This is a genomic window from Eisenbergiella tayi, assembly GCF_001881565.1.
In the GTDB taxonomy this organism is placed as follows: Bacteria; Bacillota; Clostridia; order Lachnospirales; family Lachnospiraceae; genus Eisenbergiella; species Eisenbergiella tayi.
The window spans coordinates 535,941-626,516 of sequence record NZ_MPDJ01000002.1; the positions used below are offsets into that span (position 1 = coordinate 535,941).

General features: G+C 42.2%; 86 protein-coding genes, 4 pseudogenes and 1 CRISPR repeat array (1 of these 91 cut by a window edge). Of the genes and pseudogenes, 11 read left to right on the forward strand and 79 right to left on the reverse strand.

Annotation, left to right across the window (positions count from 1 at the left end; all coding sequences use genetic code 11):
• The 23 genes from BLA28_RS10830 to BLA28_RS10940 form a co-directional block, all read right to left on the reverse strand.
• Positions 1–461, reverse strand: the 5' portion of a protein-coding gene (locus BLA28_RS10830) for a sugar phosphate isomerase/epimerase family protein (protein WP_071699129.1). It extends 316 nt beyond the left edge of the window; the window shows 461 of its 777 coding nt (coding positions 1–461); its start codon is at positions 459–461; the stop codon falls past the left edge of the window.
• A gap of 39 nt (positions 462–500) precedes the next feature.
• A complete protein-coding gene (locus BLA28_RS10835) occupies positions 501–1,577 on the reverse strand; it encodes a Gfo/Idh/MocA family protein (RefSeq protein ID WP_009253662.1) in 1,077 nt (358 codons plus the stop codon).
• A 42-nt stretch (positions 1,578–1,619) separates the two neighbouring features.
• A complete protein-coding gene (locus BLA28_RS10840; protein WP_071699130.1) occupies positions 1,620–2,381 on the reverse strand; it encodes a sugar phosphate isomerase/epimerase family protein in 762 nt (253 codons plus the stop codon).
• 27 nt (positions 2,382–2,408) lie between these two features.
• A complete protein-coding gene (locus tag BLA28_RS10845) occupies positions 2,409–3,458 on the reverse strand; it encodes a Gfo/Idh/MocA family protein (protein WP_071699131.1) in 1,050 nt (349 codons plus the stop codon).
• Positions 3,459–3,487: 29 nt separating this feature from the next.
• Entirely contained in the window at positions 3,488–4,459 is a 972-nt protein-coding gene (locus BLA28_RS10850; RefSeq protein ID WP_071699132.1) for a sugar phosphate isomerase/epimerase family protein, read from the reverse strand.
• Between the two features lie 158 nt (positions 4,460–4,617).
• Positions 4,618–5,448 carry an AraC family transcriptional regulator gene (locus BLA28_RS10855; protein ID WP_069154037.1) on the reverse strand — a complete coding sequence of 277 codons (831 nt, stop codon included), beginning with the start codon at positions 5,446–5,448 and terminating at the stop codon, positions 4,618–4,620.
• Between the two features lie 174 nt (positions 5,449–5,622).
• Positions 5,623–6,393, reverse strand: coding sequence for a CPBP family intramembrane glutamic endopeptidase (locus tag BLA28_RS10860; RefSeq protein ID WP_207650791.1), 771 nt, complete (start codon positions 6,391–6,393; stop codon positions 5,623–5,625).
• A 171-nt stretch (positions 6,394–6,564) separates the two neighbouring features.
• Positions 6,565–7,086, reverse strand: coding sequence for a hypothetical protein (locus tag BLA28_RS10865; protein ID WP_071699133.1), 522 nt, complete (start codon positions 7,084–7,086; stop codon positions 6,565–6,567).
• 88 nt (positions 7,087–7,174) lie between these two features.
• A complete protein-coding gene (locus BLA28_RS10870) occupies positions 7,175–7,723 on the reverse strand; it encodes an SMI1/KNR4 family protein (protein WP_044966739.1) in 549 nt (182 codons plus the stop codon).
• Positions 7,724–7,835: 112 nt separating this feature from the next.
• A complete protein-coding gene (locus BLA28_RS10875; protein ID WP_009253671.1) occupies positions 7,836–8,057 on the reverse strand; it encodes a DUF3791 domain-containing protein in 222 nt (73 codons plus the stop codon).
• Positions 8,054–8,527, reverse strand: coding sequence for a DUF3990 domain-containing protein (locus tag BLA28_RS10880; RefSeq protein WP_071699134.1), 474 nt, complete (start codon positions 8,525–8,527; stop codon positions 8,054–8,056). Before BLA28_RS10880 ends, BLA28_RS10875 begins: the two co-directional genes overlap by 4 nt.
• A complete protein-coding gene (locus tag BLA28_RS10885) occupies positions 8,524–8,763 on the reverse strand; it encodes a DUF3791 domain-containing protein (protein WP_044966736.1) in 240 nt (79 codons plus the stop codon). Before BLA28_RS10885 ends, BLA28_RS10880 begins: the two co-directional genes overlap by 4 nt.
• 500 nt (positions 8,764–9,263) lie before the next feature.
• Positions 9,264–10,026: direct repeats of the CRISPR family, unit length 32 nt; unit sequence ATTTCAATCCACGAAGCCGTAAGGGCTTCGAC.
• Between the two features lie 678 nt (positions 10,027–10,704).
• Positions 10,705–11,145 (reverse strand): GNAT family N-acetyltransferase, encoded by a 441-nt coding sequence (locus BLA28_RS10890; RefSeq protein ID WP_081365609.1) that lies wholly within the window; start codon positions 11,143–11,145, stop codon positions 10,705–10,707.
• 78 nt (positions 11,146–11,223) lie between these two features.
• Positions 11,224–12,090, reverse strand: a complete 867-nt coding sequence (locus BLA28_RS10895) for an alpha/beta fold hydrolase (protein WP_071699136.1) — start codon at positions 12,088–12,090, stop codon at positions 11,224–11,226.
• A gap of 109 nt (positions 12,091–12,199) precedes the next feature.
• On the reverse strand, positions 12,200–12,928 hold the full coding sequence (locus tag BLA28_RS10900; RefSeq protein WP_242955438.1) for a phosphorylase family protein: 729 nt from the start codon (positions 12,926–12,928) through the stop codon (positions 12,200–12,202).
• Between the two features lie 81 nt (positions 12,929–13,009).
• Entirely contained in the window at positions 13,010–13,381 is a 372-nt protein-coding gene (locus tag BLA28_RS10905; protein WP_071699137.1) for a hypothetical protein, read from the reverse strand.
• Positions 13,382–13,428: 47 nt separating this feature from the next.
• Positions 13,429–13,920 (reverse strand): hypothetical protein, encoded by a 492-nt coding sequence (locus BLA28_RS10910; RefSeq protein ID WP_071699138.1) that lies wholly within the window; start codon positions 13,918–13,920, stop codon positions 13,429–13,431.
• Between the two features lie 27 nt (positions 13,921–13,947).
• The gene (locus BLA28_RS10915) at positions 13,948–14,334 is read right to left on the reverse strand and encodes a VOC family protein (RefSeq protein WP_071699203.1); all 387 of its coding nucleotides are present in this window, start codon (positions 14,332–14,334) and stop codon (positions 13,948–13,950) included.
• 39 nt (positions 14,335–14,373) lie between these two features.
• On the reverse strand, positions 14,374–14,961 hold the full coding sequence (locus tag BLA28_RS10920; protein ID WP_242955440.1) for a GNAT family N-acetyltransferase: 588 nt from the start codon (positions 14,959–14,961) through the stop codon (positions 14,374–14,376).
• Positions 14,962–15,070: 109 nt separating this feature from the next.
• Complete coding sequence (locus BLA28_RS10925; protein ID WP_044966727.1) at positions 15,071–15,643, reverse strand: hypothetical protein; 573 nt, start codon at positions 15,641–15,643, stop codon at positions 15,071–15,073.
• Positions 15,644–15,735: 92 nt separating this feature from the next.
• Positions 15,736–16,317: a flavodoxin family protein gene (locus BLA28_RS10930; RefSeq protein WP_071699139.1), complete on the reverse strand. Its 582-nt coding sequence runs from the start codon at positions 16,315–16,317 to the stop codon at positions 15,736–15,738.
• A 75-nt stretch (positions 16,318–16,392) separates the two neighbouring features.
• Positions 16,393–17,001: a sugar O-acetyltransferase gene (locus BLA28_RS10935; RefSeq protein ID WP_081365610.1), complete on the reverse strand. Its 609-nt coding sequence runs from the start codon at positions 16,999–17,001 to the stop codon at positions 16,393–16,395.
• 45 nt (positions 17,002–17,046) lie between these two features.
• Positions 17,047–17,391, reverse strand: coding sequence for a transporter (locus BLA28_RS10940; RefSeq protein WP_071699141.1), 345 nt, complete (start codon positions 17,389–17,391; stop codon positions 17,047–17,049).
• A 920-nt stretch (positions 17,392–18,311) separates the two neighbouring features.
• Here BLA28_RS10940 and BLA28_RS10945 point away from each other — a divergent pair.
• Complete coding sequence (locus tag BLA28_RS10945) at positions 18,312–18,527, forward strand: helix-turn-helix domain-containing protein (RefSeq protein WP_071699142.1); 216 nt, start codon at positions 18,312–18,314, stop codon at positions 18,525–18,527.
• Between the two features lie 82 nt (positions 18,528–18,609).
• Here the strand turns inward: BLA28_RS10945 and BLA28_RS10950 are convergent.
• The 5 genes and pseudogenes from BLA28_RS10950 to BLA28_RS10970 form a co-directional block, all read right to left on the reverse strand.
• Positions 18,610–19,182: pseudogene (locus tag BLA28_RS10950) on the reverse strand (RQC domain-containing protein); the annotation flags it as partial.
• 458 nt (positions 19,183–19,640) lie between these two features.
• A complete protein-coding gene (locus tag BLA28_RS33720; RefSeq protein ID WP_169897233.1) occupies positions 19,641–19,817 on the reverse strand; it encodes a hypothetical protein in 177 nt (58 codons plus the stop codon).
• Positions 19,818–20,534: 717 nt separating this feature from the next.
• A complete protein-coding gene (locus BLA28_RS10960; protein WP_071699145.1) occupies positions 20,535–21,170 on the reverse strand; it encodes an ABC-2 transporter permease in 636 nt (211 codons plus the stop codon).
• Positions 21,164–22,024, reverse strand: a complete 861-nt coding sequence (locus BLA28_RS10965; protein WP_071699146.1) for an ABC transporter ATP-binding protein — start codon at positions 22,022–22,024, stop codon at positions 21,164–21,166. Before BLA28_RS10965 ends, BLA28_RS10960 begins: the two co-directional genes overlap by 7 nt.
• A gap of 33 nt (positions 22,025–22,057) precedes the next feature.
• Positions 22,058–23,449, reverse strand: coding sequence for a radical SAM protein (locus BLA28_RS10970; protein WP_081365612.1), 1,392 nt, complete (start codon positions 23,447–23,449; stop codon positions 22,058–22,060).
• A gap of 775 nt (positions 23,450–24,224) precedes the next feature.
• Here BLA28_RS10970 and BLA28_RS10975 point away from each other — a divergent pair.
• Complete coding sequence (locus tag BLA28_RS10975) at positions 24,225–24,929, forward strand: LytR/AlgR family response regulator transcription factor (protein WP_071699147.1); 705 nt, start codon at positions 24,225–24,227, stop codon at positions 24,927–24,929.
• 57 nt (positions 24,930–24,986) lie between these two features.
• Here the strand turns inward: BLA28_RS10975 and BLA28_RS34410 are convergent, their stop codons facing one another.
• Together BLA28_RS34410 and BLA28_RS33725 are read right to left on the reverse strand one after the other, a co-directional pair.
• On the reverse strand, positions 24,987–25,121 hold the full coding sequence (locus tag BLA28_RS34410) for a hypothetical protein (RefSeq protein ID WP_278336437.1): 135 nt from the start codon (positions 25,119–25,121) through the stop codon (positions 24,987–24,989).
• A 17-nt stretch (positions 25,122–25,138) separates the two neighbouring features.
• A complete protein-coding gene (locus tag BLA28_RS33725) occupies positions 25,139–25,285 on the reverse strand; it encodes a hypothetical protein (protein ID WP_169897234.1) in 147 nt (48 codons plus the stop codon).
• 240 nt (positions 25,286–25,525) lie between these two features.
• Between BLA28_RS33725 and BLA28_RS10980 the strand changes: the two genes are divergently transcribed.
• Both BLA28_RS10980 and BLA28_RS10985 read left to right on the forward strand, forming a co-directional pair.
• Positions 25,526–26,218, forward strand: coding sequence for an ABC transporter ATP-binding protein (locus BLA28_RS10980; RefSeq protein WP_071699148.1), 693 nt, complete (start codon positions 25,526–25,528; stop codon positions 26,216–26,218).
• Positions 26,205–28,595, forward strand: a complete 2,391-nt coding sequence (locus BLA28_RS10985; RefSeq protein WP_071699149.1) for an FtsX-like permease family protein — start codon at positions 26,205–26,207, stop codon at positions 28,593–28,595. Before BLA28_RS10980 ends, BLA28_RS10985 begins: the two co-directional genes overlap by 14 nt.
• Before the next feature lie 17 nt (positions 28,596–28,612).
• Here BLA28_RS10985 and BLA28_RS10990 read toward each other — a convergent pair whose 3' ends face one another.
• The 7 genes from BLA28_RS10990 to BLA28_RS11020 form a co-directional block, all read right to left on the reverse strand.
• Positions 28,613–29,875 (reverse strand): radical SAM/SPASM domain-containing protein, encoded by a 1,263-nt coding sequence (locus BLA28_RS10990; RefSeq protein ID WP_071699150.1) that lies wholly within the window; start codon positions 29,873–29,875, stop codon positions 28,613–28,615.
• Entirely contained in the window at positions 29,876–30,967 is a 1,092-nt protein-coding gene (locus tag BLA28_RS10995; RefSeq protein ID WP_071699151.1) for a radical SAM/SPASM domain-containing protein, read from the reverse strand.
• Positions 30,968–30,981: 14 nt separating this feature from the next.
• Positions 30,982–31,974: a S8 family serine peptidase gene (locus BLA28_RS11000; RefSeq protein ID WP_071699152.1), complete on the reverse strand. Its 993-nt coding sequence runs from the start codon at positions 31,972–31,974 to the stop codon at positions 30,982–30,984.
• A 30-nt stretch (positions 31,975–32,004) separates the two neighbouring features.
• A complete protein-coding gene (locus BLA28_RS11005; protein ID WP_071699153.1) occupies positions 32,005–33,153 on the reverse strand; it encodes a radical SAM/SPASM domain-containing protein in 1,149 nt (382 codons plus the stop codon).
• Between the two features lie 302 nt (positions 33,154–33,455).
• Positions 33,456–33,629 (reverse strand): hypothetical protein, encoded by a 174-nt coding sequence (locus BLA28_RS33730; protein ID WP_169897235.1) that lies wholly within the window; start codon positions 33,627–33,629, stop codon positions 33,456–33,458.
• A 50-nt stretch (positions 33,630–33,679) separates the two neighbouring features.
• A complete protein-coding gene (locus BLA28_RS11015; RefSeq protein WP_071699155.1) occupies positions 33,680–34,969 on the reverse strand; it encodes a sensor histidine kinase in 1,290 nt (429 codons plus the stop codon).
• Positions 34,966–35,709 carry a LytR/AlgR family response regulator transcription factor gene (locus BLA28_RS11020; protein WP_071699156.1) on the reverse strand — a complete coding sequence of 248 codons (744 nt, stop codon included), beginning with the start codon at positions 35,707–35,709 and terminating at the stop codon, positions 34,966–34,968. Before BLA28_RS11020 ends, BLA28_RS11015 begins: the two co-directional genes overlap by 4 nt.
• 545 nt (positions 35,710–36,254) lie before the next feature.
• On the opposite strand from BLA28_RS11020, the gene BLA28_RS34150 reads away from it, so the two are divergent.
• A complete protein-coding gene (locus tag BLA28_RS34150; RefSeq protein ID WP_242955443.1) occupies positions 36,255–36,437 on the forward strand; it encodes a hypothetical protein in 183 nt (60 codons plus the stop codon).
• A 17-nt stretch (positions 36,438–36,454) separates the two neighbouring features.
• Here the strand turns inward: BLA28_RS34150 and BLA28_RS11030 are convergent, their stop codons facing one another.
• The 27 genes and pseudogenes from BLA28_RS11030 to BLA28_RS34415 all read right to left on the reverse strand — a co-directional run bounded on the left by BLA28_RS11030 (position 36,455) and on the right by BLA28_RS34415 (position 69,624).
• On the reverse strand, positions 36,455–38,890 hold the full coding sequence (locus tag BLA28_RS11030; RefSeq protein ID WP_143131494.1) for a glycoside hydrolase family 2 protein: 2,436 nt from the start codon (positions 38,888–38,890) through the stop codon (positions 36,455–36,457).
• A gap of 147 nt (positions 38,891–39,037) precedes the next feature.
• The gene (locus BLA28_RS11035; RefSeq protein WP_071699158.1) at positions 39,038–41,335 is read right to left on the reverse strand and encodes a glycoside hydrolase family 95 protein; all 2,298 of its coding nucleotides are present in this window, start codon (positions 41,333–41,335) and stop codon (positions 39,038–39,040) included.
• 84 nt (positions 41,336–41,419) lie between these two features.
• Positions 41,420–43,210: a type 2 periplasmic-binding domain-containing protein gene (locus tag BLA28_RS11040; RefSeq protein ID WP_071699159.1), complete on the reverse strand. Its 1,791-nt coding sequence runs from the start codon at positions 43,208–43,210 to the stop codon at positions 41,420–41,422.
• Between the two features lie 69 nt (positions 43,211–43,279).
• A complete protein-coding gene (locus BLA28_RS11045) occupies positions 43,280–44,170 on the reverse strand; it encodes a carbohydrate ABC transporter permease (RefSeq protein WP_071699160.1) in 891 nt (296 codons plus the stop codon).
• 13 nt (positions 44,171–44,183) lie between these two features.
• Positions 44,184–45,134, reverse strand: a complete 951-nt coding sequence (locus BLA28_RS11050) for an ABC transporter permease (RefSeq protein WP_081365613.1) — start codon at positions 45,132–45,134, stop codon at positions 44,184–44,186.
• Positions 45,135–45,255: 121 nt separating this feature from the next.
• Positions 45,256–47,586 (reverse strand): helix-turn-helix transcriptional regulator, encoded by a 2,331-nt coding sequence (locus BLA28_RS11055; protein ID WP_071699162.1) that lies wholly within the window; start codon positions 47,584–47,586, stop codon positions 45,256–45,258.
• On the reverse strand, positions 47,574–49,805 hold the full coding sequence (locus tag BLA28_RS11060) for a glycoside hydrolase family 95 protein (RefSeq protein WP_071699163.1): 2,232 nt from the start codon (positions 49,803–49,805) through the stop codon (positions 47,574–47,576). The genes BLA28_RS11055 and BLA28_RS11060 overlap by 13 nt, the downstream gene beginning before the upstream one ends.
• Positions 49,806–50,048: 243 nt before the next feature.
• Positions 50,049–50,303, reverse strand: a pseudogene (locus tag BLA28_RS34660) (RecQ family zinc-binding domain-containing protein); the annotation flags it as partial.
• 194 nt (positions 50,304–50,497) lie between these two features.
• Positions 50,498–52,288 (reverse strand): ABC transporter ATP-binding protein, encoded by a 1,791-nt coding sequence (locus tag BLA28_RS11065; protein ID WP_069156694.1) that lies wholly within the window; start codon positions 52,286–52,288, stop codon positions 50,498–50,500.
• The gene (locus tag BLA28_RS33735) at positions 52,260–54,128 is read right to left on the reverse strand and encodes an ATP-binding cassette domain-containing protein (RefSeq protein WP_069156695.1); all 1,869 of its coding nucleotides are present in this window, start codon (positions 54,126–54,128) and stop codon (positions 52,260–52,262) included. Before BLA28_RS33735 ends, BLA28_RS11065 begins: the two co-directional genes overlap by 29 nt.
• 2 nt (positions 54,129–54,130) lie before the next feature.
• Positions 54,131–54,401 (reverse strand): annotated as a pseudogene (gene tnpA, locus BLA28_RS34665) (IS200/IS605 family transposase); the annotation flags it as partial.
• Between the two features lie 202 nt (positions 54,402–54,603).
• Positions 54,604–54,972: a nuclear transport factor 2 family protein gene (locus BLA28_RS11080; RefSeq protein ID WP_071699164.1), complete on the reverse strand. Its 369-nt coding sequence runs from the start codon at positions 54,970–54,972 to the stop codon at positions 54,604–54,606.
• A 44-nt stretch (positions 54,973–55,016) separates the two neighbouring features.
• Positions 55,017–55,577: a putative immunity protein gene (locus tag BLA28_RS11085; RefSeq protein ID WP_081329912.1), complete on the reverse strand. Its 561-nt coding sequence runs from the start codon at positions 55,575–55,577 to the stop codon at positions 55,017–55,019.
• Positions 55,578–55,743: 166 nt separating this feature from the next.
• Complete coding sequence (gene recQ / locus BLA28_RS11090; protein WP_081365614.1) at positions 55,744–58,083, reverse strand: DNA helicase RecQ; 2,340 nt, start codon at positions 58,081–58,083, stop codon at positions 55,744–55,746.
• A gap of 233 nt (positions 58,084–58,316) precedes the next feature.
• Positions 58,317–59,405, reverse strand: a complete 1,089-nt coding sequence (locus BLA28_RS11095) for a hypothetical protein (RefSeq protein WP_141702897.1) — start codon at positions 59,403–59,405, stop codon at positions 58,317–58,319.
• Complete coding sequence (locus BLA28_RS11100; protein WP_069157341.1) at positions 59,350–59,853, reverse strand: YbaK/EbsC family protein; 504 nt, start codon at positions 59,851–59,853, stop codon at positions 59,350–59,352. Before BLA28_RS11100 ends, BLA28_RS11095 begins: the two co-directional genes overlap by 56 nt.
• 29 nt (positions 59,854–59,882) lie before the next feature.
• Positions 59,883–60,548 carry a pentapeptide repeat-containing protein gene (locus tag BLA28_RS11105; RefSeq protein ID WP_069156700.1) on the reverse strand — a complete coding sequence of 222 codons (666 nt, stop codon included), beginning with the start codon at positions 60,546–60,548 and terminating at the stop codon, positions 59,883–59,885.
• A gap of 211 nt (positions 60,549–60,759) precedes the next feature.
• Positions 60,760–61,233, reverse strand: a complete 474-nt coding sequence (locus BLA28_RS11110; protein ID WP_071699165.1) for an Hsp20/alpha crystallin family protein — start codon at positions 61,231–61,233, stop codon at positions 60,760–60,762.
• Between the two features lie 49 nt (positions 61,234–61,282).
• Positions 61,283–61,702 (reverse strand): Hsp20/alpha crystallin family protein, encoded by a 420-nt coding sequence (locus BLA28_RS11115; protein WP_071699166.1) that lies wholly within the window; start codon positions 61,700–61,702, stop codon positions 61,283–61,285.
• A 254-nt stretch (positions 61,703–61,956) separates the two neighbouring features.
• Positions 61,957–62,838: a DUF368 domain-containing protein gene (locus BLA28_RS11120; RefSeq protein WP_069156702.1), complete on the reverse strand. Its 882-nt coding sequence runs from the start codon at positions 62,836–62,838 to the stop codon at positions 61,957–61,959.
• A 189-nt stretch (positions 62,839–63,027) separates the two neighbouring features.
• Positions 63,028–63,888 (reverse strand): EamA family transporter, encoded by an 861-nt coding sequence (locus tag BLA28_RS11125; RefSeq protein ID WP_071699167.1) that lies wholly within the window; start codon positions 63,886–63,888, stop codon positions 63,028–63,030.
• A gap of 66 nt (positions 63,889–63,954) precedes the next feature.
• On the reverse strand, positions 63,955–64,728 hold the full coding sequence (locus BLA28_RS11130) for an HD domain-containing protein (protein WP_071699168.1): 774 nt from the start codon (positions 64,726–64,728) through the stop codon (positions 63,955–63,957).
• Positions 64,725–65,126 carry an SdpI family protein gene (locus BLA28_RS11135; RefSeq protein ID WP_069153997.1) on the reverse strand — a complete coding sequence of 134 codons (402 nt, stop codon included), beginning with the start codon at positions 65,124–65,126 and terminating at the stop codon, positions 64,725–64,727. Before BLA28_RS11135 ends, BLA28_RS11130 begins: the two co-directional genes overlap by 4 nt.
• A 113-nt stretch (positions 65,127–65,239) precedes the next feature.
• On the reverse strand, positions 65,240–65,638 hold the full coding sequence (locus BLA28_RS11140; RefSeq protein ID WP_207650795.1) for an ASCH domain-containing protein: 399 nt from the start codon (positions 65,636–65,638) through the stop codon (positions 65,240–65,242).
• Between the two features lie 275 nt (positions 65,639–65,913).
• On the reverse strand, positions 65,914–67,677 hold the full coding sequence (locus BLA28_RS11145; RefSeq protein ID WP_071699170.1) for an ABC transporter ATP-binding protein: 1,764 nt from the start codon (positions 67,675–67,677) through the stop codon (positions 65,914–65,916).
• A 1-nt stretch (position 67,678) separates the two neighbouring features.
• Positions 67,679–69,496 (reverse strand): ABC transporter ATP-binding protein, encoded by a 1,818-nt coding sequence (locus BLA28_RS11150; RefSeq protein WP_071699171.1) that lies wholly within the window; start codon positions 69,494–69,496, stop codon positions 67,679–67,681.
• Complete coding sequence (locus BLA28_RS34415) at positions 69,493–69,624, reverse strand: hypothetical protein (RefSeq protein ID WP_278336438.1); 132 nt, start codon at positions 69,622–69,624, stop codon at positions 69,493–69,495. Before BLA28_RS34415 ends, BLA28_RS11150 begins: the two co-directional genes overlap by 4 nt.
• Before the next feature lie 396 nt (positions 69,625–70,020).
• On the opposite strand from BLA28_RS34415, the gene BLA28_RS11155 reads away from it, so the two are divergent.
• Entirely contained in the window at positions 70,021–70,965 is a 945-nt protein-coding gene (locus BLA28_RS11155; RefSeq protein ID WP_071699172.1) for a LysR family transcriptional regulator, read from the forward strand.
• 253 nt (positions 70,966–71,218) lie between these two features.
• On the opposite strand, the gene BLA28_RS11160 is transcribed toward BLA28_RS11155, so the two are convergent.
• The 6 genes from BLA28_RS11160 to BLA28_RS11185 all read right to left on the reverse strand — a co-directional run bounded on the left by BLA28_RS11160 (position 71,219) and on the right by BLA28_RS11185 (position 77,076).
• Positions 71,219–71,899 carry a YjjG family noncanonical pyrimidine nucleotidase gene (locus tag BLA28_RS11160; RefSeq protein WP_071699173.1) on the reverse strand — a complete coding sequence of 227 codons (681 nt, stop codon included), beginning with the start codon at positions 71,897–71,899 and terminating at the stop codon, positions 71,219–71,221.
• A gap of 148 nt (positions 71,900–72,047) precedes the next feature.
• Positions 72,048–72,770: a DUF5131 family protein gene (locus tag BLA28_RS11165; protein ID WP_044970707.1), complete on the reverse strand. Its 723-nt coding sequence runs from the start codon at positions 72,768–72,770 to the stop codon at positions 72,048–72,050.
• A gap of 215 nt (positions 72,771–72,985) precedes the next feature.
• A complete protein-coding gene (locus BLA28_RS11170) occupies positions 72,986–74,452 on the reverse strand; it encodes an alpha-L-fucosidase (protein ID WP_071699206.1) in 1,467 nt (488 codons plus the stop codon).
• 41 nt (positions 74,453–74,493) lie between these two features.
• Positions 74,494–74,934, reverse strand: a complete 441-nt coding sequence (locus tag BLA28_RS11175) for an RbsD/FucU family protein (RefSeq protein WP_009253761.1) — start codon at positions 74,932–74,934, stop codon at positions 74,494–74,496.
• A 1-nt stretch (position 74,935) separates the two neighbouring features.
• Entirely contained in the window at positions 74,936–75,958 is a 1,023-nt protein-coding gene (locus tag BLA28_RS11180) for an aldo/keto reductase (protein WP_071699174.1), read from the reverse strand.
• Between the two features lie 65 nt (positions 75,959–76,023).
• Positions 76,024–77,076, reverse strand: coding sequence for a zinc-dependent alcohol dehydrogenase family protein (locus BLA28_RS11185; RefSeq protein ID WP_009253763.1), 1,053 nt, complete (start codon positions 77,074–77,076; stop codon positions 76,024–76,026).
• A gap of 289 nt (positions 77,077–77,365) precedes the next feature.
• Between BLA28_RS11185 and BLA28_RS11190 the strand changes: the two genes are divergently transcribed.
• Positions 77,366–78,265, forward strand: coding sequence for an AraC family transcriptional regulator (locus BLA28_RS11190; RefSeq protein WP_071699175.1), 900 nt, complete (start codon positions 77,366–77,368; stop codon positions 78,263–78,265).
• 9 nt (positions 78,266–78,274) lie between these two features.
• Here BLA28_RS11190 and BLA28_RS11195 read toward each other — a convergent pair whose 3' ends face one another.
• Complete coding sequence (locus tag BLA28_RS11195) at positions 78,275–79,546, reverse strand: MFS transporter (protein ID WP_242955445.1); 1,272 nt, start codon at positions 79,544–79,546, stop codon at positions 78,275–78,277.
• A gap of 14 nt (positions 79,547–79,560) precedes the next feature.
• Positions 79,561–80,331: an SDR family NAD(P)-dependent oxidoreductase gene (locus tag BLA28_RS11200; protein ID WP_069411078.1), complete on the reverse strand. Its 771-nt coding sequence runs from the start codon at positions 80,329–80,331 to the stop codon at positions 79,561–79,563.
• 180 nt (positions 80,332–80,511) lie between these two features.
• Between BLA28_RS11200 and BLA28_RS11205 the strand changes: the two genes are divergently transcribed.
• The 3 genes from BLA28_RS11205 (at position 80,512) to BLA28_RS11210 (ending at position 82,137) form a co-directional block, all read left to right on the forward strand.
• Complete coding sequence (locus BLA28_RS11205) at positions 80,512–81,369, forward strand: LysR family transcriptional regulator (protein WP_069156714.1); 858 nt, start codon at positions 80,512–80,514, stop codon at positions 81,367–81,369.
• 85 nt (positions 81,370–81,454) lie between these two features.
• Positions 81,455–81,691 carry a hypothetical protein gene (locus BLA28_RS33120; protein ID WP_081365615.1) on the forward strand — a complete coding sequence of 79 codons (237 nt, stop codon included), beginning with the start codon at positions 81,455–81,457 and terminating at the stop codon, positions 81,689–81,691.
• 23 nt (positions 81,692–81,714) lie between these two features.
• The gene (locus BLA28_RS11210) at positions 81,715–82,137 is read left to right on the forward strand and encodes an HAD family hydrolase (RefSeq protein WP_242955448.1); all 423 of its coding nucleotides are present in this window, start codon (positions 81,715–81,717) and stop codon (positions 82,135–82,137) included.
• Positions 82,138–82,260: 123 nt separating this feature from the next.
• On the opposite strand, the gene BLA28_RS11215 is transcribed toward BLA28_RS11210, so the two are convergent.
• From BLA28_RS11215 to BLA28_RS11250, 7 genes are all read right to left on the reverse strand, one after another.
• Positions 82,261–83,271, reverse strand: a complete 1,011-nt coding sequence (locus BLA28_RS11215; protein ID WP_071699177.1) for a phosphotransferase enzyme family protein — start codon at positions 83,269–83,271, stop codon at positions 82,261–82,263.
• Between the two features lie 101 nt (positions 83,272–83,372).
• A complete protein-coding gene (locus tag BLA28_RS11220) occupies positions 83,373–83,624 on the reverse strand; it encodes a hypothetical protein (RefSeq protein WP_242880575.1) in 252 nt (83 codons plus the stop codon).
• Positions 83,625–83,644: 20 nt separating this feature from the next.
• Positions 83,645–85,966 (reverse strand): family 20 glycosylhydrolase, encoded by a 2,322-nt coding sequence (locus tag BLA28_RS11225; protein ID WP_069156716.1) that lies wholly within the window; start codon positions 85,964–85,966, stop codon positions 83,645–83,647.
• A 346-nt stretch (positions 85,967–86,312) separates the two neighbouring features.
• Positions 86,313–86,840, reverse strand: a complete 528-nt coding sequence (locus BLA28_RS11235) for a cob(I)yrinic acid a,c-diamide adenosyltransferase (RefSeq protein ID WP_071699178.1) — start codon at positions 86,838–86,840, stop codon at positions 86,313–86,315.
• Entirely contained in the window at positions 86,833–87,585 is a 753-nt protein-coding gene (locus BLA28_RS11240) for a hypothetical protein (protein ID WP_069156719.1), read from the reverse strand. Before BLA28_RS11240 ends, BLA28_RS11235 begins: the two co-directional genes overlap by 8 nt.
• 19 nt (positions 87,586–87,604) lie before the next feature.
• On the reverse strand, positions 87,605–89,488 hold the full coding sequence (locus BLA28_RS11245; RefSeq protein ID WP_207650793.1) for a heavy metal translocating P-type ATPase: 1,884 nt from the start codon (positions 89,486–89,488) through the stop codon (positions 87,605–87,607).
• Positions 89,485–89,862, reverse strand: a complete 378-nt coding sequence (locus BLA28_RS11250; RefSeq protein WP_009253778.1) for an ArsR/SmtB family transcription factor — start codon at positions 89,860–89,862, stop codon at positions 89,485–89,487. Before BLA28_RS11250 ends, BLA28_RS11245 begins: the two co-directional genes overlap by 4 nt.
• A gap of 401 nt (positions 89,863–90,263) precedes the next feature.
• Here BLA28_RS11250 and BLA28_RS34160 point away from each other — a divergent pair.
• Positions 90,264–90,576, forward strand: a pseudogene (locus BLA28_RS34160) (hypothetical protein); the annotation flags it as partial.

Below are 90,576 nucleotides of genomic sequence, written 5' to 3' on the forward strand. Positions count from 1 at the left end.
AGATAGCCGTGAATCACGGTATATGCCATGGGATTATTTACAAAATTGTTCCAACGGCAGTTATAAACCGCGATTTTTACTCCCTTTTCCTTGCCGCAGGCGATCAGCTTTTCAAAATACGCAATGGCGAAGCTGCAGTTCTCATAATAGGAAAGTTCTTCCACATAATTACAGCCCGTAATATACACACCGCATTCCAGGCGGGATGCCGCGTCTATCAACCTGTATTCCAGCTCCAACTCTTCCTGCCGGATGCCGTCCTTGCTGATCCGGTCGCTTCCCCAGCGGCCCATGGCTCCCACAGGCATTTCATACGCCTTACTGAAGCTGATAACCTGATCCAGATGCGATAAAAACTCCTCAGCCCTGTCGTTCACATCCAGCTCCACAAAGGAAAGGCCAAGCTCCTTCGCTTTCCGGAAGTTTTCCTCTTCTATCCATGATATAATTCCTAATTCCATTATTCTGCCTCCCGTCCGCAGTCCCTTTATCCTGGTTATTTACTCAAAATATACTGTTTTCCCGCTCTTAGCCGCTTCATATATCGCTTCCAGAATCTGTGTTACGACAAGCGCCTGCTCGGGCTTGACTGTAAGGGGTTCTCCGTTCACAACAGCGTTGTAAAAGATCCTCTGTTCCACATCATCAGCCTTCTCCGCAGCCCCGTCAAAAAAGGCTACGCCGCCTGCGCTGAAATCAGGTGTTTCCACACACTGCCTGCCATACTCCACCTTGTTGATACGCAGGCCGTCCGCCATATCGGCACCGGCTTTGGTACCGCAGAGGCTGGTCTGTGCCTCTCCAACATCCAGGCTGTTGATGGCCCATGAGGATTCCAGCACGATAGTGGCTCCGTTTTTCATTTTGATGAATCCAAAAGCGGAATCTTCCACCGTAAACTTCTCCGGATCCCAGTCTCCCCAGGCATTTCCTGTCTCCGTCTGATCCGCCAGCTTGCGGAACACGGATCCTGATACGGACTCAGGCTCATAATTGTCCATCATCCACAATGTCAGATCCAGCGCATGGGTTCCGATATCGATCAGCGGCCCGCCGCCCTGTTTTTCCTCGTCGATAAAAACACCCCAGGTGGGAACGGCCCTTCTGCGGATAGCATGGGCTTTCGCATAATAAATATCACCCAGATCGCCGTTTGCGCAGGCACGTTTCAGGTACTGGGAATCCGGCCTGTAACGGTTCTGGTAGCCAATGGTGAGGATTTTTCCTGTCTCTTTGGCTGTTTCCACCATTTCTTTGGCTTCCGCATAAGTTTTTGCCATGGGCTTTTCACACATTACATGCTTGCCGGCCTTCAGCGCGGCAATCGTGACAGGCGCATGGGCATTATTGGGAGTGAGGACATAAACCGCATCCAGATCCTCTTTTATCAGCTCCTGATAATCCGTATAAACTCTCGCATCAGGCGTGCCATACTCTTCCTTTGCCTTGACCGCACGTTCCTCTATCAGATCGCAGAACGCCACAGCCTCAAAATTTCCGTTTCTTTTTATTGCAGGAAGGTGCTTTCCGTTCGCGATTCCCCCACATCCCACAATTCCGATTTTCATTGTTTTCATGCTCTGTAAATCCTTTCTTCCTTTTTCCGGCCTGCTGCTTTCTTATTCCATCATACTTCTGAGACAGCAGATACTTTTTTTCATATTTTCCATCGGGCTGCCGAAAATATGGCTGTCCTGCTCCACTACAAGCCACTGAGCGCCGCACTCCTGCGCCTTTTCCGCAATCGCCTTAATATCCTGCACACCGTCTCCCACGGCAACCAGCTTCACTTCTCCATCCTGGATGAAGTCCTTAATATGTACGAGAGGACACCGCATCCGGTATTTCTCCAGATACGCCAAAGGATCTTCTCCCGCCACTTTTATCCAGCAGGTATCCAGCTCGGTTTCCAGATCCTCCGGGCTCTGGGATGCGTAAAGCTCATCCAGGGGAGTTTTCCCATCTGCTGTTTTCTCAAATTCGAACCCATGATTGTGATACAGAAGCTTCATTCCGTATTTTCTGCATTCCGCCGCAATCACCGGAATCGCTGCCAGAAATTCTTCATATCTGTTGCCGCCGTACCTGCGATCCTCTGAAATGCTGGGAATGGCCACGTAACTGCAGCCGATGCTGTGATACGCCCTGACCGTATTCTCCAGATCCTTATCAAATTCATCAAAAGGCACATGAGCCCCGATAGGAGTCAGACCCGCCTCATCAAGCCATCCTTTGATCTCATCAGGCGTTCTTCCGTAGAGTCCGGCAAGCTCCACCCCGTCATACCCCAGCGTTTTCAGCTGCTTCATTGTTCCGGCAAAATCAGCGCCGGCTTCTTCCCGCACGGAGTATACCTGTGCGGCAATTGGCATTTTTTCCATAAGATTTCCCTCTTCTTCTATAGATTATTATTCTTCAAAGCTTATTACCTGGTTCTTATCTGCCGATTCGAAAATGGCTTCCATGAGACGCATTACCCGCATGACCTCATCCAGCTTGATCCGGCTTTCCTGTTTCTCCTCCAGCACGGCCATCACGTTCTGATAGAATTCCCGGATATCGCCGGATACTTTTGGCAATTCTTCCGTGTAGATGCTGTCCTCTCTTCTGGGCGCCATGGTTTTGGTCAGGCCCGCAGCGGTAATAACGGGCACCACATCCTTCTCATCCGTACCGTTTGCACGGACAATACGTCCATTCATGCTCCAGTCCTCGATCAGCGCGCTGCCGTCCGCCCCAAGCACGTACCATCTGGGAAGCTGGATAAAATTGCTGGTTCCCACTTCCACAAAGATATGAACGCCGTTGGCAAATCCCAGATCCGCACTAAACCCGTCATCCACAAGCTGATTGGTCACATGTGTAACTGTGGCATATACGGTGTTCAGTTTTACGCCGGGATAAATAAGCATCGCCTGATCCAGCAGATGAACGCCCCAGTCCAGAACCATTCCTCCGCCATGTTCCTTTTCCTGCCGCCAGTCCCCGGGAATTCCCCTGGAACCGTGTACCCTGGATTCAATCCGAAAAACCTCCCCCAGTTTTCCTTCCTCCAGAATTTTCTTTACGGTCAAAAAGTCCTCGTCCCACCGGCGGTTCTGATGAACGGTCAGGAAATTTCCCGTTCTTTCCGCTGCATCCATCATTTCCTGCAGATCCTTGGAGCTGAGTGTCACCGGCTTTTCCGAAACCACGTTTTTCCCTGCTTCCAAAGCTGCTATGGCCACACTTTTATGTACGTCATTAGGAGCGGCGATCAGTACCAGATCCACCTGCGGATCTGCGAGCAGCTCCTCCAGTCCTGAATAAACTTTAACGGAAAGGGTTCCGGCATACTCACGCCTTTCCTCTTTAATGTCCCAAATACCGGCCACTTCCAGATCTTCCAGATCCTTAATCAGATTGTAATGCCAGCCGGCCATACCGCCGAATCCAACCATTGCTATTTTATGCTTCATAATATTTCCCCTCCGGCCTGTTCTATTATTTAAGCCCAGAACATATTTCCCTTATCTTCGTAAATCAGCACATTCTTCAGGAACTGAATGGCCTTCAGCAGCCCTTCCCTGCCGGACATCAGGCTGTCTTCATGCTCGATACTGATAGCATAGTCGTATCCCGCCAGACGCAGCTCTGAAATAATTGCTCTCCAGTACTCTTCCCCATGTCCGTATCCCACAGCGCGGAAGATCCAGGAACGGTTCAGCTCATTCCCATAATGTTCCGTATCCAGTACCCCGTTCAGCGCGGTATTGATGGAATCCACCTTCGTATCCTTAGCGTGGAAATGGTACAAAGCCCCGGCCTTTCCAAGCTCACGGATACATGCACAAGGGTCCATTCCCTGCCAAATCAGATGACTGGGATCAAAATTGGCCCCGATTTCCGGTCCGACAGCTTCCCTGAGACGCAGCAAAGTTTTCGTGTTATAAACACAGAAGCCCGGATGCAGCTCCAATGCGATTTTGTGAACCCCATGCTCTCTGGCAAATGCTGCTTTTTCCTTCCAGTACGGGATCAGAACCTCATTCCACTGATATTCCAGAATCTGTGAAAAGTCATCCGGCCATGGGCAGGTCACCCAGTTGGGCACTGCATCCTGAGGGCTTCCTCCGGGACATCCTGAAAAAGTATTTACCACCGGTACCCCCAGCTTTTCAGCCAGCAGGATAGCGTTTGTCAGATCGTCGTCAAAAGATTTGGCAATGGCCTTGTCAGGATGCACCATATTGCCGTGGCTGCTGAGTGCACTGATTTCCAGGCCGTATTTGTTCAGGGTATCCATAAACGCTTTCCGCTTTTCCTCATCTGCCAGCAGCTCTGCCGCATCACAATGAGCCTTACCCGGGAAGCCCCCGCATCCGATTTCCACCATCTGTACCCCATTTTCGGAAAGGAATTTACATGCGTCATCAAATGACAGGTCTCCCAATGCTACTGTTAAAGTCCCCAATTTCATTTTTTTATTCTCCTTGTAATCCACTTTTATTTATAGGAAAGACTGTCTTTCCTGTCTGTCAGTCTCACGGGAACCGCGATCTGACAAAGACATTATAAAAAAAACAGCAGGGGAATGATAGGATTCCTCTGCTGAAAGCACATATGATTCTGCTGATTTTAATTTTTAATTACTTCTAAAGGCGTGCATCCATAGAACCTCCGGAACATCCTTCCGAAGTTGTTATAGTCTGAAAATCCCACCGCGTCGGCTACCTCCGCTGCGGTATAAAAATCCCCCTTTTTTAACAGATGCATGGCCTTTTTCAGACGTATTTCATTAATATACTGAAGCGGGGGCATCCCCATGCTTTCCTTAAATAAATGGTTGAATCTGTCTTCACTCAGATGGAGCAGATCCGCCAGCTCCCTGTTGCTGATGGCTTCCGTATAATGCTGCTCAATATACTGATTTACCGTATTGAGCCGCTCCAGCTTCTTTCTGCGCTTTAAGCTGTCGCTGTTCGAAAGCATTTCCTGTACATAATTGCGCGACAGATAGGTTATTATCTGCAGCAGGCCGCCTTTGCAGGCCAGCTTATAGCCGATGTCCTTTTTCTCATTTTCTTCATAGATCCGGTGCATGATCCGCCCAATTTCCGCATCTTTCTTGATCCAGGGCTGAAAAAGGATATTCTTGTCCGCCAGTTCCTCCGACAATGCTTCCATTTCAAAGATCATTACAAGAACCTCCACCGGACTTCCGTAACAGTAGCCGGCATGGATCACATTGCTGTTGGCTATTACCAGATCTCCTTTTTCCCCCGGAATTTCCTGCTGATCCAAAAGGAATTTTGTCCTGCCTGAAACCACATAATGCAGCTCGATGTGCTCATGCCAGTGAGGTGAAAAATACCATCTCTTTTCATGAACCCGGTTGATATGCAGCTGAATGGGAAACTCCTTGTCATTCAGGATCTTTTTCTCATAAAACTTTAATTCCTTTTCCATCTCTGTGCCCCCTGGTACCATCCTCCCATAGTATAAGAAGCTGTCCCCGATAAAAGTATGTTTTTACCATTATAGCATATAATTCTGCTGTTTTTAAGAGGGGATGTTAATTTCCGGATATGCAGATATTCAGCCGCTGCTGACCGTAATACAGTCCGTCCGAAGCGGAAATATTTATTTTATTTCCCTATTTTTTTTCAAGATCACAATACCATATATCCCCAGCATAAGATATACGATAAGACTGGCAATAAATGCGAGCGGCGGATATTCGCTTTCCAAAGTAAAGCAAAAGGGAATGCCGCAGAAATCTATAAAGGTGTGAAGAATAATTGGTACCCACAGGTTTCTGGTTTTACAATATACCGCCCCGAAATAAACACCTAATGCCGCCGCCCACAATATTTTACACATAATTATTCTGACAGGAAGATGCATTGCACCAAAAGCATGGCCTGCGCCAAATAATACAGATGTACACAGAACAGCATACAGTGCCGCATTTCTATTTGATTTTAATAACTTTTCAATGATATTCTGTAACAGGCCCCTTAAATAGAGCTCTTCTATTATGCCAACCCCTATGTAATAAACAATCCCTTCTATAATTACACGCAGAGCAGAAGGAGTATTATTCAACGGCCAGAGTTCTGTAATGAGCGTTACCGTTACTGCTGCTGTGGCTGCGGCAGCTGGCAGTCCATACTTCTTTAATCCGCCACAAATCCCGTTAAGTTCAAGCCCAAAGTGCCAGGATGAATTAACAAAATTTCTCCAAAGCCAGCAGAGAAAAAATGCAAACAGGAAATTTGTCATTAATGTAAAGTATATGGGATTTATATCCGCTATGTTTATATCGGGCAATAATGCTGCCGGTAACCCTGTCAGCTCCATAAAAGCCATTATAACTGTCAGGACGAGTGCTGTAGTCAGGGATTTTTTCAAAGTATCGTCTCCTTTAAATGAATGCGGTAAAATACAAAGCTGCCTTACTCCTGATACCCGAAGTGCCATCCTTCTATTATATTAAAATCAGTCCAACAAAAACTCAAACTCCCGAAATATCAAATTATCCTTAAAATCAAAGATGTCCAGGGAACGCTCTCCTTTTCTCTTTTACTGATTGGCAGTTGAAGAGCTATTAATTATTGCCTTAAGCGTATCATCAGAGCATAAACATATTTCCTGCCTAATCTCGATAGGTTTCTTCTGATTGATTTCATATAGTTCCTGAATCATATCCGGAATACCATCGCGGAACTGTATCAGACAGCTTGCATGATATCCATGCCATGCATATGCGATTGGCTGGGGTCTGAATTCTGAGAAGAAACATAATACTGCTGCCTTACACCTCATTATAGAATCTTCTTCGATTTTCCCTTTATTGATACGCATCATCAGGTCGTATTCCTGTCCGGCAGGAATATCTGCATAAGCGTACCCATGGAGGAAATACAGACAATTTTCAGCATTCCGGCATTTGCGGAAATTATCCACCAATTGAGGATCCACATGATATTGTATACAGTTTGCTTCTATTTCAGGAATCAATACGTTACGAGAAAATTCCGGATGGAATCGTGCCCAAAGAATCAGTTTGCGGTCCTGGATTCTTGAATCTTCATGAGCTAACATTTGTTCACCTCTTACAGTCAATGTGACTTTTCATCAAATGCACATCCGTTCTGATTTTCACTTCATTCCGTTTCCTGATAAGCTGGAATTAATTACTTTTATCTTCTCCCCGAATTTTCATGTTTTTCCGTTCTTCCAGTTCTTCAATCTGCTTCATTAAACAATCTGAAAATGTTCCCTCAACAGGTACTGCTTCACCTGTTGTATAATAATCAAGAAGGACAATGTTATTATCTTTGTCAAAACAAAATATCTCATCGCCATTTCCGACTATGGATAAAAATGGTATATAGTCTGTAAAGCCGTCATCATGTAACTCTTTCGTTTTTTTACGTATGTCCAGAAAATCCGGTATTTCATCTGCGATTCCATAAACAATGATTCCACGGCAGAAGGACCAGAAGGGTCCTATGTCATACTGTTTAGCCCGCGGCCATATTTCTTCCCGAACCTCCATGTAAAGACCGCCTAACGGAGACATGGTAAATTCCCTGAATTCTGCGGGAAGCTTTATTTTATATTGGCTTTCAAAATCTTTCACATCTTTTTCAGACGGCTCATTTCCCATGCAGGCTACGACTTGATAGGTCTGTTTGTCGTAGCTGTGAAAATAATCATAAACTTCTTTTAATGCCATGGCTGTACCTCCCTTGATAAATTGCAATTTTAATTAGACTATATATTGGGGATAGGATGTCTTCTTATTTGTTTGTTTTGATATTCTATTTTAAGAAAATATATACTTAAATTTATTCATTTAATTTATTTGTATTATATTCCACTTTTAATTCCTCCGCCAAATATTCATCACTCATACAATGCATATCGGAAACACCCTCACTGATAAGCCGATAGACCTCTGAGTGATAAAAGAAAGCTAAAGCATCATCTAAGGAAATACTCATATTCGAGGCAAAACATTCTATCACACGGGCATATTTTTTCTGAAGCAAAATAGGATTCGCAGTCATATCTGTTCACTCCCTTCAAAATGCAGGTAATTCTCTATGGCATTTTCTGTACGAAGGCAAATCTGCATATTAGGTTTTTCATAACGGAGGCGGTTAATAGCTTCCGATTTATCAATCAGTCCATCAAAATATAGTTCAACCGTATTAAACACCTTATCATTCGCCACGCCGCCCATCACAATATCATAATCAGATACATCTTTCCCGCTGCGGCAGGTCAAGATAAAATCCAACCATTCTTCGGAATAAGAATTAAATTTTAATACTTTTAGATCATCATATGCTGTCTCATTAAATTCATAACGTGACACAATGCCATTTTTACCGCGGCGTATGAACTTTCCACACCATTTTACAGCCTGATCATAAATCGGAGTTGTATAAAAACCAAGTCCAAAGTCCACATTAGGCCTGGAGTGTTTTAAATCCGGGCGGACAATCTCCATATAAGAACCATGATAAATAATCAAACTTCCACCCCCTTTTCTTTCATCAATTCTATAATATCATTTACGATATATTCTTTGCTTTGCGTATGCAGTATTTCATATTCAGGCACTATATACCCTTTAAGAATATCACTCTTTTCTGTCAAAGCCTTGTAGACTTGTTCAGCGTCTGCACCAAGTTCAGAAGCGATACTTTCGATGCAAAATATAACGAATTCTAACTCTTTAGCATCTTTTATAATTCCTTTTAAGTACATTTACTGCACCTCCATAACTCATATGCTTTTACAATCTCCATCACTTAGTCCCTTGTAAGCAGCCTGATTACTAATTCTGTCCTTTTGATATTACGAATTAGCATATGTTTCAACCACTACAAAAAAGGGCAAAACACAGACAATCTCCCATTTCATAATATTTAACCTGTGTTTCAAATCCTTTCTATCATTCAGTTGGCTTACTCTTATGATATTTTATTGTTTCATCTGCATTAAACAAATATAAATACATTCATTTGTTTCAATATATCAGAGAATCAATAATTCTTCTATTATTGATTCTCTGATAGTTTTGTTAATTTTGAACTTTCACTCTTTTACATTCTTAAAATATTCTTTTATAATATAGCTCATTATCCTTTGATAATCATTCTTCCACAAAACAATGACTTTTTCACAATATTTTGAATTTTGTTTTTCACTCACAATACCGCAGGGCTTATACAAAAAAATCCCTGGATTTCTCCAGGGGCGAACTTATTTCAATCCACAAAGTCGCTAAAGCTTCGACCTAGAAAATCTACATTGCCGCCCAAGTCCATGTTGATTTCAATCCACGAAGCCACATGGGCTTCGACCTTTTAACCGAGGGGAACACCGCCGCCAGCCTGGATATTTCAATCCACGAAGCCGCGAGGGCTTCGACATATAACTCTCCTGAAGAATGCAAATCGATTGGATTTCAATCCACGAAGCCGTAAGGGCTTCGACTGAAATGCATGAAGAGATTAAAACTCTGTTGAACATTTCAATCCACGAAGCCGTAAGGGCTTCGACGCTGCTGGCAGGAAAGACTCCGCAGACCGGGAATATTTCAATCCACGAAGCCGTAAGGGCTTCGACTTACAATGGCTAAATTTCCTTCGGTTAGTACAATTATTTCAATCCACGAAGCCGTAAGGGCTTCGACCCATACGTCCTTTCTTGCCTATGCCTGTTTATCCATTTCAATCCACGAAGCCGTAAGGGCTTCGACATACCCGAAAGGAATTTACTGCGGTCTGTATATTATTTCAATCCACGAAGCCGTAAGGGCTTCGACAATTTACAGGTAGCATTATTTATATCAATACACTGTATTTCAATCCACGAAGCCGTAAGGGCTTCGACAAGTTCAGCATCATAATCTTTGCGGGATACTTCCATTTCAATCCACGAAGCCGTAAGGGCTTCGACCAAGTACCGTGCAGAGTTTGACCGCAAGAAGGCAATTTCAATCCACGAAGCCGTAAGGGCTTCGACAGCAAATATAACTAAAAATAATCTCATTACACAAACTTAATTTATATAATTATTTTATTTTCTATCTCATATAATCTTTATTTAAATCATTTTCAATCTGTTCACCACTATAACATCTCTTTTTCTGGTGCGAATCTCCCAGGACTTTCATGTACGCTTCCTATTCGCACCAACATAAATCGCTCCCTTTTTCCCAATTGATTCAGTGCCCTTAACCCTTGAAAACTCTATTCATACCAACATCAAATTAACATATTACTTTGAATTTTGTTATACTTATACAATAACAATCTTTTCTATAAATTAAAGTATAGCATAAAAAATTCAAAGTGATAAGCAACTTTCTTCATTAATTCGTAAATTGTACATAGTTTCCTATACTTCAACTAAGACTTTTATAATATTCCATGCAGTATCTATATCTAAGAAAAATTTCATATTGATTCAAATCTTTCGCAATATTCTTTTTTCAAATCAATGTTTTACTTATGAGTGAAATTCCCCCACATTCCGCATAAAATAGTGTAATTGGAATGAATTTCATGCCCCCGCCTATCTCCGTCACATTCACTTTTTCAAACCAGTCCAAGCAATTTACGCATTTCCCACAGCATTTGGAGCCATATTACCCCGAAAACAGTAACGGCTCAACAAATTGAAATTATTTCTTACAGCAAACTAAAGATTCATACTATAATACAAATAAGCTCCTGTATATGCACTTTCTGTATTATTCTCTTTTCTGTTATATAATTTAAATCCAACGCTTTCATAGTTCTTAGGAGCAACTAAATTGCTATTCGTACACACTATTATTCTTTGAAGACCATCGTATTCTTTAATTCTCCGAACAGCCTCTGTTAACTGCATGTGTCCATAGCCTTTTCCTTTAAACTTTTCTCTAATCCCATTATGACCTATCTCAACATATTCTGGCCTGTGTCGAGGATCCCATGTAACAAAACCAATGGGAAAATCTTCTATACAAGTTACTAATCCGTATTTATCTGCTATATCTGGATTGTCATAGAAAAAATTATCTGACTCCTGCCAGTTCTCATCCCATATTATCTTATTTCTCGGATCATAAGAATACGCATCGCGTAAAATATCATACATAGTTCCTCTTGGAAATTCGGTGAATTTCCTAAAACAAACCATATTACTCACTTTATTTTCCTCTAGAAATTCCTGTTTTCAGTCCGACAGACTGTGCTTTGAAACCGTAATTTCTTGGTTTTCAGAGAACCAGTTATATGCGGCTTCGCAAAATTCATCACAGCGTAAATAATAGCTATTGTGTACATCGTTTATTTCTATCAACTTTTTTTTACAGTTTAAAGATGAAAAATAACTGTCAAAATACTCTTTGGAAAAATACCGATCATGCAGCGTCTTAAATACCAGTGTTGGAATAGTGATGCTATTTTGAATGGGACTATCAGGAGAAATAAGGCATTCAAAGACAGCATTCATTACTTTCGTACTGCTCTTAAATATGTACGGATTTCGTTTTATCAGCATCTCATAAAATCCATTGTCCTGCTCACAGTTATATCCACTATATTTGGGCGGCTTTATGGTTAGATGAAAATTAGGCAGTCGGCTAAAGAGCCAACTCATCATTTTCACAGCAAAATATGGGTATCCCATACCAGCAGTATTTTTATAATCCACGCAGGCAAATTGGGCGAAACTTTTTATTCTGTCAGTGGAACAGATGTAACATTGTGCGAACATACCGCCGATACCCGTATCCCCAAATAAATGGATGTTCGAAGAATAATGTTCTTCTATATAATCAACGAGCTTATCTAAATCATTCACAATTGAATGAACGGAAAACTTCTTTTCGTCTCCGCCGCTTTTTCCCGTTCCTGAAAAGTCAAACGCGAATATATTGACCCCATACTTCGTCAACGGAGCATATGCGGACTGTACATCCAATGTCGTACAGATAGGAGTATGTGTTACAATAATATTCATCGCTGATTTTCCGGTAACATAGCAATTACAAAACAGGTTGGTATCACCGTTAGGAATTTGAATATGATTCCACTCCATGTATTTCCTCCATTTCCATAATTCTTAAAGTATCAATAACTTCCCATTTCCCGTTCAGCTATATTCTTGACAAACCATGATTTGTCTACTTCTTTTTGTTCTTTTTACTTTAAGCGATAACCCCTAAGACAGCCCTAACGGCATTAGGAATTGCCTCCCCACTGCATCCTAAAAGCCATTCTTCATCTCCAAATACATCCGATATAATATAAATCGCTGATGCGGCACATTCACGATACTTTGCTATTGTAAATAGCCCTACACCTTCCATTTCTACACATAACGCTGCTTTATTTCTATATGATAGCACCTGTCCTACGGTTTCATGATATCCAGCATCAGTAGTCCACGTTTTTCCACAAGACACCATTATCTGATGCACTTTCATTGTTTTTACTAACTCAGCCGAAAGTTCAGAAGAAGATTCGATAAAATTATAATCAAATCCATATAATCGAGCCACAGCAGTATCATTATATGCCCCTTCTGTTATTACAATATCTCCGGGATTCATATTTTTTTGTAATCCGCCCGCATACCCTACATGAATCAACTCTTTTACTCCATAAGCAATCAAGTCCTCTGCTTGAGTCGCAATAGCAGGTGAACACATCATTGATTTTATAAATCCAACCATTGGATTATCCTTTAACACCCATAGCATTCCTCCAATTGGAAACCTATACTCTCCACAATCAAGGCTAACCATATAATCAAATATATCATCAGCCAAAAGGTATACTCTGTTAGGTACGCATATTTCATCAATATTAATGCCTTTATTTTTCAAATCAATTGCTAAAAGCTTACGTGGATCTGTTAAAACTTTATCCATCATATCTCATTTCTCCTATAAAGGCCGATTTCCAGCACAATCCAACTTCAAATTTTGTGATTCAACAGATGTCCCAAAGACAACTCAATCTGCCTTGTAAACCTTAATTTTGTATTCTCCGATAAAATCCTTACACTCTGCCACTAAAGTGTATTTCCCCGAACTATCCAGGGTATAAAAAGTTTCCAGTGCCTTTGCCTCATCCAGCGTATATACTGCATTTCCAGCCGAATCATACAAGACCATATTTAATTCTCCATTTACAATATTGGATCTAAATGAAAACTTTATTCTTTCTCCTGCTTCTCCTGAAAATGAAATATCAGAAGCTGTAGTAATTTGTTCTGTATAGCTGTTCTTCATATTACCTAAAACAGTTGGACGGGTTAGCAGGTAAATACCTATTACTGCAGCTGCTATAACGATAATCCATATTATTATAGTTTTCTTTTTCATCTCAATACCCTTTCAGCTTCTAATTTTTCTTTCCGATAAACTGTAAGCTAATTATCTGCCTTTTCTGTAACTTCCGTCACGGTTAACTGCAGCTGATACTCATTTTCCTCGCCATTCAAATCAGTAGTTTTTAACTCAAAGAAAAGATTATTCTGCAATTCATCGGTTCCTATCTTTGTCATAATATCCCCGGATATCTTTCCTGTATCACCGGAAATATTTACAGTTCCACCTGTCATATCCTCTACAACAAAAGACATCAAAATCTTTTTTTCATTGCCGGACATGACATAGAAGGTTTTGGTATACGCAGCAATATCTGATAATTTATCCTGCTTTTCTTTCAAATCGCCGCCATAAAATGTTTCCTCCGTGGAATTCAAAACAATGACTCCATTCGAGATTGCGAACTGTTCATCTTCTCCGCTGAAAGAATAGACAGATAAGTGATGCTCCTGATTAGCTGATGAGTTACTGCAGCCTATAAACATAGTGCAGCAGGCCAGAGCTGACAAAAGGATAACTACTATTTTTTTCAAATTAACACCTTTCCGTATGACTTCTTTTCAATTCTTAATATCATTGAAATCTTGTACAATTTCCATTATTACTATCTCGTTTCCATCCAAATCGTTTAATCGAACTTCATAAGTTCCCCAATCATATCTAACGGCTTCAGACAGAGCCACCCCTTTTTTCTTCAGAGATTCCATCGTTAATTCGAGATTATCTGTTTGAAAAACAAAGGATTGATATCCCGTCGGCTGCGCATCAAATACTTTACAATCCCATATACAAAGAGTGGGGGCATTTTCTATAAAGCCAAAATAAACCCCGTTTGAATCGTCTGCATCTGTCTTAATAACGGGTATTTCTAATACCTCTCTATAAAAATCTATAAGCTCTTTCGCGTGTTCCGAAAAAACATTTGTACAATAAAATCCTGTTATCATCCTCTCCCCCATCCAATTAAGTGTTGTCATTGTCTTTCACTATATCTGAGTCTCATTTGTCCGCTCTGCAGAATACAGGAAAAAATCCATATCTATATACCTGAAATTCTTAGTATCCTTATCAATAATCTTCATACCGTTTCGAACAGCAACCTTTTGAGAAGCTGTATTTGTATCCCTGACAATAGAATAAACGGTATTAGCATTAAGAACTTTGAAAGCGTATTCTTTACAGGCAATTGCCGCTTCTGCTGCATAGCCTTTGTGCCAATACGCTTTTTGAAACAAATATCCTATTTCCAATATTTCTTTATCTCTCCAGCCTTGTAATGTCAGCCCACATTGACCAATCATTTCATGTGTTTCTTTTAAGACAACTGCCCAAAGTCCAAAACCGTACTCTGCATATCTTTTAAAATGTCTGTTAAGCCAATTCTGTGCTTCTTCTAAGTTGAATGCACTTCCATAAGCGGTGCGCATGACTTCCTCATCACATAATATTTTGCACAAAGCATCAAAATCGGACTGCACCATTTCTCTAATGATAAGGCGTTCCGTTTCTATAAGCTTATTCCTGTTTTCTGAAAATTTCACTGTCATTGTATTTTCTTTCCTCAAATTATTCATATATCCAGCTGATCTCCCGGCAAAACTCCACCGCTCTGACAGGTCGAAACATCCCGCCTTTATTGCTTAAACATCACCGGATATTAAAGTTATCAAACACCAATTTCCATCATCTATGTATTACTTTATTAACTTTTAAAAGACAAAAAGAAAACAGCATCATTATAATATATACTGCAATCCCTATAAGAACTGCATAAGGAAATGTCAATACATCAGGCTCTGCAAATCCATACACAAATTTACCCGTAAACTGGCAGCGAATATAATCAAACAGCAGATAAACAAGCATAAGTACCGGCGTTATAAAATTAGCCGCTGATACGATACGCCTCTCAGCATCATTGCAAAACAGCAGATAGCACCCAACGAAAGCAATGGGATTAATGACATGCAAAAAGAAAAATGCTCCCTTAAAATTAAAATGAAAGAATCCGGTCAGGCTTCCAAGACATATAAAAAACACGGTTAAAATGCACACGCAGACTGCCCGATACAAATTGGAAGATAAATTCTTTTTCCTGCATATACTTAAGATTCCGTCTATCGTCAAAAGTACTCCGCCGAGCATATTGGATACACAAGTGAGTTCTACCAAATACTCCGGTATTGGCAGATACCCAACAAGGAGTGTTACAATCATCATTAAACCGATTACCAGCTGAACAATACCTTTATACATTTTGCTTATCTCCCTTACAAATGCTCTGCGTGCTCTATTTTATCCAATTCATCTTCGCCGCCATAATACAAGGGAACAGCCACTTATTTACATTATCTGTAAATATTTTTCCCGAAATCATAGGCTTCTCTAAGGTGGTCTGTTTTGGCGATCTGCGGTTTCCCATTCGTATCTCCGCAGCCTCCGGCAAGCAGCATCCCTTTATCACGGAAACCAATATAATTGATTATTGTAAATTTGTAATATGATACTGCCTGTTCATATGTCCAGAAAAAATCATCTGCTGATGTCATAAGCAAAGCGGCATCTTTTACCGGATACCTTTCATATCGCCCAAACGGCGGACTCGGATCTTCCTCAGCAATACAATAAAATCTCTCGATGAATGCCTTGATTTTGGAGGATAACGTCCAAAATAATAACGGCGATGCAAAAACAATCAAATCTGCTGCCTTAATCTTAGGAACCAGCTCATTGAAATTATCCTTTTGCACACAGGGTTTCCCATAACGGCAAGCGTTGCACCCAATGCAGCCTTTCACCTCATTTTTATTTAAAGATATCTTTTCAACTGTATGGCCGGCCTCCTTAGCGCCCTGAATAAACGAATCCGCTAACTGGCTGGTATTGCCGTTAATGCGGCCGCCGCCTTGTACCACCAATATGTTTTTCATTACAGCCTCCTAGTGTTCCTTTTTATCTGCCGTCAAACAGGGATTCATTCATTTTTCAAAATCATCCCTTTTTATTTATTCAGGAATCGGCTCAAATTCTTTCAAATCATCATCGGTAATTTCCCGAATTACTTTGCAGGGGCTGCCTGCGGCAAAGCACATTGAGGGAATGTCTCTTGTTACAACACTTCCGGCGCCAATTACTGAGCCTTTACCGACAGTCACACCGGCACAGATAACAACATTGCTTCCAATCCATACATCATCCTCAATTACCACCTTTTTGCAGTACATTTCCCCGCGGCTGCGTGCCTTATAGTGCATTGGATGATTTGTGGTGCTCATTGTAACATTAGGCGCAATAAGGACTCTTTCTCCTATGACAATCTCGTAATCATCAACTAAAGTAAGATTGGAGTTAATATAAGTCCCGTTCCCAATCGAAACCGTTTTACCCATCGCAAGTGTAAGCGGAGGCTCAATCCACACATTTTCCCCCAAAAAAGCAAACAAATCCTTTAAAATTCTTTCTCTTTTTTCTGTTTCGTCCGCTCTCGTCCGGTTAAAATCCTGACAAAGCCCCCGGGCATATATCTGTTGATTCATATTTTCACCAGTATCAACCCATAATAAGCCTTCTGCCCTTCGTTCAGCCATTGACAGTGTAACAGCATCTTTCTTCATCTTTTCTTCCTCCATTTTAATTTATCCGGGCTTATGAACCGGAATTTACTTTTCATCTTTTCGTCTTACAAACTCAACAAAGGCAAATATAATAGATATTACGGTTAAAACGGAAACTATTAGTTCTGACATATTTGCTGCATATTCTGTTTGCGCAGGAACTATTATTCCTAAAAGAAGAAAGTAAATGCACCAAAATAATCCTATCACAAGCAGGCTGATAGTACTGTATTTTAATACGGCCGCAAATTTATTTACTAATTTCCGTACAAACTTTATCTGCTTTTGAGATGGCGCTTTCCTGCGAAATATAGATTTCAGACCACCGAATATGACACCAATTATTATCCCTATTGATATGGCAATAAAAATAGAACGTAAGCCATACATACCTATTCTCCTTTTCAAATTATATTTTTTCGCTCTGTTTTTTTAATAGTATAGCATATAGAAATGAACAAAACCATTATTTTAAAACTACTGATATAGGATCACGTCGATGCAGGCAAACACAAGAACCACAGTGATTCCATGCAGATCACTTTTGTCGCTGATAAAACATTCGTCTTTATAAGTATATTACATATCCATTCCCCTTCTTGCCGCTTGCCTGTTCACTCATACTCCATGGGGGACTGTGGCTCTGAGCATATTAACAGAAACTGCCTGAAGAACCGTAACATCACACTGAGAAAACAGATGCATTGCGGTGTCTCGCGCTAGCTTTTCAAATTATATCTTATTTATATGTATAGAAAATACTACTGTGCCTTCAACCGTTTTGATCCAGTCCTAAAAATACAGTCAGGAACCCAGACTCTCTTATCATTCTACGGGGCTGCAGGGAAACAGGCAGCCTCAATCAGGAGCACTATGGGGCGAAAACAGAGCAGAAAACAGCAGGCTTTACTGAACAGGAACAAGGAGATTTTGGCCTTGAAATAAGTAAGAAAAAACTATCCTGTGATAATCGAAAGCTTAAAAGCCTGAATTTCACGGGATAAGCTCATTATTTTGGGTAATGTAAAGAATTATGTGTCTTAGAAAAGAAATGGTTCCTTTTCGGTAAGATTCATATCGAAAAGGAGTATTTTTATGCTAGTAGCAACGGAACTAATTTGATAGAATATAATAGAAAACAAGATAGATAATATTAATGATGTTTATCCCCTCCTACGGAATAGCTATAAGGATATCTTGGCGGGACTTATGAAAGCTGTAATGGATGTGACTCATGATTATAAAAAATCCGAAAAAGGACCTGGAAACCTTTAATAAAAGAAATAGTTATTAAATCAAGGGGGATTATAATGATTTCTTACAAGCCATTATGGGAACTGATGGATGCGAAGGATATGACTACTTATACTCTTAGAAACATGGGAAAAGAATATTGCTTGAGCGGATCAACTATTGCTCGGCTGCAGGCAGCGGAATCAGTTTCTACCAACACTCTTGATGCTCTTTGTCATATTCTGGACTGTCAGTTGACAGATATTGTTATCTTTATACCGGATAATATATAACATGTCTTATTATCAATTTTATTTAATTATCTTACCTTTTTTATCATGATATATAGTTTTGAAGGCCACGCAGGATCTTAAACAGCTTCTCATCCTCTTCCAGAATGGGCTTCGATTTCCCGGTGAGCTTCACCACCGCATACTCATCGTTCGTCACCGCCAGGTATTCATTCAGCATCAGGTAATTCATCACCTGCCGCAGCTTATACGTCGGCACCTTTATCAGTTCCGTATAATGAGGATTCTCATTTATCCGGTACTGTCTGATTTTCGCCGTATTCGCCCCGTGCACGGTATCTATTATCACGTTCGTCCCATACCTCTGCCTGCAGGCCAGCACACATCTGATCAAAGCCCGTGCAATCTCCGTCACATCAACTTTCTCAAACTGACTCAGGCAGTTCGCGCAGTTTTTATAGTAATTCGATCTATACTCCCCAAAATACCGGAGGATATAATCCCACAGGCATTTATTGGTAAAGCAGTAGAAGGTCATCTTCCGCAGTCTGTCCCGGTCCCTCTCCGTCACCAGATCCCTGATAAGCGGATCCATTTCCTGATTATCCTGGTTATTGTCAATAAAGAACTGGTTCGTAACCACATTCTGTCCGACGTACAGCTAAATACACTCCGCAGGTTCCCCACCTCTCCTGGCCGTGCGGAGTTGTATCAAGTCAGTGACAAATATATTAAAGATATTCATCACAAATATGTGTTATATACATCTATATCTGAATCTCCCTATTTTCTTGAGTTGGGCTGGCGCACTGAAGGATTAGTGCGTCATTCCTTTGCAAGATAAGTAGGTTAATCATCCGTGAAACTGTTTATATTCAAAATCGGACGTAAGCGCCCAATATCGCATCTCCTATTAATCCCTATCCTTCTTTCACAATTCGCATATGCATTAACAAGCAGAATTAAGTTATTTTCCGTTTGTTGGATTATCGGTTTCTATAATTCCGGAATAGAGTTTTTTTTGTAATAAGAATATCTACATGCATCTGTAGATATCAATATAAAAAACTGTGTTATTATGTAATTGACTTCCAGTTTTCCTTCCTTGTAATAAAGTGTTTATATTGCCCCATCTAAAAGGGATATCGATATCAACTATGAAATCAATTCAACTATTCTCTTAAGTTTATTTATAAATCCTTTGGGTATTGTTTTTATAATGTCTTTTGGATCATTATCTGAAATTTCATTTATTAATTTTTCACCCATTACAGTAAAATAAAAGAAAACCACCAATATAGCCAAGGCAACAATACGGAAACCCTTTTTCATCTATAATTCCTTTCATAATATTAATATTTTGATATATTTTAAATAATAAGAACTTTATCCCATTCGATATTTCCATCGCTTAATTTACCTAATAGTACAGAAAGATTGCCTAACTCACCCGAGAGAAAATCTGGTTTGTCTCCATCAATACTGTTAAAAAAATAATTTTGTTCATAGTTAATATATCCAATTACATCTTTTTCTATTTTATTTACTGATACTTTTATATATTCATGTAATAATTCCTCAACCTAATCTTTTCCCATATCTTTTAATTATAAACCTTCAGGGAGTATATTTTCTTGGACATTGAAAAGTCCTAAAAATGCTCAATGATGCTAAAAAACTCATCATACAGGCATTTATACATCCTAATGGGGGTGTCCCCAATTCCAGGGAAAACGGGATGAACAACACCAAACAATACAAAAATGAATAAACCATCTGGTACTTCTTGATAAAAAGTAAGCGTCAAATCGGCTCTTACGGTAATTCATCACCTACCGCAGCTTATACGTGGGCGCCTTTGCCAGTTTCGCATAATAAGGATTCTCATCATCCGGTACCATCTGATTTTCGCCGTATTCGCCCCGTGTTTTGATCTTATTAATAAAAGGTAAGTATATACAGTTACCGCCTTTCAGGTTCAGATAAAGTATACTAATGGTTATCCAGCCATTTCCCCTAACCGACAACACGAACTACCTTCATTGTAAGTTATTTTTTTCTAGAATCAGCATAAATTTTAATCGAAATATAAAATGATAAAACTAACAAAACAATTTGACCAAATAGAAACATCAAAAAACCGATACCTTGCTGAAAATAAAGCAGATTAAAATTCAATTTAAAGACATGAATTATACCCATAAATATATAAGGAATTAATAACATTACAAACAAAGAATATTTTCCAAACTCAACACCAAATTTATATATTAATGGTATTTGTATTGCATTATAGGTAATAGCAAAAAGCAAAGATGCAAGCAAAGCAAGCTTAAAGTCATACAAACTGGATAAACCAGCCAGAAAGCAAAATAAAAAGGTAATCCCCATAATTACAAAAGCAATTACCATCAAAATAAGAACTAAAATATACTTTGCTTTAACGATTTGTTTTGGTGAAAATGGTAATGCAATAGTATATTCATCCCACTTTGACGCAGCATCATAAGTGAAAGAAGTAGATACTAATATTGAAGCCAAATAAGATATAACCAGGCTAATTGATATTAATGTATATTGTGGAAATTGTGAAATTGGAATGACTACTACTAACAATATAATTAATTGTATAGGATTCATTCTTTTTACCATGATAATTAAATCCTTTTTTATTAATCCTAACATTCATTTTCTCCTGTCGATTTTCCTTTTACAAAATATAACAATAGTTTTTCTACACTTACATCTTTAATATCAGAAATATGGCTATATAATTTTTTATTAATAAGTACTTTCCTAAGTTCTCCTTCTTCAATATATGAAATAAATCCCACTTGTTTATAATTAAAATCTTTGGAAGAAAGAATAACTTCCCCATAATTATCCGGAATTTCATCTTTGTTCAATGTAGCAATTATTTCCCCTTTATGAATAAAAGTAATAATATCTGCTATTTTCTCTATATCGCTTGTAATATGTGATGAAAATAAAATAGAACTATTTGTATCTTGAACATATTTTTTATATGTTAATAAAATATCATCTCTTACAATAGGATCTAAACCTGATGTTGGTTCATCAAGAATCAACAATTTGGGATGTACTGATAATGCAATAGCAATATTCAGCTTTGCCTTCATTCCTTTTGAATACGAGTTGATAGGTTTATTTTGAGGAATTTTTAAATCCTGAATTAAAGTTAAAAAACTTTTTGAATCCCAACTTTTAAAAATAGACTTCATAATAAAAGTTATATTTTTTATATTTAAACAATCATCGAAATAGCACTGGTCTAAACAAACTCCTATCTGTTTTTTAATCTCTGCTTCAAACTGTACATTATCTTTACCAAAAATATTTATAACACCTTGCTCTCTTTTAAGTCCATTTAGCAATAATTTTACTATGGTAGTTTTACCGGCTCCATTTTCACCAACAATTCCCATAATTTTTCCATACGGCAAATTTATATTTATATTTCTCAACATGAAATCCGGATACTTTTTTGATAAATTTTTAACCTCTAAAATATCTTTCATTGTTCCTCCCATATATTAAGTAGTAGGCCATATTTATTCATTTTTCACATTGATAAATCTACCAACTATACTTTTGGATATATTATTTTCATACCATTTACAAACTTCTTTTCTGCGAGAATTTTCATAAAAAGTTCTAATAAAGCAACGGGAACAAAAAAATTTTTTATCACATTCAGTACATTCAATACTAGATTCAGTAGGAAATTTTAGATAATATAAATTTCTTATAAATTCTTTATTACAATCATACACATCCCTGATATTTTCTTTAAATACATTACCTAGATTTTTCAGGAAATGATTATCCATTGCACATAATTTTATATCTCCATTAGGTGAAATAACAACATTTGTTGTGATACAACCACAATTATTTCTTAAACTTTCTGGTTGCATTGCTTTGAACAAAGATGGATATTTTTCATTCATTTCATTTATAATTTCTACATATCTTTTAATATCTGATTCATTGTCTAAAAGTAGATCTTCATTATCTTCTGCTCTTCCAATATTTGTTACAATTGATGGGATAAAACTGCTGATACCTAGTTCATTTATTTTGGCAACAATCTGAGGAATTTCTTCAACATTTCTTTTAGTTATCATAGTCGCTATTCTCATTTTAACCCCATTATTATTTAAAAACTGAATATTGCTTAATACTTTGTCTATATAACCATTTTGATTAGTAAACCATTCTAAATACTCCTCATTCAGACTGTGTAAATCAATTTGTAAAAAAACTCTATTTTTATTTTTAACAATTATATCCAAAAATTCTTTATTCATAATAATTCCATTTGTTAATAACACTACTGCACTAAACTTAAGTGAAAAAGCCTTTTTTAGAACTTCATTAAGATAAGGATAAATTGAAATATCTCCCCCAGTTAACTCTATATTTTTTACACCAATTTCCTCAAGTTGATCCAATAATTTTAAAACATTCTTGCAGTCCATTTCATCCCCAACCCCATAATCTCCATAACAATGCAAACATCTAAGATTACACTTGTGAGTTAATTCCAATGAAGCAGTAATGGGATAAATATTATCTGTAGTTATTACATTTACAGGCTTATATGTAGGAAAATCCAAAAGTTCTGTTTCTATTTCATATTTCTGTTCCAATTCATTTAAATAATTAATTATCTTTTTTTTAGTATCACTAAAATTGCTTTTGTATTTTTTTGTTTGAATATTGGTTATTTCCTCAATTGTTTTAGTTCCGTCTAACAATGTTATAATTTCGAAACCTACTAAATTAATATTATATTGCCTACTAACCTTTTTATACTCAGAAGTTGTGTCGTTAGTTATAAAAACAGATAAAATTTTTAAATCTTCAGGATAATTTATGATCTGCTTAATTTCGATTTCAGATTTCATGGAAATATATTTTCCTGGCATATTAATCTCCATTCTGCACGCCTTTAAGCGCGACTTAAATGTAATAGAACTCAAATGCTCAAAGTAATTAATAAATTGTTGAAATCATGTTTGAAGTAATCCTCTGTTTAATTCCACTTTACAAATGCAGTGGGCTTGCCTTTGTGATTGGAGAGTAAATAGGCTAAGGATAAGCGCTCTACGCCAAGTATGAAAAGTAGTTTCAGGTATCACAGTGCTCTCCCCCCAATATAACATTCATCATTTGTTTGTCGGCTTAAAATATTTAGCAATAATTATAACAAATAAAGTTAGAAAATGAACTAAATAAAAGTACTGTTTTTATGATGTTTGCGGTTATAGTGATAATAGCTACTATAACCGCAAACTTAGACTAAGATTAGCTACCAACAGCAATATTTGCCACTAATCCAACAGCCCCAGCTGCTACTGCAGGTGACGGGCCACAAGCAAGGCATGTCATACATGTAAAGCATGTCAAACATGTATTATCCTTAGGTGTTATAGTAGGTGTATCCATAGCGCTCCTCCTTTCTTTATTTATTAGACATTTGTAGTAACGTCAAAATCCACTATAAGTGGTATTTTGTTAATGTAATACATCTCCTTTTGTCTTTAAAAAATAAATATCCTTCATATTCATTAATATTGGTCTTTAATATATACGGAAATGATTTTACAGCCAAAAAACTACAGTTAACATACAAACTAAACCAATTTATCTCCTACGTGCTAAAGTTAAAAATTATAGAGAATACCTATATTAACAAGAGAGGAGTGTGAGTATATGTATCGTATAGCCATATGCAGTAGTGATGAACCTTGCTTAGATAAATTAAATAAACTAATAACCTTATATCAAACATGTCGTAAGCAGATACTAATAGTAAAGAATTATAGGACATCTGCACAATTGCTTAACTCACTCAACTTTAACTTTGATATATTTTTGTTAGATAATAATATATCCTATAAAGAAAAAAATAAATTAACACAGTTAATTTTAACTGAAAATCCAAAAGCATATATTATAACATTGATATCACCTAATGATAACTTCTTTTCAATTTATCAAAATAACATTTTAGGATATTTGGCAAAACCTTTAACAAGTGCATCCTTTTTTGTTGAATTTGACCGTGCTCTTAAGTATATCCCCAAATATCAAGATTATTTGCTGGTTAAAAACAACTTTAATATTTACAGAATATATATTAATGATATTTTTTACATTGAAACAAGTAACAGAAAGGTAGTGGTACATACAATTGATAACTCTCTTTCTTTTTATGAAAAAATGCAGGTTTTGGAGTACAAGTTGAATAAGTATTTCTTTTTCCGATGTCATAATTGTTATATAATAAACTTGGAATTTCTCGAAAAAATTATATCTTTAGATGCCTATTTGGTGACAGGAATACGAATTCCTATAAGTAAAAATAGGAGAAAAAGTCTTATTGAAAAAATAAGCACTTATGAAAATTTAAATTAAAATTTTTTAAAAAGGACGGAACTTTTTAACAGTTCCGCTCTTTTTTATTTTCTATACTCATTCTTCCGGTGTTATCCATGCGCCTCCAAAGAGACAATCTACAGTACAATGAAGCCGATAGTCACCACACCCATCATAAACATTAACCTCTTCTGCCTCAAGTTCCTCATATTTTAACATTTCCTGTTCCATACCACTACCATCCTTTCTCAAAATTCAGTAGTCAAAAGCGGTGAAATTGTAGGACAATCAACCATACAGCCATGAGGTACACCGCAATTGCCAAATACATTTACTTCCTCTGCACTAAGTTCATCTTCAGTTACTTCATTTTCCTTTTTTTCAAAATCTGTCATAGCAATACACCTCCTACAATATATTTATTGATGTTATTAATATAGTTTAAATTATTACGTTAATCAATAAAGTATGTCTCGATTAACCTCTGGTTATCCTCTCTGGCCTTCATCTAAATGATTTACTAAAATACCAAGTAAACAATGTAAATCCCTCTTTTTACATAACTTATTTAAAATGTCTGGTAAAACTGATATAATTTATTAAAATCATAATTTCGCAAATAGAAAGGGGTAATTATGTGCACATTAAAAATCACTAACATTAAAAAGTATTATGGTACAGAAGCTAATCTGGTTAAAGCAGTCGATAATATTTCCCTGAATGTAAGGAGTAAGGAATTTGTAACTATATGCGGAACCTCTGGCAGCGGAAAATCCACCCTGCTTCACTTAATGGGAGGGCTCGACATCCCCACTTCGGGCAGTGTCAGTCTCTGTAACAAAGAATTAACCCTACTAAGCAAGGAAGAACGCACCGTCTTCAGGAGAAAAAATATCGGCATGATTTTCCAATACTATAATTTAATCCCCATGCTTACCGTTCGGGAGAATATAACTCTTCCGGTAGAACTTGATAATAAGGAAGTAGATGAAGATTACTTTTGTGAAATCATTAATATGCTGTCAATAAAGGAGAAGCTGAAAGCCATCCCCTCTCAGCTTTCAGGCGGCCAACAGCAGCGGGTTGCCATTGCACGGGCATTGTTGGCAAAGCCGGCAATCCTCCTTGCCGATGAACCCACTGGAAACCTGGACAGCAAAAGCAGTGCGAATGTTATTGATTTGCTGCTAAAAAGCCGGAAAGTTTTTGGCCAGACTATTATAATGATCACACATAATGAACAAATCGCCCGACTTGCCGACCGAACTCTTTATATTGAGGATGGAAAGATAATTAGAGAGGAGACAAACCGGAATGATAACCTTTAAAAAAAGTAAGCTCATACGCAATATCTCTGTATCCATCATGAAATATGAGTGGAAGCGGAATCTGATTCTGATATTTGCGGTACTTTCTACGTCCGCCCTTCTCTCCGCTATGGTACTGAACGCTTTTTTTTATAACAACTTTCTTGAACGTTCCATGAAGTCAAAATACCAGGCCGGTATCACTTCGCTCAATGATGAAACCTTTCAAATGCTTGAAAACAGCGGCGATATTGAATCAATGGGAAAAATATATATCTTTCCTCAAATTAATAATGAATCTTATTCCCTGGATATTTCTTATTTAGATGAAAATGCATTATCTTTAAATAACGGGAAGCTCCTTGCCGGCCATCTGCCTGAATCCTACGCTGAAATAGCGGTTTCCGGTTCATTACTAAAAAGGCTGGAGCTTTCTGAATCCCTGGGACAGACAATAACTTTAGATTTGGGGTCTGGCCCCCGTGAATATCAATTATCTGGGATTTTAGACACTCCGATCCGGGATAGAATTGATACTGTCGTCGTATCAAGAGAATTTGCAAATCGGATGGTATCTTCCGATTTACATTACTCCGCCTATCTCCGCTTTGCCCATACGGAGCAAAAAACTGAAAATGAACTCAAAGAATTTATAAGCAGTTTCATGGAAAAATGCGGAATTGAGGAAGGAAAATACTTCTTCAGTTCATCTTACTTTATTTCCACTTCCCAGACTTTGTCTGAAAAGCTAGCCGCAGCGCTGGCTGCCGGTACCATAGTTCTTATTGCATGTTCCTTATTGCTTTACAGCCTGTTCTATACCACGATTATTGCAAAAATACATGAATACGGCAGTTTTTTATTGGCAGGTGCAAGTGAAAAACAGCTCTATCAAATCATACGCATGGAAGGCCGCATCCTATCCGTATTATCCATTCCTCCCGGACTTTTATTTGGTACCGCTGCCGCATATCTTATGATCCCTGAAGGATGGAATTTTTCAACGGTACTTTTATGTGATTCACTGATTGCGCTGCTCCTTTTGGCAGTTATCAGATTATGCATACGCAGGCCCGCCAGGATCGCTTCCTCCCTGCCGGTAATTGAGACTACTAAATTAACCAGTATGGATTCTACTAAAGCAGGGGAATTTCATAAACGGAAAAAATGCTACCGGATGTCCCCCTTTTCCCTGGCCCATTTAAATTTCAGCAGAAACCGGAAAAAAACACTGCTTACACTATTTGCCCTATGCTTTACGGGTATCCTGCTCATTTCTTCCGCCACACTCCTCGCCTCTTTTAATATAGAGAAAGCTGCCAGACTTGCTTTTCCCAACAGTGAAATAACCCTTATTTTGAATCCGGACAGTCAGGGAGATATGTCTTCTTCAGAGGACTCCATACAGATAAACAATCCTTTTAATGATTCTTTAATAGATTCCATATCCTCGATTTCAGGAGTTACGAATGTATATGCCCGGCAAGGCATTTTTGCTCAAGTTGCATGGCCGGATCAGGAGCCAGTAGATTATCTCATGCATTGCGTAGGCTTGGATGATTTGCAGAGTACAAAACTACAATCCTACTTGACAGAGGGTACCATTGATTATCAGACATTGGTTGAAGAAAGAGGAATTATTATAAACAATCCAAATGAAAATTTGGAAAGATGGGAATCGTATCATCCGCAAATAGGAGATAAAATCCGTTTTACAAAAACAGACAGCACCGTTCTTTCGCTTACAGTTCTTGGAATTACTGCTGCTTCCCACCAGGGTGTCGCTATAGACTTTATCTACATACCCATTGATATTCTGACCGAAATAAATCCGAACGTAAGTAATTTCAATACCTATATTTATATCAAAACCAATGGTAATGATTTGGCCGGGATTGAAGAAAAGGTCTACCAGCTTACGGCCGGCATCCCTATGGAATTCTGGTCCTTTAAGGACGCTTTACGCACACAGGAAACTGGTATTTCTTCCATTAGGCAGGTGGTTTATTTCATTACAGCTTTTATTGGCCTGTTCGGTCTCATTAACCTGATAAACACACTGGTTACCGGCTATATCAGCAGGAAAAGGGAAGTATCCCTGCTGCAGGCAGTAGGGTTAACGGATAAACAATTTATGCAGATAAATGTTATCGAGTGTTTATTTTATTCCCTCACTATTATTCTTGTCACTTTGACGGTTGGTACAGGAACCGGTACCCTACTATGTCATATGGTGAACGGTATGGATGAAATTCCACTCTTTGTCTATCAGTTCCCTTTTCAGCCTGTATTGGTATATTTCCTTCTGATACTTATGACACAATTTATTTATCTTCTTTGTATTAGACGATTCAATAACAAAATGACCCTGGGTGAAAAGATTCAACTTCCTGAATAAAAAAATAAAGCTGCCAGCTATTTATTTAACTGGCAGCTTTTATAACTATCCAAAACTGAAATATAATTAGAAATATTCTCTTCATGGGATTTGTTTTTATCGTATATAAATAATGAGTATTTTATAATCGCTTTTTGAAGATCACATTCATCTTTTTGCTGTCCGGTTGCCGGGCAGCCACCGCCACAAAAATACCTATATTCACATTCTCTGCATTTTTCTTTACATTCTACACAAAACGAATCTTGTATATCTGAATCGCAAAGTTTCCTCCGTAACGTTCTGCTGACCATCTGAGGTGAATCTTCCCTAATATTTCCTAACCGAAATTTATTAATACCCTCAACACTTTGGCACATATAAATCTCTCCGTCCGGAAATACTGCCATTACCCGGCCATATGCGCCACATGAACTTTCCACTCGGACTCTGGGTAAAATCGCATCAGCAACTTTACTGTGTGCGTACTTTTTACGCAATATATATCGTGCTATTTCAATGTATACATTTAACTTTTCTATATCATTCATAGTTCCGGAACCATCCTCAGCTCCACCTATTGGTGCAACAAAATTAAGAATAAAATAAGTATCATATTTTACCGCCAAATCAATAGCCCGAAACAAATAATTTTCTTCTCCTTTATGGAAAACATAGCTTAAAGCTACTTTGAAACCATATTTATTACAAATTTCAATATTATCAATCAGCTTTTCTGTGCCAGACAAAGTTTTTAACATATGCCTTGTGCTGAAATCAATCTCATCAACATTTCCCCTAATTCTATGTAATGTATCCAAGCTGAATAGAACACCATTACTTTGTAAAATAATGCATCCGCTATATGAATTCCTTAAGATACTGCAAATTTCAGACAAATCCTTTCTTAAAAGAGGTTCCCCCCCAGTTATTACAAGTTTTCGTGGCTTAAACTCTGCTAAATACGGGATTATCTTTTCGCTAAAACTACCAGTGGATAATTCCCCCTCTGGGTCAACTTTATCTTTTGCATTTATGGCACAAAATTCACAATGCAAATTACATAGTCTGGTTAAAATCAGATAAAATGTATTTAGATTATTTTGCCTGCTTTGATGATTATTTTTTTGTTCAAGCTGACTTTTCCAGACGGCAAATATTTTTCGATAAACCGCTTCTACCTGTAAATTATCTGCCATCTTTCTTGACACTTCCAGGCAAATCTTGTTATGTGGATCAATCAAAGCAACTTTGTTCTGATACTGTATACGAATAAATTCAGGCAGTCTTTCTTTTTCCATTTAGCTTCCTTTTGTAATAGATTTACGAAACGCACTCAATTGTTTTTCGGTAAAATTGTTTTTAATCAATTCAAAAAAAATCTTTGCAATAAAACATTCCATCTCGACAGGCTCACTTCTGTCACCATTTATCACATAATTATTCATCAGACAACTCCTGATTTTACAATGTTTTAAATATTCACACACCTCACATTTTTCAGGCATTCTTTCCTCCAAATAAACAATTTGACGGATATTTGTCACTTGCAATCCACTCCATACATTTCCTATTTTAAATTCAGGAATCCCTAAGCATGTAAAAATATTCCCATCACTGGTTATATATGAACTACACATTCCTGCTCTACATGGGTAATAAATAACATTCTTGATATAAGATGTCAGATAATTTACAAATGGGTTCCAAAAAAAATATGGATCCTTGGGTAAAATTGAATCCCTCATAAAAATAAATATTTCCTTTAACTCTTTTGCAATAGTGAGTTTTTCTTCCTCTGTCCAAGCGCAATAATTATCTATAGCCGTTTCGATTCTCTTAAATCCAAGCGAGTAAATATGTTTAAAACTATCCAACAATTCAGCATATGTATTTTGAGTGACAACATTTACAATGGATACAAATTTTCCGGTTTTTTCTTCAAATGCCTTAAGCATGTCCATTTTCTCAAAAACAGCAGAATAACTGCCTTTTCCATAATAATCAATACGATTTTTATTATGTACTGACTCTCTCCCATCCAAACTTACCTTCAGTTCAAATTTATATAGAATAAGATAATCCATTACTTCTTTTGTTATTAATGTTCCGTTGGTAGTCGTACTGAATAAAGCTATTAAATCATTTTTTTTACATAATTCAATTGTATACTCCGTTAATTTTTTTATCAATTCAAACGCAAGTAAGGGTTCTCCTCCTATGTAATATATGCAGAAAGTTTTATCGTATTGCTTTTTAGCCTCATGAACCGCTAACTCTATAGCTTTTATTCCTATCTCAGATGACATAAACTCATTTGTTTTTTCTCCTAAATAACAATATTTACAATCCAAATTGCAGCTATTAACTATTTCCAGCGTCAAAGTATACACTTAATAAACCTCCATCAATAGATCATTTGATTTATAACAACATTTTTATCTCTATAAAGATCTGCTTTTTCATATAATCCTAATAATGGATATCGCAAAACAATTTCTTTTTCCTGCAATTTTACAGCCATATTGATTATCAATTCTTTGTAATTCACCATAAATTCGTAATGAATACAATCAATAAATAATATATCATAATCCGCATATATTAAAAACTCTTGATACTTTTCATCTATAATATTGGTGAATTCATCAACATATATTTCGTTTATAACCTCTCTAATAAATTGTTTCTGCAGTTTTTCCTCTTTTCTGTCAGAGAGAACTAAACATCTGAATTTTTTTAGTACTGTATAGTCAAAATTCTTAATTGCCGTTAGCCATATATCCTCAGACAATTCTCCTTTTATTAAAAAGCAACTTACTATTCCACTTATTTTAGCGCACACATAACTATTTCCCCATACTAATTTAGGCAGTTCTAAGTGATATATAGAAACATATCGATGAGAAGCGTAAATATTCTGACTCATTCTCTGCAAATAGTATTCTGAATTGTCCAATAGCAATCCATTGACTCCGAGCGTACATTCAAAAGAGGCCGGATATGTTACCTTCCCATTATTAGAATATGCACTAATTATATAAATACCTGCTTCTTTCGCCTTATTACACACATTCTCTAACTCTGAATAATATTTATCTTCTATTCCCAAACTTAAATTAATTATATCTACATTTTTATTTATCAGAGCCTGTATTCCATCTATCAGGCTATTAACAGAGCATTTTAAGTTACTGCCAACTACTGGATATAATATAATACTACAATAAGGATTTTCTTTAAAAATTATCGAACATACAAGTTCTGCATGTGTAAAAAAACTTTTTCCATACAGATTATTTATTTGCCGTTTTCCAATGATTGATATATCTTTATCAGCAAAAAAGGAATGTTGAAAATATCCATCTGTATCTAAAACACCAACCTTTATTTTTTTCATATTTACCTATTCCGGGCTAAACCATATTTATTAATTCAGAAATTCATATATCTCCTTACCAGTATTACTAAAATGCAATCCCCAATCAATAATGGCTTGAATATAAGGTCCGAAGTACATTTTCTGTTGTATTATGTCTTGCTGCCTTATGTGGTTAATTACTTTCATTACATTCTCATAATAAATTTTTTCACTAAAACAAGTGGTATCTGATGGGATATTAACAGCACCGGTTTTAGCATAATTCATATATCCGCATTTCATACCTGTACAGAAATCTTTTATTAAGCAATCACTGCATTTAGTATTTTTATTATTGAAAAGTGATACTGCCAACTCTTTCCCTTTATAATGCTCCATATTTATCTCTATATTACCTATTTCACAATTTGGATTATTCGTAACAAACCCGCAAGGAAATATTTTCCCATCAGGCATGATTTTAAAATTTGAAGTTCCTCCATCACACATAATGAATCTATTTCCAAAATCGCATAAAACATTGAAAATCTTACCATCTACCTGATCCAAGATTAATTTATTGCCATTATCATATTGTTTAATATAGAAGTCTGTTATTTGTGAAACTTGATCTTCAAAAATCCTTTTCAATTCTTTAGTAAAATTCATATTTATATCAAGAATCATACATATGCTGTTTAATTTATTTTTGCTTAAAAAAATTATATTCTTTAACATATACTTTATTGTGTTATTAGTAATCGTCAAACGAACTGAATATTTTATTCCACTATCTCTTACCAATAAAATATTTTGATATATCTCTTCATATAGGGTATGTCCATTTTTAGGTATACGGTTTATATCATGGCAGTCTTTGCAACCGTCAAAACTCATTCTCGCAGTAAAATTATTTTTCTTCATAAAATCAATGAAATCACGATCAATAAGACTACCATTCGTAGTGATAAAGTATCTGACTTCTTTTGCTTTACTATAACTATTCAGGTACTCTACTGCCTTACAAATTAAGTCTTTCTTTAGCAGAGGCTCTCCACCCATAAAACAAATCCTTAATATTTCGGAGCAATCTTCTTCTAAAATATATTGCAAAATATTCATTAATTTTTCTTCAGACAATTCAAGTTTATGTCTATAGTCTTCATAACAATATGTACACATAAAATTGCACTCAGTAGTAAGATAAATTGTATACATTTTTTCCCCCTAAATATATTTTAATTATTGTACCAATTTATTGAGGGTAAATACATATGTATTGTCTTGTTGGCATTTCTAATCGCTTAACTTACTTTTTACAAAAAAATATTTATTCTTCTAACCCAAAAAGAGATACTAACACCGCACAATAAAAAGACGAGAGAATATCCCTCGTCTCTTTTGAAACATTTCAGTTTATATATTCCATTCTCTAGATCTCGCTAAGAATTATCAATGGTACAAGTCAAAAAATTATCTGTATCATTTACACTGTAATATCCTATGCAAATAAATTTTACTTAACAACAAAATATAGTTAAAAATACTGTTGATGCCGTTATATCTGGTTCATATACATTTTCACTACTTCTAAGAAAGTGCACTTCTTTTTCCAAATCGCCAGCTCTGTCAATTACATTGTTTCTATTCATTTCATTCTGCAATCTTTTGTTATAAAATTCCTTATCACTCATATCCATTTTCTCCTTCCTTTATTTTTCTTATACCATTTTCTTTCTTAGCCTTATTTATATAAAGCGACATTTACTCTAAAAAAATCATTTTTATATTCATATACAATCTTACCTTCATATTTTTCTAAGGCATAGTTAATACTCTGTAATCCTATACCATGCTCTCCAATATTTTTTTTAGATGTAATTAACCTTCCATTATTTCCTATCATTAACTCACTGCAACTATTTTCCATGTATAGCATAATTCCAAATGATCTGTTTTCTATCCTAACATCAATTTTTCTTTTACCTTCCACCTTTTTACATGCTTCTATTGCGTTATCCAAAAGATTCGCTAAAATGCTGCACCAGTCCCTATCATTAATAAAAGAATCTGATATATCATCAGATATTATTTTTATTCGTATATTATGCTCTATTGCCCTATTAATTTTCTCTTCAATCAATGTATCAACTACAATATTTCCTGTGTCAATTTTTTTGTTTATATCCAGACAAGACTTTCGTATATCTGATATATATGCTAATGCCCGATCTGCCCCATCTCTTTTCAATATTCCTTCAAGAACAATAAAATGATTTTCGATATCATGGATAAGAATATTTCTTTCATTGTAAAAAATAAGAGCTTTTTTATTTTTTTCTTCCAGCATCATTGCTTTTTCTTCCAAAAACAATCTATCATTTTTCCCTTTCAAATATATAAACATTATAATAATTGAAAAAGTTAAACACATATAAATAAATAAAAAAATAAGAAAACTTCTAACAGTGATACTCTCTTCTTTTCTTGTAAAAATAATATCGCATTGAATTAGACTTATATATTCAATAATAGGTATTATGCAAAATAATTTCCACTTTTGATTATATATATCTATCATTTTATTTCGGTTCCGATAAATTATAAATAAGATAATAAGTACTAGTCCTCTGCTTATTAAATATATCACTATTCTTCTTATATCAACTGTATACAATAACCAAGTATAACTTTGGTCATCAAAAATATAATCATATAAAATAACAAAAAACAAATCTAAAACATAAATGCTTTCATAAAAGATACTTAAAAACAGAAAAACGTCTCTCCACTTAACACGAAATCTATAAATACATAATAAAAAAGATACACCTATCTCAAATAAAACATATAATCTGGAATACATTACAAAATGCCGTTGCAAAACCAATAAACCAATACTCACGCCGACAAATATATACCATAATACTAACATGCCCGGATACATTTTTCTTTTTTCATTCCATTTACCACCAAGAAAAAAAGGGATGCATATTTCACAAGAACATATTAATCCTTGAATCAATTCCATCATATTCTCATTCCCCTTTTATCTGTGCCGAATTCATGCAAGTAGTATATGTTCATACGTTCTCTTATTTCATGTATCCGTTCCCTACTAGCCAGTTTTTTTTCACCATTGCTTAATTCTATCTCTCTGGAACTTATTTTCTTTATATGGGACAAATTAATAATATAGCCCCTTTCAACAAAAACAAACTCATCATCACTTAATTTCTCTGCTACTTTCCTCAACGATATTCGCTCTTGTGTTTCACCGTCTTTTAATACAAATTTTGCATTTTGGCCCTCTTTATAAATATAAATAATGTCATCATATGATATTTTTTCAATACGCGAATTAGTCTGAATAACATATATACTTTCTCTGTATTCTTCTAAGTTCAGCAATAATCTATCCATAACGTCAGGAAGTTCTTCCCTAATATCTTCTTTTGAAATAAAATCAAAGGCTTTTACTTTATATCCGACCCGTATAAATTCTTTATGCGATGTTAAAAACACTACTCTTACAAGTTTATCATTTTCTCTAATTTTATAAGCCAATTCTATTCCATTCATCTGTGGCATTTCTATATCAAGAAAACAAATATCAAATTTCTTTTTTTCTGTAAAGTCGAGATATAGCAATTCCGGGTTCTGATAAAATTCTACCTTACAATAAATTTTCTTACTTACAATATAACTGTGTATCAATTTATTTATTAGTTCAAGAAACTCTTTATTATCATCCACAAATGCAATATTTATCATTTTAACTTACCTTCCTTCTGTAAGCTATTATGTTGAAAAAAACAGTATCCCAAAGGCCCGGATTAACAATAAAGCGTTTTTTATATCGTCATCATGCTACTGTCCATGAATACTTTAGACTGAATTATATTATATACTTCCAGTAAAAAAACAAATTATTCTGTCCGTCAATTGCTTGTTTTTGGCCGTCAATGCTTGATTTAAGCACAAAAATTTAGCTTCTTTCCTCTTAACAGGCTTATTTGTAAATGCTCCATAATCCATGGGCTGACTTGTGACTGATTTTATACGATGCAGATCTCATCAAATCTACTTTAAAACTCCAGAATGACGATATTAGAACGTTCCTCTATCCAGAAATGCAACTGTACAGAAATCTGCTGACCGGCCATGCAGAACCGACTTTTTCTGCTCTACTATCCCTTAGAAAAGGGGCTAACCAGCGGGGGAGACGGGTGCCGCTATCTCTGCTTCGCTTTCAACGAGGCAGAGATGACCATAGATCGAGATCCGCATTCCCTGAACCGGAACTGAAGGATATCTTCTTGAAACCATACAAACGTGAAAAAAAGAAAACAGAAAGAAGACAGGAAGAGAGCAAAGATGTTCCGGTGACTGTGGTTGCCCATACCCTGTCGGAAGAAGAACTGCTCCCCGTCAGACACCTCGCCGGACAGGGGCAGAAATCCTGCATACGTTCCCTGCACAATTCCTGCCCCAAAGATTAAAAACACTGTTATTCTAATTACGCAAAGACTTCCACCTTATGCACCCCCACAGCCCGCTCCGGGAATCGGACGCAGACATATCTCGTCTTCTCTCCCGGCAGACGAACCGTCAGGAAATTATCAATATTGGCCTTCTCCGAAGCATAGATGCTGCGATATGTTTTCCGGTCATCCGTCAGCAGTATCTCATAATCCGCATTTGTCACTTCCGCGAAGACAACCACCACGCTCTGAATCTCCTTCGTGCCTTCCAGATCCACCAATACCATACGTTCCGTATCATCCTCTGCCGGTCTCCAGTAGGTCTTCATATCCCCATTTGTCACGTTCCGGGCCGGATGCTCTTCCTCTGCGCTTGTACAGAATACCGGACGGTTGATGGCAATATTATCAAGGCTTCTGCGCTTCGGTTCATCACACACATAAGGCGGGGGCTGAAGCTCCACACGCGCGCAGCCCTCCGGCGCTTCTTCACCAAGCACCTGAATCCTGATTTCGTCACAGAGCAGTCCCTCACAGACTGCATGCACCACCGTCTCTCCGCCGTCATAAGCACGAAGCGTGATGGCTCCAAGCCCCTGAATCAGATTCTCCTTCCCGGAAGACAGGATGAAGTTTTTACCAGTCGGGAATCTGCCCGGTCCGGAAACTACTGTAAGCTCTATCTGCGGATTACAGTCGATTCTCTCACCCGCTTCATTCAGCACCTCCGCCACTATCTTCACATCCTCCGTACCGTCACATTTCATAGTAAGACTGCTCGGTGTCAGACGAACTCTATGGGGTACGCCTTTCTTCGGTATTTCCGGACGAGGGACGCCTGCCAGATTCTCACGATACCAATACCATGTATCCAGAGGCAGTCTGTAATAATCGATCATCCCCATATGTCCCATATTTCCCAGAATACTGCCATGATGGAATGCACACCACAAACACTTGCCGCTTCTCCAGGGATAGTCCTCTTCCACACCGTCTCTGTATCTGTGAATAAACTCTCCCGGACGATCAAGCACACTGCTTCCATACTCGGATACAAAATTCGGGAATCCCGGATTCAGGAAGATGGATGCACCATCACCATTATACCCCGCAATATCACCCAGAGTATCGAAGCCTCCTCTCTGCGCACCGCCCACTGCCGCCGGACGGGAGTCATCCAGTATGTGACTGTACTCCACTAATTTCCTCACAAGCGCACGTGCCTTATCAAGCACTTCCAGTGCGGAGAAAAACGGTTCATTGCACATACTCCACACGATGATACTGGGATGATTGCGGTTCACCCGAATCATCTCACTGAGTGTCTGCATGCAGCCTGCCTCAAATTCTTCTTCATCTTCTTCATTCACAGGATAACCGCTTGCCGTCCAGTACCCCTCTTCTTTCACACCTCCGGTTCCCCAGAAACAGTTCTCCGACCAGAAGAGGATTCCCTGTCTGTCACATTCTTCCGCAAAATACGGATGATGGGGATAATGGGAACCGCGAATGAAGTTCATTCCGCATTCCTTCACCATAGCGATATCTCTCGCAATGGCCGTATGCGTTACGGCATCCGACCATCCCGCCTGATCTTGATGTACATTCGCGCCATGAATATCATAATGCTCCCCATTTAAGAAAAAGCCCTTATCCGCCGTAAATTCAAAATATCGAATACCAAATTCCGTCTCGTAAGTATCCACGGGCACATCGTCCACATATACCCTGCTGACCATGGTATACAAATTCGGCGTATCCGGATGCCACAACTGCGGATCAGCAAGGAACTGTTCCTGTACCACCGTCGTCATATTCTCCGGCGCGATGGAAAACGCGCTCTCCATCCTGCCCGCCTCTTCCCCTTTATACAGAAGGATGGATTCCAGCCTGCCGTCTGCCTGCACGGAAGAAGTATTCTCCACCTCCGTCTCCGCCACGATACGCGCCCTTCCTGCGGACACCTCCGGCGTCGTCACCCGCGTACCGTACCATGCCACGTGCACTTTCCCTTTCACGATGAGGCTCACATCCCTGTAAATACCGCCATTAAAAACATGTTCGCCGCCTCTGGGCGCGATTCTCGGATTCCACAGGTTGTTCACGCGCACGAAAATCAAATTGGCCCCAGGCCGTACAAATGAAGTAATATCTATCAAAAATGCCGTATAACCGCCCCTGTGCGTGCCCGCAAGTTCTCCGTTCACATAGACTTCCGTGTCCTGAAAGCTTGCCTGGAACTCCAGATACAGCTTCTTCATATCAAAACCAGTCTCTATCTGCAGCCATTTACGGTAGCATCCATATCCTATATAAAATTGCTTTTCCATGAAATACGGAATCCCAAAAGAATGCGGAATCCCGATATCATACCATTCCCTATCATCATATTCCGGCGTTTTCGCCTCCGGAAAATCACCATGCATGAATTTCCAGTTTTTGTTAATTAAAATTTTCTGTTCCTGTTCCATTGCAATTCTCTCCTGTTTTCCTTCTGAACATCCGGAAATAAAGGAAACGGCTATCCTCTTTCCTGCCGCAAATCCATTCCTGATATGCAGCAGCGAAAGAGGATACAGTCCATCTCCCAAAGCTATTTATTTTACAGCTGCCGCAGGTTAAAATACAATTTCATATGCTTTCCCTGCTTCCAGCTCCACAGAATACCCGAATTCTTCCTTTTCCCAGGTAAGCGTTTCGTCCTGGCAGGAAATCCGCTCGGGTACCTCACCGACAAACAGCGTTCTGCGGCTCTTATCCGCACGGATTTCTGCTTTCTGCAACGTTCCGTTCTTCCATTCCATATCCACTTCCAGGCCGCCTCTTGCGCGCAGGCCCTTCACCTCGCCGTTCTTCCACTTAGGAGGAAGCGCAGGCAGGAAATGCACCCCTGCGTGGCTCTGCAGCAGACATTCCGCCATACCGGACAGAAGTCCCAGGTTACCGTCAATCTGAAATACGTTTCCGGCATTCAGCAAGCTTTCCGTCAAGCTCTTATGAAACATTCTGTCAATGGCAGTCTGTGCACCTTCTCCGTTTAAGAATCTGGCAAAGAAAGCAATATGCCATGCACCGCCCCAGCCCGTCGCTTTCGCGCCGTGTTCAATTCTGGAGTCCAGGGATTTTCTGGCCGCTTCATAGATCTCCTTATCCTTATTCCAGGAAATCTCATCCCCCGGAAATACTGCCCACAGATGAGAAGTATGTACCATATTCGGAGTGAGTTCTTTCTCTTCCCACGCCCATTCCTTCAATCTGCCTATAGAATCGATCTGATTGGGGCGAAGTTCTCTGATGATTCTCTCAAAATCCGCTTTATAAGGACTTTCAATGCCCAGTATCTTCGCTGCCTCCAGACAAGCACTCATCAATCCTCTTATGATCTGATTATCCATAGTAGGTCCTGCGCAGATCGGCGTATCGGAACCGTCTTCCAAAACGAACCTGTTCTCCGGAGATACCGAAGGGCAGGTCACCAGATACCCTTCCTTGTCCTTAATCAGGAAATCCACGAAGAAGAGTGCAAACTCTTCCATCACGGGATATTCTTTTCTCAGGAAATCCTCATCTAAGGTAAAAAGATAATGCTCCCACAGATGCATTGCCATCCATGCGCCGCCCATCTGCCAGAATGCCGCAGCCGCATACATATCCTGCGTACCGCAGTCTCCATAGATATCGGTATTGTGATGGCACATGGTTCCCCTGCAGCCATACATTCTCTTCGCCACATCCCGTCCTCTTTCCTGTACCGTATGAATCAGGTCAAAAAGAGGTTCATGGAGTGTGGACAGATTACAGATTTCCGCAGGCCAGTAATTCATCTGCAGATTGATATTCGTCGTATATTTGCTCTCCCAACTGGGACAAAACTCATGATTCCAAATACCCTGCAGGTTCATGGCCGTCGCGCCCTCTCTTCCGGCAGATACCATCATATATCTAGCATACTGGAAATACATTCCTGCTTTCTCGTCCTCAGGAAGCGCAAGCGTACATCTTTTCATATAAGAGGTGAAATCCGCAATATGGTCAGCCCTGATATCAGCATACCCCTTTGCACGCGCTGCCGCAAGAGAAGACTTCACATTGCCGACAAAATCTTCTTCCCTGTTATCCGTAGAAGCCACCAGATAAATTACGACCTCGCCCGCTTCATGGGCAACCAGCTTCGCATAACAGTCCTCAATTCGTCCATCCGTCACCACAGTCAGGCCGCAGGCAAATCTTGTACCATTTTCATCCCCCTCCATCATCAGGGTATGGCCATTTTCGGTATAGATTCTCTCACATCTGGTCACAGGCCATACACCGGCGCTGACGAATTTTCCCGGTCTCCTGTCATCAGGCAGCCTCTGATCCGTAAAAGGGACACGATTGAGCAGCATATCCAGCCGGATTGCTTTCTCCCTATCGCTCTTTAAGCGGATACAGAGTACTCTGTCCGGATTACTGACGAACATTTCCCTTGTATACTGTACTCCCTTATCTTCATGGGAAATGCAAAGAATCCCCTCTTCCATGTTCAAATCAGATACATAATTCTCACCGTCGGACTCCGGCAGCCAGCCCATCTGGAATGGAAGCGCGGTATTTAACGCAAGGTTGAGTTCACCCAGGGGTGAGAAATTCCTCATATTGCCAGGAGCGGATACCATATGAGAAAACATCAGCTCCTCCGCTTCTTCGAACTTCCTGTCAAAAATCAGTTCCCGGACCTCTTTCAGATGCTCTTTTGCGTTGGGATTGATTCTGTCCCTGAATTTGCCATGCCACAGAGAATCCTCATTCAACTGGATTCTGTCCTTGGCAGTATGTCCGTACACCATGGCACCCAGGAATCCGTTCCCCATGGGCGTTGCGTCCAGCCAGCGTGAGCCGGCCTCTTTTCTGATAAAATGTTTCTGTACATTCATAGGAAACACCCTGCCTTTCTTTTTTAAAAAATGAGGGCGTCCGGGGGACACCCTCATTTCCAAAATGAACTCGCTTATTTGATTTTATTTTGCTGCATTTGCCATATAAGCATCATAATACTTCTGATAGGTATCGATGTACTGCTGCACATTCATCTTCTCCAGAGTTGTCAGATACTCATCCCACTGGGTCTCAATATTCAGATCGCCAGTGATAAACTGTACCAGAGCCTGATTTACATAACCGCCGATCTGCAGGGTTGCTTCGCTGATAATCTGCGCATCAGAGCCTTCGAATACCAGGTTTGGAACCAGCGTCTCAAGTGCAGGCTCGTAGGGCTGATACAGCTCGCCTGCCTTCTGCAGATAGAACTCGGTGTCATGATCCGGATCCGGAACCTTCACTTCGCCGCGTGCTCTTGCAGAGGACCATCTTACGGATGCGTCAGATGCCCAACGATAATGTTTGCCGTTTTCGCCGGAGTAATCCTTTGCATAGCCATTTCCAAGCCAGTCATAGTCTTCAGGAATAATCAGCTTTTCAACAGTAGGAGTTCCACCTGCAAGGGAGGTTCCTTCATTGGTAAAGTTCCAGCCAAGGCCTTCCGGACCATAAGACTGTACATTGTTGGCTTCCGCACTTGCAAGGAAGTCCAGAAGTGCGGTTACGATTACAGGATATTCACAGGTAGAGGAAATACTTCCGATACCCATGCCGAAGTAGTTGTCAAGACCTTTTGTACAAAGTCTTACACCGTCAGGGCCTTCTACAGGTGCGAATACTTCCCAGTTCTGCCACTCACCATCCTTATTTGCCCAGAACTCATCATCGGTCTGAGGGCCGCCTGCAGGGTAAACAGCTACCAGAGGCGTCTCATTCTTCAGTGTTGCAGCGAACTGTGTATTGTCCTGTGTAAAGGTCTGAGGATCCAGAAGTCCTTCGGAATACAGCTTATTGATGTAACGAAGCGCTTCTCTGTACTCATCCTTCATTACAGAATACTCAATCTTACCATCGTTTACTACAAGACCTGCTGCGACAGTAGGGTTGGTATTGCTCAGAGGGTTATTACACTGTATGAAAGAGTTAATCATCCATACCGTAGGATCAGAAGCCCAGCCGCCAATGAAACCGCTCATGGGAACTTCATCCGCAAGGCCGTTGCCGTTGGGATCTTCGTTTTTCACCTTCTTCAGGTACTCATACAGTTCATCCGTAGTCTCAGGAATATGGCCGTCGTTCAATGCTTCTACCCAAGGCATATAGATGTACATTCTGTTCTGATAACGGCAATGGAAACACTCATTGTTATCGCCGTAAGTATAGATATTGCCATCTGACATAACGAGGTCTGCCCTTCTCATGGGGCTCTCTTCATTCATTGCGTTCCAGTTAGGAGCGTCTTCCAGCAGGTCATTCATAGGAATGATTAAGCCCTGCCGACCGTAGTCCTGAAGCTCGGTCTTGGTCCAACCGGTTGCCAGGAACAGATCCGGCAGATTTTTGGGGTCAGTCATTACAAGATTCAGCTTCGTCTTTGCATCATCGCCGTCTACATCATATACGAAATTCAAATGAATGTTGGTCTTTTCCTCAATCCAGTCGGTTACGTAATTGTTCTGATAAGTTCCGCCGCCAGTCAGGGATGCATAAACGAATACGTCAATTGTCAGCTTCTCTTCCAGAGGGAAGGTAACATCGCTTACGCGTTCGAATGCGAAGGGATCGCCGCTTGCAGCTTTTCCGCTATCCGTTGTCCCTCCCGTTGCTGCAGGAGTATCCGTACTGCCGCAGCCTGCCAGGAGAGAAACGCCGAGCGCCAGTACGGCTGCCGTTGAAAGCAGTTTCTTTCCCCATAATGTTTTCTTTTTCATGTTTTTTCCTCCTTAAAATTTTTATAAACAACGGGTCTCCCCGATTGATATATAAATTTACAATTCCTCTTAACCCTTTACAGAACCAATCATGACACCCTTTACAAAATACTTCTGTACAAAAGGATAGATAATCATCAAAGGCAGACTGCTGATGATAATCGTTCCGTATCTTAACATCTGGCTTAAGAACTGATTCTCCATTACCACCTTCGGATCCACTGCGGAATTACCGAAATCCACCTGGGACATCAGCAGGATTCTTCGAAGAACCAGCTGCAGCGGATATTTCTCCTGGGAGTTGATATAAATCAAAGGATTGAAGTATCCGTTCCAAAGCGCAACCGCCACCCACAGACAAAGCACTGCAATAATGGGCATGGACAGCGGAATAGCAATCTTTGTGAAAAACTTGAAATCAGAACATCCGTCCAGCTCCGCCGCCTCCTGCAGTTCTTTGGAAATCGTCTGATGGAAGAAGGTTCTCGCCACTATGATATTGTAAGCATTCACTGCCGTAGGCAGCACCACCGCCCAGATAGTATCGACCATACCAAGATTGCGGACCAACAAATAAGTAGGGACCAGACCGCCATTAAACATCATAGTAAACAGAAACAGCTTCATCAGTATACTGCCGCCGCGGAAATCACTTCTGGAAAGCGGATATGCCGCAAAAAGCGTAAGTACGATACTGATAATAGTTCCCACAAAGGTATATATAATGGAATTCAAATAACCTGTCCAAATAGCATCATATTTGAATACTGTCTTATAGCTGAGCAAAGTCGGTTCTACCGGTAAAAATTTCACTCGTCCTGACATCAGCGCTTCTCCGGAACTGAAGGAACAGCTGACTACGTAAATCAACGGATACAGTACAACAATCGAAAATAAGGCCAGTAATATGTAATTAACAAAATAAACTACTTTATCCTGTGTAATCTTCTTGTTTTTCATTTTCCCTGCCTCCTTAAATGAATCCGTCGCCGGTCAGCTTCTTCGCAATCTTATTGGACAGAAGGATGAGTATCAATCCGACCATTGACTGGAACAAACCGATAGCCGTCGCATAGGAATAATCCGGGAAGGAGGATACCAAAGATACCTTAAACGCATAGGTCGGGATAACTTCCGACACAGAGAGATTGTTCTGATTCTGCATCGCAAGAATCTTCTCATAACCCATGTTCAGGATTCGTCCGATCTCCAGAATCAGCATAATCACTGCTGTGGGCATAATCGCGGGCAAATCCACATAGCGGATTCTCTGAAGCAGAGTCGCGCCGTCAATAATCGCCGCTTCATGCTGCTCCATATCCACACCTGCAAGCGCCGCAATATAAATGATTGAACCGTAACCGACCGTCTGCCACACACCGCTCCATACATATACAGAAGAAAAAAGCTGCGGTGTACCGAGAATATTCATCCCCATTTTGTCATAAAAGAAACTTCCGACAGCCCCTACACGGGTATCAAATATCGCATTCAAAATCCCCACAAATACAATGGTGGATATGAAATATGGTAAATATGTTACCATCTGTACAAACTTCTTAAACTTCACCTTTCTGACATAATTCAACGATAAGGCCAGAATGATGGCGCAGGGAGTATTCACGACCAGAGTGTAGAGAGAAATCACCAACGTATTTCTCAAACTCTCCATAAAATTATAGTTATTAAAAAACCGTACAAAATTGTCCATTCCGAAATGTGCCGCCCAGGGACTTCCCCAGATACCGTCCACAATCCGATAATTTTTGAATGCCAGCAGAATACCGTACATGGGTGCATAGGAGAACACTGCCAACATAATCACCGGGAAAGCAACCATCACATACAACTGCCAATGAGCTTTAAAGTAATGGCCAAAGGTTCCGCGCTTTCCAGGCTGCCGAGTCTTTACTTTCGTTTTCACTTCGTACCTCCTTCTCTTGTTTTGCTGAAACCACATTATCATTTTTTCTTCAAAAAATCATTCTACAATTCTCCCTGTACTACCATGCAAAAATTAAGAAAGCCCGTAAATACGGGCTTTCTCAAGTAGATACACGCTTCTTTTTTCGATATTCCGAAGGGCTGAGCCCCGTCACTCTCTTGAAGGCTCTGCCAAAAGTATTTTGTGCAAGGTAACCCACCAGTTCCGAAATCTCACTGACAGGCAAATTCGTATTCATCAAAAAATCTTTCGCCTTGTCCACCCGAACCGTTTCCACATATGTGGAGAAATTCGTTCCGTAAGTTTTCTTGAACATTTGGGACAAATACCCTTCACTTAATTTGAAATGCGCCGCCACGGAAGCCAGACATAATTCCGGATCTCCGAAATGAGTATCAATATATGCCGTCACCTCAGAGGAATTCATATCAAACATGCCCCGATGCATCTGTCTGTCCACATATTCGCATACCTGCCTGTAAAGATTCAGGGTACTTATAAACTGTGTAATCAGGGGCGCATTGTGGTTCTCCTCCAGCTTCGCATAATAGTTCCTGTAATCCTCTTCCCCCATCCCTATACGCCCTATGATACGGAAAATCACAGACTGCAGTTCACTCAGCAGCATCTGCTGCAGATACACAGGAAGATTGTTTTCTATGATATATTTCTTCATAATCTCTTCCAGCGCGTCATGCAGTCCCCTGCCGTCTCCCGCCATCACAAAATGTCCCAGCCTCACCTGCAAATCCTGCGGCGGATACTTCAGTACATCCCCGGCAGACTCACGATACCAGATAATCGGATTCTCGATCTGGTCATTTTCATCAAAAATCATATAGGATGCGTTCTGATAGGATTCATAAACCTGCTCCAGCGTTTCTACCCGATTGCCGCCATAGGCAAAAAGTTTCTCTGCAATACTGAATGAGATATTCTCCCTGATACGCAGGATAATCTCTTCCACTTCCTCCTGGAACAAACTTTCCCGTTCTTTTGCAATACCCAGAAGCAGTACCACTTGTTCTTCGCCCAAACTGGTATACAGGCTGTCCGGGACCTCCTTTTCGATCACTTCCATCAGGGACAGGATGCAGGAGCACATTAATTTCATATCTTCTTCCCTTACATCCCCGGGAAACAGATGAAATCGGAACAATACAACACCGAACACCCTGTCTCTCCATTCAAAACCCACGTGCTCCGCAATTTTCTCTGCTTCTCCATCCGCCTTGAAATCTCCATAAATGAGACGGTTCATAAATGCATTCCGCAGATAAGGGCGCTGGCTCTCAATCGCATCCGCGAGCTTGGTATTAGTAGCCGCAAGGTAATTAAACGTCGTCTTTAAACTGGAAAATACCGACTGATGTCCTTCAAAATGTTCCGTACTCCTGGATACCTGGCGCAGTATATCATTGATCGGAGTGACGCTTCGCATTGACATATAATAGCTGAGCAGTATGCCTGTCACTGCTCCCGCCAGAATAAATACACCGGATACCAACAAGGTGGAAAATACTCTTTTCATTACCACGTCCTGCGGCAGTAATTCGTAATATGTAAGCCCTGAACGGCTGGAAACATACTTTACAACCTCATATTCTTCTCCGCCAAATCGGATTTTCAGACGGTCTCCCTTCTTTTCTTCCTGTATCTGCTGCCTCAGTTCCAGGATTCTCTCCTGCTGCCATGGCTCTTCTGAAATATCCTGCCGGAAATAAAGCAGCTGCCCGCTCATATCCTCCATAAAGCGAATTCCGCCTTCCACAGGCACAGGCAGCATCTCTTCCAGCGCGGACTCTTCCATATATATCTGAATCCTGCTGCTGGATTCTGCACTCGTCGACATAAGCGGTCTCTCATAATAGCAAAGCTTCAAATATATATCCTTTTCATCTTTTGTATAGTAATACTTTTCTATAGGAGAAAGCCCATAGAGAACTTTCTCCTCTTTCATATGCGTATACCAATCTTCAAAGCCTGCATATCTGTCCGCATGCATATACAGGTTATAAAATTCTTCATAAGTATACGCCGCATTTTTACCAATAACCATTTCACTCTGGTCAAAAAAGATGAAATATGAAAAAATCGACTGATTCATCTGGTACAAATCCGGCAGGGAAGCCCGCAGTTCATACACCCGATAGGTATTGGGATAGTCGAATACATTCGTTCTCCTGCTGAATCCATTAACGTAAGAATTAGCAGCGATAGAGTCTCCCAGATACTCGAACTCGTCCAGCACATTGTCCACCAGCACAACGGCATGGGAAAGCTCGCTCTCTTTTGCCCTGATATCATCCTCTGCAATCAGGGACAGCATATAAATATAATAGAAACAGCAGATCACCATAGGGATAAACAGTACCGCAAGATAAGTCAGCAGGTAATACCAAAATATTTTATCCTGTTTTATTTTCCGCAATATTCCACCCCGTCCTGCAGCTTCACTTCTTCCATTTTTCCATTTACACAAATTACCAGTTCCGTATCCCGTCCGGGCACGATGCGGTACCACAGCACCTTTCCGTCTTTCCACTCCATATCCAGAGTTCCGCCGCTTCGAAGTCCCATGCCGCTCAATCGTCCGCCCGCCGTCTCAGCCGTCACCGCCGGCAGAAGTTCCAGTCTGTCCGGCCTGCTGTAGGCAAGCATCTCAAGGACAGCCGCCGATGCGCCGAGATTACCGTCTATCTGGAATACATAATCATGCTCGCCAAGCGGATGATTATCCATTAGATTAGGATAGGTGCCCATGGTAAGGATCGCCTGCAGGTTCTCGTACGCTTTCCTTCCTTCTCTGAAATGCGCCCATAAGCCAATGATCCATGCCCGCGACCAGCCAGTATGACCGCCGCCGTTTGCCAGACGCCTCTCAAGCGTCACTTTCGCCGCATCCATCAGTTCGCCTGTCCTCTCATAGGAAATAGAACTTCCCGGATACACGCCATATACATGGGAAATATGCCGATGTCCCGGTTCCGGTTCTGCATAATCCTCCATCCACTCCATAAGCTGTCCGTGTCTGCCGATTTTCAGCTTTGGGAAGCGCTCCATCACGCAGGCCGCTTTCCTGGCTTTCTCTTCGTCAAGCGCAAGCACCCTGCAGGCATTGATATAGCAGGAGAAGAGCTCCATTAAAATCTCTGTATCCATCACTGCGCTCTCACAGAGCACACCGTACGTTCCATCCGCCCTTTCATAGGTATTCTCCGGCGACATGGACGGAGAAGTCACCAGATTCCCCTCTTCGTCCTCTATCAGAAAATCATAGAAGAAAGTCACACACTGCTCCAACACATCAAAATGTTCACGCAGGAACGCCTCATCACCCGTATACAGATAATGCTCCCAGATATGGGTGGCAAGCCAGGCCTCTCCCATCACCCAGAAAGTGGAAGTGATGCAGTGATCCTGGGGTGCCGTATCCCCGTACAAATCCGTATTGTGATGGGCAACGCTCCCTCTGCAGCCATACATCTTCTGCGCCGTCTCCTTGCCGCTCTCCTTCACCCGCTCAAGCAAATCAAAGAGGGGGAGCTGGCATTCGCTTAAGTTCCCGCTTCCTGCAATCCAGTAATTCATCTCTGTATTGATATTGATGGTGAACTTACTCTCCCACACAGGATAAAGCTTGTCATTCCAGATACCCTGCAGATTAGCGGGAAGGCTTCCCTTCCTGCTCGAAGACATCAGAAGGTATCGGCCATACTGGAAATACAGCTCCATCAGCCCCATATCCCTCTCGCCTGCCTGCACTCTGCGCAGACGCTCGTCTGTCGGAATCTGCTCAAGGTCTGCATCCGTCAGCTCAAAGGAAAGGGCAAGCCTGTTGAAAACAGAGCCGAAATCTTCCTTGTGCAAGGCGCGGATATCCGCTTCTTCCTTCACAGCCGCTGTTCTGATTCTGTCCAGACAGACTTTTCGGTAATCTGCTTCCCGGAAGCTCGTCTCAATATCCAGATAGAGATATGCCTCCCGCACATCCCTCACAAGCAGGTGTTCTCCGATGACACGCACGAAACCGCCCACTGCCTTCGCGCAAAGCGCCGCAGCAAAGGATATCCCCTCCTGCCCGCCGTCCACGGTAAAGCAAATCGTATGCTCATCCACCTTTTCCACTTCATCTGTGGCATTGTGACAGCGTCCCAGGAGACAATCAAAGGAAAAAGCGGTTCCGTCTTCCGTCCTCAGCACCATCACCATACAGTTCTCCGGATAGGATACATAGCTTTCCCGTATATAACGCACGCCCTGCACCGTATAAGCTACGCGGGAAATGCCCTCCGCAAGCTCCAGCTCTCTTCTATAATCCTGTACCTCATCCCCATGGTGCATCTGCAGACAGCATTCGCCCGCCGTCTGATAGGAACGCTGGGAATTGGGCACACCTGAGAGCGCATACATGGCGAGCCGCTGCGCCTCTTCCACCCGGCCTTCCCGAATCAGCTTTCGAATCACGGGAAGGTTCTCCTTTGCATCCGGGTTAATGCGGTTCAGATGCTTCCCGCTCCAGACGCTGTCCTCATTTAACTGAATCAACTCTCTTGTGATACCGCCGTGCACCATGCCGCCCATTCTGCCGTTGCCGATTGGCAGGGCCTCATGCCAGAAACGCGCCGGTTTGTCATACCATAATTTCATAGTTACTCCTTATCTCCCCACTCTTAATTGGCTGTTCTATTTTGTGAATCAGACAGGGATTCTGCCTGTCATTTCGTTCTCCCATTTGATACTCTTATTTCATTTTTCCACAAGCCCAGGAAGGAAGCAATGATTTATTCTTAGATAAATTTGATTTATTCTCATATATACAGAATTGCCCCCGTATGCCTGGATTTATCTGGATCATGCATACGTGGGGCTCTAATCTTTCGTATCATCCCCTTCCAGAATGAACCTCGATCTCCCGGTGAGCTTCACCACCGCATACTCATCGTTCGTCCCATACCTCTGCCTGCAAGCCAGCACACATCCGCTCAAGTCCCGTGCAATCTCCGTCACATCCACTTCTTCAAACTGGCTCAGGCAGTTGGCACAATTGCCGCAGTAAATCGATCCATACTCCCTAAAATATCAGAGGATATAATCCCACAGACATTCATTAGTAAAGCAGTAGAAGGTCATCTTCCTCAGCCTGTCCGCCGAAAATGTTCCGACTGCTTATTAAGATATCGATATCACCTAATTGTCTAAGACCAGGTTTATCATATTCTTAAATTGGAAGTACTTCTCTTTTAACAAATGCATATGGTATATTACAAGTAGGATTCAAAAATTTTGCTCTTTCTGCAACCATTTAATGTGACAACAAAATTTTCACATTATTAATCATTTCATTCCCCCATATTGCTAACATATTTAGCTGCTTGAAAATTCCACATTTTATTATATAAACCATTTTTTTGTAGCAATTTGAAATGATTACCATTTTCTACAATTTGTCCATTTGATATTACATAAATACAATCCGCGTCAACAGTAGAAGATAATCTATGTGAAATATAAATTACTGTTTTCTCATTGCTTATATTCTTTAACTGTTTGTTTAATTTCTGCTCAGCTATTGGATCAAGAGCAGCTGAGGGCTCGTCTAGTATTAATAATTCCGAATTACTGTATAATGCTCTCGCCAATGCGATTTTTTGCTGTTCTCCCCCCGATAAAATAACACCATTATCATCAAATTCTTTCGTCATCTGTGTTTCCAGGCCATTAACACACTTATTAATTATTTCGTATAAACCACACTCTTTAGCTACATTCATTACTCTATCGGGAGCGTAATTCACAGAACCAGAAATATTATTTCCTAAGGCTGCAGCATATATTTGGAAATTTTGAAATGCAACCCCCATTAATTTTCTGTATTGCACCAAATCATATTCTCTTATATCAATCCCATTCAGTAATATCTGTCCGGCACTTACATCGTATAACCTCATTACAAGCTTTATAAGTGTAGATTTACCTACCCCATTTTCTCCTACTATGGCAATTTTCTCACCTCTTTTTATAGTAAAGTTTATCCTATGCAATACTTCTTCTTTAGAATTATATGAAAAGGATACATTTTTGAATTCCAGTGTTTGAAACCCATTATTTATTGTTTTCTTGCCTGATTTTATACTTGGTTCTATTGAAAGAAAATTCCTATACTTTTCTATAAAATATCCACTTTCCATTATTTGAGTGACAAAACGTCCTAATAAATAATATAATGCGCTTAATAGAGTATTTACCCCATTAAACACAGCAATAAAATCTCCTGTATTTACATTTTTTTTTACAATAATCTGATAGCCCAAATAAATAACTATCACAAAATTCACCATAAAATATCCGGATAAATACACTTGTAAGAAATTAATAATCCAGACTTTTTTATTCTTCATTCTATATACATCTTGTAATTCTTTTGTATTCTTATTATACTCCCTCTTCAATACACTGGAAATATTGCTTAACCTGATTTCTTGTGCATAATCATACTGTTTAAACACACTTTCAATATATTGCTTTTTTCTTCTCATGCTTTTAATTGCATTTTCTTTATTAAAATTTGCTTCAGCTAATGGCTTATTAAAAATAAAAGTAACAAAAACTGTAAATAAAACAAGAATTACTAATTTCTTATCAATTATAGTAAATACAGTGGAAGTTAAAATAAAGTTTGCTACATATCCCGGAAACTTGCTTAGATAATCAAATATTACATCAATTTTTTCTTCTATTGCAGACATATTCCAAACAAGTTCATCATAATATAAAGGATTATCATAACAAGAAATATCTAAAGATACTGCCTTATCATTAACTCTATTTAAAATACTACTACAAATTCTTTCTTTTGCACCTGGCAATATATATTCTTTAAAAAGGCTGCTAAATATGAGCGTTAACAATATATACACGCATACAACAATAGTTACAAGAAAAATTTTATTTAACGAATTTCCTATAATCAATTTATTTATAATATATCTCAATAACACTACATTGCATATAACAGGAATTAATGTTGTTATAACACTAACAAAAATAATTCCGACTATAGCTGAAGCCTGAATATCTAATAAACATTTTATCATATACAGATTATTTGCTATTATTTTCTTGATTTTCATATGTATTTCCCTTCGGCAAATAATTCTGTGCTTGTGCATAAAACATGGAAGCATATAATTTATTTGTCTTCATTAATTCACTATGGGTTCCAATCCCCTCAATTATTCCATTATTCAGTACAATAATTTTATCAGCCAGAATAACAGATGATAATTTATGCGAAATATATATAACAGTTTTATATTTAGTTAAATCCATTAACTTCTCATACATAACCTGCTCAGCTATAGGATCTAATGAAGATGAGGGTTCATCTAATATTGCAATATCAAAGTTCCCGGCATATAGACGTGCAACGTATAGTTTCTGGTTTTGTCCCTCAGATAATATAGTTCCATCTTCATCAAATATTTTCGTGAGATTCGTAAAAATACCCTGTTTTTCATTGATAAGCTTTTGCATTCCGCTCTTTAATAATGCAGATTTAATAACGCTCTCTTTTGATATTTTAAAGTTGTCCATTAACACATTCTCAGTTATATTCAATGCAAAAATGTGATTACTTTGGAATACCACTCCATATCTACTTCTATAATCTTTAAGATTATAATTTTTAATATCTTGTTTATTGTATATTATGCTTCCATCGTTCACATCATAAAATCTTAATAATAATTTAATTAAACTTGTTTTTCCCGCCCCATTGGGCCCGACAATTGCTATCTTTTCTCCTTTTTGTATTTTAAAGTTAAGATCACTAAGTACTTTTTCTGAGTCCTTTGAATAGGAAAAATTCACATTCTTAATTTCTAAATCCAGAAATTCTTGCGTGTTACTTTCGCCACTAACAACTACATTTCTGTAATTGAAATAAGATTTAAGTTTAATAATATAAAAACTATGTTCGTGTGCAATATTAAAAGAAGTAATAACATTATTAATTCTCTGACTGAATAATGTTATTGACGATATTAATACTGCAAAATCAGCTACTAATAAATCTTTCTTAAAAATTATTCTATATATCAAATATAAGCATGCTCCAAAAAAAGCAAAATAAGATGAAAAAAATTGTGTTATAAATTGTAAAACAGATAACTTAAGACCGTATTTTTTATATACTCTTATGATATTTGTTATTGCATTTTCATAGTTCTCTTTTATAACGGTATACATATTTGACATACGCATCTCTTGTGCGTAATCTTTTTGAAATATTATCTTTTTTACATATTCTTTTTCTCGATTATATATCGATGTTTCTATTTGTTTATTAATATTTATTTCTTTTATTTTTTTTAGTAATATATGAACAATAAGATTACCAAATAAAAAAATTAAAACAAACGGATCAATACTAATAACATAAACTACTATAACTATACATAAAAAAAGGTAAGAAATTAAAGATGCCATATTATTAATAATAGAAATTATGTTTTTTTCCACATTTTGTATCGCCCAATAATAATCTTCATAAAAATCTTTATTTTCATAACACGAGATATCTACTTCTTCAGCTTTACTGAATATCTTTTTATTCAACTCAGAAATCATTTTATTATTTAGTATATCCATTGAATAATAATAATAATGTGCATTTAATAATGCTCTGATAGTATTAAGTATAAGAATAAATGTTACAAAAAATATATACTGCCCATAACTATTACCTTTTTCTATAATAATTATAATTGTTCTTAAAAAAAAGATACCATTGACAAAGTCCAATATTACCTGCATAAAATTAATAAAAAAATGCATTAACAGCTTTTCCTTACAAACTCTCCACACCAATCCAAGTGCGTAAAAGTTATTTTTTATAGCATTACCCTTTATTTTCATATGTTTATACCGAAACTCTTGCTCTCCTTTCAGATACTTTATATACATCAACATAAATATCCTCTGGCCCAAAAGGATTCCATTTACTCTGCAATTCTGGATGCCTATCGTAAACCATTAGTGTACTATTTTCCTTTTAAATATCCCATGTTCTGAGACACTTATTTTCGGCGGTATTACTACACTTAAATGCACCTGGTCTATGCAAACTGCACCTGACATAATATTAATATTTTTATATCTTAACAGCGCGTTTATTATTTCTCTAACATCTTCTTTGGCCTTACCATACATTACTTTTTTTCTATACTTTGGAATAATAACGATATGGTATTAGTATTTTCATTTATTGGTAATATTGTGCTTGAGCCTTCCACAACTCATAATACTTTCCCATTTGCTCCTTCAGAAGAGCATCATGAGTTCCACACTGAACAATCTGCCCTTTATCAAATACAAGTATCCTTTCACAAAATCTACAAGATGAGAGTCTATGTGAAATAAATACTGCCGCCTTTTCTCCAACAATCTATTTCATAGAATCCAACTGTTTTTTTGAGTCACAAAATACTTGCCATGTTTGAATCTGATTCCCTTTAATTATTACTTTCCAGCAAGCGGGAAACTCGCAATATTTTTCTTTGTTTCCCAAATATGAAGCACTTGCTTTTCCTATAATTATGGAAAATTTATCACTTTCAATGTAATCATAAATCTCAATGAGATAATCGGGAAACCAGTTAAAATACCCTTGCCAACCTATTTTCATTTGTTCCTTATTTTCTTTATTACCGTAGGTATCAATGAAATAAAAATCTTCTGACATCATATCAATAATAAGTGACAGGTTTTGATTATTGATTGCTTCAACAAATTTTACTACAATATCTTGCTTCATATTGTATCCTCCCTACGACGTTCATTTTGCGCGCTATTCTCCCCCTACAAACCGGAATTTGTAGTTCGTTCTGATAATACAGACTTAGCTAAGTCTATCTGTTTATTTCGCTCGTTACTAGCTTCAATTTTACTGTTATTATTCAAAAGATTAATAACCTTTACTGCATAATCAGATGATACAATAGCATGACCTCTCATATGTCCGGTTGCAATAGCTTGAGCATAAACTCTTGATGAAAATTTACTTGTTTCATTAATCGAATTTTGGGCAAGGGTATTAGCTAAAAATCCTGCATTTCTTAATTCAAATGCACTTATTTTACTATCAATTCTCTTTTGTAAAATATCACTAGTCTTAGAAATTATATCATTTTTTGACTCCTCATCTCCAATATTTATATAAAAAATGAATCTTTTAGCATTTTTTCTTGCCCAAATTGCTAATTCTTTTTGGGATAATCTTTCCAAAATCTGCTCTAATTCATTTCTTTTATCTACATCATCAATAATTTTTATTTTATATGAAGATGGAGTAGTTATTCTATTTTCAATATATAATTGCCTTTCATGTTCATTCCATGCGTATTCTTCTGGTTTCATCATATATATTCCTCGTTAAATTCCGATTTATCGCTTTTTTTTTATTAGTATAGCATATAAAAATGAACAAAACAAAACTATTATTTAAAAGCTGATGATGCCTAATCTAATACAAACAAAAGCCCTCCCGACTGACACCAAACCAGTCGAAAGGGCCCACACATCCTCTTTATTTCCCACCATTCTCCGCCGTCAGCAGCAGCTCCACAATCCCCCTCTGCGCCTCCTCCGTATAGTAAAACACCTCATACTCATTCCCCTTCGAGCTGATCCGCGTCTCCGCTCCAATCCCGAAATCCGTCCCATACTCCGTTATCTTCCGCAGCGGCATCCGGTTGACGAATTTCAATTCAAACAGCCCCTCATCTAGCAGCATCTGCTCCACCGCCTTTATCGTCAGACGCTTCATCGTGCTCTCATCCCGCAAATCATTCATCTGTCCCACCAGATCACTTAAGGACATCCTCGCAGAGTAATGCAGCTGGGAAGCAATCTCTTCCGTCATCACAAATTCCGTCTTATTCTTTTTCCCCGCCGAACTCTTCACGGCAGCCTCGTCCCCGCTCTCTGCCGCATCCCTTTCATAATCCTGCACCACATCATAATCCAGACTGGAAAACTCCACCGCCCCCAAACTGTCCGGATCATCCGTCTTCCCATGCTCTTTATTAAATTCGATCACCTTCTCCAGGAACACTTCCCCATACTTCTCATACTTAAATTCGCCCACTCCGGATACCGAAAGCATCTCATTCCTATTCACAGGACGGATCACACACATATGTACCAGCGATTTATCCGAGAACACAATATACGGAGGCACCCCTTCCTTTTTCGCCAGCTCCGCCCGCAGGCCCCGCAGGATTTCAAACAGCTTCTCATCCTCTTCATCCAGTTCAAAGGCCGCCGCTCCCCTGCTCTTCTTCCCTTTCTTTTCTCCCGCCGCCTTAGCCGGATGCTCCTGCTCCTTCGCCATCTTCATGGTCACCGTCTCATCCTCTTCCAGAATGAGCTTCGATTTCCCGGTGAGCTTCACCACCGCATACTCATCGTTCGTCACCGCCAGGAATTCATTCAGCATCAGGTAATTCATCACCTGCCGCAGCTTATACGTCGGCACCTTTGCCAGTTCCGCATAATGAGGATTCTCATCCATCCGGTACTGTCTGATTTTCGCCGTATTCGCACCATGTACGGTATCAATGATCACATTCGTCCCATACCTCTGCCTGCACGCCAGCACACATCCGATTAAGGCCCGTGCAATCTCCGTCACATCCACTTCCTCAAACTGGCTCAGGCAATTGGCACAATTACCGCAGTAATTCGATCCATACTCCCCAAAATACCGGAGGATATAATCCCGCAGGCATTCATTGGTAAAGCAGTAGAAGGTCATCTTCCGCAGCCTGTCCCGATCCCTCTCCGTCACCAGATCCCTGGTAAGCGGATCCATTTCCTGATTATCCTGGTTATTGTCAATAAAGAACTGGTTCGTAACCACATCCTGCCCGCCATACAGCAGAATACATTCCGCAGGTTCCCCATCTCTTCCGGCTCTGCCGGCTTCCTGATAGTAGCTCTCCATATTTTTAGGCATACTATAATGTATCACATACCGTACATTTGATTTATCTATCCCCATTCCGAAAGCATTGGTCGCCACCATCACAGGATACCTGTCATAAATAAAATCATCCTGATTCTGCCTTCTTTCCGTATCACTTAACCCCGCATGGTAACGGGTAGCAGGAAAGCCGTCACTCCGCAGCCTGTCGCATACCTCTTCCACCACTTTTCTGGTCAGACAGTAAATGATTCCGCTTTCTTCTCTGTGCATTTCCAGATAATTTTTCATAGTGGCGTACTTATCCTTAGGGGTCTGCACTCCAAAATAAAGATTCGGCCTGTCAAAACCTGTTGTCAGCACCTCCGGAGACTGCAGCATCAGAATATCAATAATATCATCCCTTACTTCCTTAGTAGCCGTAGCAGTAAACGCTCCCACAACAGGCCTTTTGGGAAGACGGGCAATGAATTCCACGATTTTCAGATAGCTGGGACGGAAATCCTGCCCCCACTGGGATACACAATGCGCCTCATCTACCGCCACCATGGAAATATCCGCATTCTGGGCAAAATCCAGGAACTCCTCCGTAACCAGCCGTTCCGGGGCCACATATATAATCGGATATCGCCCGGCTCTCGCATATTCCAGCGCCTTCCGGTACTGTCCCTGTGTGAGTGAACTGTTCAGATATGCGGCATGCACTCCCACGCTGTTCAAGGCTCCCACCTGATCCTTCATCAGGGATATCAGCGGTGAAATAACCAGCGTAATCCCTTTCATCATCAGGGCAGGCACCTGATAGCAGATGGATTTCCCCGCTCCGGTAGGCATGATTCCCAGAACATCCTGTCCCCGCAAAATACTGTCGATCAGCAGCTCCTGTCCGTCTCTGAAGCTATCATAACCAAAATACTGCTTTAATATCTGATTTTTATCCATTCGTTCCTCCAAATGAAAAGCCCGCCGCATCCGGCCGCCCCTTCCTTTTTCCGCCTATTCTTTTCTCCGTCATCTTCGGAATTCCAGGGAGATTTTTCTTCAAGACTCACATAACCCACACATGACAAGGCGCTAACGGCCTCAATAGAATTTTGTTACCTTCATCCTACCATAGATATACACGCTTGTGCAATAAAAAAACTCCTTTTCACCCGCCATTCTTCCGATACTCCCTACCATTTGGGAAACGGCACCGTGCTGATATTAGGTGCCACACCGCTGTGCTCCAGTTTTTCCCGATATGTCGCTTCCCACGTCTCATTCCAGAAGTAAAGCCGGAAACATCTGTAAAAATGATATCCATACAGGCAGACTGTCGCCGCAATCAGCAGCCAGAGCACAAAAGCCAGCAAACCGGACGGGATAGTCTTATTATCGATTCCTACAGCCCTGGCCCACTCTGCCAGAGCAGAAACAGCTATGGAGCGGTCATGTTTTCTGCCGGTTCCCAGCATGCCCAGCCTGACTACATTATTTGCATCATATACGAATGCAGACATCGCTGTCACAGAACAGCTGAGTATCACTGCAGTACCGGATTTTACCAGTCTGTCAAAATAACTTTTAAGACGCACATAAATCTCAAGCCCCCTGTCAAAAGCCTTTCCGGGAAGCTTTCCTTCCCCTAAGCTGCTGCTCAGCATAAGATTTCCCAGAGAAGCCATCAATCCGCAGGATAATATCACGGCCGCACCTTCCGTATTATTCCTGTTATTATCCGACAGCCACGCCGCATTCTCCTCCGCATTTACCGCATATCCCACACTGCCGTCTGCAAACTTCTTCCAGTCCTTCTCTCTTTCTTTTTCCGTACAACCTCTTCTCCTCACGGTCAGAAACAGCCCTATAACCACTCCGATCGAAGAAAGGAATCCTATGATTCCTGAGACAAACGCTTCTACTGCAAAACCCGGCAGACGCCTCAGAAGGAACAGAGAATAACACTCCTCACTCTGCCCTGCCAGCAAAACACTTCCCAGCAGACTGCACATAATTCCCGGCCCCATATATAGCAAACCGAAGGCTATTATCAATTTACCCAACTCCGCCGCACCTTCCGCCTGCCAGCCGCCTATCAGTATTAAGTAAAAAGCGCTGAAAAGCAACGTAAAAAGGCCGAAAAGAAAAACGACTCCTTTATGCTCCTTCCACAGCCGGAAAGACAAAAACTGTTCTTCCTCCACCATCATCCGTCTACCCGTCTTTTCACATCGCCTGCCCCAAAGCAGATTTCTCGTCCATTCCCCAGCCTTTGCAGACATCCACCCATTCCCCGGTTCCGGAATATGTTTCCAGTTCCTCCATGGTCAGTTCAATAGCACTGTTGCTGCTGCCGCAGGCAGGAAACACGGTATGGAACCGTTTCAGGGATTCGTCCAGATAAATCTTCACGCCTTCATTTACCGCAAAAGGACAGACACCTCCTACCGCATGTCCGATTTTTTCTTCCACTTCCGCGGCCGGAATCATTTTCGCCTTTGTCCCGAACCTGGTCTTATATTTGGCATTATCTATTTTTGCGTCTCCGGCTGCTACAACGAGGATGCACCCGTCTGCAGTCTCAAAGGACAGCGTCTTTGCAATCCTGCTGCCTTCGCAGTTAAGGGCCTGCGCCGCCAGTTCCACCGTAGCGCTGGATACCTGGAATTCTCTGATTCTTCCGTCCGCACTCCACTGTTTTAAATATTCTCTTACTTTATCAATCGCCATAATCTGCCTTCCTTTCCGCATTCCAACCTTTATTTTATTACAATGCCCATCAGCTTTGCAAGATCTGCGGCCTGATAAATATCCGCCACAGCCCCTCTGAGTTCATTTTTCTCTTCCGACACAATTATTCCCTCCACATCGTTGCCCCTCAAATCCATCCCCTTCAGCGACGTATGGAAAAAACTGGCCCTCTTCAAGTTCAAATCCTTCCACTCCACCTTTTTAAAACGGCAGTCCGCAAGATAGCTTTCCTGCATATCACATCCGGCCAGGCTGGCAGATTCCCATCTGGATCCGCTGAAATTGGCAAAAGACAGGCTGCATTCCTCCCACCTTGTTTCTTTCAGAAGGCTTTCATGGAAATCGGCGCCCACGCCTTTTACAAACAGGAATTCACATCGGTTAAAATAGCAGTCATCCAGAACGCTGTTGGAAAAATCACAGTTTCTGAACTGCACGTCAATAAAGCTTGCCTTTTCAAAATTACAATGAAAAAAGGTACAGTTTTCAAAAACCACGCCCTCCAGGTTAAGCTTATAAAAATCCTCATTTTCAGCCATCAGTCCTCTGATGCGGCATTGCTCCACCAGCATGTCTTCCCGACGCGCATCCTGCAGATATGCCAGGCCATCCTCAATTTCCCGCAGCGAAGCTGATAATACCGGCGGCGCTGTTTTCAAACTCTTTTTTTCCATATCTGATTCCTCGTATGTTTCTCTTATTCAGGCTTTGTATTTCTAACTGTTAAGTCTATCACAGTCTGCCTGAAAGGGAAAGACCACACCCACAAAAAGCGCCAAAAAAGCGCCCCGATAAAATAATTCTTTTATCGGGGCGCCCTGCTTTGGAGGACTATATCAGAAAATATGGAAACTGATTTATTTCCCAGCCGGCCGGCGTATTCCGTCAGCCATCAATGGAAATATAGTTGTGGTCTTCCACAGCCTTTTTCTCTTCTGTCTTGGGAACCGAAAGCTTCAGGATACCATGTTTGAAGTTCGCCCTGATATCCGAGCGCTCTACATTTTCTCCCACATAGAAGGTACGGCTGCATGCACCTGCATAACGTTCTCTGCGGATATATTTGCCTTTCTTTTCTTCTTCCTTATCCAGGCCTTTCTCTGCACTGATGGTGAGATAGCCATCCTCCAGCTCCACCTGGATTTCGTCCTTCTTGAAACCGGGCAGATCCACATCCAGTTCGTAGGCAGAATCTGTTTCACGGACATCCGTTTTCATCAGGCGTGCCGCATTTTTTCCGTACAGCGGATTCTTCCTTCCAAAAAACTCCTTATTCATTCTTTTTTCCCATTTATCATCAAACGGGAAATCCATAAAATCATCAAATAAATTTTCTCCAAAAATGCTGGGCATCAACATATGTCATTCCTCCATTCTTTGTATCAATCCTGTCAGATACAGTACGGCTTTATCCTTCGATGGCTATATACTTATTCTCTTCTACCTTGGGCTGTGCTTCTTCCTTCGGTACAGACAGCTTCAGGATGCCATTTTCAAATTTTGCTTTGATATCCTCCTGTTTTACCGAATCTCCAACCTGGAAGCTTCTGCTGCAGGATCCCATGTACCGCTCTCTTCTGATGTATTTGCCATTTTCGTCCTTTTCATCGTTATCTTTCTTCGTGGAAGCGCTGATGGTAAGATAGCCATCCTTCAATTCCACCTTAATATCTTCTTTGCTGAAACCGGGCATATCGACATCCAGCTCATAGTGTCCATCATTGTCCCTGATATCGGTCTTCATCAGGCTGCTTTCATTGTAGCTTCCGAACGGGAATCTCATCCAGTCATCAAATAAATCTTCTCCAAAAATACTAGGCATCAACATAATCAATCGCTCCTTTTCGTAAATAATATAGTTTTGTTTACAAGTTTGGAACGCGGGTACTGACTTTGGTATAAAAAGTAACCGACCTCTTTCGGTGTATCATGCTTTTTGTATCTTTGTCTTTATGTCTTTCCCTTTGTTCTACATGTAATATAACACGCATTATTAGCAGAGTCAAGAGGTGAGTGCTAAATTAATTATAAAAAAACTATAAAGTTCGCGTAAATGAAGCTATTTTCCCAAAGAAACAGCAGTCATATCCCCTTGCTGATTCGTCTTTCCTTGATTTTCTGCAGACCCAATACTATTGCCAGTCCCGCCAGACAGGCTATTATATTGAAGTTGGAAAAGCTCAGGGCTTCTTTAGGTACCGATAAGGTCGTCGGCCCCATTACAATGGCGTACAGCGAACCGATCATCATACCCAGAATAACAAATATCGTTTGGGGCCGGAATTTCTCCAGGCATATTTTGATTATCCTCACTACCGATACCGCGCCGGATATTACGCCGCAGCCGAAAAACAGCATGGAAGGGATATAGGAAAAATGGAAATGCAGAATCTCTTTTACCGCCGTAACAACAGGCATATAGGCGCCGAACACCAGCAGCAGCGTCGATCCTGATATTCCCGGCAAAAACATTGCCGATATGGACACCATTCCGATGAGAAACAGCTTTATCCCTTCCGTCAAAGAAAACACGGATAAATCCATGCCTGCCGATTCTGATCTGCTGTTATAATAGGTAATCAGAGCAACAACAGCAATTCCTGCCAACAGGCAGATCACATTCTTTATCCCAATTTTAATATTCTTTTTTTCTTCCGATATAATAAGAGGGATAGCGCCGAGAATAAAACCTATGAATAAAGAACTGACAAGGTAAATCTTGCTTTCAAATAATGCGGAAAGCACAAGCACAGCGGCAATCATACCCGCCGCCCATCCCACGCCAAGCTTTAATAAATATTTGAGTCCTTCTGTCTTTTCTTCTTTTTTTCCGAATACCACATTATTGATGGATGCTATAAAATGGTCATAAAATCCCATTATAAAAGCTATCGTACCGCCGGATACTCCCGGCACGCTGTCAGCAAGCGCCATGCAGACGCCGTTAATTCCTTCCTGTATCATTGTTTTTTCCTTTCTGCCATTGATTCCTAATAGGATTCCCAAATTTTACGAATTTTATCTTCCCTGTAATCGACTCGCATGTATTCTTTTTACGGCAGAAATTGAATCACTAAAAAAGATCCGATGCAAATACATCCGATCTCTTTAAAATAACTATATACAAAATAGAAGCCGCTGCCTGACTCGCAATCATAGCAGCATAAGCAATGTGCCTGCCACTATCAGAACTAATCCCGACGCTGATTTCCTGTTCAGCTTTTCATGGAATACCAGATATGCAAACCCTATCGTAATCAGAATACTGAGTTTATCTATCGGAACCACCACGCTCGCAGGCCCTGTCTGCAGCGCCCTGTAATAGCACAGCCAGGAACCCCCTGTCGCAAATCCGGAGAGTATCAGAAAGATCCAGCTCTTTTTATCTATGCTTCGTATCGTATTCTGTTTTTTAGTAACAAACACAACAATCCATGCCATGATCAATACAACGATTGTACGGATGGCCGTTCCCAAATTGGAATTAATCCCTTCAATGCCAACCTTGCCGAGTATGGAAGTCAGACTCGCAAAAACAGCCGAGCCAAAAGCATAAATAAGCCATTTACCATTCTGCTCCCCTGTCCCTTCCGTTTTCTTCTTTTCAATCATCAGAAATGTTCCCACGGCGATCAGAACGATGGCTGCGGCCTTAATCCATGTAATCCCTTCCTTCAGAAAAATAATCGCTAATATCATGGTGAGAATTGTACTAGACTTATCTATCGGCGTAACCTTATTCACATCGCCCAGCTGCAGTGCCTTAAAATAGCATAGCCAAGAAGCCCCTGTCGCAATTCCGGAAAGTATCAGAAATACAAGGGTCCGTGTGCTGACCTCAGAAAGCCCTCCCTGGGATCCCGTAATAAATACCATAAGCCATGAAAAGGCAAGAACGACAATAGTTCTTATTGCTGTCGCGACGTTGGAATCTATGTTCTTAATCCCGCACTTTGCCAAAATAGCTGTTAAACCTGCAAAAACAGCCGAACCGAACGCAAATGCTATCCACATAACCAAACCTCTTTTCTCTTATTGCCCTTCCGCTTTCTTTGCCGTCCTTTTGCTTTATACGGTATTTTACCGGCTTCCTCGTTCCATATATTCTGTCATATACGCCCTGATTTTACGGAACTGCTCCCTTGTGACCGGGTTCTGCGACTCAAAATCCATCAGCTTCAGCAGATATCCCTGCCTTTTCACAATCTGCCTGCTTTCCGGAAACTGCAGTTCAAAAACCAGGGAAATATGTCCCACCAGATGATCCGCAGCCGTCCTCTTCAGGCTGCGCAGAATGGCATGCTCCTCGTAAAAAGCCTCCATTACGGCTTCCGAAACCGGACAGCTCCTGAGTTCCTGTGAAGATACATTATAAATTTCCTCCGGAGGGAAATCCACATTCACCTTCAGAATGTCTATTTTATCCGCATCCCGCAGGATATGACAGAACCTTTCCGTCCTCTCATCCGGCATATCGGGAATGCGGTACGCGCTGTGATACCGTACCGCATTCCAAAGCAGCGTATCTTCCGATGCATCCTCTGTATAATCCCTGATTTTTCCCTGTTCAAAAAGGATCTGCGCTCCGTATTCCGCATGATCAATGGAATCGGCGTCTATAAAGGTTCCGTAATTTTTCAGCTGTTCGAAACGGCCCGCATCATGAAGAAGCCCGGTAAACCAGGCCAGATCCTGTTCCTCTTTTTCCAGCTCCAGCGACCTGGCTATCTGTTCGCACAGTCCGGCCACCCGGAAGGTATGCTCAATTTTCAAACGGACTTTTTCTTCCTCCGCATTATAATGACTCACGTAATCACGAAAAGCTGCTTCCGCTTTCCCTCTGTCTATATTCATGTTTCCTTCCTTTTCTGGCTCAGACACTTTTTCCCGTCTTTATCAAAAGCTTTATGCAGCGCTTTTTCCGTGGGTGCAACAACACCGATTAAAGGGATCATCTGGATAAAGCAAAGCACCCCTCCCACAGTTCCCACCGTATCCTCGCCTTTTCCATATAAAAACAGGAAAACAACCAGGGTGATGGCACCCGTGACAATACCGGAAATTTTCCAGATCCTTCCCATATAATGATGGGCGAACTGCCAGGTATCCTCATTTTTCATGGACATGGAGGTCCTGTAACCGACCGCCGAATTGATCTCCCGCGGAGGCCTGCTCTGAAATCTCTTTCCAAAGCCAAACATACATATCGGTATCAGTAAATCCATCAGAAACATATAAATCCAGAATCCCATTCCTTACACCGCCTTCCTGTCTGTCATTGTATTCATGCGCACGCTGATCTGCATTGCTTTGCTTAATACTGTCATATGCCGCTGATGCCGGAAATACTTTGAACTTCATCTGTTTACATCACCTCGACAACCTCGAAGCGTTCAAACGTAATGGGCGTCTGATCGTTAAAAGTATAGCCTCGCCTGGCGGCGTCCCGTGTCCAATAGCGTATATTGCCCGCCTTCCATTGTTCAAAGGTTTCGTCCTCACCCTCAAGCTTTACCATATCCCAAGTCAGGTCGCAGAACTTCACCGTTTCAAGGTGCACCGTCTTTATCACACAGGCCGGATTGCCGCGCCCGTCAAGTACCAGTGATAAATCGCCCACATTTGGTTTCTGATCGCTCTCCAATACCACCGAGACTGTCGCCGTTTTCTTTCCGGACAGTACCAGCGCCAAAAGTTCGTCTGCCATTTCCGAGCTGTCGCCAAAGGCAAAGCGTTCAAAATAGTCATTATTTGTGTTTTCCATCGAATTCATTTTTTATTTAATCCTCTCATAATTGATACTTCATCGTTCCCCTACTATCCTCCAAAGACAGACTGCTCATTTCCTGTTACAGCGTTAAGCTTCCGTCTAAGGAGAAGCCGTAACCGGCCGGGAAAAACTATTTTTATCATACGCGATCCTAAATTCCTTGTCAATGAAACCAAAACAGGCTTTTCCTTTTTCCGCCGGAAAAGCCTGTACCCGAAATCCTATGAAACCAGTTATCCCTTCATAGCTTAACACTCTGCTATTTCCTGTCACACGGCAAACTGGCTGTTATAAAGCTGTGCATAAAAACCTTCCGCCTTCAGCAGTTCCTCATGCCGCCCCTGCTCAATCACCTTACCGTCCTTCATCACCAGAATCACATCCGCCTCCCGGATAGTGGAAAGACGGTGGGCGACGATGAAACTGGTCCTGCCCTCCATCAAGCGGGCAAAGGCCTCCTGGATTTTCATTTCCGTTCTCGTATCGATAGAGGATGTAGCCTCGTCCAGGATCAGCATGGGAGGCAGGCAAAGCATAACCCTTGTGATACAAAGCAGCTGCTTCTGCCCCTGGGACAGGCTTCCCCCATCCTCCGAGATCACCGTATCATATCCATCAGACAGACGCTTAATAAAGCTGTGGGCGTGGGACGCCTTCGCGGCAGCCACAATTTCTTCCTCCGTGGCATCCGGTTTTCCCATCACAATATTTTCCCGGATGGTCCCCGCCTTCAGCCAGGTATCCTGAAGCACCATTCCGAATCCGGTGCGCAGGCTCTTTCTTGTCATATCCCTGATATCCGTACCGTCTATCTGTATTTCACCGCTGTCCACATCATAAAAACGCATCAGCAGATTGATCATGGTCGTCTTCCCGCAGCCGGTAGGCCCCACAATCGCCACTCTCTGCCCGGGCTTTACCGCCAGGTTAAAATCCTCAATCAGCCTCTGTTCCGGCGCATAAGAAAAATACACATGGGACAGATTTATTTTCCCCCGGAACGCATTGGCCAGATCCACTGCATTCTCTTTTTCCGGCACCTGCGGCTCTTCCTCAATCAAATCAAAAATCCGTCCCGCACAGGCCAGGGCATTCTGCAACTCGGTCACCACCCCTGAAATCTCATTAAAGGGCTTCGTATACTGGTTGGCATAGCTTAACAGACAGGACAAATCACCTACGCTGATCCGCCCCGCAACCGCAGTCAGAGCGCCCACCAGGCCAACGCCTGTATATACCACATTGTTAACGAACCGAGTAGCCGGATTTGTAATCGAAGAATAAAAAATAGCTTTCAGGGAGCATTTTTCCAGCCGGTCATTGATTTCATCAAACTGCTCCATTGCCTTCTCTTCATGGCTGAAAGCCTGCACCACCCTTTGATTTCCTATCATCTCATCAATCAGGGATGTCTGCTCTCCCCTCGTTTCCGACTGCAGCCGGAACATGGTAAACGTCCGCTTCGCAATAAAAGCCGCCACAAAAAAGGACAGAGGCGTAATCAATACCACCACAAAAGTAATCCCCACATTAGTAGCCAGCATGAAGAGAATGGTTCCCACAATGGTCATCACCCCTGTAAACAGCTGGGTAAAACCCATGAGCAGACCGTCCGCAAACTGATCCACATCCGCGATTACCCGGCTGACAATCTCACCATAAGAATGACTGTCAATATATTTCAAAGGAAGGATTTCAATTTTCCGGAAGGCTTCATTCCTGATATCCCTCACAATATGATAAGTCATTTTATTATTGCAGATATTCATAATCCACTGGGCCAGCCCGGTAAAAACAATAGCGACGGCGATCTGCTTTAAAATAGCAAGTACAGCAGGAAAATCCACCTTTCCCGCCCCAATAATATGATCAATAGCCCGCCCTGTAAGCTTTGGCACATACAAAGTCAGCGCCACGCTCACCGCGGCAAAAAACAGGGATAGCCCCAGATAGAACCAATAAGGCTTCAAATAGCGCAGGACCTTGACAAACGTATCTTTTTGTGCAGTTATTTTCTGTTTTCCCTTTGCCATCTTAAGCCTCCTTTGCCTTCTCAAACTGGGAATAATAAATTTCCTGATAAGCCGGACAGCTTTCAAGAAGCTCCTCATGAGTACCGATTCCCGCCATTTCCCCATCATCCATTACAATGATCTGATCCGCATAACGGATGGAGGAAGCCCTCTGGGAAACAAGAAACACCGTAGGACTGTCCTTCATTTCCCTGACAGCCTTACGAAGCCTGGCATCCGTGGCAAAATCCAGTGCGGAGGCGCTGTCATCCAGAATCAGGATTTCCGGCGACCTCACCAAAGCCCTGGCGATAGTAAGACGCTGCTTCTGCCCCCCGGAAAGATTTTTTCCGCCCTGGGCAACCGGCGCATCCAGCCCCCCTTCCCTGGTATCTATAAATTCCCTGGCCTGGGAAATATCCAACGCACGGTAAATCTCCTCATCCGTAGCGTCCTCCTTCCCCCAAAGCAGGTTTTCCCGTATTGTCCCCTTAAATAAAACCGCCTTCTGCAGGACAACGCCCACCTTCCTGCGCAGCTCCTCCAGACTATACTCCCTTACATCCTTCCCGCACACCAGCACCCGTCCCCTGGTAGCATCATAAAAACGGGGAATCAGATTTACCAGAGAAGATTTTCCCGAACCGGTCCCCCCGATAACCCCGATTGTCTGCCCCTTATATGCCGTAAAATTAATATCCGTCAAAGACTCCGCCCCAGCATTCTTATAGGTCAGCCCCACATTTTCAAACCGCACCGCCGGAACCCCATCCTGCTGCGCCGCCCTTTCACGAGACAGCTCATCCCCCTGGAACTCCCCGCTTCCATGAAATGCTTCGTTTCTATGGAATGCTTCGCTTCCATCCTTCCCATCAGAATCCCCCGGATCCTTCATACTCGTCTGAATCTCAAAAATACCCTGAATCCGGTTCCCGCAGGCTATCGCCTTAGTAATCGTGATAATCAGATTAGCCAGCTTAATCAACTCCACCAATATCTGAGACATATAATTCACAAGAGCCACCACAGCCCCCTGCGTAATTATCCCGCCTTCCACCCGCCATGCTCCGATCCAAATCAACACAATAACCGCGCCATTAATAATAATATAAGTAACAGGATTCATCAGCGCAGAAATCTTACCCACATACTTCTGCATCGAAGTCAGCCCATCATTGCTCTCCTCAAACCGGGCAATCTCACTCTCCTCCTTATTAAAGGCCCTCAGCACACGCACCCCCGTCAGATTCTCCCTCGTAATTCCCAGAACCCTGTCAAGCCCTCCCTGCACCTTCTTATAAAGAGGCATCGTAACCATCATAATACCGAAAACCACCACAGAAAGCACCGGAATTGTCACCACAAAAATCAAAGCCGCCTTCACATCAATCGTAAAAGCCATAACCATAGCCCCGAACACAATAAAAGGCGAACGCAGAAACAGACGCAGCACCATATTCACCCCATTCTGTACCTGATTCGAATCACTCGTCATCCTCGTAATCAACGTAGAAGTCCCGATAGTATCCATCTCCGTAAAAGACAGCCCCTGAATATGAGCAAACAAAGCATGCTTCATCTTAGCCGCAAACCCAACCGCTGCCTTCGCAGCAAAATACTGAGCCGTAATCGAACACACCAGCCCGACCACCCCCAGCATTATCATAACCAGGCACATCTTCCCGATATACCCCCTGTCCCCATTACCGATACCCGTATCAATAATAGCCGCCATAACCAAAGGCACCAACAACTCAAAAGAAGCCTCCAACAACTTAAAAAGCGGCGCCAGAACCGTCTCCTTCTTATAATCCTTCAAATAAACAAGTAATTTCTTCACACCCTCACTCCTTCAATTCCCAGCCATCCATGCAGACCCTGTTCCAAAACACACAAGCCATCCCAACTAACCAGCCCGTCCGCCCGCATCAACTGCCACTCAACAATATCCTTGCCAAAATTCCTCATCTATCGTATCATAAAATCAAATATATGAAAATTATTATATTTATATATAACCCATATCTTTTTCATATACTTACTTTTATAGACTTTCTATCTCAACCTACACTGAACTTATTTTCCAGCTTCGTGAATTCCTGCCATCTGCCGTCCGCGTTATCGCCGCCTCCGCACACAGGAACCCCGTGCCATGCCGTGTTCCCTGGTGGGGCACGCTTTCGCTCTGCTAAAAACGCAGCGGTACTAAGATTGCACAGGACGCAATCTAAGGACCGGCGTTTTTAGAAGGCCCCGTCAGGGAACACGGCATGGCACGGGGTTCCTGTGTGCGGAGGCGGCGATAACGCGGACGGCAGATGGCAGGAATTCACGAAGCGCCCCCCCCCAGAGAGGCCACCCCCCATGGATTTAAAACAACTAACCTATTTTGTCACCGTAATAAAAGAAGGCACCATCTCCGGCGCCGCCAGAAAACTGAACCTCTCCCAGCCACCGCTGAGTACCCAGATGAAGCTCCTGGAAGAAGAATTCGGCTGCGTACTATTCGAAAGAGGATCCCGGAAAATACAGCTTACGGAAGCCGGACAGCTTCTCTATGAAAGAGCTGTCACCATGCTGGAACTGTCTGAAGTAACCAAAAAAGAACTTCTGGATTACCGCAACGGGCTGACCGGCGCGCTCCGACTGGGAGTTGTATCCTCTGTGGGCTGCAGCCTGCTCCCCGAATGGGTGTCCGCCTTCCACAGCGAATTCCCGGCGATCCGTTTCGAATTATATGAAGCGAATACCTATCAGCTGCTGGAACAGCTTCGCTCCAACCTGATCGAGCTGGCTATCGTCCGCACCCCATTTCACGGGGAAGAATTCGCCTGCACCACACTCCGCCACGAGCCCATGCTTGCCGTGGGAACCGAAGCCTGTTTTTCCGATGTCCGCGGCAGCGCCGGTTCCAACCTTCCCGACAGCGCCAATATCTCCGGCATCCTCCTCCGCGATACCATATCCCTGCAAGCCTTAAGCCGCCTTCCGCTGATAATCTACCGCAGATGGGAAGCCCCTCTGCGTGAGGCCTTCGCCAGGGAAGGGCTTTCTCCCTCCTGCTTCTGCATGAATGATGATGCCAGAACCTCTGTCTATTGGGCGGACGCCGGCCTTGGCGTGGGGATTGTGCCCGCCTCCTCCCGGCCGCTACTGCGCAATCCGCAGACAAAAGTATATGAAATAGGCGACAGCGGACTCTATACCAGCATTTCCGTTGTCCACAACAAAAATGCATATTTGTCCACTATCGCCAGAAGGTTTTTAACACATTTGGTAACTGTTCAGCCCTCCCCTCCGCCAGCCTAGAACGCGTCCCTGGATCCCGCCGCCCTTTGCCCTGCCGCATCCCCGGCCATAAAGAGGTCCTTAGAGGGGACGCTTCCGCTCGGATAACCACGCAACGGTACTAAGGCTGCCAAAACGCAGCCTAAGGACCGGCGTGTTTATAACGCCCCTTACAGGATCCTCTTTATGGCCGGGGATGCGGCAGGGCAAAGGGCGGCGGGATCCAGGGACGCGTTCTAGGCTGGCGGAGGGGAGGGCTGAACAGTTACCAAATTTACAGAAATTGCAGTAACTCCTTAAGACTTTTTATTTCCTTATCAATCCGAAGCTCCAAAGAACGTTCCTTTCCCGACGGATTAAACCAGCAGCAGGCAACCCCCGCGTTGTTGCCTCCCTGGATATCTGAGGTAAGGGAATCCCCGATAATCATGGCTTTTTCTTTTTCAAAGCCGTCAATATGGGCGAAGCAATAATCAAAAAATTCTATCTGAGGTTTCTGATATCCCACCGCCTCAGACACAAAAATATCCTTCATAAAACCTTCTATGCCCGAAAGCTTTAATCTGCTGCGCTGGGTTGCTTCCACCCCGTTGGTGACCACATAAAGGTCATATTTTTTATACAGGTATTCCAGCACCTCCCAGGCATCCTCCATTAATTCATGTCCTTCACCCAGAAGAAGCTGGTACTCCTTTTCAAAAGCCGCTCCATCCCCTTCAACTCCCATACTTTCAAACAGTCTGCCAAACCGTGTGAAAAGCAGGGTCTGCTTGTCTATTTCTCCCCGTTCAAAGGCTTCCCACAGACCATGATTAATCCGGGAATAAAGCTTATAGGTGTTTTCGTCGGCCTCATAGCCGTTATTTTCCATGGCCCGGAAGAAAGCAGAGCGTTCAGCCGCCCCGAAATCCAGAAAGGTTCCGTCCATATCCAGCAGTAATGTTGTGTATTCCATATCTTTTCTCCTGTCCTGTTCCCCTGTAATCCAACATAAATGAAGTACGCATCCTGAAGTATGAATCGCAGATTCTATTATACAATTTATGTGAATTACTTGGAAGAACTATTTTACGGAACAGAGAATACCCGGCAATATCATCCTGTCAAAACAGCCTTTTGCCATTTAATATATTAATACCCAGCTCTTTCGCCATACCGGTCTGCTTATACGGATTTATTTTCTGCACCGCGCCGTCATATTTAAAGAGAGAACCTGTATTCTTGAACCAGAAGGTAACATCTGCCTTTACGCACTGCTCACGGATATCCAGCACCCAGTCATAATCGCATTCCCGGGCATCCCGCCCCGTTTCCCCTCCGACGGTAACATGCTCCACTCCGTCAAGATAGGGCGTTAAATCTATCGCTTCCAAAAGCGGCGCGCAGGCAATAAACCGACGCTTTATCGGATAGGATAAAAACAAAGGAAGCCTTTCATCGGCTTTTGCCTGGTTTTCCACGGTGCATCCGATATTCACATTGTCATATCCCCCGCCCCAGTCCTCCGGAAGTGATACAAGGAAACGGTCTATCCTCTTTGTCAGGATCAAAAAATCGATATCCGTCCTTTCCCTGATCATAGCCCAGACTTCTTTCCGCCATTCGTCCGCTTCGGGCAGAAAAAAGTCAGTCGCAAAGCAGGTAGCCAGTATTTTGTTTCCTTTAATGTTGTATTCGCCCTTCGCATTCCTTCTTATCGGCCAGTCGAATTTATCCGTTTTCTCAACGTTGTTTTGTCCATAGCGTTTCGCATGCGGCCCGTAAAAATAACAATTTGTACAGCCGTCACTTATTTTATAACAGCCTGTCCATGGCTCCCAGTTCATAAGCATTCTCCTCTTTTTTCGGATGTTTTCATTTCACAGAGACTATTATATTATATATCTCCATTTCACTATTGTAAAAATCCGACATGGTTCACAATTTTCCTTATGCTCATTTCAGGCTTATTTTTCCTGATTACTAAGGTTCGAAAATACAGAAAAACGGCATAGCCGAAGCTACGCCGTTTTCTGTATTTCCTGATAACATGTTCCTTTGCTTAATCCAGCACAATCCGGAATACCACCGGCTTATCGCTTTTTACACCGTCCACCTTCACATGGAAGCCTGCTTCATCTCTGGTACAGCAGCATTCCCCGTCAAAGCCCAGCACTTCCGTCTTTTTAATAATCCCGTGGAAATTAGGCTTCTTGGATGCGTCCTGCTCTCCCAGCGCAGGGAAGGTATACTCTCCGTTTTCACTGCATTTCATGACAATGGCATACAGATTGCCGCCGTTCATGGTATAGCGGATATCATCGGAGGTAAATTCCTTCTTGATTCCGTCGGAGAACTGGCCTTCCACCACCTGGGTGGGGCCTTCCCCGTATTTTCTCCATACATGGGAGCCGTAAATCGCTTCTCCGTTAACCTTAAGCCACTCACCAATTTCCAGAAGGATCGCTTCATCCTCTTCGGGAATGGTGCCGTCGGCTTTCGGTCCGATATTCAGCAGAAGATTTCCGTTCTTGCTCACAATGTCCACCAGGTCACAGATGATGTCCGAGGCAGGCCTGTATGTGTTGTTTTCCGTATAGCACCAGGAATTCAGGGCAACCGCCGTATCCGTCTGCCAATAATAAGGCTTCACATCCGCGAACTGTCCTCTTTCAATATCCACAACAGCGGTACCGAACATGAAGGCGTCATGCTTGTAATTGATAAGTACCTGCTCGCCCCATTCTTCCGCCCGGTTATAATAATAAGCTGCCAGCTTTTTCAGATAAGGCTTGAAGGAATTGTGCTGAATCCACCAGTCAAAATAAAGCAGACGGGGACGGTAGCGGTCAATGATCTCACAGGTTCTTACCAGCCAGTCCTGCAAATATTCTTCCGTAGGCTCCGGTTTGCTGTAAATATCATGATGATCCGCCTCCGGCATGGAGGGCCAGTAAAGGTCGCCGCGAACCAGAGGTTCTTTCACATCGCTATCAAATTCTTTTCCGTGTCCCAGGAAAAACCAGTGTTCCGCCCGGTGGGAGGAAGCGCCGTTTACGATCCCTCTTTTGGCAAATTCTTCGCACAGTTCGCCCAGCGTATCCCTCTTCGGGCCATGCTCCCAGGCATTCCAGTGGGAGATTTCACTCCGGTACATCTGAAAGCCGTCATGATGCTCGGCAACCGGCACCACATATTTTGCCCCTGCTTTTTCAAACAGATCCGCCCACCTGGCGGCATCGAATTTTTCCGCCTTGAACATGGGAATAAAATCCTTATAGCCGAAGTCCTTATGGGGCCCATAGGTTTTCACATGATGTTCAAACTCCGGGGAATCCTGGATATACATGTTTCTCGGATACCATTCGCTGCCAAAGGCGGGAACGCTGTAAGCGCCCCAGTGGATAAAAATCCCGAATTTTCCCTCCCGGAACCAGCCGGGAAGGGGATGGGCGCTGAGGGAATCCCAGTTATCCTTGTATTTTCCTTCAGCAATAACCTTATCTATCTGCTCCAGATAATCTTTCATCTTCCGTTCCTCCGTCATCCGGGTGTTATCAGCCTGAGCCATCAGTCCGTCACCACACCCTTCTGCAGCATCACATTGGCATAAAGAGCCGTTTCTCCGGTTGCAATAATGGCATACGCCTTCTTCGCTTCTTCATAAAAAGCAAAACGTTCGATATGGCCGATGGCCTCTTTTCCCCGGGACTCATATTTCTTCTCAATCTCTTCATAAGTATCCCAGATAGGCGTTTCCACATCATCCCCGGGCATAACCTCCATAAGGCTGAAGGGCTTTTCCACGTAGGAATCCAGAGGGAATACCTGAAGGACGGCATCCAGGATTTCCGGTACGCCGTGCCCGTCCATACGGATTACAATCGCATCCTTTCCCATGGATTCTGCGGGGAAATTCCCGTCCGCAATCACAATGCGGTCGCTGTGTCCCATTTCACATAATACCTTCAGAAGCTGTGGAGATAAAATTTTCGGTACTCCTTTTAACATATCACTTTCCTCCGCCTGTTATTTCACCGTCTAAGTCCCACAGATCTTCCCAGCCCTTGGCTCCCGGCCAGAGGAATACCTGTCCTTTTATCAGCCTGCAGTTCTTATCCGCCTTCCGGATGGTTTCCATCTCTTCCTCTGTGAGAGGATCCTCGGTAATACATTTTAAATTGCTCACAAACTGCGGTTCTTTAACGGAAAAGGGAATCGGGATCTGTCCTCTCTGCGCCGCCCATTTCAGGCAGACAAGAGCTGGATGGATATTATGCTTTTCAGCAATCTCCACGATTTCCGGCATCTGGGTGTCCGCCACATCCTCCGCCGTCCTGTCTCTTTCCGGGCGGGAAGGGGAGCCTATCGGGCAGTAACCGATGGGCTGGATTCCCTGGGAAACCGCATAGTCAAATAATTCCGGCTGCTGGAATCCGGGATGGAGCTCCATTTCCAATGCTGCCGGCTTGATTTTGCACAAAGGCAATACGGCCTTCAGCTTGGGCACCGTCATATTGGACATACCGATATATCTGACCAGTCCTTCCTCCACCAGCTGTTCACACTGTCTCCAGACAGACATGAATTCTTCCGCTGAAAAAGGTCTGGAATCCGGGTTGCGGGAATCTCCGTCACATCCCGGCGCATGGTAATTAGGAAAAGGCCAGTGCACAAAGTAAAGATCAATATAGGAAAGCTGCAGATCCTGAAGGCTTTTCCTGCAGGATTCCAGCACCTGTCCATCGCCATGCATGTCATTCCATACCTTGGAGGTGACAAAAAGCTCCTTACGCTCCACAATGCCTTCCTCCAGCACACGTTTTAACACCTCGCCGATGCGATCCTCATTCTGGTACACAGCCGCGCAGTCTATCAGGCGGTAGCCCGCCTTTATGCTGCCATATACCGCCTCAGATACCTGTTCCGGGCCATATTTATCGGAACCGAAGGTTCCCAGCCCCACCGCAGGGATGGTCTCTCCCGTATAGAGAGCCCTGCGGGGGATTTTATTCTGTTCAATAACTTCCGACATTTTTCCTCCTGTCGTAACTGTCAGCTGTCCTCACAGTTACTTCCTGTTTTCGTTATCTGTGAATCTCAGTCAAATACCACTGCTACCTTACCGCAGTTTCCTCCGGCCATCAGCGCATAAGCCTCTCCCGCTTTTTCAATCGGGAATTCATCGGTAATCAGATCTTCCGGATGGATGCCCCAGCGTACCAGACGTTCCACCAGTTCTTCCATTCTCCACAGAGAGGTTACCCAGGAACCGTAAATGGTCTTCTGTCCATGAATGATATCAGGGCTGGGTGTGAAGCTGCAGGTTCCGCCCTCACCAACAAACGCGATCTTGCCCCATTCCCTTGTAGCACGGATGGCAAGCTGTCTTCCCGGATCACTGGCGCTGGCGTCAATGGATCTTTCCACACCGTTTCCGTTTGTCACCTTCATGATGCCTTCCATGGCTTCATCCGGTTTGAACACATAATCTACAAGTCCAAGCTCTTTGGCAAGGCCGATACGGTAATCATTCATTTCCACGCCGATGAGCATATTCGCTCCCATGGCTTTGGCAAGCATAAGGGCTGCCAGTCCCACCGGTCCCAGGCCCGTTACCAGTACCGCATCATTTCCGCAGACACCGATTTTTTCAATCGCTTCATAAACCGTACCGAAGCCGCAGGCAACCTGTGCCCCATCTTTATAGGTCAGCTCGTCGGGCAGCGCGATTAAGTCCTTTTCCTCCGCGAGGATATAAGGAGCCATTCCGCCGTTTCTCTGCCAGCCGTAAGCCTGACGGAAGCGGCTCTTGCAGGATATGTAATAGCCTCTCCGACAGTCATTGCAGACACCGCAGCCGGAAATATGGTAAACAATGACCCTGTCCCCTTTTTTGAAACGTCTCAGGCCCTCGCCCTCTTCCACAATCACACCGCAGGGTTCATGGCCTGCCACCATACCGGGGATATAGCCTTCCGGCCCTTTTCCCACATGTTCCCTGTAAATACAGCGGATATCGCTGCCGCAGATGGTGGTCGCCTTCGTCTGAATCAGCACCTGTCCGTGTCCGGGCTTGGGGATCTCCATATCTTTCATTTCCACCGTGCTGTTGCCGGGCAGCGTCGCCCCTCTCATTCTCATTTTTTCCATTGTCGTACCCCTTTCCTTATTAAAAATAATTTTTAATTTCGACTGATAGCTCTATTATAAAAGCTTCCGTAAAAAAGTATTAGAGAAGGAATTGACAACTTTCAATAATATATGTCGCATCAGCGAAGGTTTTTTCATTATTCAGCAAACCCGTCCCACTCTTTTGCCCGCCGCAGCCCATTCGGCTTCAAATCCCCGGAAGCCTTGACTTACGGGCGGGGACGCGCTACAGTAAGGATAAAAGACCATGGCTTCTCAAACGTACCGCTTTTCAGAAAGGATCCGAACTATGCGCACAAACTTCAGTGATCTGGATATCCGTTTTACCATCGGCGACACCCGGTTCCAGGCCCTCAATATCATATATGAAAAATTTTTACGCACCGTTCCCAGCCACAGCCACGGCAGCGGAAGCTATGAAATCCATTATGTTCCCAATGGCTATGGCCGCGCCCGCATCAACGGACGTTTTTATGATATCCTTCCCGGCACGCTTTACGTGACCGGCCCCCACGTGGAGCATGCCCAGACTCCTCACCTGGAGGACCCCATGTGCGAGTACTGTATCTATCTGAAGGCGGAGAAAAGACGCCGTTCCCAGCCCGTAACCGGTTCGGAGGCCGACGGCTCCGGGCAGATTCTCGCCCTTCTGGAAAAAACTCCCTTTTGGTTTGGCCAGGATACCCATAATGTTTCCCCTCTGGTAGAGGATCTGTTCACGGAACTGGAAAACCGTTATACCGGATATCAGCTTCAGGTGGAATCCCTCCTGAGGCAGATCCTCATCCGTCTGGTCCGTAATTTTGAAGAAAAAAAGGGATCCGGAGCACCCTCCGGATCCTTAATCACCACAGATAAGACTGCGGTGATTATAGAAGATTATTTTCTGTATGAATACCAGAACCTGTCTCTGGAGGAGCTCGCCGTCAAGCTGGGGCTGGGAACCAGGCAGACGGAACGGCTTCTGCAGAAGCATTACGGCAAAACCTTTCTCCAGAAAAAAACGGAGGCCCGTATGTCCGCCGCAGCCATCCTGCTGACGGACAGCAGCCGGAGCATTACCTCCGTAGCCGAAGCCCTGGGTTATTCCTCTATCGAGCATTTTTCTTCCGCGTTTAAAAATTACTATCAGGTCAGCCCCAGACAATACCGGAAGGAAGGGGCTTACCACAGCTTTCCGCTGTCGTAAGCCTCCTTTTCATTTGACATATTCTCTGCTCTTTTGATAGCTGTACAGCAGGGAAACAGTCATCAGGACAGCCAGTATCCCCATCACTATCCATGCAGGATAATAGGAGCCGGTCATATCGTAAAAAAGACCGATTACCGGAACGCCTATGGCATAGCCTCCATTAACCAGCATCGTAGTCACCCCGAAAATCTCCGGATAATTTTTCGTTCCGAAGGTACGGCTGGCTATGATGGACGGGCTCACCGTACTTAAGCATGCTCCGAATCCGAAGAAAACTGCCATTAAATACAGTACCGGCGGATGCTGTATGACAAGAAGGGAGAGCATGGAAAGAAGGAATACCGCTCCTCCGAAAAGGATGCCCGCACGAACGCCGAATCTGTCAAAAATATATCCCAGAATCATTTTCCCCGGTACGGCAATCAACAGATACAGGGAGGAAATGGACGCTGCCTTTTCCATGGTATAGCCCGCATCCACGACTGCCGACGGGATATGTATGATAACCGCCGATGTAAAGGCGATCAAAGCGATGCCGAATACATAAGCCCAGAACACCGGCAGAGAACGAAGCTCCTTCAAGCTGGCATTCCATTCTTTTTCCATGCGTTTTCCTGCGTTTTGTCTTTCCCTTTCTGTTTTCAGGGTGTCATCCATCTCTTCCCCGTAAGGCTTCAAGCCCTTTTCCACAGGAGTCCGGCGTATTACCAGAACCACGGCAGGAACCAGGATACACAGAATCAGAAGGGCCAGAAAACGGTAAGTATAACGCCATCCGTGCTCCACAATCATAGTTCCCATAAGCCTGCTCAGAACCGTTCCTCCGATACCGGAGCCAGCCATGGCAATGCTGACGATAAACCCTCTCTTTTTCCGGAACCAGTTAGTCAGCACAATATTAACGGGAAGCATGGCCGCACTTGTAGTGAAAAGCCCCTGAATAAAAGAAATGATGTAAAACTGAGGCAGTGTGGAGGCAAAGGACATCCCTGTAAATACCGCCGTTACTCCCAGCAGGCTGCCTACCCAGACCGCATGCATATGCTTTTTTGCCATAATTTTTCCAAAAAAGGGGGCCACCGCCATTCCTACCAGGGAAGCGATTGTTTTCGTTATGGTAAAAGCGCTCCGCGCGAAGCCGAACTCCTCCGTGATGGGTGTCACAAAAAGACTGGCGCAGCTCACCACCGGCGCATAACATAACGCCATTACCAGAACACTCACAGCAAGTATATACCAGCCGTAAAAAAGCTTTTTCTGTTCATTCACGATTTTCACCGACCTCTTTTCCCTTAAATGATGGTATATCCGCCGTCAACCAGAATATGCTGAGATGTCACATAGCTGGATGCATCACTGGAAAGAAACAGAATGGTGCCGTTCAGTTCTCCCTGCCGTCCCGGCCGGGAAGCGGGATTTGTCTTACGATAGGATTCCAGATACTCTTCATTTTTGAACAGCGTATTTGCAGTCATTTCCGACTCAAATAATCCCGGGCCCACGGAATTAATGGTGATGTTGTCCTTCATGTAGGTTGCCGCCATCCCCATTGTCAGGCCTCTTACCGCCGCCTTGGATGCATTGTAGGAATGTCTTGCCAGCGTCTTGGATGCCATGACCGCATTGACGGAGGCCACGTTGACAATTTTTCCGTACTGACGGCTGCGCATGCCGGGGATCACATATTTGCACATGAGATACATCCCTTTTACGTTAATATCCATTACCTTATCCCAGTCTTCCGCCGAGGTGTCCTCTACCGAGCCCTTGATGGCCACTCCCGCATTATTCAGGAGAATATCAATTTTTCCATAATGCGTAAGAACCTGCTCCACCGCATTCTTTACACTCTCCTCCACCGTCACATCACAGGCGGCGGCAAAAGCGGTTCCGCCCGCTGCCGTAATTTCCTCCGCCAGCTCGTCCAGCCTTTCTTTTCTTCTTGCAAGCAGAGCCACTTGCGCGCCGTATTCCGCATAAGCTCTTGCCGCATCCGCCCCCAGGCCGCTTGATGCTCCTGCAACTACTGCAACCTTTCCCTTCAGATCGAATAAGTCTTTCATTTGTAATACCTCCATACCTCTTTTAATTTCCGTTTATAACCAGTGCCATTATACCATTGTGTCCATCTGACGAGTCACAGCAATAACAGCCTTTACATACAACAAAGTGTTGTGGTAGCATAATAATAAAAGACAGTAATTATCTCAGCCAGACAAAGGCCCGGGAAGGGAATCATCAGAATGGAAATCAGAAAACTGGAATGTTTTTTAAAGGTATGTGAAACCGGAAGCATATCCGGCGCAAGCGAGCAGCTCTATATCAGCCAGCAGGGCATCAGCCGGATTATCAGCAGTCTGGAAAAAGAACTGGGAACGGTTCTTTTTATCCGCAGCCGCCAGGGAGTTTCCCTGACCGCAGACGGACTGATTCTGAAAAAATATGCATCCTCCATCTGCCGGAGCAGTAACGCTTTGTTCCGGGAACTGGCTTCTCCCCATGAACAGCAGATCACACTGGCGGTTACACCGGGCATTCTTTTTATGTACTGGGATTTTCTGCATGAACTGGAGAAGGATTCCGTAAAGCTTACGGAGCTTTATGACTACCAGTGCGACAATGCCGTGAAAACCGGCCTGGCTCAGATGAGCATCGGTGTCGCACCTGTGAATGAAAAACTATTTGATTCCATGCCTCTGGCACGGCATCCCCTGTATGTCATCTGCCGGGAGGAGCATCCGCTGGCATCAAAAGCTGCTCTTACTTTTGAGGATTTGGCAGATGTCCATCTGATTATCCATGGCAGGCGTTATAAGGGAAACCGGGAAATCATGAAAACCCTGAAACAGAAAAAACTGGACGATATCCGGATCAGTGAAACGGATAATGCGGTAAATATGTATAAACGGTGCCAGGATACGGACTGCGCTGCCATAACTGTTTTATTTCCCAACTCTTCTTTTTCACGGTTCCATTGTATAGCTATTCCGCTGGAAGAGGAACTGTTTTGGGAACCATGTCTGATATATCCAAAAGGGAAAACTCTTACGGAAAAAGAGATAGATGTGAAGAAGGAAATTCTTGAAAATATGAGGATTTGACCAAGACTTTTGCATGACGGTATTTATGTTTCGTGTATATAAGGAACAATATAAAATGAAGTCATAATTCACGGAGGGATTGACAGTGAAAATTATCACCTTTGATTTAGGCGGAACGCTCATGGAATATGCTGGAATGCCTGCATCCTGGACGGATTACTATAAACAGGGGTTTGAAGCAATTAACAGCTACTATAATTATAAGGTATCTGAAGATTATATAAAACAATCCGTGGAAATATTAAAATCATTTAATCCCAGACTTCATTATAGAATAGAGAAGAAGAGTTTTCACCAAACTACATATTTTCGAAAGCATTAGAGCATTGGGGTAAAAATATTCCGATCAGGGATTGTGTATATCAATTCTATACCGGTCTCAAATTGAAGGCCGAGATATATCCGGATACTATCCCATCTCTTATAAAATTGAAAAACAACGGCTATCTTATTACTACATTGACAGACCTGCCGACTGCAATGCCTGACGAATTATTTAAAAGAGATATCTCAATATTATTGCCCTATTTTGATTTATATGTTTCTTCTCTCAGCTGTGGTTTTCGAAAGCCAAATTGCCGCGGACTGCAGATGATTGCGGAATATTTTAATGTACCAATCACTGAACTTGTTTTTGTTGGAGATGAGGACAAGGACAGAGAAACGGCTATTCATGCAGATTGTCAATTCATCCAAATAAATCGTAAAAACAGAACTAGTGAAACTATCTTTAATTTGACAGAGCTTATAGAAAAGTTGATAGATTAGAACAGATATATTATCTTTAAAGTATTTCAGACGTTCAAGCCGTCTGAGATACTTTTCTTTTATGTCGAAATAACAATAAAATAAAATCACTATACTGTACCAGTTGTTACACATACAGAGACTTTATTTATTCCTAAATAGTGAATAGTCTGCCATGCAGCCTGTAAATAAAACATGATTTTCTATGCTGCGCACCCGTTCCTTTTGTATATCCTCACTAAACGTATTTCCGGGTTCTTCGCAATCGCAGCCCAGGCTGAATAAGGCTATTTTGCAGGCCAACATGAATAACGGGATTTTAGATAACCAGAAATCACTCATTGGATTGACCGACAGATAACCTTTGAGAAAATGCTCAATTATATCGTTTGTAAAATCATTTCCCGCTTCATCACTCCGCCCCAGCCATAACGCAAGATACAATGCATTTCCGATATCGAATGCATACCATGAATACATACAGCCATCAAAATCAATTAAATGAATATGCTCACCATCAATCAAAAAATTACCCGGATGCAGATCATTATGTATCAGTCCATAGCTGTCTTTGTCTTTTGGAAGAGTCTCTATCTCCTTCAGCAAATTTTCGGCAATTTTATTCACTGCCGGGAAATCTTTTATATTCTCGCTTATCATACTTCGTATGGAAAACTCATGACGTTTCTCCATACCATCCCCAGGAGTATAGTCTCTTGTAAAAAGGTGCATATTGCCCACAGTTTTACCCCAATTATAAAACACACTTTTATTCCACAGCTTCGGATCGTTTTTGTCCCATCGCAGACCATCCATCCTACGAGAAGCGGAGATAAAGCAGGTTTCACCATTTTCTTCTGCCGAAAAAGCAAGCTCACCCCTTTCGGTCTTCAGTGGTGAGGGCACGGTTACGCCTTTTTGAGCCAAATACAAAAGCCAATCCATCTCAGCCTTCGTCTGTCCGATACTGTCGGCAGGATTTTTTATAATTCGCAGCATATATTGTTTTTTATTTTTATCAAACGTATACATTTGTTTATCTTTCTCACGTCCATATGTGATAAAACGGCACGATGCTCTGTCAAAACCATAACTGTCAGCGGCCGCTCCGAGCAAATAGTCTGAAATCATATTTTGTTTCTCCTGAGTTATCATCTATCTGGTTTCTGATGATGCTGTAAAAACTATCCTGTTTATATTGGTATCTCCGCGTCATTTCAAAATTATCACTGTTAGCCTAATAAATTTATACCCACTTAATCTTTCCATTGATATGCGGAAATATATACGCTCCTATATAATTTCAGGATTGGTAAGTCATCGTAGATATAAAACATCAAAGGACGTTTCAGCAATTTATCCGGTAAGTCCTCATCAAACTCCAATACAAAACACTTCGTTAAATCGTCAGCAGTGGTTTTGTTATCAATAGCAATAATCAGCGAGTCTTCATCCAATATCGCTTTTTCATCCGTATCTGAAAATGAAATTTCTAATTTTTTCATCATTATTCCCTCTAAGCTCCTCTTCACCAAAGCTTTTCCGAAAGCAAAGGCAGCGGTTCCATAAAGCGCTCCAACATCCCTTCCTCCGTTATCCCCGCGTCCAGACTGCCAATCGTATCATTCCACAGGCAATAGATTGCTCCTGCCATCCGTCCGGAATAAACCGGCAGCACCTCAGCCTGTGTACCTGTGCTGAACCGGTTGGGTTCCCACTGCCGCAGAGCTTCCTTATCCAGCCGGTCGTAACCGCCTCCCGGAATGATATAAAGGCTGCTGTTAAGGGAATTTATAATGGAAAAGCCGGCCTCATACATGTCTTCCGGATCCGCCCATTCGGTGCTCCAGATCTGCATCTGCACCTTATCCGAAGTCACCAGCGTTTTCCCGTCTACCCGGCTCAGGCTTCCCCAAAGACGCACCGAACGTCCGCTCTCCTGAACCATGGTGATCATCTCATTGGCAAACCGGCGGAAATCCTCCCCGCTGCCATAATATTCATCCAGGCCGATATGAACGACGCCTTCTTCGGGAAAAACAGGATCTTCTCCTTCCAGGTATTCCTTCCAGATATTCTGTACCAGCTCCAAAGTCCCTTTTTTGCTCAAATCCAGATGATCTACATTATCGGGTTCATCGGCCAGAGCATATTCCGGAAACACTCGTGTAATGGCAAGGCTGTGGGCGGGTGTGTCAATTTCGGGTACCACCTGTACTCCCTTTTCCTCTGCCCAGCGGGTAAATTCCTTCCATTCTTCCTTTGTCAGCGCACCATCCTGTGAAGTAATCCCTTCCCCCTTCTTGTTCCTTGTTTCCGATTCCAGCCGGAAACCAGCGTAAGCGGTGAAGGCATTTGCTATACTGTCATTTTTCCCGCTGGTGGAAAGGATTTCGTTATCATTCAGATGGATCCCCAGATTGTTCATTTTATTCTCACTCATATACAGAACTATCTGTTTCAGGGTATCCATGGACACCATTTTTCTGCCGATATCTATGGCAAACCCCCGCACTGCATAGCGCGGATAATCACGAATCAGACCGCATGGTATTCCGCCATCCCCCTCTTCCGCCTTCTCCAACAGCTGTATCAGCGTCCCGGCACCCCAAATCAGCCCTCGCTGCTTTTCCGCCTTCAGCCGGATGTTTTCTCCGCTGATATCACAAAAATAACCTTCCTCCTTCAGCCCAAGGGAACTGTCCGCAAAGCCCAGATAGATATCTCCCTTTGTCAGGGAATCCTCCGTCCCGGTTACCACCTCCGCTTCATAGCCGGTCAGGCTCTTCCAGGCACCTTTCAAATTTTCAGCCGCCCCCAGCAGCTCCTCTTCCCTTCCGGTCTGCAGAACCAGACGCACCGTACCTTCCGGTACAAAACAGCCACTCTTCCCTTTCCACTCAGAAAGGCCCGGAGTAACCTCCGGACATGAATTGACCACTTCTTCCCTGTCCGTCTCTTCCTCCCCGGTTTCATCCGCCCTGCCCTCCTGTGTATCCATAACCGGCTGTTCCGTCTCCCATATCCGTTCATCCGGAGGCACCGTCACTGTATACGCCGGAGAATCCTCATATTTCCCGTCCCGTGACACCCGATACCCCACCGCAACATCTTTTTCCTCCAAAGTGGGATACACCGTTCCGTCCTCTCCGATAATTTCCTCATAATCCGCTCCGATAAAGCTGATCTCATAGCCCTCCGGAACCACAGGCAGAGGAAGATAACGGCTTCCGTCCTCCTTAACCTGAATTTCCGGCACCTCCAGACAATAAACCAGAGGCACCTCTTCATAAAGCTCCATCTCAAGCAACGATACGTTCTGATAATATAGATACTGATTTTCCTCCGCAGTGGAAACAGCCGTTGTCCGGATCCGGAAAAACCTGCCATTCACCACTTTATCCAGTACAATACTCTGTGCATTAGCCTCCTGTTCCCCTTCCCAATCCGCTGCCTGCACCCAGTTTTCTCCATCCTCCGAAGCTTCCAGAACAAACCCTTCCACATTCAGCCTCTCCCAATAAAGCCTGACAAAAGAAACACTTCTCTCCTCCGGAAATTCCACCATCAGCCAATGCTCCGGCTGTCCTGCTTCGTTGGCGCTGGACCACCTGCTTGCCCTATCTCTCCTGTTCCCATCCACCGCAAGAGAGGCGCCGAATTTTTCATTTTCCACACTGTCCGCCGTCACCTTCACCCCCGGCAGCCGGGCCAGATTCTCCCGATAAAATCCCCGGGACGCATCCTCTTGCGTTTCTTTAATCAAATCATCCCCCCGCAGCCCAAAAACCGCCAGCAACAGCAAGACTGCCAGCAGAACCACACCCCCTATTTTAAAAGTTTTCCTCATACCATTTTCCCTTTTCTTTTTTTATCTCTTATTTCTCTCTTCCATAACCTACACTGCCGGATAAAAAGCTGCCGTACCTCGTCCTTCCATCTGTGTCCCTCTGTCCGTTAGGGATTCCGTCCGGGAGGAACGGTCCCGGAAACAGATCCATTCTGTACCATGGAGAGGAGACCGGGCATATGGGACAGCCTCACCTGTCCCATATGCCGCCCTCGGGCTCATCGGAATGTCCGGTACAGCCCGGATCTGCTTCCGGGACCGTTCCTCCCGGACGGAATCCCTCACGGACAGGGCCACAGACGGAAGGTCGAGGTACGGCAGCTTTTTATCCGGCCCACCGCCCACCTCAGAACTCCACTCCCTTTCGTGCGGGAATCCCCTTCTCAAACGGATGCCTTATGCACCGCATCTCCGTAATATAATCAGCGGCGTCCACAATAAAATCCGCCGCATCCCTGCCTGTACAGACAAGCTCCAGCTCCTCCGGCTTTTCCTTCAGAAAATCCTTCAGCTTGTCCACATCCAGCAGTCCCCAATTCACAGGATAAGTCACTTCATCCAGAATAAGCAGCTCCGCTTCCCCTGCGGACGCCTGTCTTACCGCTTCGTCCAGCATGCGGTTATGAATCTTGGTAAGGGCTTCCTTATCCTCCTGTGACATAGACGAAAAAAAGCCGAAATCCTTTTCACTGCGCAGGATACGGATTGCCGGTATATACGCGATGCTGTGCAGTTCCCCGGTATCCCGGCCTTTCATAAACTGCAGGATAAGCACTTTTTTCCCGGCTCCTGCCGCCCGCAGGGCAAGCCCCATGGCGGCTGTCGTTTTTCCTTTTCCTTCCCCGGTATATAAATGTATCAGCCCTTTATTCATCTTTTTTCCCTCTCACGCTTTCCTTTTCGGCTGTATTCCTGTGAAATATACGCTGATAACCATAAGGCAGAGGTACGCCTGACATATCCGGCCACATCGGTTCCCGGTGGTGATCTTTTTCCATATTTACGGCTGCTCCTTTTCCCGCTCCCAGCTGTCTGTTCGGACAATCCATGCGGGCGCAGGAAGCGCAAATACCGGCGCATATTTCATCCTTATTTCTTGTAAGCATGGCAAGATAGGCCACGCTTTTTTTCGGAGACAGCACATAACATTGGTTATAATGAACCTCTTCCTGACTGACATTCCGGAATATTTTCTCCATGGACTCAAGGGGAAGCTCTCCTCCGGGGAAAAGCATTTTCTTCACCCATAATCCATATTTTTCCCGGATTTTCTTGTTCATATCCTCATAGGCCTGCAGCAAAAGCTCCGTGCAGATACATTCCGCCATAAAACTCTCGGTAAGCATTCCGCGGGATGTATCCTTCTCCTGAAGGCGGTCGGGCCAGCCGCCAAGGCTCACAATGACCTGACAGCCGTTTTCTTCCGTCTCTTCTTCCGCTTCCGGAAACTCCTGCCGGAAGGGACCATACACATACATCCCCACCGGCTGCAGCCGTTCCATTATTTCCCCATAAACCTGAGAAAACAGCAAGAAGTCGGCATCCTCATAGTGATACCGACTCATTGCTGTCTTTAATTCATCATCTGATAAGCTGATTTCCAGCTGTATTTTTTCCATATGGGTCTTCCTGTTTTATTCAGTCAATCCCCTTCACCCGCAGAGCGCGCATAGCATTCAGTATGGCAAGCACGGCCACGCCCACATCGGCAAATACGGCCAGCCACATATTGGCCATGCCTATGGCTGCCAATATCAGAACCAGGATTTTTACTCCCAGGGCGAAGACAATATTCTGTTTCACAATGCCCAGTGTCTTTCGGGATATTTTCATGGCTGTGGCAATCCTGGAAGGTTCATCGGTCATGATGACCACGTCCGCCGCTTCAATTGCCGCGTCGCTCCCCAGGCCTCCCATGGCGATTCCGATATCCGCTCTTGCGAGAACCGGCGCGTCATTGATACCGTCCCCTACAAATACCAGCTTACCCTTAGGCGATTTGGACTGAATGAGCTTTTCCACCTCATCCACCTTATCCCCGGGCAGAAGTCCGGAATGCACTTCCGTCAGGCCGATTTGGGACGCCACATATTCCGCTGTTTCCCTGCGGTCGCCGGTAAGCATGACAATCCGCTTCACCCCTTCCGCTTTCAGCCCGCTGATACAGGCCGCCGCATCGTCCTTCACTTCATCCGCTATAAGTATATATCCCAGATACTGGTTATCTCTGGCTACATGCACAATTGTACCAATCTGAGCGGCATGAGTAAAGCTTATTTTCTGCTGCTGCATTAATTTTTCATTGCCGGCATAAATATCGGCTCCGTCAATCACCGCATGAACGCCGTGTCCGGCCAACTCCTGCGTGCTTTCCAGCCTGCTCTTATCCAGTTCTTTTCCGTATTCCTTCTGTATGGAAAGGGAAATGGGGTGGTTGGAATAGCTTTCCGCATAGGCGGTGATTTCCAGTAATTCCTCTTTGGAGATCACTTCCCGGGACTCTTCCATGGCTGGCTGCACTTCTTTTACCTTAAAGGTTCCCTTTGTCAGAGTACCTGTTTTATCCATGACTACAATTTCCGTTTCGGCAAGGGCTTCCAGGTAATTGCTTCCTTTTATCAACACACCCGCCTTACTGGCTCCGCCAAGACCTCCGAAAAAGCTTAAGGGCACGCTGATAACCACAGCGCACGGACAGGAAACCACCAGGAAGGTCAGTCCTCTGTAAATCCAGTCCGACCAGCCGCCCAGAAACAGAGGCGGGATGATGGCAAGCGCCGCAGCGCATATAACCACGATCGGAGTATAGTATCTGGCAAATTTCGTGATAAAGTTCTCTGCCTCCGCCTTTTTGCTGCTGGCATTTTCCACCAGATCAAGTATTTTGGAAACAGTGGATTCCCCGAAGGGTTTGGAAACCTCCACCTCCAAGACTCCCGTAAGGTTGATACAGCCGCTGATTACCTCTTCTCCGCAAAGTACCTCTCTGGGTACGCTTTCCCCGGTGAGCGCCATGGTATCCAGGCTGGAATTGCCTTTTACAATAACGCCGTCAAGAGGGATCCTCTCACCAGGCTTCACAACAATGAGCTCACCAACCGCCACTTCATCCGGATCCACTTCCTCTTCCACACCGTTTCTGCGTACATTGGCGAAATCAGGCCGGATATCCATCAATTCCGTAATATTTTTCCTGGAACGGTTGACCGCATAGGTCTGGAACAGTTCGCCCACCTGATAAAAAAGCATTACCGTAACCGCCTCTTTATAATCTCCTACAAAAAAAGCTCCCACGGTAGCGATGGTCATCAGGAAATTCTCGTCAAACACCTGCCCCTTTCCGATATTCGAAACCGCTCTCTTTACCACATCACCTCCGATTATCACATAGGAAACCAGGAATGCGGCAAGCAGTACGTACCAGGGCAGGCCCGGCGCCAGATTTTCAAGCAATACCGCCGCCGCAAAACAAGCGGCACCGATAAGAATACGCTGCATTCTTTTCTTTATCTTCCTTGTCATCTCACTTCATCCTCCTGAATATGATCAAGTCCCTGACTCAAAATAGTAGTAATATGTCCGTCTGCAAGAGAATAAAAAATTGTTTTTCCTTCCCGTCTGCTCTTCACCAGATCCATCTGCTTTAATACCCGCAGCTGATGGGAAATGGCCGACTGCGTCATGTTCAGTATCTGCGCCAGATCACAGACGCACATCTCCGAACAAAGCAGTACGTACAATATCTTAATCCTGGTAGTATCTCCGAAAATCTTAAAAAAATCGGCCAGATCATCCAGGTCGTCTTCAGCCGGCATTCTGTCATTTACTTTTTCCACGATATCCTCATGTACATGGATATATTCACAGCTTTCGGCGTGTTCGTGACTTCTCTTCATAGAAAGAACCCTCCATTTCTGTTATTCTTATTTTTTCATTCAAACATATGAACAACCATTCATATGTTTAATGCTATTATATGCAGACTCCGGAAAAAATGCAAGTACTTTTTATTATTATTTTCTTTCAGCAGTCAAAAAGGGGGACAATTCGGAACAATTCGGGAGGAACAATTCGGAAGTCAATTTGTAGTTGCAATATAGATAATAACATGTTAAAGTAAATGCAAGCATAATTTTCTATGAATCCGGGCTTATACGCCATCTACTTTCTATATTCTATTCAGAAACTCTATGCTTACAATCCATTTTAAACAGGCAGGAGCTGCTGAACGGAAGGTGATTATGCCCTTATTCTTTCAGATGGCTTCCCTGCGCACAATTGCAGAAAGGAGCAGTCTATGGAAGCAAAGCATTCCATGGAAGCGAAGAATTTCATGGAAGAAAAGCAATCCATAGAAAAAACGCAGTCTATGGAAGAAAAAGAACTTCATGTGGTAAAAAAACACAAGGATACGGTTTTCCGTATGCTGTATAATGACAGGGAGAAACTCCTGGAATTATACAACGCTCTTAACGGAACTGTTTATGAAGACACCGGCGATCTGGAAATCTGTACGCTGGAAAACGCAATCTATATGGGATTTAAGAATGATGTATCATTCTTGTTTGATTCGGAAATGTGTTTATATGAGCATCAGTCTTCCTTTAACC

Bases quoted from the DNA above. Each gene is read 5' to 3' on its own strand.
- BLA28_RS10960 (WP_071699145.1), bottom strand. From the start codon at position 21,170: ATGTTAGGATTAATAAAAAAGGATTTAATTATCATGGTAAAAAGAATG.
- BLA28_RS10895 (WP_071699136.1), bottom strand. From the start codon at position 12,090: ATGGAGTGGAATCATATTCAAATTCCTAACGGTGATACCAACCTGTTT.
- BLA28_RS10925 (WP_044966727.1), bottom strand. From the start codon at position 15,643: ATGTATAAAGGTATTGTTCAGCTGGTAATCGGTTTAATGATGATTGTA.
- BLA28_RS11100 (WP_069157341.1), bottom strand. From the start codon at position 59,853: ATGGCGATTGATAAAGTAAGAGAATATTTAAAACAGTGGAGTGCGGAC.
- BLA28_RS11085 (WP_081329912.1), bottom strand. From the start codon at position 55,577: ATGATGAAACCAGAAGAATACGCATGGAATGAACATGAAAGGCAATTA.
- BLA28_RS10850 (WP_071699132.1), bottom strand. From the start codon at position 4,459: ATGAAATTGGGGACTTTAACAGTAGCATTGGGAGACCTGTCATTTGAT.
- BLA28_RS11215 (WP_071699177.1), bottom strand. From the start codon at position 83,271: ATGATAACTCAGGAGAAACAAAATATGATTTCAGACTATTTGCTCGGA.
- BLA28_RS10885 (WP_044966736.1), bottom strand. From the start codon at position 8,763: ATGTACTTAAAAGGAATTATAAAAGATGCTAAAGAGTTAGAATTCGTT.
- BLA28_RS11240 (WP_069156719.1), bottom strand. From the start codon at position 87,585: ATGGAAAAAATACAGCTGGAAATCAGCTTATCAGATGATGAATTAAAG.
- BLA28_RS10915 (WP_071699203.1), bottom strand. From the start codon at position 14,334: ATGATAACAGGATTTTATTGTACAAATGTTTTTTCGGAACACGCGAAA.
- BLA28_RS11110 (WP_071699165.1), bottom strand. From the start codon at position 61,233: ATGTTGATGCCCAGCATTTTTGGAGAAAATTTATTTGATGATTTTATG.
- BLA28_RS10845 (WP_071699131.1), bottom strand. From the start codon at position 3,458: ATGAAGCATAAAATAGCAATGGTTGGATTCGGCGGTATGGCCGGCTGG.
- BLA28_RS11190 (WP_071699175.1), top strand. From the start codon at position 77,366: ATGCGCACAAACTTCAGTGATCTGGATATCCGTTTTACCATCGGCGAC.
- BLA28_RS10940 (WP_071699141.1), bottom strand. From the start codon at position 17,391: ATGTATGGCTTACGTTCTATTTTTATTGCCATATCAATAGGGATAATA.
- BLA28_RS11105 (WP_069156700.1), bottom strand. From the start codon at position 60,548: ATGGAAAAAAAGAGTTTGAAAACAGCGCCGCCGGTATTATCAGCTTCG.
- recQ (WP_081365614.1), bottom strand. From the start codon at position 58,083: ATGGATAAAAATCAGATATTAAAGCAGTATTTTGGTTATGATAGCTTC.
- BLA28_RS11235 (WP_071699178.1), bottom strand. From the start codon at position 86,840: ATGAATAAAGGGCTGATACATTTATATACCGGGGAAGGAAAAGGAAAA.
- BLA28_RS10890 (WP_081365609.1), bottom strand. From the start codon at position 11,145: ATGTATGATATTTTACGCGATGCGTATTCTTATGATCCGAGAAATAAG.
- BLA28_RS10935 (WP_081365610.1), bottom strand. From the start codon at position 17,001: ATGAAGAAAGATGCTGTTACACTGTCAATGGCTGAACGAAGGGCAGAA.
- BLA28_RS10965 (WP_071699146.1), bottom strand. From the start codon at position 22,024: ATGAAAGATATTTTAGAGGTTAAAAATTTATCAAAAAAGTATCCGGAT.
- BLA28_RS10980 (WP_071699148.1), top strand. From the start codon at position 25,526: ATGTGCACATTAAAAATCACTAACATTAAAAAGTATTATGGTACAGAA.
- BLA28_RS10990 (WP_071699150.1), bottom strand. From the start codon at position 29,875: ATGGAAAAAGAAAGACTGCCTGAATTTATTCGTATACAGTATCAGAAC.
- BLA28_RS11030 (WP_143131494.1), bottom strand. From the start codon at position 38,890: ATGGAACAGGAACAGAAAATTTTAATTAACAAAAACTGGAAATTCATG.
- BLA28_RS10855 (WP_069154037.1), bottom strand. From the start codon at position 5,448: ATGGAAAAGGAATTAAAGTTTTATGAGAAAAAGATCCTGAATGACAAG.
- BLA28_RS10985 (WP_071699149.1), top strand. From the start codon at position 26,205: ATGATAACCTTTAAAAAAAGTAAGCTCATACGCAATATCTCTGTATCC.
- BLA28_RS11120 (WP_069156702.1), bottom strand. From the start codon at position 62,838: ATGATACAGGAAGGAATTAACGGCGTCTGCATGGCGCTTGCTGACAGC.
- BLA28_RS11080 (WP_071699164.1), bottom strand. From the start codon at position 54,972: ATGAAGCAAGATATTGTAGTAAAATTTGTTGAAGCAATCAATAATCAA.
- BLA28_RS10865 (WP_071699133.1), bottom strand. From the start codon at position 7,086: ATGTTAGCTCATGAAGATTCAAGAATCCAGGACCGCAAACTGATTCTT.
- BLA28_RS10920 (WP_242955440.1), bottom strand. From the start codon at position 14,961: ATGAATAATTTGAGGAAAGAAAATACAATGACAGTGAAATTTTCAGAA.
- BLA28_RS11160 (WP_071699173.1), bottom strand. From the start codon at position 71,899: ATGGAATACACAACATTACTGCTGGATATGGACGGAACCTTTCTGGAT.
- BLA28_RS11175 (WP_009253761.1), bottom strand. From the start codon at position 74,934: ATGTTAAAAGGAGTACCGAAAATTTTATCTCCACAGCTTCTGAAGGTA.
- BLA28_RS10905 (WP_071699137.1), bottom strand. From the start codon at position 13,381: ATGAAAAAGAAAACTATAATAATATGGATTATCGTTATAGCAGCTGCA.
- BLA28_RS11220 (WP_242880575.1), bottom strand. From the start codon at position 83,624: ATGATGAAAAAATTAGAAATTTCATTTTCAGATACGGATGAAAAAGCG.
- BLA28_RS10840 (WP_071699130.1), bottom strand. From the start codon at position 2,381: ATGGAAAAAATGCCAATTGCCGCACAGGTATACTCCGTGCGGGAAGAA.
- BLA28_RS10870 (WP_044966739.1), bottom strand. From the start codon at position 7,723: ATGGCATTAAAAGAAGTTTATGATTATTTTCACAGCTACGACAAACAG.
- BLA28_RS11035 (WP_071699158.1), bottom strand. From the start codon at position 41,335: ATGAATGTACAGAAACATTTTATCAGAAAAGAGGCCGGCTCACGCTGG.
- BLA28_RS11245 (WP_207650793.1), bottom strand. From the start codon at position 89,488: ATGACAAGGAAGATAAAGAAAAGAATGCAGCGTATTCTTATCGGTGCC.
- BLA28_RS10875 (WP_009253671.1), bottom strand. From the start codon at position 8,057: ATGACTGCGAATCCTATTTTGCTTCAGAAAAAATATGCCCGTGTGATA.
- BLA28_RS33725 (WP_169897234.1), bottom strand. From the start codon at position 25,285: ATGACAGATTTTGAAAAAAAGGAAAATGAAGTAACTGAAGATGAACTT.
- BLA28_RS11115 (WP_071699166.1), bottom strand. From the start codon at position 61,702: ATGTTGATGCCTAGTATTTTTGGAGAAGATTTATTTGATGACTGGATG.
- BLA28_RS10835 (WP_009253662.1), bottom strand. From the start codon at position 1,577: ATGAAAACAATGAAAATCGGAATTGTGGGATGTGGGGGAATCGCGAAC.
- BLA28_RS10975 (WP_071699147.1), top strand. From the start codon at position 24,225: ATGTATCGTATAGCCATATGCAGTAGTGATGAACCTTGCTTAGATAAA.
- BLA28_RS11005 (WP_071699153.1), bottom strand. From the start codon at position 33,153: ATGTATACAATTTATCTTACTACTGAGTGCAATTTTATGTGTACATAT.
- BLA28_RS11155 (WP_071699172.1), top strand. From the start codon at position 70,021: ATGGATTTAAAACAACTAACCTATTTTGTCACCGTAATAAAAGAAGGC.
- BLA28_RS11095 (WP_141702897.1), bottom strand. From the start codon at position 59,405: ATGTCTGCAAAGGCTGGGGAATGGACGAGAAATCTGCTTTGGGGCAGG.
- BLA28_RS11135 (WP_069153997.1), bottom strand. From the start codon at position 65,126: ATGGGATTCTGGATTTATATGTTTCTGATGGATTTACTGATACCGATA.
- BLA28_RS11125 (WP_071699167.1), bottom strand. From the start codon at position 63,888: ATGTGGATAGCATTTGCGTTCGGTTCGGCTGTTTTTGCAGGTTTAACA.
- BLA28_RS11250 (WP_009253778.1), bottom strand. From the start codon at position 89,862: ATGAAGAGAAGTCACGAACACGCCGAAAGCTGTGAATATATCCATGTA.
- BLA28_RS34415 (WP_278336438.1), bottom strand. From the start codon at position 69,624: ATGAGGAATTTTGGCAAGGATATTGTTGAGTGGCAGTTGATGCGGGCG.
- BLA28_RS11180 (WP_071699174.1), bottom strand. From the start codon at position 75,958: ATGTCGGAAGTTATTGAACAGAATAAAATCCCCCGCAGGGCTCTCTAT.
- BLA28_RS11015 (WP_071699155.1), bottom strand. From the start codon at position 34,969: ATGATGGAATTGATTCAAGGATTAATATGTTCTTGTGAAATATGCATC.
- BLA28_RS11170 (WP_071699206.1), bottom strand. From the start codon at position 74,452: ATGAAAGATTATCTGGAGCAGATAGATAAGGTTATTGCTGAAGGAAAA.
- BLA28_RS11130 (WP_071699168.1), bottom strand. From the start codon at position 64,728: ATGAATATAGACAGAGGGAAAGCGGAAGCAGCTTTTCGTGATTACGTG.
- BLA28_RS11140 (WP_207650795.1), bottom strand. From the start codon at position 65,638: ATGGAAAACACAAATAATGACTATTTTGAACGCTTTGCCTTTGGCGAC.
- BLA28_RS11185 (WP_009253763.1), bottom strand. From the start codon at position 77,076: ATGGAAAAAATGAGAATGAGAGGGGCGACGCTGCCCGGCAACAGCACG.
- BLA28_RS34410 (WP_278336437.1), bottom strand. From the start codon at position 25,121: ATGGAACAGGAAATGTTAAAATATGAGGAACTTGAGGCAGAAGAGGTT.
- BLA28_RS11045 (WP_071699160.1), bottom strand. From the start codon at position 44,170: ATGAAAAACAAGAAGATTACACAGGATAAAGTAGTTTATTTTGTTAAT.
- BLA28_RS11040 (WP_071699159.1), bottom strand. From the start codon at position 43,210: ATGAAAAAGAAAACATTATGGGGAAAGAAACTGCTTTCAACGGCAGCC.
- BLA28_RS11065 (WP_069156694.1), bottom strand. From the start codon at position 52,288: ATGAAAATCAAGAAAATAATAGCAAATAATCTGTATATGATAAAATGT.
- BLA28_RS10930 (WP_071699139.1), bottom strand. From the start codon at position 16,317: ATGAAAAACATATTGGTGGTACAAGGCGGCGGCCGCATTAACGGCAAT.
- BLA28_RS33720 (WP_169897233.1), bottom strand. From the start codon at position 19,817: ATGAAAAAGGGTTTCCGTATTGTTGCCTTGGCTATATTGGTGGTTTTC.
- BLA28_RS11225 (WP_069156716.1), bottom strand. From the start codon at position 85,966: ATGAGGAAAACTTTTAAAATAGGGGGTGTGGTTCTGCTGGCAGTCTTG.
- BLA28_RS33735 (WP_069156695.1), bottom strand. From the start codon at position 54,128: ATGTTGATGTATATAAAGTATCTGAAAGGAGAGCAAGAGTTTCGGTAT.
- BLA28_RS11060 (WP_071699163.1), bottom strand. From the start codon at position 49,805: ATGAAATTATGGTATGACAAACCGGCGCGTTTCTGGCATGAGGCCCTG.
- BLA28_RS33730 (WP_169897235.1), bottom strand. From the start codon at position 33,629: ATGAGTGATAAGGAATTTTATAACAAAAGATTGCAGAATGAAATGAAT.
- BLA28_RS11165 (WP_044970707.1), bottom strand. From the start codon at position 72,770: ATGAACTGGGAGCCATGGACAGGCTGTTATAAAATAAGTGACGGCTGT.
- BLA28_RS11205 (WP_069156714.1), top strand. From the start codon at position 80,512: ATGGAAATCAGAAAACTGGAATGTTTTTTAAAGGTATGTGAAACCGGA.
- BLA28_RS10900 (WP_242955438.1), bottom strand. From the start codon at position 12,928: ATGATGGATAAAGTTTTAACAGATCCACGTAAGCTTTTAGCAATTGAT.
- BLA28_RS10945 (WP_071699142.1), top strand. From the start codon at position 18,312: ATGATTTCTTACAAGCCATTATGGGAACTGATGGATGCGAAGGATATG.
- BLA28_RS10970 (WP_081365612.1), bottom strand. From the start codon at position 23,449: ATGGAGATTAATATGCCAGGAAAATATATTTCCATGAAATCTGAAATC.
- BLA28_RS11200 (WP_069411078.1), bottom strand. From the start codon at position 80,331: ATGAAAGACTTATTCGATCTGAAGGGAAAGGTTGCAGTAGTTGCAGGA.
- BLA28_RS11020 (WP_071699156.1), bottom strand. From the start codon at position 35,709: ATGATAAATATTGCATTTGTGGATGATAATAAAGAGTTTCTTGAACTA.
- BLA28_RS11145 (WP_071699170.1), bottom strand. From the start codon at position 67,677: ATGGCAAAGGGAAAACAGAAAATAACTGCACAAAAAGATACGTTTGTC.
- BLA28_RS11000 (WP_071699152.1), bottom strand. From the start codon at position 31,974: ATGAAAAAAATAAAGGTTGGTGTTTTAGATACAGATGGATATTTTCAA.